The organism is Colwellia sp. SU-HH01217 (assembly GCF_057543495.1).
The window spans coordinates 1-108205 of sequence record NZ_BAAJLX010000015.1; the positions used below are offsets into that span (position 1 = coordinate 1).

Genomic DNA, 108205 nt, shown 5'->3' on the forward strand with positions numbered 1-108205 from the left:
GTCATTCATCAGAAATAAAAAACCTGCAAAAGCAGGTTTTTTATTTAGAGCGTTAAGTAGCTAATGCTACTTATGCGCAGAATAAATAATTGAATACAAGGCGCTTTATTACAACGTTTAGTGTTTCTTAAACGAGTAACAAAGCAACGCAGTAATCAATCATTTAGACAAGCATAACTACATCATGCCGCCCATTCCACCCATACCACCGCCCATGCCGCCCATATCAGGCATAGCTGGAGCAGAATCTTGAGGTATGTCAGTAATCATCGCTTCAGTTGTTAGCATTAAACCAGCAACAGAGGCAGCAAACTGTAAGGCACTACGTGTAACTTTAGTTGGGTCTAAAATACCCATTTCTAGCATGTCACCGTAAGTGCTGTTACCAGCATTGTAGCCGTAGTTACCTTTACCGTTACGTACTTCGTTTAAAACAACTGATGATTCGTCACCACAGTTAGATACGATTTGACGAAGTGGTGCTTCCATTGCTCGAATAGCAACGTTAACACCATGAGTTTGATCTTCGTTAGCGCCTTCTAAATCTTTAATCGCTTCAGCGGCACGAACTAAAGCAGTACCACCACCAGCAACCACCCCCTCTTCAACAGCAGCACGAGTTGCATGTAATGCATCTTCAACACGCGCTTTTTTCTCTTTCATTTCAACTTCAGTCGCTGCGCCAACTTTAATGACTGCAACACCGCCAGCAAGTTTAGCTAAACGCTCTTGAAGCTTTTCTTTATCGTAGTCTGAAGTAGAGTCTTCAATTTGACCACGAATTTGAGCAACACGTGCTTGAATGTCTGCTTCTTCACCAATACCATCGATAATAGTGGTGTTATCTTTAGAAATAATCACGCGCTTAGCTTGACCTAAATCTTCTAACGTTGCTTTCTCAAGTTCCATACCAATTTCTTCAGAAATAACAGTACCAGCTGTTAAAGTAGCAACATCTTGTAACATCGCTTTGCGACGATCACCAAAACCTGGTGCTTTAACCGCAGCAACTTTAACAATTCCACGCATATTGTTTACAACTAAAGTAGCTAATGCTTCACCTTCAACGTCTTCAGCAATAATTAGTAATGGCTTACCTGCTTTAGCAACGCCTTCTAATGTCGTTAATAATTCACGAATGTTAGATACTTTTTTATCAACTAATAAAATAAATGGGTTTTCCATTTCAACAGTGCCATTTTCTTGGTTGTTGATGAAATATGGTGATAAATAACCACGGTCGAATTGCATACCTTCAACCACATCTAACTCATCTGTTAACGCTTGACCTTCTTCAACGGTAATTACGCCTTCAGTACCTACTTTGTCCATTGCTGTGGCAATGATTTGACCAACAGTCTCATCTGAGTTGGCAGAAATAGTACCTACTTGCTCGATAGCTTTATTGTCTGTTACAGGTGTTGACGCTTCTTTTAATGCCGCAACCGCTGCAATTACCGCTTTATCAATACCGCGCTTAAGATCCATAGGATTCATACCAGCAGCAATTGACTTTAAACCTTCATTAACAATAGCTTGAGCTAAAACAGTTGCAGTAGTGGTACCGTCACCAGCTTCATCATTGGCTTTAGAAGCGACTTCTTTAACCATTTGAGCGCCCATGTTTTCAAACTTGTCTTCAAGTTCAATTTCTTTGGCAACAGATACACCATCTTTAGTGATTGTTGGACCACCAAATGATTTATCTAATACTACGTTGCGACCTTTAGGGCCTAAGGTTACTTTTACCGCGTCAGCTAATACATTTACGCCTTTAAGCATTTTTACGCGTGCGTCATTTCCAAATAATACGTCTTTTGCAGCCATGTTATTGATTCCTATAATTTTGTTAAGAACAATGTTTGAATTTATTTAATCTAAACACTGTTTTGGACTATTTATATTAGGGCTTGATAATAAGCTAAAAGGCTTAAGCACCAAGAAATACAAAGCTAACTTGAGTAAACTTGTATTTTTGCTATGTTCTTTTAGCGATTAGTTAAGCGCTTATTTATTCTACGATTGCTAAAATGTCTGATTCAGAAAGAATTAATACTTCTTCACCGTCAAGTTTTTCAGTTTTAACGCCATATCCTTCGCTAAAGATAACGTTATCGCCAATTTTTACGTCTAAAGCACGTACTTCTCCGTTTTCTAAAAGACGGCCGTTACCGACAGCGATAACTTCACCACGCGTTGACTTCTCAGCAGCACTTCCAGTTAATACAATACCGCCAGCAGATTTTGACTCTACTTCTTTACGTTTGATAATTACACGATCGTGCAGAGGACGAATACTCATTTATGTTCTCCAGAGAGTTAAATATTAAAAAGTTAAATTTACTTGAAATTAAATATGGGGATAAATTACCACTAAACAAGTTTTTTTATTGAACTAGTTTAGTGGTGTTAATTATTCGTTTAATCTTTGCGTTCAAACTCACCCTCAAGTGTTTCTCCTTGGTGCTGGGATGTTGTGTGACTGGTCGATTTAAATTCAGCGCTGTCATTGATAGTCTCTTCCACTGAAGAGGCTGAAAAACTAGCTCCTCCTTGTGACATTTGACTCACCACAAGGTGCTGTTGTACTGATTTAATTAATACTTGCCTGACAGCGGGTACTAGCAAAGAGAGTCCAAAAATATCAGTCACAAAGCCTGGAGTAACTAATAACACACCGGCAATTAATAACATGACTCCGGTAATTATTTCACCAGAGGGCATTTCACCTTGCGCCATTTTAGTTTGAACAGATTGCAAGGTGGCAATTCCTTGTTGACGAACATACTTTGCGCCAAGCCAAGCAGTAAAAATTACAATAGCGATAGTTGGCCACGCACCTAACCATTCGCCAACATGCATTAAAACAGTAATTTCGATAATCGGTACAATAACAAAAAACAAAAATAAAATACGAAACATAACTTCCCGAACTTTTTAGCGAGTTGATGAAACTAATATGGGGGTATTCAGGTCTATTTCAAGCAAATGGCATTCAGTAGATAAGCCTGTGCAAATAAACCAAGAACATCACATAAGATTTTGTTAAAGTTTATTTAAAAAATTTGGTTTATTATCGCCATTCATTCGTCAAGCACTTTTAGTGCTTAAAAACTGTCGCTTTGAACATCCAGCATAGCGACATGTCCCAATTAAACTGGATAGTTGAGTTACTAAAGAAGTTATGAAAAAGTTAACCTCTGTATTTATATTATTATTTACTCTTTTACTTGCCAATTTAACGCTTGTAGAACGTTCCGCCAATGCCCAACAATCAATCTTTGACACTTCTTCCTCGTCTTTATTTAGTAATGAAGAAGAGTTTCTACACATTGATGAAGCATTTGGTTTCAACTTTTTTCAAAAAAGTGATCTGCTTGAAGTAACCTTTGATATTGCTGACGGTTATTATTTGTATCGTAAGCAATTTAAAATCACTTCTGAAGGAGCAAGTGTCGATGCGGTTAATTTACCGCAAGGGCAAAGTCATGAAGATGAATTTTTTGGTGTGCAAGAAATTTACACCGGCCAATTATCGTTTACCGTAGATATTTCGCAAGTAACTGAAAATTCGACTATTGAGATTCGTTATCAAGGGTGTGCCGAAAAAGGTTTATGTTACCCCCCTCACAGTAAAGTGGTTGACTTAAGCAAAGTAGATTCGAGTGACCAACAAGCAGTGCTAGCCGCTATTACCACAGATAAAGAGACAATAAACGGCGCATCAACAACGAGTAAACCTGAAATAACAGCTAGCAGCGAACAAAACCAATTGGCCGACATGTTAAAGCAAGAAAGTTTGTTGCTCACACTACTCGCATTTTTTGCTGGTGGCTTACTACTATCTTTTACTCCTTGTGTTTTTCCTATGTACCCCATTTTAACAGGTATTATTGTTGGCCAAGCTAAAGATAAGGTATTAACCACCAAACAAGCTTTTACGCTTTCATTTTTCTATGTTCAAGGGATGGCAATTACTTATACCATTTTAGGTATAGTAGTAGCGTTAGCCGGTGCCCAATTTCAAGCGATGTTTCAATCGCCCGTAGTATTAATCGCCCTAAGTATTTTATTTATCTTTTTAGCGCTTTCTATGTTTGGTTTATTTAATTTGGCGCTACCTAGCAGCTGGCAAAATAAACTTAATAACTTAAGCAACCAGCAAAAAGGAGGATCAATTATTGGTGTTGTGATTATGGGGGTTATTTCTGGCTTAGTCGCTTCACCTTGTACCACGGCTCCACTCACTGGCGCATTGCTTTATATATCACAAACAGGTGATGTTGTTCTCGGTGCTTCTGCTCTGTATGCATTAAGCTTAGGTATGGGACTACCGCTACTTATATTAGGCAGTTCAGGAGGAAAAATACTTCCCAAAGCAGGTGCCTGGATGAATGTTATTAAGAATATATTTGGCTTATTGCTACTTGCCGTACCTATATTTTTACTTGAGCGCATTATTCCTGCACTACTTGTCGATATATTATGGACCTTATTAATTCTTGCTAGCGCCAGTTATTTTTACGTAACTAATCAAAACTCAACTAAGCATAAAGGCTTTGGTTATGGTTGTCGCTCGCTCATTATCTTTTTAATGCTCTACTTTGGCGCAACAAAGGCTTATCAACTCATTAACCCAGTGCAAAATACTTCGGTTATTGAACAAAATCAACACGCTGAATTTATTAAAATTAAAAACTTAGCCGCATTAAATGAAGCAGTATCTGCTGCAAATAAAGATAATAAAACAGTAATGCTAGACTTGTATGCTGATTGGTGTATCGCCTGTAAAGAGTTTGAGGAGTACACGTTTAATACACCACAAGTTCAACAAGCATTAAATAATTCAGTGCTCTTGCAAATTGATTTAACAGATACCGGCTCTGACGAAAGTATAGAGATTATGGAACACTTCGAGGTATTTGGGTTACCGTCTATCTTATTTTTTGACTTAACCGGCAAGGAGCTTAGCAACAATAGAGTGACAGGCTTTATGGAAGCGGATGAATTTACTAACCATGTTAATGCGCTGTTTAACTAATTTATCATTCATAGCCGCTTTTGCTTTCTTAACATATTAGCAAGAGCGGCACTATACAATTTACCCAACGCATTTTTTCACAAACTTAAGAGAAAAAGTCAATCGAGCTCAACTAGCTGAGCTCGATTGACCAATTAGATTTCTAGCAACTATTTTCGTTAAACTCTGTGTTAACTTCTTCGTTAAATATCAAATGAAACCGGTTTAATTGGGCTTTCCACTTTGGTTTTCCAATAGCCGTCGCTAATATGAGATTCAATAAACGACATAATATCTATTTCAGGAATAGGTTTAGAAAAATAATAGCCTTGAATTAAATCGCAATTATTTTCCGTTAAGCTACGCAATTGGGCACTCGATTCTACCCCCTCAGCAATAGCTGTTAATCCTAAGTTTTTCACCATAGCAATAGTCGACATTATAATTTGATAATCCGCATGGTTTTCTAACATGCCAAATACAAAGCTTTTATCGATTTTAATGACATCTATTGGCATTTTTTTCAAATACGTTAATGACGAATACCCTGTACCAAAATCATCAATAGCAAAGGTAAAGCCCATGCTCTTTAAAGTATCCATAACTTCAATAGCTTGCTCTACATCTTTAACGAGCGTCTGTTCTGTAATTTCTAATTCGAAATGCTCAGCAGATAAATCAAACTCTGCTAATAACTCTTCAAAGTAGGTGGTTAATTTAGGATCAGTAAACTGAATAGCAGACAAGTTAATCGCAACTTTAACGTTGTTTAATCCTGAGTGACGAATTTTCACTACCAATTCAAAGCAGCGGCGAATAACCCAGTAGCCTAAAATAATCATGTGCTCTGAATTTTCTAAAATAGGAATAAAATCATCTGGTGAAATCATACCTCGCTCAGGGTGATGCCAACGTAGTAAAGCTTCAAAGCCATAAAGTTTTTTAGTTTTTGCTTCTAATTGTGGCTGTAAACTAATGCTGAATTGCTTTTTAGCCAGTGCTTGTCTCACTTCTCCTTCTAACATGACTCGGTGAGCGACTTTTTCATACATATCTTCGTGATAGACATGAAATTGAGAGCCACCACTTTCTTTAGCTTCATACATAGCAATATCAGCATGACTGATTAACGCATCAGCTTTGGCGTTTTTATCGTCGCTATAAACAATGCCAATACTGGTCGACACATAAAATAAACTCGATGAAAGTTTTATCGGCTCTCTAAATTGCAAGAGTATTTTTTCAGCAATTGCCTCAGCTTCTGCACACGAATTTAATTGACTTAAAACAATAACAAATTCATCACCACCAAAGCGGCAAGCTAGATCAATGTTTTTCACACTTAAACGCACGCGATCAGCTGCAACAATGAGTAAGCGATCCCCCTCACTATGGCCATGACTATCATTTACTTTTTTAAAGTCATCTAAATCTAAAAACAATACGGCAACGCCTTTTTTGTCGATAGCGATATTAGCAATAGATTTTCGAAGTTGATAATTGAGCATATTACGATTAGGCAAACCTGTTAATAAATCGTACATCGCTATATTTTCAAGCTCTTTAGTTTTTTGATCCACTTCAAGATTAAGCTGTTCAAGCTCATAACTGAGCTCTATTGTCGCATCGGTCAGCACATCAAGTTCATCAGAAAAAAAGCGAGGTGATTTAAGTTTTGTCTGGCGAAATAAATCAAACTCTTTTCTTGCCAACAAGGGTAAAACGTTAGAAAGCGTTAGCAATCGTTTAGTAAAAGGACTCGCAATTAAATAAACTAGCGTTGCCAAAGCAATAAATATAATAATGGCCGACACTAAAACCTGCTGCCGATAATGATCACTCTCTTTTTTGAAAGGCGTAACATCATCAACGAGTGCTAAATAATATTGTCGCTGATTTTCAGCAATAGGCATTAAGTTGAGCAAATAATTCGAAGAAGTTAAGTCTATTTGTAAGCCATTATTGTTTACATCGCGGACAAAAGTATCACCAGAGTCATAGCTAAACAAAGCATTAAACAGTTGTGGATTAGACGCAGACATAAAGTTAACCTCGTTTAGTCGCGTATCCTTGTAATTTTCAAAACTGACAATCGCCAGATCACTTTTCAAAGAGCGGTTAATCGCATATAACATATCGACTAACGATGCGCTCATCACTACGATAGCTAACTCACCTTTTTGATTTAATAAAGGAATACTGATTAATTGTTGACAGCTTTCTGCACAATGCAATTCTTCTTGAGGGGTTTGCTCACTTAAGGTTTTAATGACATTCTTCTTAACATAGTCAGGGAGTGAGCTAGTAGTGTAAATCGGTTGAAGTCGGTGATTGACTAGCCATATATTTTCGACATTAAAATGCAACTCTAAAGCATCAAATTGCGCTTTTATACCATCAGCAAAGCTAGAAAAATCATCCTCTTGATTAAGGCTTATTACATCGGAAAACGTTTCTACCCACACCCTTAGTTTTGAACGTAAAATGTCATTATGCAAACTAAATTGCAGCTGCCCTTGCCTAAGAGTGTCTTGTTGAAATTGTTTAAACTCTTCTTGAAGGCGCCACAATGACATCGCCGAAAACCCAACGCCAATAAACAATAGCGTAATTATAATTAACGCGAGTAACTTAGTCGGAACACTGACAAACACTTTTTTCATAACAGCCTCTAAAACCAGTACATCAGTTGCATTGTCCATAAATTCCAATGCTCATTGTTATTGATGGCGAGGTTAGGAAACACTACAGGTGTTAACCGAGCTGTACCGTCAAAACGATGATACTCAAGTTGCAGGCGAAAATCTTGCGCGAGGTCATAAGAAAGACCAAACGTAAGATCATGTTGATAAGCAAAATAATTAGGCACCAGCCCCCCTGTACTCTCTGTTAACTGCTTACCACTTTTGTCATCTTTATCCGCATAAAATTTTTCGTATCTAGCTAGTAAGGTTAGTGCATTATTGACTTTATATCTTGATTGCACATAAAAGCCTTGCCCCATTTTATCTTCGTGAGAATCGACAGCATAAAAGCCATCAAAGATAAAACGCTCTTGAAAAATTTCGCTACTAAACTCCCACTTTTCACCTTCATATATTGCATTAACGATAAAGCGCTGCAAAGTAATTTTGGCATCTAGAAAATTATCGCCCTGTTCAGCCATATTGTATTCAAAGTCACTGTCTAATAAAGCTAAACCAAAACGCCAAGATGACAAGAAAGGTTGCCAATATAAGCTCGACTGCACATCAAAAGTCTGCTTCATGTCGCCAGTGGCAAGTTCGCTGAGGATAATTTGAGTTTGCTCTTTTGATATATGAGAGGTACCAGTACTGATATTAAAGTCAAAATCACCCAATTCATCAGAGCTATGACTTACTTTAAGATTCACGCCATCAGCGCCTACGGCAATGTCTCTAAAACCATCGAAGTACACAGACTGAGGTAAGATAATACTCGGGCGAGTAAAAGGCACATCACGTGTACTTGAGTAAAGCCAATGAGTGTTTTTATAGCGACCAGCATAAAGGTTTACTTGCCAGTTTTCATTTTGAAATGCCGACCAGTCGATTAGCGCATAATCAACACGTACCCCATCGTCGTACCTATTACCGCCATCTAAATAAACCATTTGCCCTGTTAGACGAAACTGGGAACTTAGTTGATAAGATGCATTCAAACCAATCTCTGTCAGTTCAGCAGATAAATCACCACTATCATTAACAAAGTCACTACCATCTACATCAATAATACCTTGAGCAACAAAACCATGAACTTGCAAATCATGAAAAGTTTCTTGGTTAGCTGATGCACCCATCATTACTATATTTAACGCGATCAAGGTGACTAATTTTATTGCTTTCGTCAACATCCTATTCCTTAATTTTAATAACATATGCATCCTTAACAATGGTGGAATCGTCAACATAGCCAATTGCTCCTGCCGTGTTAATTACCGCTTCAAGTAAAGCTTGTGGTGTATCAACAACAATAGGTGCTGTACCTAGTCCTGAGAAAATTAACTTATTCCATATACGATCTAATTTATATGAGAATATGCCTAATTCATTTTTGCTGAAATTTTGATGTAGAGGGTGGGAGCTCGGCAAAACAAAAACAACAATTTTTTGGCCATTAGCCCACTGCAATTGTCGCATTGAAAAAATTCGCCGTAATTGTGATTGCGTTATTGGTGCTACCGCTTTATTGGCGATAACTTTAGCGCTGTATGCTATAGGACTCGAAAAAAGTGCAATAACAACAATTAGACTGGTGAGTATGCTTTTGATAGACACATCCCTGTAAACGAAAAAATACTAGTAAGTAAATCCGGAGTACTAGTAAGTATTGTAAATGAGTTATTTTATCAAGCTAATTAGCAAAAATGCAAAATAATCAAATATTAAGCTTACTTTTATTTAATACCAGTATAGTTCAAATATAATCAGTCGCAACAAATCTTCACACCTCAACTGATAAGACCAGTATTTTGCTGCTATATTCTGCGAAAACACTATAATAATCGCTTATTATTAAAAACATGAACTTTTTTGCTATATTTCATTCCAAGCATAATGATTTTATGTAAAGATTGTAAATAACATTACAAATAAGGTGCGTTTACAGAAGATGACTGCAAAGTTTAGAGTTTTAGTACTTAATGGTCCTAACTTAAATATGTTAGGAAAGCGTGAGCCTGATATTTATGGCGCTCAAACTTTATCTGAGATTATTGAGCAACTAACCAATAAAGCGCAATCTCTCGGTATTGAATTGCTTCATTTGCAATCTAATGCTGAGCATCAGCTGATCGATGAAATTCATCAGGCACATGAAAAAGTTGATTATATTATTATAAACCCTGCGGCTTTCACTCATACCAGTGTGGCATTACGCGATGCCCTTTTATCAGTGAATATTCCGTTTATAGAAGTACATTTATCTAATGTGCATGCAAGAGAGCCTTTTAGACAACATTCATATTTATCTGATGTTGCTAAAGGGGTTATATGTGGCTTAGGTAATCAAGGATATAGCTACGCTTTAGATGCCGCACATCAGTTTCTTAGCAAAAATTTAAAATAAACATTGTGTTAAATGTAAATAACAACATTTAACACATTAAAACTAAAAGCAACAGTTAACTTTTTTAGGTTAACTACTATTTATAAAAGTTTTATCTATTATTAGTTTTTATATAGATAAAATCATCATCACAATATATGAAGGTGTTCCATGGATATTCGTAAAATAAAAAAACTTATCGAACTTGTACAAGAATCAGGTATCAATGAATTAGAAATATCTGAAGGCGAAGAGTCTGTAAGAATTAGCAGCGGCGCTGTTAGCAGTGCACCAATGGTTGCAGCTCCTGTTCAAGCAGCTCCGATCTCAGCCGCCCCAGCTCCTGCTGCCGCACCTACAGCTGATGCTGCTCCTGCTGCTGTTTCAGGCCATGAAGTTCGCTCACCAATGGTAGGCACTTTCTATGCTTCAGCTTCGCCTGATGCACCTGCATTCGTAGAAGTTGGTCAGCATGTAAACGCTGGTGATACTTTATGTATTGTTGAGGCAATGAAAATGATGAATCAAATTGAAGCAGACAAATCTGGTGTTATCAAAACCATTTTAGTACAAAACGAAGACGCTATTGAATTTGATCAACCGCTATTCATCATTGAATAAGCCCATATATATCAACACATAAGGTTTATTCCATGTTAGATAAAGTCGTTATCGCCAATCGAGGCGAAATTGCACTAAGAATACTACGCGCTTGTAAAGAGCTAGGTATTAAAACGGTTGCTATCCATTCAACTGCCGATAGAAACTTAAAACACGTTTTACTCGCAGATGAAACTATTTGTATTGGTAAGGCATCGGCACCTGAAAGCTACCTAAACATTCCAGCAATAATTACAGCTGCAGAAGTTACTAACGCTGTTGCAATTCATCCTGGTTATGGCTTTTTAGCTGAAAATGCTGATTTTGCCGAACAGGTTGAAAAATCTGGTTTTGCCTTTATTGGCCCGAAAGCAGAGAGCATTCGTATAATGGGTGATAAAGTTGCCGCAATTAAGGCCATGAAAGTTGCCGGCGTTCCTTGTGTACCTGGTTCAGATGGCCCGTTAAACGATGATGAGGCAACTAATAAAGCACACGCTAAGCGTATTGGTTACCCTGTTATTGTTAAGGCTGCTGGCGGCGGTGGTGGCCGTGGTATGCGTGTAGTTCGTACTGAAGAAGAGTTAATTGACGCAATTGCCTTAACGAAACGTGAAGCAGGTACTATTTTCAAGAACGATATGGTTTACATGGAAAAATTTCTTGAAAATCCACGTCACGTAGAAATTCAAATAATGGCTGACGGACAAGGCGGTGCTATTCACTTAGGTGAGCGTGATTGTTCGATGCAACGTCGTCACCAAAAGGTGGTTGAAGAAGCTCCTGCACCGGGCATTACTCCTGAAATGCGTGCCAAAATTGGTGAGCGTTGCTGTAACGCTTGTATCGAAATTAATTACCGCGGTGCGGGGACATTTGAGTTTTTATACGAGAATGGCGAATTTTATTTTATTGAAATGAATACCCGTATCCAAGTAGAGCACCCTGTTACTGAAATGGTGACTGGCGTTGATTTAATTAAAGAGCAATTACGTGTCGCAGCAGGTCAGCCTTTATCTTATACGCAAGAAGATATTAAAGTATCTGGACATTCTATTGAGTGCCGTATTAATGCTGAAGACCCTCGCACATTTATTCCTTCACCTGGAAAAATTACCCGTTTTCATCCTCCAGGAGGTTTAGGTGTTCGTTGGGATTCTCATATTTACGCTGATTATTCGGTTCCACCTAATTACGATTCTATGATCGGTAAACTGATCACTTGGGGTGATAATCGTGACGTAGCTATTGCTCGTATGCGCAATGCATTAAGTGAGTTAGTGATTGACGGTATCAAAACAAATATCGCTTTGCACATTGATATTTTAAACGATCAAGGCTTTGTTAACGGTGGTGCTAACATTCACTATCTTGAAAAGAAACTTGATGAAATGTCGTAACTTACTGATGTTAGTGCATAAGTAAAAATGTCTTGAAAGCCTCGTAAAATGCGAGGCTTTTTATTATCCTTTGTTAATACAGTGTCATCTTAACTTCATATAGTATGTTTTCATCTTGGACTTCATCAAACATCAAAGTAAGCTGATATTCATCAGAGTCAATTTCAACCACATTGTCTAGCTCAAAACTATCTGCTGGAAAACCTTTTCTGAGTGACTCGATTGATTTCCCTTGTTTATAGTCGCCAAAAAACCAAGGACTTGCTAAAGCTGCTTCAGAGACACCTGAAGTAAATATTTCCTCGACTAAATTTACGCTTTTAAGATCATCATTTTTAACTTCTAGAAATAAATTGTCATTATAAACTAATAAACGTTCACTCTTTGATGAGGTGATAACAGCTAATGGAGTGCCAAATTGAGGTTTAATTACATCAAAATCTATACTTTGCTTTTTATGGAGTGAGGCGGATATTAGTGCTAACAAGTTAAATTGTTCAATTCTATTAACTAATAACCTGTTATTAAGCGCTTTGTAGGTTTTATTTTCTAATGTAAAACCATTGAGTACATAGTTTTCATCTTGTGCACTTTGATTAGAGTATTGACTAAAAGATAACGTTAACCTTGCTTTATTATTCTCAATAATGAATTGATGTTCTTTATTCAAGTTATCATCTGTTTTCAAAGCCGCTTTTACATCAGACCATAACGAATTATTCGAATACCTATTGTTTATTTTCCACTGAAAATCATCAAAGTAATCAAGAAAAGGGATTTTATTCAACATGCTTTGATTAAGTAAAGTGGGAACCGTCTGTATTTTTACTAATTTATCATTTTGAAAATGCAACCAGTGTCGCCGCCCATAACCAATGATTAATTCACTTGTGTAAACATTGAGTATTACATTAGGTGTACCTAATGTCGTAATGACATTCTGATAATTTTCGCCTAGTTTTACGCCATAAACACCATTTTCTAGCGACACCTCTTGATTAGTAATGTGAGGCCGATGTATCACATTGCTAAAACTCACTGTATACGCGTATGTGTTTAATTTTATTTTATTGCTTGTCGTTTGAATAACCTTATCGCCTTGGTGGTTATAAGCCGTACGTCTTTTCGATTCTTGATTATTTTCGCTACATAAATGTATGAACTCAGCCTCATACGCTAGCGTAAAAATTGCCCTTTTTATTTTGGTAGCTGTAATAGCTTTCTTGATGTCTTTTGCTACTAGGATAACTGCATCAGCACCTACGGAAGCTGCTTGCTTACGTATCTTCATCAATAAATCACTGGTTATTTCATCTTTATCTAAAGGGTCGTCAATTTGCTCTTTAGCAGCATAATGCTTAATGACTTCATAAGAACAGTTAGGGTAAAAGTCTAAAATGGGGGGATATTTATCGGCTAAATTTGTCGCCTGTATAGTAGTGCTACTAACTAAAGTAATGATTGCAAACACAAAGAAGACGACTTTCATTTTATTTGATTCTTAAAATTAATGACTAGACGGAGGTTAACATAAGGCTAAGTAATTTATGAGACTAATCTTGTGATTTAACCTTATACAAATAAGCGGATAAAATTTTATTGGTGGCTGCGTGTTTAGCGCAGTATAATTGTTAGGGTTCTTTTTATTGAGTAAACATATGACAAACGTTTTAGAAAAGCCAAATCCTCCTGCCGATGATGATTGTTGTGGCGGTGGTTCGTGTAACCCCTGTGTGTGGGATCATTATTATGCTGAATTACAAAAGTGGCGAATTGCCCAAGCAAAACTTAAAGAGCAAGAGCAAAACCACCATCAAGAATAGTAATCTCCACAAGTAAGTAACCTGAGCTCAAGTTAAGTAGCTAAGCACGACTTAACTCATCGCAATAACAGATTTAACCAACCGACTAATCCCTTTAGCAGCATCACTGATTGATGTTGCTAACATATAAGCCGGTGTTGAAACCACTTGATTATCTTTATCGATTACCACACTTTCAACATCTGCTTTAATATGCTCTAGCCCCATAGTGGCTATAGATTCAGCGGTTGCCGCGTCATGACCAATAGTGCCTTTAACCCCTTTAGGGTAAATAAGTGGCAACATCGCTGGTGCTATACACATATATCCAGCAGGCTTGCCAGCATTAGCAAACGCTTGGCACATTTTCAGTACTTCATCATTAACCTGACATTCACAGCCTTGCAAGGCAAAGTTTGATAAATTTTTTGCGGCACCAAATCCGCCAGGTACAATAAGTGCGTCCCATTCATCAATATAAAGCTCGTTGATATCTTCAACATCACCACGCGCAATACGCGCTGACTCAACTAATACATTACGGGTTTCATTTTCACTAATCGCCCCCGTTAAATGGTTAATAACATGATGTTGTTCAATATTAGGCGCAAAACAGCGATAACTTGCACCACATTGCTCGATTGCCAATAGTGTTAGTACCGATTCTTGAATTTCACTACCGTCGTAAACACCTGAGCCACTTAACAGTACTGCAATTTTTTTCATCATTTCCTCATTACCAGTAATTAACTAGTTACTTGATTCATTTTTATTTTCAATTGGCATAATAATACCACTAAAACAGCAAACCCCATTAATAAAGCAAATGGTAATGCTGTACCATCGTAAAATATTGCTAAAATAGGCCCAGCTAACGCGCCGATACCAAAACGTAATGTGCCAATAACCGCCGTTGCTGTGCCCGATTGCTCGGCAAACTCGATCAATACCAGTGAATCCGCATTAACTGCAATCATCGAAATACTGCCCATTAAAGGGATTACTGTTATCAGAGTAAAAATTAAAGGTAGTGAAAAGTAATTAGCAATGACTAAGCCCGTCGAGGCTATCACGCTTAACACTAAGCCATAACGCAGCATAGTACGCGAGCCTTTTTCAATAACAAATTTTGTATTGGTAAAGTGTGCAATCATCAAGGCTAATACGTTAATGGCAAACAAAATGCTAAACATGAACTCTGAGGTTTTAAATACCGTTAAATAGACAAAAGGAATGCCTGTAATATAGGTAAAAAATGCGAGAGATATCATCATCGATGTAATCAAATCTAATCGCGCTTTTTGATGCGTTAATACAATTTTATAGCGGGCAATAAAACCAAAATGTTGACGTTGCTCAATGTTTTTTGCTTCAGGTAGATATTTAATCGCAAGTACTAACACGACTAAACTATAGGCTGCTAACACGTAAAAAATTAACGTCCAGCTATGCAGTAAGAGGATAAATGCACCAATACTAGGAGCGACCATGGGCGCAACCATCATAATCATACTGACATAAGAAAAGCCCTTTGCCATATTTTTCCCATAAAACTCTCTTATAGTTCCAGGAACAATCACGGTAGCGGCACTACTAATAAAAGCTTGCACAAAACGAAGTGAAAGAAATTGTTCAATATTTTGACTAAAGGGTAAGGCTAAGCTCGCCATAATAAAACCGCCAATACCAATAAATACTAATAACCTTCTACTGTGTTTATCTGCCATTGGACCAAAAAACAATAAACCAAGCGCATAGCCGAATAAGTAAATACTTAAAGAATTTTGCACAAGTGGCATTTGTGTATCTAAATCGCTTGCGATTAATGGCATTGCCGGTAAATACATATCAATAGCTAATGGAGATATCGCAAGAATCGATGCTAATAATGGCAATAATAACTTTAATGAAATAGCAGGTTGAGTTGTTTGTGTTAAAGCATTCATTTTAAGCTTGTTTTCTCTGTATTTCGTTAGCAACAGGATGTTGATGAATAAGTCGCCCTAAGGTTTTTAGCGCTTCTTCTATACCTTCGCACCACTGAACGCCAAAACTTATACGCATATAGTTTTTATAATTACCCGAGGGAGAAAAAATTTCTCCGGGAGCAAAACTCACACCTCGTCTGATTGCTTGCTCAAATAAATGACTCGTATTGATATGAGATCGGCAACGTAGCCATAACACACTGCCGCCTTGCGGTTTTGAAATACACACTTCATCAGGAAAGTGTTCAGCAACGAGTGCTCGCATTCGTTCACAGTTGTAAATTAACTTTTTACGTAACACGCTTAAATGTCGATCATATTCACCACTGGCTAAATACTCATTCAAGGTCCACTGCTGTAACATAGGTGAGGAACAAGATTGCGCTCGCTTAATACGTTTTGCCTGTTCTTCAAACTTACCAGGTATTAACCAACCCACTCGATAACCTGGCGCTGCTGTTTTAGAAAATGACGAACAGGTCATCACCAAGCCTTTAGTTGAATAAAGCTGTGCAGGTTTAGGTTTTTGATCAGAAAAATAGAGTTCGCTATATACGTCGTCTTCAATTAGCGGAATATTTTCAGACTCAAGGTATTCAACCATTGATTGGCGTTGTTCATCGGTCATTAAGGAGCCTAATGGATTACTAATAGCACTAGAGAATAAGCATGCCTTGATACTGTGTTGATTAACTGCTTGTTTTAGCTCAGACAAAGCGACACCATTTTCTGTACAGGTATAAACTTCTAATGCCTTCATGCCTAAACTTTCAATCAGTTCAATCAAGCCAAAAAAGCAAGGAGACTCTATAGCAATCACATCACCGCGTTGAGCAACACATTGCAAAGCAATAGACATCGCTTCTTGAGTACCATTAGTGATAACCATATCTTCATAGTTAACATCTACGCCCTGCCCTTGATAACGATATGCTAACTGCATTCTCAGTTTGGCATCACCATTAACGGGTCCATAACTTACCGCTTTTTCAGCCACTTTACTGATCACAGAGCGCATCAATCTTGCCAACGCTTTATCTGGTGGATGACAATGAATAGGATTTGAAATACCTAAGGCCACGGTATTGGGTAAATGTACCGCTTCATGGACTTGCTCAATTAAACTTCTGCATTTAACTTCTACAGGTATACAACCCGACCAATCGGCAGGGCGAGGCAATAAAGTTCGGGCGTTCTGGGCTTTTAAATAATAGCCAGATTGGGGTTTTGCATATACCTTACCTTGACGCTCTAACTCAATGTAAGCTTGTTTTACTGTTGGAACACTGATTTCAAATTGCCCACTGAGATTACGTAAACTAGGCAGTTTGTCACCGGGGAGCAAGGCACCCGATTTTTCTTGGCGCTCAATAAATTCAATAACTTGTTGGTATAAAAATTCAGAAGAAGTTTTGTCTAATAATCGCATTATTTTCACATGTTTAAGTAATAACAATGAAACTGTATAGGTTGCATTTTCATTATTTTGTACATGTTATTAAAACAAAATTCATCTACACTGTCTATTCATAAAGCCTAGCTAGCCAAATTATAATGTTAATTAAACCATGGTTATTAAATACTGATTACTCAGGACCCACTTATGAATAACACCTTTTTATACTGTGTAACGGTATTAATTTGGGGGACAACTTGGATTGCAATTAATTACCAATTAGGTGATGTTGCTGCTGAAGCTTCCCTCGTTTATCGATTTGGATTAGCTTCTTTAGTTTTGTTTGCTTACTGTTGCTTTAAAAAACTGCCGCTAAGTTTTACGTTTAAGCAACATGCTCAGTTTGCAGCTTTTGGTACTTGTTTGTTTGGCGTTAATTACTATTTTCTCTATTCAGGACAAGTATATATAAATTCAGCCTTAACAAGTATTGCGTTTTCAACCTTAATGTTGGCCAATATTATCAATGCACGGCTTTGGTATAAAACCCATATCACGCAGCAAGTGTACTTTGGTGGTGCTTTAGGTTTAATCGGCATAGTTACGCTATTTTGGCCTCAAATTACAGATGTCGTATTTGGTCCAGAAACCCTACTAGGGTTAACTCTTTGCTTAATCGGCGTTTTATTTGCCTCTACGGGTAATATGTTGTCGATGAAAAACCAACAACAAAAAATTCCCGTGTTACAAGCAAATGCATGGGGAATGGCATATGGCACTTTGATTATGGTAATGATGGTGTTGTTTCAAGGTAAAAGTTTTAACTTTTCATTCACTTTTGCCTACATAAGCTCATTACTTTATTTATCTCTTTTTGGTTCAGTAATTGCGTTTGGCTGTTATTTAAGTTTATTAAGTCGTATTGGCGCTCATAAAGCTTCTTATTCAAGCATTATGTTTCCTGCTGTTGCAGTAATTATTTCAACTTTTGTTGAAGGTTTTGTTTGGGATACTTATACCATTTTGGGATTAACAGCGATGTTAGTTGGTAACTTAGTGGTTTTATCTAAACCTAAAGTTGCTGAAGTAGCAGTGCCGATTACTGAAACGACAGAAGAGAAAAAATTAGCTTTATCGTAATTTCAACAAAACAGGTTTCGTGCTCGCTGCACAAACGGCATAGAGATTCCTTCCCCTATGCCGTTTTTTTATGTCTATTGTTGAAATGACTGCTGATATGGTCGGTTTTGATTAACCGCCAATAGGCGAGCCAGGTGGTAGGCTAACCTTTGCAGGCACAATCACTTGTTTCCCATTTTCTAAACTATATTCTATTTGTTGCTCTAGCATTTTAAACTGTGCACTAAGCTCATTGTACTTACGACTGTCATTATTATCATCAAGCCAATCAGTAAGTTGCTCTAAGTTGTTATAAATGAGAGCTCGCACCTCTGTTACCGTATTTTTATCTTGCCAAAGCGCAATTAACTGATCTACCACTTGTTGATTAACGCGTTGTTGCACTAATAAAGCTAATCCCTCTTGAGGTGCTTTATAAACAGAGTTTTTAAGCACTCTTTTTATAATATAGTTAGCATTATTTATTCTGCTATTAATCACTGACTGTTGCTGAACTCGAGCTAACCTTTCACCATTTAGCAATAAACTTAACGTGTGTTTTGCACTCGCTTCAGCAGCGGTCACTGGATCAAATGCCAGCCCAATATGGCTACTAAAACTTTCTCGATTTCTTGAGTAGCCGTAAGCTTTAGGTGGAATTAAAGAAAGAATACTCTGGGGTAAAACTAACACTTCGCTTTCAAGCGTATTAAGTAGGCCCGTTATTGCTTTGTTTTGTTGTTCAGAAGAGACCGTTCTCACTCCTTTAACCGCTGAAGTTCCTTTGACTTCGTAGCTATAATCTAAACCGCCAATCAGTTTTGCGGTAGCTTCTACTTGAAAACGATGAAAATTATAAATAGGGACTAATACTTGTTCTAATTCCGATAAAGGCACGCCATAGTCAATAGAATTTATACCAAAATCTGACAGTGCTTTTTTCCTAATTGATAATACTCGCGCTAATTCTTGTGTCGCATTAGCGCCATTATCCCATAAATGGCCATTGTTATTTGCAGAAGACGCCGCTCGTGCATCAGGATCTGACATATACAGCAAACCTTGCTTTTGTGCCGATTGAATAACTTTGGCTAAATAACTAGCTTCTTGCTCTGGCGCTACATCAGCATAACCATAATCAATCACAGCTTTGTCCCATGCACCTAAACCTGCGGCATAAGCATTAGTTAAGTCCATCTCTCCATTTGTTAAGGTAATAAAGGGATGAGGATAATCCATTACCGAAGCACGGTTGTTAACACTGGCAGAAAAGTTATGAGCAATGCCTAAGGTATGACCTACTTCATGTGCTGATAATTGACGAATACGTGCTAACGCCATTTCTTTCATCGCAGTTGTATCAGCATTGGGGGCGGTAAATGGAGATGTTAAACCTAGGGCAATTAAGTAATCTTGGCGCACTCGAAGTGATCCTAGCGTTACATGCCCTTTCATAATTTCACCGGTACGAGGATCAATCACAGAAGAGCCATAAGACCAGCCACGTGTTGCTCTGTGTACCCATTGTATGACGTTATAACGCACGTCCATTGGATCAGCATCTGCTGGTAGCATTTTAACTTGAAAAGCATTTTTATAACCAATAGCTGAAAAGCCTTGATCCCACCAACTTGCGCCTTCAATCAATGCACTGCGAACAGGCTCTGGCACACCAGGATCTAAGTAATAAATAATAGGTTCAATGGCTTCACTAACTGCTACTTTTGGATCTTTTTTCGATAATCGATGACGTGGAATATTACGCACAATTAACGGTTGATCAATTTCACTACCATAATCCGCATAAGATTCAGACCAGTAACCACTTTGTGGATGGAATTTACGTGCTTGATAATTGTCATCCGGCAATTTAATTAACGAGTGATGTAAATTGACGGTTACTGCGCTTGAATCTGGTGTAACGCTACGTAAATAATCGCCAGCATTTGAACCTTTATAAGTGACTGTTGCCTCTAGTTCGGTATTATTGGGAAAAGCTTTAGTGCGATTAATATAAAGAGCACTGCGACTCGCATCTATTTGATAACTACCCTGCTTTGCGCGTTTTAACTTCGCAGACAGATTGTGAATGTCCGACAATAAAAAAGGTGTGTAATCGATTAAGACCTTATCTTTATTTTTACTGACATGAGCTACTTTAAAGCCCCAAATTATAGAGCTTGCAAAGGCTTCGGTAACAGCCTGTTTCTCTAACTGATTATCAGTTTCTGCTCGATAATAAGTATTCAGTTGTCTTAAAAAAACTTTATCGCCAACACGCTCAAATTTTACTATTCGCGTATCGCCGAGTTGCCCTCTGTCTAAACCAATATCATTTGATCCTATACCATTAGGTAAAGCGCTTTGAAAAAGAAACTCTTCGTTAAAACGTGTTATCTCAAGATAAATCTTTCCTTTTTCTTGATCATGAAAAAAAGAAAAATAGCCTTTATGCTCTTCTTTATCTTTAATAAAACTCTCAAATGTTTCTGCCTTGGTTTCTGCTGCAGCACTATTTGTGTGTAATAAAATAATGCTACTTATAATCACAATTATAAATTTACTCAAAACTCTCATAGCTAATCCTTTGTTATTCTTATATCGAAACCGTATAATTGGCTCAACGCACTAACCAAATGAATATTAATTTCACTTTGGTCAAATATAAAATATACATAACTTTAAATTATTTAGGTAATAAAATGCAACGATTAGCACCTGCTTTACGTGAAGATAATGTACCACTTGATCTTATTTCATTAATAAAAACGATATTAGCCGCCACAAAAGAAATTTCTTTTCGTGTCAGCCAAGCGCATTTAGGTGGTTTAATGGGCTCAACCTTAGATGAAAATATTCAAGGTGAAGTGCAAAAAAAACTCGACGTTGTTGCCAATGAATTATTTAAAGATATTTTATTAGAGTCTGGGTTTGTTAAAGCTATTTCGTCAGAAGAGGAAGATACGTCAGTTGCTGGTGAAGAGTACGGTAAGTATATCGTATCCTTTGATCCTCTTGATGGTAGTTCAAATATTGATATTAACTCATTAATTGGCACAATTTTCTCTATTCACAGAGCACCAGAAGGCATGTCTGCAGACGATCCTGATATGTTTAAACAAGCGGGTAATAAACAGGTTTGTGCCGGTTATGTCCTTTATGGTCCGTCAACCATGTTAGTAATGACAACAGGTAGCGGTACACATTTTTATGTTTTAGACAGAACCCATGGTGGCTATTTATTAGTTGAACGTAATGTAAAAATTCCAACAGATACTCAAGAGTTTGCTGTGAATATGTCTAATCAACGTTTTTGGCAACCAGCAATGCAAAATTATGTCAATGATTTATTACTAGGTGACACAGGGCCAAGAAATAAAAATTTCAATATGCGTTGGATTGCAGCCATGGTAGGTGATGTACATCGCGTTTTATGTCGTGGCGGTATATTTACCTATCCAACCGATTCAAAAAATCCTGAACAACCTTACAAACTTCGCTTAATGTACGAAGCTAACCCAATGGCCTTTTTAGTCGAACAAGCAGGTGGTTTATGTGTGACGAGTGAAGGTCGCATTATGGATATTGAACCGACAAGTATTCATCAACGCGTTGAAGTGATTTTAGGCTCTAAAAACGAAGTTGAGTCGTGTTTAGCTTATTATAAATAAGCCATAAGGTTTATAGTTTAAAAAATCAAGTCACCGCAATTTCTAGTAAAAGCTGTTTATTGAGTACAATAATCAATAGGCGGCTTTTTTTTATCCACCTTTTCTTGCTAAAATAGCGCCAATTAAAACTTACTGCGCCAATGAGAGATTATTTCATGCCAAATTATGTTGTCGGACACAAGATCCCTGACTCAGATTCTATTTGTTCAGCTATCGCTTTATCTTATTTAAAAACGACTTTAGGTGAAGAGACTTTACCTGCTCGTTTGGGTGAGCTTACGCCTGAAACCTTGTTTATCTTAGATAGATTTGGTTTTGAGCAACCCATGTTAAAAACAAGCTATGCCGGTGAAGGTGTTTATATTGTCGATCATAGCGATATAGAGCTTGCTCCTGATGATATCGATGAAGCAACTATTTTAGGTATTATTGATCACCATAAATTAGGCGACTTAACAACTGCCACTCCACTTGAAATTTGGGTGCGCCCTGTCGGCTGTACAAACACTATCATCAAAATGATGTATGATTTTCACGGTGTTGAAATTCCTAAAAATATTGCGGGTGCGATGATGTGCGCGATTTTAAGCGACACGGTTATTTTTAAATCACCAACGTGTACAACAGCTGATATTAAATGTGTGGAAGCCTTGGCTGAAATTGCCGGTATTGAAGATTTTAAAGAACTTGGCATGGACATGTTCAAGGTGAAATCTGCTGTTGAAGGGACCCCAATTCGCGAACTTGTTAAGCGTGATTTTAAAGACTTTAATATGAATGGTAATAAAGTGGGCATTGGCCAACTTGAAGTTATCGATTTAAGTGTTTTTGATGATATTAAAGCCGAACTTGCTGCCGATATTGCCACATTAAAAGTAGAAGGCGAACGTCATAGCGTTTTATTATTACTGACTGATATTATGAAAGAAGGCTCAGAGCTATTAGTCGTTAGTGATGATGAAGAGCTAGCACTTAAAGCTTATGGTAAAAACACTACCGACGGTAAAGTTTGGTTAGATGGTGTATTAAGCCGTAAGAAGCAAATTGTGCCTCAGTTACAAGAAGTTTTCGCTTAGCGCCTGATTCATACTTGAGTCTTGCTTGATTAGCCTTTTTGGCTTAAAAATAAAAAAACCCAGCTAAACTTGCTGGGTTTTTAGTATTTAACGGTTAAGTTAAATTAAACGCGTTCAAATACAGTTGCAATACCTTGGCCTAAACCAATACACATAGTGGCTAAACCAAGATTAACATCTTGACCTTCCATTAAGTTGATTAACGTACCTGAAATACGAGAACCAGAACAACCTAATGGATGACCTAATGCAATAGCACCACCGTTTAAGTTGATACGGTCCATTTTATCCTCCACTTTTAATGCTCTTACACAAGAAAGTGCTTGAGCAGCAAATGCTTCGTTAAATTCAAACAACTCAATATCTTCAATCGACAAACCTGCACGTTGTAATGCTTTGTTTGTTGAAGGTACTGGACCAAAGCCCATTGTTGATGGATCGCAACCTGCTACGGCCATACCACGAATTTTAACACGTGGTGTTAAACCTAACTCTTTTGCTTTATCTGCTGACATAACCAACATGGCTGAAGCACCATCAGAAAGCGCAGAAGAGGTTCCAGCAGTAACTGTACCGTTAACCGGATCAAATACTGGACGTAATGCCGATAACCCTTCAGCAGTAGTTTCAGGGCGGATAACTTCATCCGTTTCAACTAAGATTAAACCACCGTCAGCATCGTGACCTTCAGTAGCGACAATTTCATTGTCCCAACGGCCAGCTAGAGTAGCTTCGTGTGCTTTTTGATGAGAGCGCGCGCCAAAGGCATCTTGCATCTCACGTGTAATACCATGTTGTTTACCTAATAACTCAGCAGTTAAGCCCATATTGCCAGACGCTCTCGCAATGTGTTTACTTAATGCGGGATCAAAATCAACATCGTACATCATAGGAACATGTCCCATATGCTCTACACCACCAATTAGAAACACATCACCTTGACCGGCCATAATGCTGGTTGAGGCATCGTGTAATGCTTGCATTGATGAGCCACATAAACGGTTCACCGTTACGCCACCAATTGATTTTGGCAAACCGGCAAGTAGCGAAGCATTACGTGCAATGTTAAAACCTTGTTCTTTGGTTTGTTTAACACAACCCCAAATAACATCTTCAATATCATTAGGATCTAATGCAGGATTACGTTTTAAAATCTGCTCCATTAAATGTGCTGAGAGTTTTTCTGCTCGTACGTTGCGAAAAACACCGGCTTTTGAACGTCCCATAGGAGTTCGAATGCAATCAATAATAACGACTTCTTTCATAATAATTCTCCTAGTAGGTTAAGCTGTTTTAACATCAGTATTAAAGTAAGATTTGCCAGATTTTGCCATTTCGCGTAATCCATCAGTTACCTGATAAATTTCACCTAAATGCGCATAAGAATCAGCCATGGCAATAAAGTTATCTAAACCTAGTGTTTCTAAGTAACGAATTGCACCACCTCTAAATGGAGGGAAACCAATACCGTAAATTAAGCCCATATCCGCTTCGGTTGCCGTATCAACGACACCTTCTTCTAAACAGCGTACCACTTCATTCACCATAGGAATCATTAAACGTGCAATGATTTCTTCACTGGTAACGTCTTTTTTCTCGCCGCAGTTTTCACTGAATAGCTGATAAGCCGCTTCGCTTGGTACTTTCGTTGGACGACCACGTTTATCTTTAATGTGATCGTAGAAGCCTTTACCATTCTTTTGACCAAAGCGATCATTGGTGTATAAAGTGCTAACTGGATCATTTTCTAATTTTTTCATGCGTGTAGGGAAACCAGCAGACATAACACCCGTACAGTGATCCGCAGTATCTACACCAACAACGTCAAGTAAATAAGCAGGACCCATTGGCCAACCAAATTGTTTTTCCATTACTTTATCAATAGCAACAAAGTCTGCACCTTCAAGCACTAATTGGCTAAAGCCTGCAAAGTATGGGAATAAAACACGGTTAACATAAAAACCCGGACAATCGTTTACTACGATTGGCGATTTACCCATTTTAGCCGCATAAGCAACAACAGCTGCAACGGTTTCATCTGAAGTGTCTTTACCGCGAATAACTTCAACTAATGGCATTCTGTTAACGGGGTTAAAAAAGTGCATGCCACAGAAGTTTTCAGGGCGTTTAACGCTTTGCGCTAATAAGTCAATTGAGATAGTTGAAGTATTAGAGGTTAAAATAGCATCTTCACTAATAACGCCTTCGACTTCCGCTAATACCATGCCTTTAACTTTTGGGTTTTCAACCACAGCTTCAACAACAATATCAACACCTTTTACGCTATCGTAACTTAACGATGGCGTTATGTTATTTAACACGCCCGCCATTTTTTTAGCGTTCATACGACCACGTTCAACTTGTTTAGTTAAAATACCAGCGGCAGTATTTAGACCTAAATCAAGCGCTTGATCGTTGATGTCTTTCATAATAATAGGTGTGCCTTTATAAGCAGACTGGTAAGCAATACCACCGCCCATAATACCCGCTCCAAGTACCGCCGCTTTATTTACAGCTTTCGTCGCTTGTTTGGTTGCTTTTTTAGCTTTACCTTTAACGACTTGGTCTGCCATAAACAAACCAATTTGTGCCGTGGCTGCATCAGTTTTTGCAAGTTTCGCAAAACCTGCATTTTCTGCTGCCATAGCGCCAGCGCGATCTAATGTTGCCGCTGCTTCTATTGTTTTTACCATAACCATTGGTGCAGGGTAATGCTTACCTGCTTTAGCAGCAATCATGCCTTTACATGTGCTAAACGTCATAACGCTTTCAACAGGGCTTAACTTAAGCGCTTCTAATTTAGGTTGACGTTTTGCACGCCAATCTAACTTGCCAGCAATCGCTAGTTTCAGCATATTAATGGCTGATGATCTTAATTTATCTGGAGCTACTACCGCATCAAGTAAGCCAGCAGCTAATGCTGAATCGCCACGATGTGCTTTACCTGTAGACATCCACTCGATAGCGTTATCTGCACCAATAATTCTAGGTAGACGAACGGTGCCACCAAAACCTGGCATTAAGCCTAATTTAACTTCTGGTAAACCAATACTAACCGACGTATCTGCAATACGGTAATCACACACTAAGGTCATTTCACAACCACCACCTAAAGCAACACCATTAATAGCTGCGATGGTAGGTAATTGAATATCTTCAAAAGAGTCGAAAACATCTGAAGACTTTTTCACCCAAGAAACTAATGCTTCCTCAGGCTCTTTAAATGAATCTAAAAATTCAGTAATGTCTGCGCCAACAATATAAGTTGACTTGCCAGAGGTTACCATAACCCCTTTGGCATCACTGCAGTTATTTATAGCAGCAACTACTGCGGTATATTCTTCAAAAGTTGCTTTATCGAATTTGTTTACTGATCCCTGAGCATCGAACTTTAATTCTACGATACCGTCTTCAAGTAATTGGGCTGAAAGGCTCTTGCCTTGATATATCATGCGTTGTCTCCTTCACCTAAAAAGTGGTGTTGATGTATTGATGATTTTCAAAATGTTTCACTATAAAAACTCATTAATAGTGTAGTAACTGTGTATTAAATAATCGAGTTATCTAATAATAGTTGACAGAGTGTGCCTTGAATAAATAGGAATAGCAAATTTATTTAAACAGGCGTTTAAATTGATTGTATTAACATAAAAACCCCTTAATTTATAACTGTATAGTGTAAATTTTAATGGTTTTAACTATTCATGATTCTTTTAATAACTGAGATTTATACATTGATTAATTCCAATTTTATGAAATAACAAAGCAGTTACAAATTGGCAATACCTTTAGCTTAACGTACACTGTGCTCAACTTTAGCGCTCTATTTATTACAGATTTGGAATAGTTTAATGAAACTGCCAGACCGGCTCAATACACCAGAAAACCTATTACTTGCTATGGCATTTATCATGCCTTTAGTGTTTTCTGTTTGGATGGTGTTACTTAACAATTTTGTTATTGAAAAAGCTGCTTTTACCGGTGTGGAAATTGGTATTTTACAAAGCTTGCGCGAAGTCCCAGGTTTTCTAGCATTTACGGTAATTTATGCGTTAATTTTTATTAAAGAGCAACGCCTTGCCATTGTATCTTTGGTACTAACCTCGGTAGGGGTCGCTTTAACTGGCCTATTCCCAAGTGTACTTGGTTTATATGTAACAACAGTCATTATGTCTATCGGGTTTCATTACTTTGAAACACTAAGTCAATCGCTAACCTTGCAGTGGATAAACAAAAAAGACACCGCGCATTTTATGGGGAAAATGCTATCGGTAAAATCAATCGCGTCTTTATTAGCCTTCTCAAGTATTTGGTTGTTGATGGAACAATTCTCTTGGTCGTATCAAAACACTTATTTATTATTTGGCGGTTTAGCATTAATTTTTACCTTGTTACTCGCGGTTGGTTTTACGCATTTTGAAGAAAAAACACCACAAACTAAAACTTTAATTTTGAGAAAGCGTTATTGGTTATTTTATGCGCTAACCTTTTTTAGTGGCGCCAGAAGGCAAATCTTTGTCGTTTTTGCCGGTTTCTTAATGGTAGAAAAATTCCATTATTCGGTTGCCGATGTTAGCGCTTTATTTTTAATTAATTATGTTTTTAATTGGTTATTTGCTGCAAAAATTGGCAAGTTAATCGGTAGATTAGGTGAGAGGAATATTTTAAAGTTTGAGTACGTTGGTTTAATTGTTGTTTTTATCTCTTATGCCTTAGTAGAAAATGCTCATATCGCTGCTGCACTGTATGTTGTCGATCACCTATTTTTTGCTTTAGCTATTGCAATAAAAACTTATTTTCAAAAAATTGCAGCACCTGAAGATATTGCCTCAAGTGCTGGCGTCAGTTTTTCAATTAATCATATTGCTGCTGTAATAATTCCTGCGTTATTAGGATTGTTGTGGATTGTAGATGAATCGTTAGTCTTTTATATTGGTGCAGGTTTTGCCCTATGCTCATTAGGTCTATCCTTGCTAATTCCTAAAATCCCAGCAATTGGTAATGAATTTAGCTACCTTGAAAAACAAGCTGAACTGCCAAGCGTAATAAAGCGTTAACAGTTAAGCCTTGAATAAATTACAAGAAAAAAAATTAAGACATTAAAAACAGACTAGTTCATTAAAAAATTTTAACGACAGTAAGTGAATTGTTTAGATAAAGTTTATTGGTTGTCATTTAAAAAGGCTAAGAACTCATTGGCGGGCATTGGTTTAGCATAATAAAAGCCTTGCACTTCATCACAGCCTAATTCAATTAGACGTGTTTGTTGTTCAATTTCTTCAATACCTTCAGCAATCACTTTTAAATTCATTTGTTTACCAAGGTTAATTATTGTTTCAACAAGTAACGACTTACCTTCTTCAGTAATATCTGTAACAAATGAGCGATCGACTTTTAACCGATCTAAAGGCAATTTTTGTAAGTAACTTAGCGACGAATAGCCAGTACCAAAGTCATCCAGAGCAATACTTATACCCTGGTTTTTCAATTTGACTAAGGATTCAATTACAATTTGAGGATCGTCCATTAAAATATTTTCAGTAATTTCTAGCTCAAGTTTTTGTGGCTCTACTTGATGCACTTGAGTCGCTTGAATAATACTTTCAACAAAATTGGCTCGTCTAAATTGTGGAATTGACACGTTCACGGAAATACTAACATGACCAAAACCTTGGGCTTCTAGCGTATTAATTTGCACACACGCTTGATTAATTACCCAGTCACCAATATCAATAATTAACCCTGAATATTCCGCTAAAGGAATAAAAATGGCGGGTGAAATAAACTTACCATCGGCAGTTCTCCAGCGCAATAAAGCTTCTGCGCCTATCACTTTACCAGTAACTAAGTTTAATTGTGGTTGATACCAAAGCTCTAAACGGTTTTCAGAAAAATCGGTTCTTAATTGGCGAATCATACCTAAACGCCATAAAGTTTCATCTTCCATTTCTTGGCGGTAATAAATAAAGTTCTCATCTAATGTTTTCTTAGCCAAATTCAGGGCTATATTAATTTGATTGAGTACTTTAACACCACCTGTTCCAGCATGTTCTTTAGTACAAAAACCAATACTGATATTGGTTGGTAATTTTTGTTCACCTGCATCCAGCGGCAAATTAAATAAAGCGATAATATGATCAGGATTAATAAATTCACTTGGCCCAATAATACCAAAAACATCAGCACCAACACGCGCTAAGCTGCATTGATCGCTTAATTGATTTAGCCTTTTTGCCACTGAAACTAACAATTGATTGCCAACTTCTTGTCCTAAACCATCATTAATATCACTAAAATGGTTAAGATCAATTAATGCAGCAACTGTATCATCACTGCCATTTTGTGAAAATTTCTCGAGGAAATTCACAAACTCTAAACGATTTGGTAAATCTGTCAGCCAATCTTTATAAGCGGCATTACTGAGTTTTTGAAATAAATGCACATTTTCATAACCCGTTGCAATGTTTGATAAAAACACTTCAACCAGTTGTTTATTAATATCGGAAAGCTCACTGTCTAATTCAAAGTACATCGCCGCACGATAACCACCACTGGTGAGGTACAATGAAATAGTATTAGCATGTTCTGTTGAAAAAAAGCTATTTTGTTTACTTTGAAAACACTGAAAAATTTGCTGGCTTGCTTGTGGATTATTCAATACGTCCAGTTTTTGATTGACTAAAGTCGATGAAAAGCCTACTTGACCTAAAATATAAAAACTTAAATCATCGGCAACATCGATAATGCCATGACCTCTAGCGCAAAAAACGCCTGAAACTCCACCATTAGAGCCAAAGAGTTGAATAAATTCTTTTAACACACCATGAGCATAATCTTGCACGTTGTGCAGTTCTAATAGCTCTGATGCTGAAGATATAATATTTTCTAAACCAATGCGGTTTTGATTAACTGTAGATATTTGCTGAAAAGAACGAATAGCGGCATAAACAGTGGTTACTAATTTACGACGCGTTAACTCTGTTTTGGTTTTGTAATCATTGATATCGTAATCTTTAATGACGCTTTCTTCTGGGGCATAACCGGGCTGGCCTGTTCTTAAAACAATACGTATATCTTGGCGCTTAAGGATTTCTCGGATATGTTTAACGACATTTAAACCGGCATCATCGGTTTCCATAACGACATCAAGTAATACTAAAACGATGTCAGTATTATCTTCAATTAATTGACAAGCATCTTGCCCCGAATATGCATGAAGATATTCGAGACGACGATCAAGCACAACTAAATCAGAAAGTGCTAATTGAGTGACTGAATGTATTTCAGGATCATCATCAACGATCAGTACTTTCCAAGTTTCACCGTTATTTTCATCATAAATTTCATCTTCATCGCTATCGTCGATAAAGAGAAAGTCATCATTGGTGTTTTCAGAAGCCTGCATACTGTCCTTAACTAACTTAGTCACATTAACTAGTTTAGTCTATTTATTAGTAGAGTTGACAAATATTCAATAAATGCAAATAACACTGCGTTAATTTTAATTAAAACATAATATAACCATATACCCTACATAATAAAAGTCAGTTTAATATTATTCAACAAAACTTTTACAATAAAAAATTCATTCTTTCATTTATTTATCAAAACATGAAAGAATGCTATAGATTACTTACTTCTATTCAAATTTGTAGGGCGTTACTTCACAATGACTAAGTCAGAAGGAAAAAGTTCAGTCATCTTATCGCAAACGGATGATGAATCTACTTTAGTTGTTCCAGTGGTTAATAACAACGAAAAAAACAAACCCCATAGTGCTAAAAGTGCTTCCACGCAAATGCAGTTGTTGCATTTAGCCAAGCAGTTCGCTTTAGATGGCGTGTTAGTGCCAGAGCTTCAGCAAGTACCTCTTGAAGACCGTGCGCGTAAACGTGAGCGCTTAAGTCATTTGCGCAAGCAACAAAACATGGAAGCCATTATTCAAAAAGCATTAGCGTACTGCTCAGATGGTGATGTAGTTAATCGAACCGATCAAGACTGGTTTAACAGTTATATTTCACTAGCTGAAGATATTAGCAATAATACGATGCAGGATTTATGGGCAAAAATTTTAGCGGGTGAAATTTATCAACCGGGCTCTTATTCATTAAAAGCTTTACAGGTTTTTAGAAAAATGAGTATTAATGACGCTAAATTATTAGCCAAGGCTTGTTCTTTAGCAATTAAAGATCATAGCCGTAAAAATATTCGACTTATCTCAGGTTGTTATCAAAAGCCCGGCATACTCAATATGTTCGATAAAAACCGACAAAAAAATGTCAACTTAAGCCCTTTTGGTTTTAATTATTCTGACTTACTCAACTTAGCCGATAACCATCTTATTTTTACTCAAGAAAGTGAAACGAATAATTTAAATAAAGGGGAGTGTTTAAACTTTAACTATAATGGTTTGAGCTTTGCAATGACCACTAAAAAAGCCAATTGTGTCTTACGGTTCTATAAATTTACCGCGATAGGAGTAGAGCTTGCGCATTTAATAGGTGATAAGCCTGACACAGCTATTAACGAGTATTTAAAACAACAGCTAAGTTCTCATTTTTCGATCACTTAGCTATCGTCTTAATTGAAAATTAAATACCGTCACCATCGGTATGTAGTCCGCATTCACGCTGCGCACCTCGGGTATCGCTTTCTTCCATACCCAAAGTTAGTGGCTTAGTACTATGAACATCACCTACTGATACATAACCTTTATCCCATAATGAATGATAAGGCAGCCCATGTTGAGTTAGGTATTGATGTACGTCTTTATTACTCCAATCAATAATCGGGTGTACTTTAAAACGACCGCGTAAAATACTCACCACAGACAAACCTTGTCGATGGCTAGATTGTTGGCGGCGTACACCTGAAAACCAAGTATTAGCATTTAATTCGTTTAGTCCACGCTCTAATGGCTCAACTTTGTTTAAACGGTTATATTGCTTTAACGCAGCTTCCCCTTGCGCCCATTGCTCACCATATCTTGCTTGTTGCCAGGCGGCACTTTCCTTTGCACTATAAACATGCAAATTGAGCTTCAATTTATCTGTTAACTGATCAATAAATTGATAAGTTTCAGGGAACAAATGGCCTGTATCCGTCAATATCACTGGAATATTGACATCAATTTGAGTCATTAAGTGCAACATGACCGCTGATTGAATGCCAAAACTTGATGACAAAACAAAGTGACTAGGCAAGTTTTCCATTGCCCATTCAACTCGCTTAACAGCGGTTTGTTGTTCTAACTGTTCGTTCCACTGCTTTAACCATGTATCAGGTAAAGAAGCAGGAAAGCGATTATTGATCGGGGCTTGATAAGACGCTGCCACGCTATTTTTAATCACTTCGCTAGACGACTGAATATTAGTCATGAAAATCCCTTACGCTAACGATAACCTCATCAACAATCCCCACACGAATAACAAAGTCACCAAAGGCTTCATTGCTATTACGCTCAGCAGACCAACGAGAAACTAAGTGATCAATTTCAGCCAGTAATGCGGTTTCAGATAAGTTCTCTTGATAAATTTTAGGGATACGAGTCCCAGCCTTATTACCGCCTAAATACATATTGTATTTACCAGGCCCTTTACCAACTAACCCTAATTCAGCAAGCAAGGCTCTTCCGCAACCATTAGGACAACCTGTAACACGTAAAATAATGGTTTCGTCTGTAATATTGTGCGTATTTAAAATCCCTTCAACACTAGTCACTAAACCAGGTAAATAACGCTCTGCTTCTGCCATTGCAAGTGGACATGTTGGAAAAGCAACACAAGCCATTGAGTCTTTACGTTGAATTGAAACAGCATCATCAATTAAGCCGTGTGCACGCGCTATTTTTTCAATATTTGCTTTGTCTTGTTCATTAACACCAGCAATAATTAAATTTTGGTTTGCCGTCATACGAAAATCGCCTGTATGTACTTTAGCAATTTCAGCCACACCTGTTTTAAGTGGTTTGTTTGGATAATCTAATAAACGACCATTTTCAATGAACAAGGTTAAATGGTGCTTGCCATCGATACCTTCAACCCAGCCAATGCTATCGCCGCGGCTGGTAAATTCATAACTGCGAGATTCTTCAAATTTTATGCCTGCGCGTTTTTCAACTTCAGCTTTAAAAACTTCAATGCCTACACGATCTAAGGTGTATTTTGTTTTGGCATTTTTACGGTTTACTCGGTTACCCCAATCACGTTGAGTAGTAACGACTGCTTCCGCAATCTCTAATGTTTTAGCTAAAGGAATAAAACCAAAGTCATCCGCGCGTCGTGGGTAAGTCGCTTTATCACCATGTGTCATTGCCAAACCACCACCAACAAGCACATTAAAACCGACTAACTTGCCATTTTCGCTAATCGCCACAAAGTTTAAGTCGTTTGCATGCACGTCTATATCATTTTTAGGAGGGATCACAACCGTCGTTTTAAACTTACGAGGTAAATATGCTTCACCTAAAATAGGTTCAACTTCTGTGGTTTCAACTTTTTCTTCGTCTAACCAGATTTCTGCATAAGCACGAGATTTAGGTAATAAGTGCTCACTAATTTTAGTTGCCCACTCATACGCTTCTTGATGCAACTCAGATTCAATCGGGTTAGAAGTACAAAGCACGTTACGGTTAACATCACCAGCTGTTGCTATAGAATCAATACCAATGCTATTTAGCGTTTGATGCATTAATTTAATATTAGGCTTTAACACACCATGAAACTGAAATGTTTGTCTAGTTGTTAAGCGAATACTGCCATAGCCAGTAAATTCATGAGCAAACTTATCAACGGCTAACCACTGTGTAGGGGTAATAATACCGCCAGGCATACGCGCACGTAACATAACGTTATGCATAGGCTCTAGTTTTTGCTTTTGACGTTCAGCTCTAATGTCGCGATCGTCTTGTTGATACATGCCATGGACACGTATAAGTTGTGAATTATCTGGTCCAAAACCACCAGTAATGCCATCATTTAAATCGTCCGCAATCGTACCGCGTAAAAAGTTACTTTCAACTTTCATACGTTCGTTATCAGATAGCTTTCCGCTTACCACAAGTTCTACATCGTTGTTTTTTTCAATTGTTGAAGTGCTCATTAATACACATCCTTCTGGTAACGCTTACTAATGCGTAAGTCTTTTAAATATTGTTCAGCTTGCTCTGCCGTTAACTGGCCTTGTTCCGCAATAACGTCGACTAATGTTTGATGAACATCTTTTGCCATGCGGTTAGCATCGCCACAAATATAAAGATGTGCGCCACGCTCTAACCATGCGAATACTTCTTTTGCTTGTTCTTTTATACGATCTTGCACATACACTTTTTTCGCTTGATCACGAGAAAAAGCAACGTCCATTTTCGTTAACAAGCCTGACTTCAAATAGTTTTGCCACTCAACTTGGTATAAAAAATCTTGAGTAAAGGTTTGATCACCAAAAAACATCCAGTTATCGCCGGTAGCTTCATTAGCTTCGCGCTCTTGCATAAAGGCTCTAAAAGGTGCCACGCCAGTGCCTGGACCTATCATTATTACTGGAGTATCGCCACTTTCAGGTAATCTGAAGTTATCGTTGTGCTCGATGAACACTTTAACTTCACCACCTTCGGTTAATTGTTGCGTTAAAAAGCTAGACGCGCCGCCTAAACGTAAACTATCACCTGCTTGATAACTGACTAAACCTACCGTTAAGTGAACTTCTTCTTCGACTTCCGCCTGGCTTGATGCAATTGAATATAAGCGAGGCGTAATTTTACGTAAACTATCTGCAAAATCTTGTGCTGACACTTCACCTTGATACTGCTTAACAATATCAATAACTTGATGATTACTCGCAAATTCGCGCGCATCATCTTTATTGTCGGCAACTTTTGTCAGTTCAGTATTGGCAGATGCTTTTGCCCAAAACTCAATAAATGCAGGGGCTGTTTGGGTAATTTCTAATTCAGTAATTAAAGCATCACGAATTGAAAGGCTTTTCTCATTACCTGCGATTTTCAACGTTACTTGTTCATCAGCAGCTAGCGATAAAGCAGTAAGTAGCTCATCAACTAATTCAGCACTGTTTTCAAACCAAACACCTAACGCATCACCGGGTTGATAAGTTAAGCCTGAATCAGCTAAATCAATTTCTACATGCGCCACATTTTTTGCTGAATCACGTCCAGTAATTTTTTGGCTGACAGATAGCTGAGCAGTAAAAGGGTTTTTCTTATCAAATTGACTTGTTAATGCTTCAGCAACCGCTAAATTAACGACATTACCAAGTGGCTCAACACTTTGTGTTAACTCTTCTTTAAGCGTTTGAACAATAGTTGTCGTCCATGCATTTGCTTCATCATCGTAATCAACATCGCAATCAACACGAGCACTGACCTGTTTAGCACCGAGTGCTTGCAAACGCTCATCAAAATCTTTACCCGTTTGACAGAAAAATTCATAGCTACTGTCGCCTAATGACAAAACGCTATATGACAAATTAGGTAATTTAGGTGCTTTTTTCGATTGTAAAAATTCATGGAATGCTAATGCATCATCAGGCGGCTCGCCTTCACCATTGGTACTGGCCACAATTAATAAATGCGTTTCAGACTTAAGTGACTTTACTTTGTAGTCGGCAATATTCTTAAAGTTAACTTTTACACCTGCAGCACTGGCGCTATCGCTTAACTGCTTAGCAACACCTTTAGCATTACCTGTTTGCGATGCATATAAAATCGTTAGCGTTGGCGCTACTTGCACCTGTGGAGCAATAGCACTATTGGCTTGAGCAACAGGCGAGTTTTCGCTTTTAGCGGCTAAATAACCACTTGCCCATGCAAGCTGCAATGGAGAATAACTACCGATTGTTTGTTGGAGTGAGGCTAATTGATTAGCGTCTAATACTGCTGAAGTATTAATGTTTGTATTTTGTTGTTCTGGCAACATGGCAGTCATTTCACCTATTTTCGATTGATGGCGTAAGGATAGCCGCTCTTTCCACCTTTTAAAAAGAATAGATATTGACTTTTTATTCCAAAAAAGAATAAGCGATGATTTTTAAACAAAATTTAGACAATCGCTTAATATCAGGTTATTTTATGGCTAGATTTAGCTGTTAAGAAAATTGAAATGTTGTTAAAAGTTGTTACTACTTTATGGTTATCTTTGGGTGTGATATTGAGTTTATCCGCGCAAGAATCAACAAAAGATCCTATCTATAAATTCCACTCTAAAAATGGCGTACCAACGTTTTCAGATATGGAGCCTTTAGACACGCCTTACGAAGTTATTAAGTTCGGTTGCTATGCTTGTGATGTAAAGTCTCAAGTCGATTGGCACAAAGCACGCTTGTATTTAACGCAATTTAGAGAAGTTATTAACAATGCTGCTAGAAAAAATAATATTGATCCAGCCTTTGTTCGCGCAGTTATACATGCAGAGTCACATTTCAACCCTCGAGCAATTTCTAAACAGGGAGCACAAGGATTAATGCAACTAATGCCCGCTACCGCCAAGTGGTTAGGTGTTCATCAACCATTTGTTGCTGAAGAAAACATTAACGGCGGAGTAAAGCATTTAGCCCGTTTATTAAAAAAATATCACGGTAATGTCAGAATGGCTTCGGCGGCATACAATGCAGGTGAAGGTGCGGTAAAACGCTTTGGAGGTATTCCACCTTATGAAGAAACCAAAGTTTACGTAGAAAGAGTGGGGATTTTACACCAAAGATATCAAGATAATGTCTCACAGATCACTAAAATATAATCTGCGGAAATAAAAAAAGGGATGCAAACTTACATCCCTTAAAATAGAACTGTTCACTCTAATTAAAAATGGACAATAACACCTGCAAATGCACCATCAAACGTTAAATCACTATAAAAGCCATCTAAATCGTCAAGCTCTAATTTTACCGTGCGATAACCCAAGGTAATATCTAAATCTACTGCAAGATTATCAAGTACTGCATAACTCACGCCTGCTTGTAAGTCATAAACCGTTTGGTCGTCATAACTAACAAAATTACCTTCAGCAAAAAAGTTAAAACCAGTAAAAGGCAAGCCTACAATCGTTGAAACATATGCCATAGGAATAAAGCCAGAGGCTGATAAATCACTGTTTCTAGTAGTTGTTGGTTCTACCACTTTTATGTAGCTATCAATATCTCGAGCGGTAATACCAAAATCGAAGGTCAGCAAATCATTATCAAACAGTTCATAATATAAAGTGTAATCAACATAGCTAGCTTCAAGCGTGGTATCTAGTTCTGAATTCGCACTGTAGGTTTTATCATTAAAAGTAAAAGTTGACGATAACGTGGTGCCGCCTACCGTATCTAATGTAGTAGAGGCAATTTTCATATTAGGAATGAGAGGAATTGGATGCTCTAATGCGACAGAAAAGCTGCCTTGGTACTTATCATCAAATTCAAAAGCCGATTGGTTAAGCGCACCATCACCAAAACTACCACTCGCTTGGTTAGACCACATTTGTCCACCAATATACAAGCCTAATAGTGTATCGGCGCTAGCACTTGCGCAAGTTAATAACGATAAACTTGCCGCTAATATTGTTTTTTTCATTTCCTATCCTTTACTTAATAATTCATTTAAATCTATTAAAGCGGCATTGGCGCGCGAAATATAATTTGCCATCACTAATGAATGATTTGCCACTAAGCCAAAACCGCTACCATTAAGAACCATAGGGCTCCAAATAGCTTGTTGGCTGGCTTCCAGTTCGCGAATGATTTGCTGTACGCTCACTTTGGCATTCTTTTTCACTAATACGTCATTAAAATCAATTTCAATCGCTTTTAAAAAGTTAAGCAGTGCCCAACATGCGCCACGCGCTTCAAAAAACTCATCATCAATTTGAAACCAACTGGTTTTTAATTCAATAATTGAACTGCTGTAATTCGATTGTTGCGCTGAACTATCGCCCGCTAAATCATTATTAATTTGCTCGCGGCCAACACTGGCGCTTAAACGCTGTGAGTAACTTCCTAAGCGTTTAGTTGCTTCATTAATCCAATCTCGTAAGTTATCTGTACGCGCATAAAACTGTGAAGGGTCTTCGCTATTACTCAATGCTGTACGGTAGCGGTATAATAACTTTATCGCATCACCGTATTCACCTTCTGCACTAGGCATAGCCCAACTTTTATGATCAATATTAAACAGTGGGTGCGCTTTTTTTAAATACTCATCTTCTAGCGATTGTGATTGAGAGCGGCTGAAATCTTTACGCATTATTAAGCTTAAATCGCGTACCATTTCTAATACGCCAAATTCCCAAGCCGGAATATTATCGAAAAAAACCGATGGTGGCAGTGCATCATTTGATAAATAACCACCAGGCTTGTTTAATAAAGTTTCTGACACTCTTATTAATGCTGTTGTGGTAGTGTAGCCGATAACTGGCGCAACATTTTCAGCGGTAGCGTCTTTTTTAACTTCCGCACGAATATCTAATTCGTTTGGTTCAAAGCTCCAAAACACACCTAATAAATATAATAAAAAAATTAAACCAGACAGTGACCAAATGATGGTTTTTGTAGAAAAATTGCCTTGCATAAAATACTCCTAATGATGATGCTTTTTGCGTTTAATACCTTGAACAGGTATCTGTACATCAACATCTGGTTGTGAAGAAAAATGTAAAGTAATGGTGACCATATCCCCAGCTTTTAACGGCTCAGGAATATCAAAAAGCATGAGATGTAACCCTGACGGCTGTAATACTACGCTATCTTTACTCTTGATAACGATAGTATCGACCTGACGCATGCTCATCATGCCGCCAGCCATGCTGTGTTCATGAATCTCTATTCTAGGAGAGATTTTACTGCTCGCCCCAATCAATGTCACTGATTTTTCACTCGAATTTTTCAGTGTCATGTAAGCAGAAGAAATATTGGTCCCTGGTATGGTTTCTCGAACAAAACCATCAGACGCCTCAACAGTTTGGCTCTGTGCTTGACCAGCAATTACGAACAACAAGAGGCAAATACTTTTAGCGAATCGCCCTATATTAGTGGTATTTATTTTAGTTATTTTCATCTCTGACTATACATCCCTTTTTAGAAACACTATGGTGACTTATCGCTATTGTAACTAAGCTTAAACAAAATGGATAACTTAATTCTAACAAATGAAAGCCAAGGCGTTTTTACTATCACGTTAAACCGCTTTGATAAAAAAAATGCACTCAACTCATCTATGTATCGACAATTGTGCGAAAACCTAAATTACGCTAGCAACACCGACACCATACATTGTGTCGTTATTCGCGGCAATGAGCACTGCTTTTGTGCTGGTAACGACTTACAAGACTTCATTGCAAGCTCTAAAGATGAAGAACTTGTTGCCGCATCGCTCATTAACGTACTGATTAATTTTTCCAAACCTTTAGTTGCCGCCGTTGCTGGTGCAGCAGTTGGTATTGGTACCACCTTATTATTGCATTGTGACATGGTTTTTGCCGCCACCAACAGTAAATTTAAACTGCCATTTACCCAACTAGGTTTATGCCCTGAAGCTGGTTCAAGCTTATTAATTCCTCAACTTGTAGGTCATAACAAAGCTTTTGAACTCATGGTATTGGGGCAAACATTTAATGCGGAACAAGCTTGCCAATTCGGTATAGTTAATCAAGTCTGTCAGCCTGAAGAGTTACTTGCATTAACGGAAAAAACAGCAATGGCTATTGCTCAATTACCACATGATGCTGTGCTTACTAGTAAAAAATTACTGCGCCAAGCGAATAAATCATTGTTAGAGCAAGTGGCTAGCAATGAAATTAACGACTTCTCTCGGTTAGTAAATACTCCTGAGTGTAAATCGATTCTTGCGCAGTTTTTTAAATAACTTATTATTCAATCTCACTAACTGTGTGATCATTTCTACTGATTAAAATCACCATCTACTGAGTTAATTGACAATTAGTATAAGAGTAAATATGAATAACTGTGATAAAGAATTAAAAGCTATTATGGCTTGTTCTTTATCACTCTTTGCTCATCATCTGTCATAAATCTGCTTATAAGCTTAAGCGTGGCTTGGCTTTTGAGAACTTCTTGTTAATAGCCAAATACATAAAGCAATTAACAGTATTGGCCAAAATACACCAATCATCACCATGGCAATCCCGCCGCAAATTAACAATGTAATAAAAATCATAGAGCCAAAAACACTTAATACGATAGCCAAAGCCGCTAACACTAGGGTTACTGCGATTAGCGAAGAAATACCAATAGCTTTTAAAGGCTCTATTAACTCATTGTCGATATATAAATCAACGTTTAACATTTCAATCATGCTTACGCCTAAGACATAAGTTAAAAAAATTGTCGCGACTATCGCTAATAATAATGACTTGAAAAATGACATGTTATGCTCCCTTTTTGCACTTAAATAACTGCTGGTATTCTCTGTTTAGTACTCTCTATTTGGTACTCTCTGTTTGGTACTAACTGCTTGATACTCGATACTCATTGCTAATAGCTTGTTCTAATTGCTCTAAATTTACTGGCATTAAGACTTAGTATTTACTATTTGCCATCAAAACAGCGGCAACGATATAAGCAACACCAACAGCCACAGGAAAAGTAATTAACGCGAGAATAGTCGCAATTCTGACTCCAAGCCTTGGCAAATCGTAATACTTAGCGATGCCTGCACAAACGCCTGATAATTTTTTATGCGCGTTGTCTTTAATTAATCTTCTTTGTATTGAATAATTTCGTTCATATTTCATGATCATTTCCTTTTTTTCGCTAGTTAGTACTTACTAAAATATTGAATCAAACTTTAAAGCTAGGTGACACTAATGTGCCACCATGGCTTGGTTATATTTAACCGTTAACCACTTTCTTTTTCATTTGCTCAAGCTCTTGCTCAATATTTTCATCTGCTGCTAGGGCTCTAAATTGACTATCTAAATCTGAATTAGCACTTGCATTGGCTGTTAAATCGTATGCTTCAATTTGCGCTTCCACTTTATCTATTTTTTGCTGGTATCGCTCAAACTTACTTATAGCTTCATCAATGTTGTGTACAGCCGCTTTTTCTCTTACTTTTAAACGTACATGCGCAGACTGTTGGCGCAATAACAACGCTTCTTGACGACGTTTTGCCTCAGCTAGTTTTTCTTGTAAACCCTTGCTGTCGTCTTGAATACTAACGAGGTACTCTTCTAATTCGGCTAACTGCTCTTGCAAATACGCTAATTGTTCGCTGCATTTATGCTTTTCAATAAGTGCTGATTTAGCAAGATCTTCGCGGCCTTTTTCAATAGCAAGCTCAGCTTTGTTATGCCAATTTGCCATGCTCGACTCCACACTTTTAATTTGGCGAACGAGAGTTTTCTTTTCTGCAATGTGCTTAGCTGCGGTAGATCTCACTTCAACTAAAGTTTCTTCCATTTCCTGAATGATCAAGCGGATCATTTTTTCTGGGTGTTCTGCCTTGTCTAACATACTATTGATATTGGCATTAACGATATCGGTAAAACGTGAAAATAAGCCCATGATGTATACTCCTACTTAGTTATTTCTTAATTGTTGATGGTTATAAATTACTGGTTAATTATTTTTGGGTTGTTATCTGCCTTGCTAGTCTGTTGAGGTGCTTGGCTGTAACTAACCGTTTCTTTAATTTCTTCATTCGCCCAAATTAATGATTCAGCGATAGAGAATTGGCTAACTTCATTGGCAATTGACTCTTTTAACTGCACTGCCATTTCTTCTACTAATTGTTGAGACTGTTGAACAACAAACTCAGTGGCGCTGATTTCTATCGTACTTTGTTGGGCATTTGCAGTAGCACTTAATAAAATACCGCCTGCGATAATTAAACTGCTGATCATTTTTTTGCTGCTTGATTGAATAGTCATAATAAATTTCCTTATTTGCCTTGTATTAGTTTTTAATATTCGTTTATAAAATTTGTTTGTTAATGAGATTGACACTTTTCTCATTTTTATAAACTAGTTATTACAAGGCTTGTGCCAAGATGTATTTATTTTTTATACCATTGATTTACAAGGACAAATATAAAAACACAAATAGCCTTCGAAACACACGACATAATATGTCATACGATAATTTAGTAAATTTAACCACTTAAATGGTAAATTTAACCAAGTGGTTCAATGATGTGTTTTAGAATAATTTACGAACAGAATTAAAATATAAGCGCACTTAACATGCCCATAATAAAAGCTGAAAATGTGGAGGGAAAATTAGGCTGCTACTTGAGTTAAGTTGAGTTAAGTTAAAAACTTAACTCAACTTGCTTAACCGATTTCAATCGGTAAATGGTTAATTGCTCCCCACTCACTCCATGAACCATCGTATACGGTAACCTTATCGAAGCCTGATAACTGTGCCGCGAGTAATAATATGCACGCGGTAACTCCAGAACCACATGAAAGTATTAAATCATCATCAATGTTTACTTTGGTTAATAAAATCCGCTTTAACTCTGCCACAGGCAATAAACAACCTTGAGACAGAAATTGTGCGTAATGACAATGAATAGCGTTAGGGATATGACCGGCTCTGACATTGGCTCGGGGATCTTCAACATCACCAGAAAACCGCCCAATACCCCGTGCATCAAGCAATTTTTTCTGTTGGGTTTTAATATTATCAGCCACTTGAAAACGATCACAAAAAGACGTTTCATCGAAAGATGCAATAAAGTTTCCACGCGTTACATGTGCTTGCAATTCATCAGACGTTACTCGTTCAATAGTCGGCAAGCCTAGTTTGATCCACAATGGCAAACCACCATTTAAAATCGCGACATTTTTATGGCCCATTGCTTTAAACATCCACCAAGCTCTAGCACTAGAAAAAATTCCTTGCTCGTCATAAACAACCACCTGGCTGTCTGTATTAATACCTAGTTGCTGTACCTGCTCGGTAAATTGTTCAATCGAAGGCATTGCATGAGGATAATGACTGCTATTGTTAGAAAAATCATCTCCTAAATCAAATCGTTGTGCGTTGTTAATGGTAACACTAGGCCAACATGGCGTGTATTGGCTATTACAACCAACAGGTGGAATACTTGCATCAAGTAAAATTATATTATGAGGGGAGTTTTCAATGGCTAAGGCAGATGATAACTGCTGTGCAGAGATTAAATCAGTAAAATACTGCGTTGTTGTCATGATGAAGTAACTCCAGTAAAAAATTGATAAATCAAAAATTAACGAATTACTTTCAACATGTACAGCACAACATTAAACGCTTGGCTTGCTCTTAAAATGCTTTTAACGTAATGAGCAATAATCTATTTTATGCCTGAGAAGACATTTTTTTCTGTTCAAAAAAACTGACGATAAATGAAATTGCTAATACACCTAACCCTGGCAACATCATTAACGTAAACAACACACTTAAATTTAACATGGTGAATATCCTTACTCATTGTTCGATTGATTAGCACTACTAACAACCGTTTGAGCAATTAAGCTATTATAGTCGATAGGACTTTTCTCTACTTTCGGCAATTTCATCGTGACAGATAACTCAATATCATCAGCTAAATTTTGAGAAAGTTGCTCGTTTACCATTTGTACATTTTGCATGACCATAAGCGACGTTAAAGCTTTTATATCAACCTCTTCATTGGCTTGCACTGATACACAAGTCATTAAACCTAACGCTATTACAATTTTGCTTACGTTTTGACGCAAAGTTTTCGACATTTCTTTAGTTAACGTGTTCATCATTATTCTCCTTGTTGATTTTCTAGCAATCACACTAGTTAAGTTGCTTTAACTGTTACAAAGGTTGTGCCAAACAATGATGTTTTTATTAACTCACTGATAATTAATACTATTTAATTTATTCAATAAAGAAGGTTTTGGATGATTTTTGGGAGAAAAACTTGTGAATTGGTTAAAATAACCACTTATTAGTTAAATATGTAACTAACCGGTTACTTGTTTTTTTTAAATTTATTAGATTGGTTTATCATTGCAAACTAGAGGAAGTGACTCCTCTAGTGCAACATTTCAAGAAACTGTTTATCGCACTGAAACTCCCTCAGCTCACAGCACTTTTTACACTAAAGCGAAAGTTCATTCAGCCTTTTAACATTGTCGAAAGCTTCGAGTAACACATTGCTGTTAGCGCCTTCTCTAGAAGCCGTTTCGCTTAAATAGCGTCTAAATTGTCGAGCTCCCGCTAAGCCATTACACAGACCAAGCATATGCCTAAGAACATGCCAAGCTCTGCCGCCATTGGCAACATGGTGATCAATATAACCTGCCATTTGTTCAATAACTTCAGAACGCAATAATACCTTTGCGTCGGATTGCCAAATGCTTTGATCAGCTTCACTTAGCATATAGGGATTTTGATACACCTCACGGCCAATCATCACGCCATCAAGGTGAGTAAGATGTTCGTTCGCTTCTAAATAAGACTTAATACCGCCATTAATCGAAATTTCTAACTCGGGAAAGTCCTGCTTAATTTGATAAACACGTTGATAATCTAACGGGGGAACTTCACGGTTTTGTTTAGGGCTTAAACCACTTAACCAAGCTTTACGTGCATGAATAATAAAATGCTGGCAACCAGCACTAGCGACATGCTCTATAAAGTGATGTAAAAATTCATAACTGTCTTGATCGTCAATACCAATGCGCGATTTTACCGTAACAGGAATGTTAACCGCTGCCTGCATCTCATTAATACAATCAGCGACTAATGTTGGCTCAGCCATTAAACATGCGCCAAAACGGCCATTTTGAACGCGATCGGAGGGACACCCCACATTAATATTAATTTCGTTATAGCCACGTTGCTCAGCAATCTTTGCGCACTCAGTCATCGCTTTGGCATCGCTTCCACCCAATTGCAAAACTACTGGTTGCTCTTCTTTATTAAAGCTAAGGTAATCACCTTTACCAAATAAAATAGCTCCAGTAGTCACCATTTCAGTATACAAAACCGTATGTTTAGACATAACACGATAAAAGTAACGGCAATGGCGATCTGTCCAATCGAGCATGGGCGCAACAGAGAGTTTATGACTACCAAAAGTGTTTTTATTTACTGACATTATTGTTGATTTTTGCATTTAAGCTTACCTGAATTACCGCTGATTCGGACAGTTAAGTGCGCAATTATACATACAGAATGCTTATTATTCAGTAAAAAGCAGGGCTGAATTTAGTTAACAACAATTATGATGATATAAAAAATTGCCGTCAGAACATGATGAATCAATAACGTTGTTGTCAAATGGTTGGCAGATAAACATCAATCGGTGATATTACCTTTATTAAATTGTAGACAAAAAAAAAGCACATTTAAATAAATGTGCTGTAAACATGAAACACTAAGGGAAATAAAAGCCTCTCACTAAGTAAGACACCGCTTTATTGGCTTAGTTCATTTTTAATTTAAATATATACAAAATAGTTTAAAGTAAATAATTTTATTGTTAATCGGCTTTCAGAAAACGGTAATTTCCTTTAATGTCTGCTTCAAATTTTTCACATAACTCACCCATTGGCGCTTCTATTTTCAGCATACCGTAACCTTTATGAGCGCCACGTTGTACATGCTCCCAGCTAATCCCTTTAATTGAGATATGACCTTCGCTAAACGCTTTAATCTTAGCCAGTTCTTTAAACTTTTCTTTGTCGATTGGTTTGCCGCAATCACGATCTAAATACAGCATTTTACTGGCAGATTCCGCAAGTAAAAGTTCTATTTCGCCTTTTTCTCGATTAGATAATGCGTCGTCCGCAATTGCCGCTGTGCTCAGTAAAACTAAAGATAAAGATAAAATTAACGCTTTCATTTGATTTCCTTGGAATTTAGATTGAATTTTCGTTAGTGGGTTAAGTATAGACATTTTCAATGTCAAATTGGTATAGAAATTTGTTAATAAATGTTCAGCCCGTGTTGATCTTTGATACTCAAAACGCCCTAGAGTTAAAATATTCATTTTAGTGATAGAAAATATCAGCTAGGATTAACGGCTATTTCTTCAACTAGATACCACAACATATGCAAAATACTTGGCAAAACCCTTTTATTTATTTACTTGCTTTTAGTAGCGGCTTTTCCATTATGGGAATTGAGTTATTAGGTGGACGTATTCTCGCACCTTATTTTGGTAGTAGTGTACATATTTGGGGCAGCATTATTACCGTGTTTATGCTGAGCCTAGCTTTAGGATATTTAGTAGGCGGAAAACTGTCGACTCGATCAGCCTCGTTAAAGCGTTACGGCATTATTTTTATCGTTGCAGGCGCACTGGTATTACCCATTGTTTTATTCGCTACTCCTATTATGGAAAGCATTTTTACTTTAATTGAAGATAGCCGCTACGGCTCCTTAGTTGCTTCTACTTTGCTCTTTTTCCTACCGACAATTGTTTTAGGTATGTTGTCTCCTTACTCTGTTCGATTATTGGTTACCGACAAAAATGAAAGTGGTCAGGTGGCTGGTAAACTTTATTTTGTCTCAACTTTAGGTAGTGCTATGGGAACTATTGTCACGTCGTTCTATTTGGTTTTATATTTTAATGTTAATCAAATTATCATTAGTTTTAGCGTGATATTAATAGTGCTAGGTATCTTGGCCATATTGGCAGATAAATTACATTCAGTTAAGGAGTATGAAAGTGAACCACTTAAAGCAGCTTAACCATTCTGTAAAAAACAGTCATTTTTTTCAACTATCAAATACGTACTTATTTTTACTATTGATTGTAAGCCTTAGCGTATTTATAAATAAATCTGAAGCTGAAGTTATCCATAGTGAGCGCTCACTTTACAGAAATATTCTTGTTGAAGATTTAGGTGATTTACGGTGTTTAAAATTTAATGAAAAGCGTAGCACATCCAGCCAAAGCTGCTTTTTAAAAAGTAATCCACAAAGTTTGGTGTTTAACTACACTAAGTTGTTATTTTCTGCTTTGCTAGTTAACGATAACCCTAAACGCATTCTTATTATTGGTTTAGGTGGCGGCACTATGTCGAATTCCCTACATCAGCTTTATCCTGACAGTATTATTGACAACGTTGAAATAGATCCTGCCGTTGTGAAAGTGGCTCGCCAATATTTTGGTTTTTTTGAAAACGACAGTGTAAAAACGTATGAGCAAGACGGGCGTATTTTTATTAAACGAGCACTAATGAAAAAACAACAATACGACTGGATAATTTTTGATGCCTTTAACGGTGACTATATTCCTGAGCATTTGTTAACTAAAGAGTTTCTTTTAGAGACTAAACAATTATTGAGTGATAATGGTGTACTTACCGCCAATACTTTTTCCTCAAGTAAATTATACGCGCACGAATCGGCTACTTATCAACACGTTTTTGGCGAATTTTTTAATGTTCGCAATCAAAAAAATAACAACCGAATCATCCTTGTTAGTAAACAAAAGCTACCGTCGGATCAAGCACTACTCAACAAAATAAGTGTGTTAAAAGATAAATTAACCCCCTTTAATATTGATATTTCTAGCATTTATTCCAGTATAACATCAAGCAATGAAGTTAAAGATTGGCCTGACGATACTCGTTTACTGACAGATCAATATTCACCAGCTAACTTATTATAGTGAATGAATAGAGAATCCTAAGTACTAAACTGCTTATTTTAATCACAGCGGCGGTTATAAGAATACCGTTAATAAAAAAGCCCTGCTAAGTTTCACTTAACAGGGCTTTTACTTATAGGAAAGTCGACCCAATCGTTATTTATTCAAACAAATTGCTGTCGATAACAAAACCATTATTGTTGGCACCTAAATCAAGCACACCTAAACAGTTACTTTGGTCATCTACCAATGCCATTCGGTCTCCTTCAACCCAATAAGTTTCAGAGTACACATCACCATTACCTAACGTGCCATAGTTACTCGCTAAACTCATTTCACCTGTACTATTGTCAACCCAATGAAGTGTTACTGCAGTATCAGTGGTATTGGTTACACTAAAGTTTGTTGCACTATTGCTTGTACGATCATAAGGAACTAATAAGTCACATGAGCCAATTTGTGGTGCAGGTAAAGCAACAACATCTGCGACTAATTCGTCACTAATGGTATAGTCGTTATCTTCAGCATTTAATACCGCGACCCCCAAACATGAGTTGTTTTGATCGGCAATCATTAAGCGATCACCTTGCTTCCAATAATCTGCCGAGTAACTTTCTCCAGCAACTAAAGTCGCATACGGATTATCAAGGTTGGCTTTACCTGTTGGATTTATCCAATATAAGGTTACAGGGACATCCGTTGGGTTTGTAACGCTAAAACCTTCAGCCGTAAGTGAAGTAGTATCATAGTAAGCCGTTTCTAAATTACAGTTACCTATCTCGCCAACAGCAGGTAATGGCACTGATACAGGTAATACTGGCTGACTTGCTTCAATCAACTCAACAGGTGCAGGCAAATCAATAGAACAATTTTCGCCACTACATGCAGTTAAGTACATATCAATAATGTCTGAGCCAATAAAATAACTGTCAACCACGACATAGTAAGTGCCTGCCGTTACGTCGGTAAATGTACAACTTTCGTCATTACCATCATTGTAGCTATAGCATTGAGGGTCGATGTCAAAGCTCCAATGCGGTACACTGTCTTTACTTACCATTAAATCTACATCGCCTGAGCCGCCCGTGGTTGAAATAGTTAAGCTTGATTCACCATCAGGTACATTCACTGAATAAATCCAACCGCCTCTTCCTTCGACTTTCTCAAAACTATTTAAAGTAAGTGCTTTAGCGCCATTCAGATATTTTTCTTTTACATCGACACTATAGTACTCAACAAATTCAGCCTCGTAGTTTGCAACGAAGCTCTCAAGTAATACATCATAAGCATCCCAGTCGCCAGCGCGCATATAAGTTAGCATAGTAGTTACATCTGACGGATGTTTTTCAAGTAAAAAAGCAACCGCCATATAACCCCAATCGTAAGGGCTTGGTTCATAATCGTTGTTATGTAAATCAAAAATTTCAGCTAACGTATACTTACTATCGTTAGCAGCAATTTCTAATAGCTGATAGGGCTCTTTATAAAAGGTGCCAATATATTCAGCTAAACCTTCAGACCACCATGCCATACTCTCGCGATAACCACCTTCTTTATTATATCGTCCGTCTAATGCATGTACGTATTCATGATCAAGCGAGCGAATAACCGAGCGACCATCTGTCCAACCAATACCATTGAAAGTTAATATTTCTGAGTTGTGATCAAACCCTGTTGGTGAGGTTTCAAAATAAATGCCTGACTCGTTATCACTACCATACAAATACCCTAACCAAGCTTTGTGATTAGTTAAGTCTGCAAAAATATTAATGCTAGTAAATTCATTTAAATCGCCTGGTACTACTTGTTGAAACTCTGGTGCTATCGCTTCATTAAGCACAGCATCAAAGCGTGTTTTAGTTTCTGAAAGTATGTCACATGCTCCAGATAATTCTTCTTGGCTTAATTGTTGAGCACGAAGGTTTACCGGAACATCACAGGTTTTAGCGTTATTAAATAGCTGAGTTGACGCCCATAAAGTACCATCGGTTACGCCTACACCATCACCTTGATCAAACGCGTCTACTAAAATGTAATAACGCCCCGCTTGAGGTTGATCAATAATACAAACCTCACTATTGTTAGTCCCTGAGTATGAAACACAGTCGAACTCACCATCTTCACCAAGCGTTGGTTCAGCTTCATAGCGTACGTAAAGATCGGGATCACCTAACGATTTACCCGCAAGACCTTTAGCAAAACTCACAGTTAATGTTGGTGACTCTTCAGCTACATCAACATAAAACATGGTCGCTGATAATAAGTCGATATGTTCACTCGCCTGCTCTAGAATAACTTGGGTAGCCGTTTCTTCTGGTGTTTCAACTTCTGGTGTTTCAACTTCTGGTGTTTCAACTTCTGGTGTTTCAACTTCTGGTGTTTCAACGATAGGGGTTTCAACAACTTCTTTAACCTTATCATTAGAACCTCCGCAAGCAGCAAGTGTAATACAACTTACTGCTACAGCAACTTTAGTTAACGATAATGACATGTGTGTTTTCCTCTTTATTTTTTGTATACAATAAATAATATACCTATTTTAAAAAATAAAAAAGCACAAATATTAGCCAAAAGTCTAATTTTACAATTTTGTCGACAGTTTTATAGTTAACTACTTCTCCATCACAAGTTATCGAGACAAATAAATGACCAGTCAATATTACGACAATAACTTTATTAATAAACAATCATGCTATTGGCAAGAGCAAGCGAAACAGGTGGCTTGGTATCATGCCCCCAAAACAATATTGTCGACAAATAAAGATAATTATTACGAATGGTTTGCCGATGCCGAGCTAAACTCTAGTTATTTAGCGCTTGATTTACACGTAGAACAAGGCAGAGGTGAGCAAATTGCTTTGATATACGATTCTCCCGTTACTTCAACACAGCGGCAATACACCTATAAAGAGTTGACTACACTCGTCGCCAAATTTGCTGACGTGCTACAAGCCCAAGGAGTTGATAAAGGCGATAGAGTATTAATTTACATGCCGATGATCCCTCAAGCAGCCATAGCCATGCTAGCTTGTGCTCGAATAGGCGCTATTCACTCTGTAGTTTTTGGTGGCTTTGCCGCTCATGAGCTTGCTGTTCGAATTGATGATGCTCAACCTAAAGTTATTGTAAGTGCTAGTTGCGGTATCGAAATTGATAAAGTTATCCCCTATAAGCCTTTAGTAGACTTGGCTATCGAAAAAGCCAGTTTTAAACCCGATGCTTGTATTATTTATCAACGAGAAATGGTGGAAGCACAATTACAAACGGATCGGGATTATAATTGGTTAGCATTAATGGAAGTTGCCGTTGAAATACCTCCTGTCGCTGTAAAAGGTAGCGACCCTCTTTATATTTTGTACACCTCAGGTACCACAGGTAAACCCAAAGGTGTGGTAAGAGATAACGGTGGCCATGCCGTTGCCATGCTTTACAGTATGAAAAATGTTTATGGTATGAATACAGGCGACGTATTTTGGGCGGCATCAGATGTTGGTTGGGTGGTAGGCCATTCTTATATTGTTTACGGCCCACTTATGTCGGGCTGTACTACCATACTATTTGAAGGAAAACCGATTAAAACACCTGATGCTGGTGCTTTTTGGCGCGTGTGTGCTCAATACAAGGTTAATGCTTTGTTTAGTGCGCCAACAGCCTTTAGAGCAATAGCTAAAGAAGATCCTGATGCCTTACAACTTAAATCTTATGATCTGTCATCGCTAAAACGTTTGTACTTAGCAGGTGAACGTTTAGACCCTGCCACTTATCATTGGTTAAAAGAACAAACACAACTGCCCGTTATTGATCATTGGTGGCAAACAGAAACAGGTTGGGCAATAGCAAGTACACCACTTAAAGGCAATCATCAAAACACTAAGCCAGGTTCAGCAGGTTTACCTGTTCCAGGTTACCAAGTGGAAATACTCGACGAACACGGTCAAGCCGTTGCTGCCGATCAACAAGGTTGTGTAGCCATAAAATTACCATTACCCCCTGGCTGTTTAACCACTGTTTGGCGAAACCCAGAACGTTTTCAATCAGGTTATTTAACGGAGCATGCCGGATATTACGTAACTGGTGATGGTGGTTACTTTGACCAAGACGGTTATTTATTTGTTATGGGGCGAACTGATGATGTTATTAACGTAGCAGGTCATCGTTTATCAACAGGGGAAATGGAAGAGGTGTTATCTAATCATCCTGCGGTAGCTGAATGCGCGGTAATTGGAGTGCATTGCGACCTAAAAGGCCAAGTGCCTGTTGGTTTAGTGGTAATTAAAAATGGAATAAACCAAACGAATGAAGCCCTAGAAGCTGACTTAAAAGCTAGCGTAAGAGCTGAAATTGGTGCTATTGCCTCTCTAAGGCATGTGTTAATTATTGATAGGCTCCCTAAAACTCGCTCTGGAAAAATTCTGAGAAAAACCTTAAGACAAATGATTGATGGGGATGATGTCGCCATTCCATCAACGATTGATGATCTAGAGGTGATAAGCGAGCTAACACCCAAGTTAACTGCCTTAGCGATTAACTAAACATCAGTAGAATTAACGAAATAAAATAGAAAAATTTAGCAGCAAATGCTTATTCACTTGCTTTTGCTGCCATTAGTACTTTATTTCTTAACCACTTATTTGCCGGATCTTTATCTACATTAATATGCCAATATAAATGTACATCTACATTGGGTAACTCAACTGGCAAATCATAGACTTTAATAGCCAATATCTGGCTGAACATCTTGGCTGCTGTTTTAGGCAGCGTTAGTAACATCTCACTATTTTCAACAACACGGCACGCCGAAAAAAAATGTTGGCAGCGTAAACTGACTCTGCGTTGTAGCCCTAATCGGCCTAATTCAAAATCTTCCAAACCTAAACCTGAAGCACGCGATGAAGCCAACACATGGCTTTGCGATAAATAGGTCGCTAAATCAAGTTTTTCGGCTATGGTGCGATGTTTTGATGAGGCAACAACGACCAGCGGATCTTCTTCAATTTGAACATGTAAGACGTTTTCACTCACAGGCAACAATATATCTATCGCACAATCGATTTCACCGCTGGCTAACTTAGTTTCTAATTCGCTGCGCCTAACTCCTGTGCTAGTTAAGTTCAATTGAGGAGCTTCGCTAGCTAGTCGGCCCATTAAATAAGGCAAATAGGCAGACTCTAAAGAGCCATGCAGAGATATTGTGCACTGCTTTTTGGCTATTGACGGATCAAATTGTCGCGACTGTACCAGTGTGACTTGTAGTTGATATAAAGCTTCTCGCACATCACTAATCACATTTTTAGCGACCGCTGTTGGCGCCATTTTATTACCCTGACGAGCGAACAGTTGATCATCAAAATGCCTTCTCAATCTAGACAACGCATGACTAACCGCAGGTTGTGACAAATTTAACACATTAGCAGCTTTGGTTAAGTTACCTTCACTGTAAATTGCATCAAAAACAATAAAGAGGTTGAGATCTATTTTCATCGCCATATGACAAACCTAACTATTAGTTAAACGAATAGGTATATATAAAAACTATTCATTGGTTTAATTCTACATGTAAGCATAACATAAAAAAATGTCCCTAAAATAGGCCAGCATCAACGGCAAGGAAAATACCATGGATTTTAGTTTATCACCGCGCTCTCAAGAGTACTTAAGCAAAGTCACTGCGTTTATCGAACAAGAAATAGCGCCCATTGAAGACGATTATTTTAAAGAGTTAAAAGCGCAAAAAAATCCATGGGTCGTCCTGCCCATTATTGAAACATTAAAAGCCAAAGCCAAAGCACAAGGGCTATGGAATTTGTTTATGCCAATTGCCCCTTATGGCGCCAATTTAAGCAACGAGGAATATGCTCCGCTTGCCGAACAAATGGGTCGTAGCTTTATTGCACCTGAAATATTCAACTGTAATGCGCCTGATACGGGGAATATGGAAGTATTAATTCATTACGGCTCTGAGGAGCAAAAACAACAATGGTTGCCTCGATTATTATCAGGAGAAATACGCTCTGCTTTTTGTATGACCGAGCCTGATGTCGCTTCTTCAGATGCTACCAATATGGCAGCAACAGCGATTGTTGAGGGTGACGAAGTGGTGATCAATGGTAGTAAATGGTGGAGTACCGGTATTGGTCATCCAAATTGCGAAATGTTAATTTTTATGGGACTAACCGATCCCACTGCGCCTCGCCATCAGCAGCATTCAATGGTGTTAGTGCCCAAAAACAGCAAAGGCGTAAAAATAGAGCGTATGTTAACGGTTTTCGGTGAATATGATGAACCTTACGGCCATGGAGAAGTAAGCTTTACTGATGTTCGCCTACCAAAGTCGGCGATAATTGCAGGACCAGGGCGAGGCTTTGAAATCGCCCAAGGACGTTTAGGCCCAGGTCGAATTCATCATGCGATGCGCACGATTGGTGCGTCTGAGCGAGCACTAGAATTATTAATAAAGCGCGGCTTATCAAGAGAAGCATTTGGCGACAAACTGATTAATTTAGGGGGCAATAAAGCAATTGTTGCTGATGCTCGCATGGCCATTGAACAAGCAAGATTGTTAACCATGAAGGCTGCTTGGACTATTGATCAGCACGGCATAAAAGCCGCAATGAGTGCGGTGTCACAAATTAAAGTGATTGCCCCTAATATTTTACAAACTATTGTTGATCAAGCCATTCAAATTCATGGCGGTGCAGGATTGTCAGATGACTTCCCGTTAACTATGCTATTTGCCACCGCCAGAAGTTTACGCCTTGCTGACGGCCCTGATGAAGTGCACCGCAGCTTAATCGCTAAAATGGAGTTAAAAAAATATGGATAATGAATCAACCATGCACCCGCCAACAAATAATAAACGCATTTTCATCACTGGAGGCGCTAGCGGCTTAGGTAGAGCGATAGCTTTTAAGTACGCTAAACAAGGTTATCAGGTTTGCATAGGCGATGTTAACGAGCAACGTGGTTTAGCAACAATTGAAGCGTTATCTGCACTTGGATGCAACGCGTTTTATCAAGCTTGTGACATCACTCAAATTGAAGACTTAGAGCAAGCAAAAAATGAACTTATTGCCCGCTGGGGTGGCGTAGATATTGTGGTTAATAACGCAGGTGTTGCAGGCACAGCAGGCGCCATAGAAGATATTTCGCTAGAAGATTGGCATTGGGTGCTCAATATTAACTTAATGGGCGTTGCACGTGGCTGTAAAACTTTTACCCCTTTGTTTAAACAGCAAGGTTCAGGGTACTTTGTTAATATCGCTTCAGCCGCAGGGCTAATTAATGCGCCGCAAATGAGTAGTTATAACGCATCTAAAGCAGGCGTTATTTCATTGTCTGAAACCTTAAAATTTGAATTAGAAAAATTCAATATTGGTATTTCCGTAGTCTGCCCAGCTTTTTTCAAAACTAATTTAACCGAGTCGATGAAATCGACCATTGATGGCGTGACTCAAAAAATTGCCAAAATTATGTCCAAATCTACAGTTACCGCCGATGATGTCGCCAATGATATTTACGCCTCGGTTAATCAAAAAAGTTTTTGGGTATTAAGCCATAAACCTGAGAAAAAACTATGGCTCCTAAAGCGTTACCTACCCAGTATCTTTGAGCACATCATGAAAAAACAACTCGCCAAGTTGTTTTCTTAACAGGATTTACTTATGTCATTAATCGATTCCGCAGGCCAAATAAGAAAAGGCGAAGCGTTAAATAGTCAAGATGTTCATCGTTATTTACAGTCAATTTTCGATGATTTAACAGGTGAAATTAGCATCCACCAATTTCCAGGCGGCGCTTCTAACTTAACGTACCTCATTAGTTATAAAGACGATAAAAACGAGCAAAAGCCGCGTGAATTTATTTTACGCCGACCACCATTTGGACAAATAGCAAAATCAGCGCACGACATGATCCGTGAAGCTAAAATAATGCAAGCATTAAAGCCTGTTTACCCAGATATTCCCAGTATTTATCACCTTTGTGAAGATCATAGCATTATGGGTTGTGATTTTTATTTAATGGAACGACTCACTGGGATTATTCCACGTCAGGAGTTACCAGAAGAGTTATCACTTTCTACAACTCAAACAACACAACTTTGTACCAATGTAATTGATAAACTCATTGAATTACATAAAGTTAACTATAAATCTGCAGGATTAACAGATTTAGGCAAAGGCGGTGGTTATGTTGAACGACAAATTACCGGCTGGAGTAAACGTTATCGCACAGCGTTAACCGAAGATGCAGCAAACTTTGAGCAAGTAATGACATGGCTTAAAGACAATATGCCAGCAGATGTAGCAACCTGTATTATTCATAATGATTTTCGCTTTGATAATGTCGTACTTAATCCTGAAAATCCATTAGAGGTTATCGGTGTATTAGATTGGGAAATGGCAACGTTGGGCGACCCATTGATGGATTTAGGCAATAGCCTTGCATATTGGGTGCAAGCTGACGATGATAAGTTTTTTCAATCGCTTCGCCGACAACCTACTCATTTAGAAGGTATGTTAACCAGAGATGAGGTCATTAGTTATTACCTGAAAAAAACTGGTTTTGATGAAATAAATTTCGACTTTTATCAAGTCTATGGTTTATTCCGGTTAGCCGCGATCATTCAACAACTTTATTATCGGTATTATCACGGACAAACCCAAGATAAACGATTTTCCCGCTTTGTTGATGCAGGTAAATACCTCGAGCAGCGCTGTTTATCTTTAATTGCTTCATCCACCACAAAGGCTGAAAAATAATATGGCCGCTATTTATTTAGTGCGCCATGGCCAAGCCTCTTTTGGCAAAGCTGATTATGATCAGCTATCAGATATTGGCTGCCAACAAGCGCAAATTTTAGGCGATTTTTGGCATAACTACCCCGCTCCTGATAAATTTTATGCGGGCGATTTATTACGCCACAACCAAACAGCCGAACACTTTTTATCTCAGTTTACTGCGTCTCCAAATAACAAACGCCCTTGTTCTGTTATAACGCATTCAGGCTTAAATGAACTTGATCATATTGAAGTGTTAACTCGCTATAACCCACAATGGCAAGACTTCAAAGCAATGAACGACAAAATAACCAAGCTTCCTGAAGCCAATAAAGTCTTCCAAAATGAATTTAACCAAGCCATGGTTCGTTGGCTTTCAGGAAAATTCGATAATGAATACCGTGAAAGCTGGCAACAATTTAAACAACGTTGCATTACCACCTTGCACGAAATCATTGCTCAGCAGTCGCTCACTGAACCTGCAAAAAATATCGTTATTTTTACTTCTGGTGGACCAATATCAATCATTATTCAGCATATTCTCTCCTTAGAAGACCAACAAGCATTGGCTATTTGTCAGCAACTTATCAATACCAGTGTCACTAAGGTGCTATTTTCAAAAAAACATTTAAGCATTGATTATATAAACAATTACAGTCACTTAACTCTTAAAGGGTGCCAGTGGGAAACTTATCGATAATGTTATTAAATATCGAAAACACTATAAGGAACGATTTATGAATACCGACAACCCGTTTGATCTGTCAGGTAAAATTGCTTTAGTTACAGGAGCAAGTAGAGGTATAGGTGAGTATATCGCAAAACTACTCGCGAAGAATGGTGCGCATGTTATTGTTTCTAGTCGCAAAATAGAAGGTTGCCAAAGCGTAGTCGACGCTATTATTAGTGAAGGCGGGAGCGCCCAAGCAATCGCGTGTCATATTGGTGATATGCAACAAATTGAAGCCATTTTTTCTGCGATAGAAACGGAGCACGGCAAGCTCGATATTTTAGTTAATAACGCAGCAGCCAATCCTTATTTTGGTCATATATTAGAGACGGATTTAAGCGCTTATCAAAAAACCGTGGATGTTAACATTCGTGGTTATTTCTTTATGTCTGTCGCGGGTGCAAAAATGATGAAACAACATGGCGGTGGTGCCATTGTTAACGTTGCATCGGTTAACGGTGTTATTCCCGGCGACCTTCAGGGTATATATTCCATCACTAAAGCCTCGGTGATCTCAATGACTAAAGCCTTTGCTAAAGAATGTGCCCAATTCGATATTCGCGTCAATGCGTTATTACCCGGCGCTACCGACACTAAATTTGCTTCAACTTTAGTCAACAACCCCGCGATTTTAAAACAAGCAATGGCACACGTACCGATGAAGCGCGTTGCACAACCCGAAGAAATGGCTGGATCTGTTTTGTATTTGGTTTCCGATGCCGCCAGTTACACCACAGGCACTTGCATTAATGTGGATGGCGGCTACTTACTTGGGTAAAGCATCGCCTATTTAGCATGAAATTATCTTGCTGACCTGAACAACAAAATTAATATTGAAAGAGAATAAACAAAATGAGCAATGTAAACACAGAGAAATTATTTGAATCGTTAACCGTTAAAAATTTAACATTAAACAACCGCACCGTAATGGCGCCAATGACTCGAACCTTTTCGCCTAACAATATTCCTAATGCCGATGTGGCTGCCTATTATCGCCGCCGAGCCGAAGGTAATGTGGGCTTAATTATCACTGAAGGCACCTTTATTTCTCACAAAGCGGCCAACGGTTATGAACGTGTTCCTGCTATTTATGGCGACGAAGCTTTAGCTGGTTGGAAACATGTAGTTGATGAAGTACATGCCGCAGGAGGTAAAATTGTACCGCAACTTTGGCATGTTGGCTCAGTCAGAAAAGAAGGTATGGAGCCTGATAAATCTGTACCCGCTTACAGCCCGTCAGGGTTATACAAACCTGGCGCTAAAAATGGCATTGCCATGAGTCAAAGCGATATTGATGATGTTGTCGCCTCTTTTGCTCAAGCGGCATTAGATGCCAAAAATGTTGGTTTTGATGGCATTGAAATTCATGGTGCACATGGTTATTTAGTCGATCAGTTTTTCTGGGAAGGCAGCAATCAACGTGACGACAAATACGGCGGTTCATTAGAAAACCGTACCCGTTTTGGCGTAGAAATAGTGGAAGCTGTTCGTGCTGCAGTAGGCGAAGACTTTCCAATAATTTTTAGATTTTCACAATGGAAACAACAAGATTACAGTGCCAAACTTGCACAAACGCCAGAAGAGTTAGCGATATTTTTAAACTTACTAAGCGATGCAGGGGTCGATATTTTTCACGCCAGCACGCGTCGTTTTTGGGAAAGTGAGTTTGAAGGTAGCGAACTAAATTTAGCAGGCTGGACCAAAAAAATCACTAACAAGCCCGTAATAACTGTTGGTAGTGTCGGTTTAGACGGTGATTTTATTGGTGACGGTAAATCAGGCTTAGAGGGAAGTTCAGCCCCTGCTAGCATCGATGGATTACTTGAGCGTTTAAATAATGACGAATTCGACTTAGTGGCTGTTGGCCGCGCTTTGCTCGTTGATGCAGATTGGGTTAATAAGATTAGAGATAACGATCTTGAATCGCTTAAACCTTTTAATAAAAAGGCACTACATTCATTGAGTTAACAAGTTGTTATTAATATATAAGTGGCTATATCACTAGCCACTTTATTGAGTTTTTAATTGAGATTTATTCAGCTTGCTGACTAAATTTCAATTTATAGCCAGTACTCGAGTTAACATCTTCTTCGAGAATCAAAAACAAATCATCAGATTCATCATCTAAAATAAGCTCGGTGCTCACTAAAATCATTTCACTGGAGTTTTCTTCGCCAACAACATACACACTATAGGTGTTATTTAATAACGTAATAGATTGCGGTGTCACATAAGGCACCTGCTTATCGTTACCCGTTGAATCTATGGTTTCATTACTCTCAACAAAGAAAACAGCTACTTTAGTAAAGTCATCAATTAAGTTAATTATATTCACTTGATGATCGTAAAAACTTTCTCGATTACTGTTATTGACCACTAAAGAATTTAAAGTAATTTCCAGCTCTTCTTCTTCGTCATCATCACTAATATCTTCTTCTTTGGTGTAGAAAAATACCGTTTTATCGCTACCTGAATTTAAGGTCATTAAATGATTTTTAACAATCACTTCACCTGTTTCTGGAATAGTTAAATCTAAGCTATAATCACCAAAATCTTTACTGATCCTTTGACTGAACTCGCCAAAGCTTAATGAAGCAACCTCTGCAGTTTCATCAATACCATTGATATAAAGATTAAAAATATTCGCATATTCAGGTAATAAATAATGTTCCGTTAAGCCATTATAAACTCTAAATTCAGCACTTGAATCAGCATCTTGAAACTCAGTAGCTCCTGTTGATTTAGCAATATAATCTAATGTAAAAGGCGAATCTCCTGGACCACTATTTGCACGAATGATCAGTAAATACTGTGAAGGGTACACAAAAGCTATTTCTTCCGATTGATAAAGCACTTCACTGCTGCCTGATGCAGTTAAATAAAATACGTAATCGTCTTGATCATATTTGGTATTTTCCGCCATTTCTTTATAAGCTAATTGCCCAAATAACACAGCCTCATTAAACGTTTCATTAGCTTTAGATAGATACACATCTACACCGCCCGAATAGTTATGCATATTAATTAATCGTAAATTAAACAGATCATTATCGTCGTCGTCATCATCATCAATAATCGGGATATCAAAAGTTAACACTTCTGAGGCGGCGATATCATCGGCTATAACAATAAGCTGGGAGACATCTGTTGATACTTTTATTTGTGTCTCGTTGAGCACTTCTAAATCACTACTACCATCATTCCAAGACAAATCAATATCATAAGTTGCAGCATCGTATTCAAAATAGCCCCCAGCCTGAGCATAAACTACACTTGAATGTGTTTTCTCCACGAAGTCATCATCATCGTCTTTATCCACCACTAAAAATATTGCCGGAGAATTGGGTGAGGCATTATATAACTGAACATAACCCACGCCACTTGCATCATCACTAGAACCACAAGCGGATAATCCTAATATCACCATACTAGCGAGAACTGAAGGTAATCTAAAAAAATTAACTAGCCTTATTTGAGTACACATTTACTTTCCTTTAAATCATTAAAAATTCAGGCTAGTAGAATGTAATTTTTCTGATTAGTTCGATTTTCTCTCCCTGCTTTGCACTCTTTTACCTTTCTTGACACATCTTTACATTGATACTTTTAAGTAATACAAGACTGGTCATTGTTACTTAAGCACTTTTAAAAACACCCTATATAGACAAGGCAAACATGACAAACATGACAAACACCATAGATAGAAAATTTAAAAAATGTTGAAGATAAATATGATCTACATCAACTCAACACAATGCCCTTTAACTATATATTGTGTATAAATAAAAATAACACACAACATATGGACAAAAATGACTTTCAACTGCATTTCACCTTCAATTGTCTTTCAAGAAGTTCCTAACGAAATTAGCCTTTGCTTTAGCATTTCGGGTTGTAATATTGGTTGCAAAGGCTGCCATAGCACTGAGTTATGGAACAAGCATCATGGCACTCAATTAACCAACCAGAGTTACCTTGATTGGTTAAATAAATATCAAGGGCTTATTACTTGTGTTTGTTTTTTTGGTGGCGAGTGGCAAGCAACATCTTTAGTCGAAAAGTTAATCATTGCCAATAATTTAGGTTTAAAGAGTTGCCTTTATAGCGGAAGAAAGCACATTGATATCAGCATAACCCAACACTTAACCTACTTAAAAACAGGACCATGGATACCTGAACTAGGAGGGTTAAACCAAATAACAACTAATCAACAATTTATTGAAGTATCAACAGGTAAAAACCTTAATCATTTATTTCGAACAACTGATCTTAAAACACATCAAGGAGAAGAACATAATGTTGCGGCTTAACAAACAACAAATCGATAACAAAAAACTCTTTATAACCGAGTATTTTTCAGCAAAAAATGCTGCTGACGGCTCTAAAATGGATGCAAATGCTAATGTAACACATAAAAATATTGCCACGTTAGAAGCTGAATTACTAAAGGATTGTTTTCTACAAATTAATCGCGCATTAGTCGCTGATAAAATTGCTTTATTATTTGATAAAACATTAGCTAACGAGTATCAGCGTCAAATTGAAGATCACGAAATTTATGTGCACGACGAAACAAGCTTAAAGCCCTACTGCGCATCAATAAGTATGTATCCATTTCTACTTGATGGCTTAACAAAATTAGGAGGAGAATCTAAAGCACCTAAACATTTGGAGTCGTTTTGTGGCTCTTTTGTTAACCTAGTTTTTGCTATTTCTTCTCAATTTGCAGGCGCAATTGCCACCGTTGAATTTATTAGCTATTTTGATTATTTTGCTCGTAAAGAGTTTGGTAATGATTACTTATCAACTCATGAAAAGGAAATTGCTAACCACCTTCAACACGTTGTTTATGCGATTAACCAACCTGCAGCAGCTAGGGGTTATCAAAGTGTCTTTTGGAATATCTCCCTATTTGATCAGTTTTACTTTAAGTCGATGTTTGAAAACTTTGTTTTTCCTGACTTTAGTCAGCCCGATTGGTCGTCAGTTGAACGTTTACAGGCTTTTTTCTTAACATGGATCAACAAAGAGCGTGAACATGCTGTTTTAACTTTTCCAGTAATAACCGCAGCCATGCTAACAGAAAACGGTCAGTGTAAAGACAAAAAATTTGCTCGTGAGCTTGCTAAAGAAAAAGCCTCAGGTAACTCCTTTTTCGTTTATTTATCTGACAGTGCCGACTCTCTTGCTTCGTGTTGTCGGTTACGTAATGAAATTTCAGATAATACTTTTTCATATACTTTAGGCGCCGGAGGTGTAGCCACAGGATCTATTAATGTGATCACTATCAACATGAATCGCCTTGAACAGGATGGCCGAGATTTAAAAACAGAAATTGAAAAAGTGCAAAAATACCAAGTTGCCTACCGCTCTTTAATGCAAGACTATCAAGCTAAAGGGGCCTTAGCAGTTTATGATGCGGGCTTTATAAATTTGGATAAACAATTTTTAACCATAGGCATTAATGGCATGGCGGAAGCTGCCGAGTTTCATGGTTTAATTGTCGGTAATAATGAACCATATAAACAATTTGTCAGTGAACGATTGCAGGTAATTTACCAAGCGAATAAACAAGCAAAAATAGATTATGGATTTTTATTCAATACAGAGTTTGTTCCTGCTGAGAATTTAGGCGTTAAAAATGCCAAATGGGATAAAAAGGATGGCTACAAAGTTAATCGTGACTGTTATAACTCCTATTTTTATCTAGTGGAGGATAACAATACCAATCACTTAGACAAATTTGTTATGCACGGAAAAGAAATGATCCAATACCTTGATGGTGGATCAGCGCTGCACTTAAATTTAGATGAGAGCTTAACCGAAGACGCTTATGTAAAACTCTTTGATGTTGCAGCAGCAACTGGGTGCAACTATTTTTGCATTAACGTCAAAATTACCATTTGTAATCATTGTGAAAAAATTGATAAGCGCACTTTGTATCAATGCAGTAGTTGTGGCAGTAATAATATAGACCATGGCACCCGAGTGATCGGCTACTTAAAGCGCGTTACGGCTTTTAGTCAAGGTAGGCAGAAAGAACATGGTTTACGACATTATCATCGACAGTCTGCCTAACTTCACAATTAAAATGCTAGGGCTAAGTTAAAACAGTTGCTAGAATCAGTGGCTTTAACAATACGGTTAAATCCTCTGTCATTTTAATTATTGTTTTTTGATCCTTAAGGCAAACACTGTGAGCACTAAAGAATATTTATTTCATCACCCTATCGCATTTTGGTTTGGCTGTTTGTTAATTACCTTAGGTGTGCTGTCTCACATTCCCATGTTTATCCACGCCAGCCATATGAATTATCACATGGCTGGTATGCCAATGGATAACACCATGTTAATTGGCATGGCGCTTATTCCCATTGGCTTAGCATTTTCATGTTATGGATTAATGCCTCGCTTAGCGACAATGCGCATTAATAATGACACGCAGCCAATACAGTTTCATGTTACCGATAATAGTCCGTTAAACAAAGAACACATCAAATTAGTGATCGCATTATTAATTGCTGTCGTTGTTGATGTGATGAAACCTGCCACATTAGGCTTTGTCATGCCCGGCATGACCCAAGAGTACAACATTAGTAGTGAAACAGCAGGCTCTCTTGCCTTAATCGCCTTAACAGGTACTGCATTAGGCTCTATTTTATGGGGGCGAATGGCAGATTTATTAGGGCGACGCGCTAGCATTTTATTATCCGCATTAATGTTTATTGGTACTGCTATTTGTGGTGCTATGCCTAGCTTTCAATGGAACTTGATCATGTGCTTCTTAATGGGGTTATCTGCTGGTGGATTATTACCCATCACGTTTACCTTAATGGCTGAAATGATACCTTCACACCATCGTGGTTGGTTGCTTGTTGCCTTAGGTGGTATTGGCACTTCAGCCGGTTATTTAGTCGCTTCAGGGGCGGCAACTATACTTGAACCCTTATTCAGTTGGCGTTCGTTATGGTTATTAGGTTTACCCACTGGCTTGTTAGTGATTTTTTTAAATAAATATATCCCAGAGTCTCCTCGATTTTTAGCCAACGCGGGGTTAATCAATCAGGCCAAAGCCGTATTGAAAAAATACAATGGCGAACTTGATCCACCATTACCCACAGCACAGATTAATAATACTAACGACGATAATAGTTACTTTTCTGATATTTTTCGCAAACCTTACGCGATGATCACTCTAGCGCTTATTGGCTCAGGAACAGCTTGGGGAGTCGTTAATTTTGGCTTTCTGTTATGGTTACCTACTAACCTTCGTGAAATGGGTATGAGTGCAAATACAACAAACAGTTTATTAGCACAATCAGGTTTGTTTGCTTTACCAGGCATTGTCACAGTAATTTGGCTTTACCATCACTGGAGCAGCATAAAAACTCTAGCACTATTTGTAGCATTAACTGTAGTAAGCCTGAGTTTATTTGTATTTTGCGACTCGCTTGGTTATTTAAATAGCACAATGATAGTCCTGTCTACCGTGCTTTTGTTAATTAGTAGCAGTGGCGTTATTGCGATGCTTATTCCGTACGCAGCCGAAATTTATCCTGTTCAACATCGCGGTACTGGGGTGGGGCTTATTGCTGCAAGTTCTAAGTTTGGGGGAATTATTGGTGCACTACTCGGAGTCGCTGGTTTCTTTGAACAAATAGCTATTTCTGCTTTTATTATTATGGTGCCTTTAGCCCTCTGTGTTTTTGTCTTGATAAGAAAAGGCATTGACACAAGAGGTCGTCGCTTAGAGGATATTCATGGCGATTTGCTTAGCCGCTCATAGTTAAAAACAATACCTAATTAAGTGTCTTTTTTCATTAAATCTGCATAAGTGAACTTTTTATTACGAGGTACTTTTTTGGTGCTGCTTTTTGTTTTAGTTTGGCTCGATTGATCTTCACAAGAGTTTGCTTGATCGCCTTTTTGAGCTGTTTTATTGGAGTATTTAACGGCTTGATTAATTTCAGTCATTTCTGCTTGGCTCAGATCGCGCCATTCACCTGGCTTTAAACGGCCTAATTCAACACTCATAATTCTTGAGCGTTTTAATTTTGTAACTTCATAACCAAGGTATTCACACATACGGCGAATTTGACGATTCAGCCCTTGGGTAAGAATTATAGTAAAAACAAATTTGCTTTTTACTTTAACAATACAAGGTTTGGTAATTGTACCTAAAATCGGCACACCACGTGACATGCGCTCAATAAAGCGTTCGCTTATTGGTTTATCAACAGTCACTAAATATTCTTTATCGTGCGCATTTTCAGCTCGCAAAATTTTATTAACAATATCACCGTCACTCGTTAAAAAAATTAAACCTTCTGATGGTTTATCTAATCGACCAATAGGAAAAATTCGTTCAGAATGATTAATAGCGTCAATAATGTTACCCCGAACATGCGACTCTGTTGTACAAGTAATGCCAATAGGTTTGTTATAGGCGATGTAAACACGGTCCTGTTTATTTTCTGGACTTGCTGAAATCACCTTACCGTCTACGCACACGATATCAGTTGTCTGAACTTTAGTGCCTAGCTCTGGGTGCTTGCCATTGATAGTGACGCGATTTTCTTCAATCAATTTATCTGCACCACGACGGGAACAAAAACCAGATTCGCTGATAAATTTATTTAATCGTTTGCCTTCACTACTCACGCTTTTTCACCCTTAATTTAAAAACTCACCTTATTATCGACTGTATCGTCTAAGGGAACAAACCTTTTTATTAATTACGTCACTTAAAGTCATTAAAATAATAATAAAAAAATCACCAAACAAAATATCAGAATAATTTAATGAAAAAATTAACTCGTTTGAAGAAATCGAATTATCGCTTTAGCTAGCAACAGAGGGGATTCTAGCGGTAGCATATGACCACAATTGTTAAACACTTCAACCCTGATATTTGTATTGGTCGTTAACAAAGGTGCAAAAAACTTTCCATCAACTAATAAATCGCTGTCGCCATAACAAAAAAGCATTGGGCATGTAAGTGAAGTTAATGCCACAAGTAAATCTTGTCTAACGGTGGTCGATTTAAGTTGCTGTAACAAAACATTAGCGCCAAAATCATGGTCCATTTGCTTGATACAATCGGTAATATCGGTATTCGTTTGTTGGTTAGCATGTAAAAAAGTGCGGGTCCTAGCTAACGTTATGCCACTATAGCCATGAGTCTCAACCCATCGAATAATTTTACTTCGAGTCGCAATTTCTTCATAAGGTAGTTGCTGTGGAGCATTTGATAAGTTGATCAATCTTTTCATACGCTCAGGAAAACGACAAGCAAATGCGCTAGCAAGGTAGCCTCCTTGAGAAAATCCTAATAAATTGATTTTTTCGTTCGGTAATTGTTTTGCTAACGTTTCAACAATTTCGTCAATAGTGTTTTCAACAGGAATAGTGAGGTGGATAAAGTCATAATCCACACTCAATTTAACTTGAAGTACATTAAGTTCTGCCCATAACGGCGACCACAAACGTGAATCACACATAGTACCGGGAAGAAAGTATAGAGGTTCTGCCATAATGACTTGCTTCAATCAGTAATTGCCAGTTGCGTTTAAACTTTAAACGCAACTTAGCTTAACCGCTAGTCTTCAAAATAAAATGGTTGACGTTTGTTGTCATAATTACCAATTTCATTCATGGTTTCTGCATTATATAAACGACCATTGATCATGGTATAAGTCACTTTATCTGACACACGGATATCTTGGCTAACATCACCATTAATCACAATGATATCAGCAAGTTTTCCTACTTTTAATGAACCTAATTGGCTGTCTAAGCCTAACGTTTTCGCTGGAGCAATAGTTGCTGTGCGTAACGCTTCCATTGCTGACATACCACCTTGAGCCATCATCCACATTTCCCAATGCATTGCTAAACCTTCACGTTGACCGTGTCCCCCTGCATTCACCTTAACACCTAAGTCTTGAAGTTGCTTAGCCACGGTTGCCACGTTAACATGATTGTAATGATGCTCTGGCGCTTTCGGTCTTCTCATTGAGCGCGCCGTTAAAAAATCGCTAGGCACATATTTACTTAGCCTTGGATGTGCCCAAACATCTGTTGTGTCGTACCAGTAGTTTTCTCCCGAAATACCGCCATAGGAAACGACTAATGTGGGTGTATAGCCCATACTCGATTTCGACCATAATTGTTTAATATCATCATAGATTTTTGCCGTTGAAATAGAGTGTTCTAAGGTTGTATGACCATCCACTAACATGGTTAAGTTATGCTGCAATAATGAACCACCTTCTGGCACAACCATCATTTCCAGCTCTCTCGCGGCTTGAACAAGCTGCTGGCGTTGGTCTCTTCGCGGTTGGTTATAACTTTTAACACTAAAAGCGCCTGCCTTTTGTAAGCGTTCAATATGAAATTTAGCATCGTCTAAATTATCAACACGTGACGTATAGTTTGGACTACTCGCTCCATACAAAATTGTACCTGTAGAAAAGAGTCTAGCGGCAACAATGGCGCCTGACTGTTGCATTTCACTGGCATCAAAAAATGTTGAGGTATCATTAGAAGGATCATGAATACTGGTAACACCTAACGCTAATCCTGCATAGTTTTTCCAGTTCTGCTGTGGAATTATTTCATTAGTACCTTGTGGACCATGTGCATGGGCATCAACTAAACCAGGCATGATGCTTTGCCCTTTAATATCAATAATTTTTGCATCGCTTGGAATGTTTACTTCGGCGCGAGTACCTACAGCTTCAATAATGTTGCCTTTCACGACCACAACGCCATTGTCGATAATTTTATCGCCTTCCATCGTTAACACTTTACCGCCAACAAAAGCGATTGTGCCCGAAGGTATATCTGTGGCTTGTTTAAACCCTAAATAGGTTTTCAATACACTAGATTTTGACACTAAATTCGTTTTATTTTCTGTTAATTCTGACGATTTCTCGTCTTGAATAATATCAAAAAGTTTAGCTGTGTTAGCTTGATAAAGGTCCGGACCTAAACTCCAATACAGTGTATTAGACTGACCATTCCAATTAATGCTTTCGCCTGCACGAATCGATAACTGTTTAACTGGGAAATTTTTTGCTTTAGGACCAATATCAATTATTTGACCTCGTTCAACCATAGGCGTTACAAACACCTTAAAACCTTCGGCAAACGCTAAGTATTGGCCATTAGGAGATACTTGATATTCCGTAGCATATTTACCTTGATATAAAGACTGTTCATTTTTACCATTTAAGTCGATGCGTGCTAAATATGGCATTTCACCTCGACGCATAAGGTAAATATGTTGATTACTCGATCCAAAGTGCGCTCGAGCGCCGTCTTCAGTAATCAATATAGGCTGCGTTCCCCTTGAACTTCCTTTTGAAGAAACAGCATAGACGCCGCTATTTAAACCCCACTTAGGATCGGTAATATAGCCACCAGATATTTTACGATAAACGACTGTTTTACCATCGGGAGAAAAAGTAGGCTCAACATATTTTCCTTTCTCTTTTAATAACGACTTACCTTTACCACCTCGAGCCGAAACAACTTTAACTTGACCAAGTTGCTGATCATGCCAGGTCACATAAATGACTTTTTTGCCGTCACGAGAAAAGCTTGGATTGTATTCGAAATGCGTTTTTTGCTTTGTTAAACGTTTCGCTTTTCCGGTCACTTTCCCCTTTGAAATAGTGCGCGTGTAAATATGCCCCATCGCTTCAAAAACAACTTTATCTCCAGAAGGTGATATTTCAACATCACGCAACATTTTCACATCAAAATTAGCTTGGGCAAGGTTTTGTTGGAAACGTAATGAGGGTTGAATTTTTTTAGTGGTTTTTACTTCAAATTCAATATTTTTAACTGGGTTGTTTGCTAAGTTTTTCGATAAGGTTAGCTGCTTAATTTTGCCATCAGCCCAAAAAATTAAACCGTCGCTTTTAGGTGTCCAAGCCATGGTTGGATACACACCATGAATTGCCCAAGTTTCTTGCATATCTCGATCTAAATTTTCGTAGATTTTGGTTTTTTCACCACTAGCTAAATTATATAGATATAAATTAGACTGAAAATCATTACGTCGAATGAAAGCTAGGTATTTACCATCTGGCGAAGGTGTTGGACGAATAGCGCCACCTGTACCAGAAATAATCACTTCTATTTCACCTGTCGCTAATTCAAGGCGTTTAATTTTATAAATACCTTTTATAGAATCTTTAGAGTAATGAAAAGTTTTACCAGGCGTGGCATCTTGTGAAAAATAAACATATTTACCATCTGGCGAGAAAGCGGGTTCGCCTAAATCTTTTTGCTCGTTTGGGCGTTTGGTTAACATAACACCTTCACCACCCGTTTTATGGTAAAGCCAAACCTCTCCCGCACCTAGTGAGCGTGTTTTCGTATAATGCTTACGACCCACTAAATAGTTACCGTCGGGTGACCACGCAGGGCTGTTTAATAAACGAAAAGACTCTGAACTTACCGCTTTGGCATTACTGCCATCAAGGTTCATTATCCATAAATTGTCACCACCGTCTTCATCAGAAGTAAAGGCGATATGTTTACCGTCTGGGCTAAATCGAGGTTGCATTTGCCATGCGATATCGGTCATTAACGGTGTTGCCTTGCCTCCTTTAACAGGCAAAGTGTAAATATCACCCAATAAATCAAAAACAATGGTTTTGCCATCAGGACTTAAATCAAGGTTCATCCAAGTCCCTTGGTTAACATCAATATTAACCGATTTAAATGTACCAGGAGGGTTGTTTACCGACCATTTCTCGCTCTCTTTAGCTGCACTGCTAAAAGCTGCGATAGACAATAGCGTTAGGGTTAACCCCCTAATACTGGATTGAAATAACGTAAAAGACATGAATGGAACCTCTTATTAAGTAAGATAAATGCGAGCGTTTTTTACGCTAGCTATTTAAAAGCCTATTAACAGCTACTTAAACATAGTGTTACTAAGAGGTTAAGTGCAAAACGTCAACTGGCGGTATAATTACGACAAATCGCGCTTAAATTTGATATCCCCAACGCGGCATAATACTTTGCTCTACACCAAGATGGTCCAGCATACGTCCCACCATAAAATCGATTAAGTCATTAATCGATGTCGGTTTATGATAGAAACCTGGAGCAGCTGGCATAATAACCGCGCCTTGCTGAGACAACGACAGCATATTTTGCAAATGTAGGGTTGAAAATGGCGTTTCACGCGGCACTAAAATAAGCTGCCCTCGTTCTTTAAGCACAACATCTGCTGCCCGTTCAATTAAGTTATCACTCATGCCATGTGCAATCGCTGCTAATGTACCTGTTGAGCATGGACAAACAATCATTTGTTTAGGGGCTGCAGATCCTGACGCAACAGGTGAAAACCACTGTTCTTTACCAAATACGGTGATTTGTCCGGTTTTAGCTTGTAGTTTTTCCGTTAAGACTTGGCTAGCGGCATCTGGAGACGAAGGTAATTTAAAATCAACTTCCGTATCAAACACCACACGAGCAGCACTTGAGCATAAAACATAAATTTGAAAATTCGCTGCTACCAAGCATTCAAGTAAGCGTAAAGCGTAAGCAGAACCAGAAGCGCCGGTTATCGCCACAGTAATTTTTTTGCTAAAAGTAGTATTTTCTGATGTACTTTTTAAAGGGTTAGTCAAAATAGTTTCTCTTTAATCATTAGCTTAGACGCTAAATTTAGTGGATAAAGCATCGAGTAATTTTTGATGAATATTACCAAAACCACCATTACTCATTACGACGATAGTATCGCCAGATTGACTGTAATCAGTAATTTTAGCAACCAAGTCGTCAATATCAAGTTCAACAACACAAGGTGCAGAGCAATCGTCGATTAGCTGTGAAACCGACCATTTCACGTCTTCACCTTGATAAACAAAAACCTGATCTGCTTGAGTAAGTGATGCCGGTAAAGTATCTTTATGAATGCCTGACTTCATGGTGTTCGATCTTGGCTCTAATACGGCAATAACTCGTTGTTCACCGACATTAGCCCTAACACCTGTTAGCGTTTTCTCAATAGCTGTAGGATGGTGAGCAAAGTCATCAAATACGCGAATGTTATTAATTGTCCCGCGCAGCTCTAATCGTCTTTTCGTATTAACAAACTGGCTTAACGCTTCAATGGCTACTTGTGTGGTAACGCCTGCATGGCGAGCTGCTGCAATTGCCATTATGGCGTTGTCTATATTAAAGTCGCCAATTAAATCCCAGTGCAATGTTCCTTGTTCTACCCCTTTAAAACTAACGATAAAAGCACTACCATCATCGACTAGCTTTTTCGCTTGCCAACCAATAACCGAGGGTTTTACTGGGTGGTTTTCATCACTTATCACATCATTAAATTCTGTAGGTGTCCAACAGCCTAACGCTAATGTTTCAGTTAAGGCGGTTTCATTTTTAGGTGATAAAATTAAGCCATTTCTTGGCACCATGCGAATAAGGTGATGAAATTGACGTTGTATGTCCGTTATGTCGTCAAAAATGTCGCCATGGTCAAATTCCATGTTGTTAATTACCAAGGTGCGGGGGCGATAATGAACAAATTTGGAACGCTTATCAAAAAAAGCGGTGTCGTATTCATCCGCTTCTATCACAAAAAATGGCGACTCGCCTAATCTTGCTGAACGGTCAAAATTTTGTGGCACGCCGCCAATTAAATATCCAGGGTTCATGCCGGCATATTCTAATATCCAAGTAATCATCGAGCTTGTGGTGGTTTTACCATGTGTTCCTGATACAGCAACAACCCAACGATCTTTTAAAATATTATCGAGTAACCATTGAGGACCTGAAGTGTAGGCAATATTTCGGTCCAAAATATGTTCAACCATCACGTTTCCACGTGACATGGCATTCCCAACAATCACCACATCGGGTTCATCTTGTAAATGTTCCACATGGTAACCTTGCATTAATTCAATACCAAGTTGTTCAAGTTGAGTACTCATTGGCGGATAAACATTCGCATCACATCCTGAGACTCGATAACCTAATTGCTTAGCAATAGCTGCTATGCCCCCCATAAATGTGCCACAAATGCCTAATATGTGAATATGCTTCATACGTTAATGTCTGTCTTGATAAATTCATAAATTTCTAGTGATAATATACCTGATTAATATCACGCTATCAGTTAAAATAATTGTCAATTCACGATCAATAGCGAATAAAAATGTCATTAAACATACAATTATCTCAAATCAGTGTGTACCCAATAAAGTCTACTCGTGGTATTCAATTATCAAATAGTTGGGTCGATAAGTTAGGGCTCAGTTTTGATCGTCGTTTGGTATTGGCAGATCAAAATGGACATTTCATGACAGCTCGCACTGAGCCTAAACTCTGCTTAGTACAAGCTAATATAACCGCAACAGGATTAATTCTGACAGCGCCCGACATGCCCAAATTGGTTATTAACTACTCTCAACTTAGTAATAATTATCAAGACATTGCTGTGTGGGGTGATTTAATCAATGCCCAAAAGGCGCATCAAGAGCATCATCAATGGTTCAGTCGATATTTAAATCAGCCTTGCCAACTACTCTACTTTGGTGAACAGTCGCAGCGTAAAGTACCTAACACCAGCAGCCGAACTAACCAGCTCGCTTTTGCCGATGGCTACCCGTTACTATTAATTTCTCAAGCTTCTTTAAATGATTTAAATCAACGCTGTTCAGATGACATTTCAATGCAACAATTTAGGCCTAACATTGTGGTTGAAAATTGCGAAGCGTTTGCTGAAGATACCTGGTCGCATATTCGAATTGGTGAAGTGGAGTTTGAGCTAAAAAAACCTTGCTCTCGGTGTATATTAACCACCGTAGATCCTTTAACAGCACAAAAAAATTCACAACAAGAACCAATCACTACATTGAAAAACTATCGACAAGCAGCAACTGGCGATTTAGCGGGTGAAATTTTATTCGGACAAAACCTTGTACCGCTTAATCAAGGACAAATTACCTTAAATGATAAAGTAACGGTTTTAAACACTCAGCCAGCTCCTACTTTCGTGTTACCAGCTAAAAAAATAACTAAAATTCCAGATGAAAATCCTGTACAAAATATAACGAAAAAAATTAAGATAAACTTCGAGTCTTGGCACAAAGAATATAAAGGTGATACTCAAACCACTATATTAGAACAAGGCGAAGAAGCAGGTTTAATTTTACCTTATTCGTGTCGTGCTGGCATGTGCGGACGATGCAAAGTTAAGCTAGTTGCAGGTGACGTTATACAAAACGCAACTGATGGCTTAACCGTTGAAGAAATTGCACAAGGGTATATTTTAAGCTGTAGTTGTATCCCTCAATCCGATGTAACAGTTAGTCGATAAATAAACAGCATCACTTTTCATCCACACATTAAGGATTAATTAATGAAAGTATTTAAAAAATTAGCGATATCATTCAGCTTTTTGTTGTTGTCCATGCATCCAGTGGTAAACGCTAGTCAATTTATCGATGTGTTTGACGGGCAATTTGATGCCTCGCAGTACTTATCTGAAAACGCTTATGGTTTTTTGCCTGTTCCTATCATTATTACCGATCCTGCTGTGGAGGGAGGTTTAGGTTTAATGGGATTATTCTTTCATGAGTCTGACAAAGAAAAAGAAGCACGATTAGCAGCAATGCAAAAAAGTGACAACGCAGCTAGCTCTCTCTTACCGCCAAGTGTTTCAGCTGCCATTGGTGCATATACGGGCAATAATTCATATTTTGCGGGTGGTGGTCATATGGGCTTTTTTAATCAAGGAAAGATTCGTTATTTAGGCGGCGCTGGCTATGGCAATCTAAATTTAGACTTTTACGGTTTTGGGGATGTTACTCTGAATAAGCCAGTGGAATTGAATACTAAAGCCACCGTGGTTATTCAAACGTTAAAATTCAAATTATTTGATAGTAACTTCTATTTAGGGCCAACACAGCGCTATATCAATGCTGACATAGCGCCTTCTAATTTAGGTGATTTAATCGATAATATTCCAAAGCCTTGGCAAGCATCATTAACTGATTTATTAACTCAAAAAATTACAACATCAGGAGTAGGTTTTACCTTAGAGTACGATTCCAGAGACAATGTATTTTCCCCTAAAGAAGGTTTTGAATACCAACTGAGTCATTTGTGGTTTGACGATGCAATAGGCTCAGATACCAATTATCAGCTTACTGAATTTAGCGGTCTGAACTACTTTAAAGTCGCCAAGAAGTGGTTCGCTGCCGTAAGAGCTGAAGTGGACTATGCGAATACAGATAGTTTCCTTCCCCCTTACGCCACCCCGTCAATCTCAATGAGAGGCGTACCTTCTGGACGTTATTTAGGTAACGCGGTAGGTGTTACGGAATTAGAAGTTACCTATGAAATTAACTTTCGCTGGAAAGTTAATGCCTTTGCTGGTGCGGCCAAAGCAAGTAATGAATTTTCGACATTGCTAGATAGCGAAAGTAGAATTAGTAAAGGCCTTGGCTTTAGGTATTTAATCGCGCGCAGATACGGCTTTAACATGGGAATAGATATCGCTAAAGGTCCTGAAGAAAATGTTTTTTATATTCAAGCAGGCTCTGCTTGGTAATTGATTCAAAGATAACGCGTTTTAAAACGAATAACCGATACTAAAAACTAAGCGGTAATCATTTTTTTCTGGCGTGCCTGCAGATTCAGTTGGAATTGGGTTGGCTATTCGATCAACATAAAAAGTAATATCAATATCAATATCATTATCTAAATCAAAGTCAAAACCTGTCTTTAAGTTATGTAAACGCTTGCCTGACGCTTGACTAACAAACTGCATTTGGTAATCGACAATAAAGTCGATTTTAGTCGATATTTCATACTCTAATAGCGTATTAAATGAAACAACGCCACTTTGTTCATGATCGTCCATCGCAGTTTCGAGAAAAATAGTTTCTTGATAACTTGGACCCAGCGTAACATCCCACTCGATTTTTTTATTATCAATTAAGTGATAACCAATAGCGAAGCCCAAGGTATTACGCGATTGAATGTTTTGTAGTTCATCACTAAAGTGTTCACCATCAAGTAAACGAAAGAATACTTCAGCGGTATAAAACCAATCAAAGTAACTGGTGATACGCAAGCTATTCGCATTGACCTTATCACTGCCTTCTTCTTGATTTATCACTTTTGAATAATTATAAACTAAGTCGCTTCTAAAGCGTGATTGTGGTGTTCTGCGTTGAATAACAGATGATACTGTGTAATCTGTTTGGCCTGTATTTCCTCTTAAAAAGTTAGCGCCGAGCTTAATTTCACCCGCCCACAAGTCACGTCTATTTTCCGATGATGACGTAATTGTTAATAGCTCAGATAAAGGAAATTCATGAGCTTTACCATCACTTAAAATAGTGACCTTGCTATCTTTAACAATTAAAAAACCTTCCATAATTTGACCATTCGTTAAACGAATACTCTGATCAAATCGACTACGAAGCTCAGCAACATCATCCCAGTCAAAACTTATAAAGTTAAATTCATCACTGTCAAATTCAAGTTCATCATCGTACATTGAAATGATGTCGCCCTTTAACCATTCGTCAGACGTTAATCGCAACCAATCATATTTTTGATCAAAAACAGGTGTAGGTTTTGTCCATTTTTCAACAGGTTCAGTGGCAATAACTTCACTATTCATTCCTATTAATAAGGCAGAAAAAATTATCACTAAACCATACTTCATGAAACCTATCTCTCCTTTATCAACGTATAATTACAATTGGTCTATTTAAAAATCGTAACCTAAACTAACAACAAAGCGATAATCATTTTTATCGGGAACAATGTTATTACTATCTGCTTTAGGGTTTTCAGTACGATCAAGGTAGAAGGTCAAATCTAAATCAAAATCCCCTGCTAAATCGACTTCTACGCCCGTTTGGAAGTGGTGGATTTTATCACCCGAGTCTTCACTAACAAATTGAACCTGATAACTAGCATCATAGTCAATATCGCTAGTAACTTCATAAGTAAATGCACTGCCCAATGAGACAACCGCTGACTTTTCTGTTTCATCTTCACCCGCAGCAACCGTGGCAAAAGTAGTAGACTGATGACTAGGACCTAAGGTAAATTCTAATGTTGTTCTTTTGGTATCAATAAGTTGATAACCTAAACCGACACCATAAGTTAATCGAGAATCAATGTTTAAGAATCTATCACTGTAATATTCAGTATCAAGCACTCGGAAGAATATTTTTTGGCTAAAGAACCAATCGTAAGTACCTGTTAGTCGCGTACTATCAGCTGTAGTAACATCTGTGCTGACTCCTTGGTCATCATCAACTTCACTTTTACTATAATTAGCGGTGTAATCCACTTTTAAACGACTTGTAGAACTTCTTCGTTGAATACCTGCGGTGACTGTATAATCAAGCTGTTCGGTGTTACCACCTTGAATATTAACCCCTACATTGGCGTAACCGTCCCATAAATCCCATTCATTTACGCCAGAAGAAGCTATAGAGATCAACTCAGACAAATGATAATTAGTAGAAACACCATTATTTTCAAGGGTTAACCGCCCTTCTTTAATAACTAAATAGCCATCGGCAATAACGTTATTAGTTAAACGAATACTTAGCCAATCTTTACTTCTCAATTCAGATACATCGTCCCAATCGATCGTTTGGGTATCTAATTTATCACTGTCAAACTCAAGTGAATCATCATACATGGAAACAATATCACCTTTAAGCCATTCACCAGACGTTAAGCGTAACCAATCGAATTTTTGCTTGAAAATAGGATTAGGACTCTTCCAATCTTCTGCAGGTTTAGGGCTTGTTTCAGCATAGAGAGTAAAAGACAAGAAAATGATTAACCAACAAATAGTTTTAAATAAAATATGCAATGGAATGCTTCCTTGTAAGTAACGTGTTTATTTTATCTACCAGATTATAACAGTATTGATTCTTCAAAATTAAGAGGGGCTTTAAAAATTATTGATGTTTTCCATCGAAAAACCTTATATTTACTGTCATAGCTAGCCTATCATTTTGGCAAGCTAAATAAACTTAAACGATGACCTTTTCTCACACTTCACCTTGATGACTTTTTTAAAAGACTATTTGCTATCTGTATTAGAACAAGGCTGCACATTAAAAGTGCGAAACAGCTATCTCAGTGCAATATTAATTAGCATAACAACCACCAAACAATCTAACCTATTGAATATATTACAAATTAAAGTAGTTAATATTGTGGCATTGGCTTTGCTCAAGAACTATTAATTAGTTTTTAAATTTTTGAGGGAGTTTTTATGACCGATCAACCAGGCATAAAATTATTATCGTTTACGGGTAAGATGAAAGCATTACATCTTAGCTGGATGGCCTTTTTTATCACTTTTATGGTGTGGTTTAACCATGCCCCTTTACTTAGCGTTATCGCTGATAGTTTAGGTTTGTCATCAAGTGAAATTAAAACCTTACTGATACTTAACGTTGCTTTAACCATTCCTGCTCGGGTTATTATCGGCATGGTTACCGACAAGTATGGACCAAAGCTTACTTTTTCAATTTTACTCGCGGTATGTAGCATACCTTGCTTTATGTTTGCATTAGCAGACAGTTTTGAACAAGCGGCTTTAGCGAGATTTTTACTCGGTTTTATTGGTGCTGGTTTTGTTATTGGTATTCGCATGGTCAGTGAATGGTTTCCTGCAAATGAGTTAGGTACAGCAGAAGGTATTTATGGCGGTTGGGGTAACTTTGGCTCTGCCGCATCGGCGATGTCGCTACCCGTTATTGCTTTATTTGTTACCGACACTTTTGGCATTGAAGAAGGTTGGAGGTATGCAATAGCTTTAACCGGTTTAATGAGTTTAGCCTTTAGTTTTATTTGGTATTTCAACGTTACCGACACGCCAGCAGGATCAACCTATTTCAAACCAAAGAAAACCGGTGCGATGGAAGTAACCAGTGTCGGTGATTTCTTTTTATTATTGATGATGAAATTACCTATGTACGCGGTACTCGCCTTTCTTGCATGGAAACTTTCACCAAGCGGTGTCAGTTTATTTTCAGAGCAAGTAGCGATATATGCTTACATTATTTTAGCGGTATTATTTGCTTATGAAGTAAAACAAACTTATAAAATAAATGGTCATCTGTTCAAACAAGAAGTTCCTGAAATTCATCAATATAAATTTAAGCAAGTCGCGGTATTAAATGTATTGTACTTTGCCACATTTGGCTCTGAATTAGCGGTTATTTCAATGTTGCCATTATTTTTCTCTGAAGTGTTTGCTTTAGATATGGTTTATGCAGGTTTGCTTGCCTCGCTATATGCATTTATGAACTTAATGTCTCGTCCAGGTGGTGGTTGGTTAAGCGATAAATTTGGTCGTAAGAAAACTTTGCTTATACTTACAGCTGGACTTGCTATTGGTTACTTTACTATGTCTACTATCAATAGTAACTGGCCATTGGTACTCGCAGTATTAGCCGTAATGTGTTGTTCTTTTTTTGTGCAAGCAGGCGAAGGTGCTGTTTTTGCAGCAGTTCCGTTAATTAAACGTCGTTTAACAGGACAAATTGCGGGAATGACAGGCGCTTACGGAAACGTTGGAGCAGTAGTTTACCTTACCGTTTTGTCGATGGTAGATTATCAAACATTCTTTTTAGTTATTGCTGGTACGTCATTACTCGGTTTCATTACCTTGTTACTAATGGAAGAGCCTAAAGGTTCAATTGCTGAGGTACGTGAAGACGGTAGTGTTGAACTAATTAGCGTCGGTTAATAAAGTCAGTATCATTATGAGTACGTATCGTTATGAGTAGAAACCCACCGCCAAGCAAGCACTTACAAGAGCAAAGCTCAGCTCATTTACAATTGTGCTTCGGTGGTGTTTCATGTGCAGGTAAAAAAGCGGTGAACCAAGATGCTTTTGCCGCTTTGATCCCTAAAGGTAATGAACTCATTGCCAAAGGAGCAATAGCGGCAATAGCCGATGGCGTTTCTAGTGCCAACAAAGCAGCAGAAGCTTCACAACTAGCCGTAACACAATTTATTAACGAGTATTACGCGACTCCCGAAACTTGGTCGACACAAAAGTCGGCGAGTAAAGTACTTAACAGCTTAAACCAATGGCTGTACTCGCAAGTTAATGATCAACAAGAACCATCGTCAAGCTATCAAGCCAATGAGTGTTATGGCAGCCATTGGCTAACCACCTTCTCTGCACTCATTTTAAAATCAACCACAGGATATGTTTTCCATGTGGGAGATTCTAGGATCAGTAAATTACGGCAACAGCAATTAGAAGCAATTACGCGAGATCATAATAGAAAACAGGGTAATCAGCATGTCATACTCACCCGAGCAATGGGTGCTGATACTCGGCTAAAAGTAGATGTTCATAAAGTTGATTTACAAGCCGGCGATTTATTTATACTCACTTGTGATGGCGTTCACGATTTTCTATCTAAAAAAGAGCTTCAAAGCCATCTCAATCGTATTTCAACTTCTGCCAATGAAAGTGAGCTAGAAAAGGCAAGTCAAGTGATTATTGATCATGCCATCGAAAAAGGCAGTGATGATAATGTTAGCTGTCTTTTGGTCAAAGTTAATAAAGTACCGAATCGTAAGCTTGAAGAAATTGAACGCGATTTATTAGCCAGGGCAATTCCTCCCGCCTTAAAAGCAGGAGACACCATTGATGGTTACAGCGTAAAAAAAGTGATTCACGCCAGCATTAGATCGCACCTATATCTTGTCGAGAAACTCAAAGATAAAAAGAGTTTACAAAAAAATCAATCGACTCCTTTAACCAGCGATAACGCTAATATTTTTGTATTAAAAACCCCTTCAGAAAACTTTGTTGATGACAGTATATATTTACAAGGCTTTATGCGAGAAGCATGGGTAGGCGAGCGAATTAATCATGCCAATGTAATGAAAGTAAATAGCGCACAAGATGACAGTAAGTTTTTATACCATTTGTGTGAATATGTTGAAGGCCAGACACTCAGTGATTGGATGCACGACAACCCCAAACCAAGCATTGCACAAGTAAGAGATATACTTAAACAGGTGATCAGTGCGTTGCGTGCGTTTCAACGTCTTGAGTTGGTTCATCGAGATTTAAAACCCGATAACATTATGATTGACGCCTTTGGACAAATAAAACTAATAGATTATGGCACCGTTTTGGTCGCCTCATTAAGCGAAAATCAAGACGCTATAGAAGAGACGGTACCGCAGGGTTCATTAAATTATATTGCGCCCGAGACTTTACTACATTTGGAAGCAACCCATAAAAGTGATTTATTTTCCTTAGGGGTTATTGCCTATCAATTATTGTCTGGCGAATTGCCTTTTAAACCGATGAAACGCGCTGAAGTTACTTTTAAAAGTTATACACAATGGCGTTATCGCAGCATTAAACAGTTTCGCCCTGACTTACCTATTTGGTTAGATTTGAGTTTACAGCAAGCGACACAAGCGGATCCTAAAGATCGTTATCGTGCTTTTTCTGAATTTAATCGAGACATAGATAAGCCTAATATAACAGCCGTTGAAGAATATAAAACACAACCGATACTCCAACGAAATCCTATCCTGTTTTGGCAAGGCGTCTCTTTTTTACTGGCGATTGCGTTAATAACATCGTTAATTAGCCAAAATTAAGATTGCTCGCTATCTTTTATCATATATAAGCAGTTCTGTAGTGAGAGTTTTTCGGGGTAATTCGCCCTTACAAAACCTGCTTTTTGATAAGCACTTATCGCCGCTTTATTTTGAGCTAAAACGAAAAGTGAACATGTATTAACGCCTAGCGAGCATTGACCTTTACTGATCAAAGCTACTATTAACTGATTAATAACTCCTTTACCGCGCCAAGAAGGTTTAACCACTAGCCGACCCAAATGACAACGATTTAATCGCAAATAAAATTGGCCGAAGGCGATAAATTCATTGGTATCACTCAATAATACAAAAGAAGGTAGCGCTTGCCTATTGAGATCTCTTATAAAAGATTGCTCTGTATAAGGGTATTCAAATTGTGGTCCCGACCACTGCTTTAGCTGTGTTTCGCTGTTAAACCATGACATTAATTCATGAAGGTATTTTTCATGAAAATCGTGTAACTTCATCGCCTTCACCTTCCACTATTAAAAATTTATCACAACTAGATTGAGAGATTACAATATCTCTATTATATTAAAACTATAAGTTCTCTTTTTAGTTGTATGAATGCATTTAAAAACTATTTCTCAATATCTTTTTGTATGTCTTTGCATTTGCTTTTCAGCAAATGCCGCCGAAAAAGTAAAATTAGAATTAAATGATATTGATTGGCCTCCTTATTATATTAATCAACCTTCCTCTCCCCTAAAAGGCATTGCAAAAGAATTACTAGCACACTGTATTAATCCAGAAGAATATCAAAAAAATTTCACTGTTTTACCGATAAAACGCACACATATTTATATGCACCAAGGTGTATTGGATATCAGTATCTACTCTTATAAAAAAGAACGTGAGTCTTTTGTTGTTTATAGTAAAGAGCCTATGTTTACCAGTGGATATGGCTTTGTTGTTAGAGCAGATAGTGACATTAAAATTAAGCAATTAAGTGATTTATCACCTTACATCATAGGTAACTTAGCTGGTTTATCTCATACCCCTGAAATACTGGCTATCCTTAAAAACAAAAGACAAAATAATCAAGTAATTGATGGCTACAATATCGATGCTATGTTCGATCAACTACTAGCCCATACTCCTCGATTCGATTTGATGATCAACTCTAAAGAAACTTTTTATTGGCGTGCAAAAGAACTGGGGCTCACCACACAAGTAAAAATGCTTGATTACCCAATACAGCGTAAACCCTACTTTTTAACTATTTCAAAGGCATCAAAAAATATTAACAATAAACAACAGTTTTTAGATGATTTCGATAACTGCTTAATCAACTTAAAGTCAGGTGATAAATATCACAAAATTTTAGCCAAATATGGAATGGAACATTCTCAATAACTCACTTCCTTGGGAAAGCGCTTTATCGGTAAAGAGTCAATCTTCTCTGCACTCACCTTTTTATAAACAATAACCTTCGCACCAAAATAGCGCATCAGCACTTAAATTAAACATAACAAACACAGCAATAAATACAAAACCTTTGATTTTATTGATTATTTTTTTAGGTATAGATCCTGCACGAAAAGGTTATTGCTAGTTAGATAAGTTGAGATTCGTCCATGTTGTTTGGCCGTAAAAACAGAAAACCCATTACCATCCCAGAAAAAAAAGTAAATGAGTGGAAATACACCACCTGTAACTATTGTTCAACAGGTTGCTCGATCGAGATTGGCCTAAATAAAGATAAGAAAATAGTCACCTCTCGTGGCCATGCTGGTGCAGACGTTAATCGCGGAAAACTGTGTATAAAAGGTATCCTAGAGCACGAGTTATTCAATAGCCCAGGTCGTGGTACTACACCACTAATTCGTGATAAACATTTTGAACCATTTAAAGAAACTTCTTGGGATAATGCTTTAGATGTTACCGCAGAAAAAATCAAAGAGATTCAAGAAAAATATGGTCGTGATTCTTTTGCCGTTGTCTCTTCGGGTCAACTGTTAACAGAAGAATTTTATACCTTAGGTAAGCTAACTCGAGGCTGTATTGGTACCAATAATTACGACGGTAATACAACTTTATGTATGGCTTCAGCAGTTAGTGGATATAAACGTTCGTTCGGTTCTGATGGTCCTCCGGGCTGTTATGATGACTTTGAACATACCCATTGTTTTATGGCATTTGGTTCTAATTTACCTGAACAACATCCCATTATTTATTGGCGTTTAAAAGAAGCATTAGAGAAACGAAAATTTCCTTTAATTGTCGTTGACCCACGAGTGACAATGCTTGCGCAATTTGCAGATATTCATCTGCCGATAACGCCAGGGACCGATTGTGTCTTAATTAACTCTATGATGCATGTAATCATTAATGAAGGTTTGCAAGATCAAGCCTATATCGATGCGCACACTCAAGGATTTGATGAGATTAAAACACTTGTCCAAGACTACGATCCTAAAGTTGCTCAGCATGAGTGTGGCATTGATGAAGACACTATTCGAAACGTCGCTCGAATTTACGCTAATGCGCCAGCCGCCATGAGCATTTGGACAATGGGGATTAACCAATCAACTCATGGTAGCGATGGTGTTGCTAATATCAATAACCTTAACTTAATTACAGGTAATATTGGTAAACCAGGTGGAACGAGTCTGTCAATTACTGGGCAATGTAATGCAATGGGTACTCGAGAATGGTCATCTTGTTCGGGCTTACCTGGTTACCGTTATTTAGAAAATGCCGACGATCGACAAGAAATTGCTGACTACTGGGGCATAGACCCAGAATTTTTCCCTAAAAAACGCGGTATGTCACAAACTGATATTTTCCCTGCCATTGAAACAGGTCAAATAAAAGGCATGTGGTTAGTAGCGACAAATCCTATGACATCAATGCCAAATACTTCTCGCATACGAAAAATGCTAGAGAGCTTAGACTTTTTAGTGGTACAAGATGTGTACAGTGACGTTGAAACGAACCAGTATTCACATGTGTACTTCCCCGGCTCTGTTTGGTCTGAAAAAGAAGGCTGTCATACTAATACTGAACGACGAGTAAATTTAATCAACAATGTCGTTCCTCCGTATGCTAACTCAAAGCCAGATTTATGGATTTTCAATCAAATGGCGAAACGCTTTACCCACGGCCGTATAATTAAGTTTCCTGATAAAGCAGAAGATGTTTTTAATGAAATGAAGTTTTTATCAAAAGGAAAAACTTATGGTCGCGATCGTAATTTAGATATTTCTGGAATGAGTTACCAGAAAATAGAAAAAGCCAGAGGTATTCAATGGCCCTATCGAGACACTGACGAAGGGCTAAAAGGCACACCTAGATTATACAGCGACGGTATTTTTCCAACACCAAGTGGTAAAGCCAATTTAATTCCTGTGAAATTTTTTAACAACAACGAACAGCCTTGTAAAGAATATCCGTTTTGGCTAAACAGTGGTCGGGTAGTTGAACATTTTCATACCCGTACTCGAACAGGAAAAATTGGTAACTGTAATAAATTTAGTCCGACACCTTATATGGAAATGAATCCCGATGCAGCACTTGCATCAGGCATTGAACACATGAGCTATGTGCGCTTAACCAGCCGACGCGGTGATGCTGTTGTGATGGTGCAATTAACACAACGCGTTGCGCCGAATATGGTGTTTATTCCTTTTCATTTTCACGATTGTGTTAATCGATTAACTTTAGGGTTACTTGATCCCTATTCTCGCCAGCCAGCATTTAAACAATGTTCGGTAAAAATTCAACCTGTTGATCAAGCAGAAGCAGGCCGCCTTAATGTTGAACGTCGAAACTTTTAACAAATAATAAAAATGAGTATCGCGTTAACCATCATCATGGCTTTAAAAATAGTATTGAATTGAGTAAAAATTATGACAGAAGTAGCAAGTAAAACCGAAACAGAGACGGGTGCAGAGGTGCAAAGCTTTGACCCTAAAACGATGATGAACTCTCCTGAGCAAGCAGGCCGTTCAAATCATTGGGAAGTACGTACCCAAGAGCAAAAGTATGCCTATTTGCCCGATCAACCGATTCAAGAAAAAAATCGTTACGGTAAACGTATTGATTTACTCGACATCACAGATATTTCGATTGAACAACCCAAAGAAAACCGTTCAATGTTTATTAATGAAAACCCTGAGGTAGGTAGTAATCCTAACCGTAATAAGCAACACGGTTTCTTCTTTACTGCCGATAACTGTATTGGTTGTCATGCCTGTGAGTCTGCGTGTGCGGAAAAAAATGAAACACCTGCGCATTTAGCCTTCAGATCAGTTGGCTATGTTGAAGGCGGCTCTTATCCTGACTACAAACGAATGAACATTTCAATGGCGTGTAATCATTGTGATGACCCAGTGTGTTTAAAAGGCTGTCCAACACGTGCTTATACTAAGCATGCTGAGTATGGTGCGGTGTTACAAGACCCAGAAACGTGTTTTGGTTGCGGCTATTGTACTTGGGTTTGTCCATACAATGCACCACAGCTAGATCCAGTAAAAGGGCAAGTATCAAAATGTAATATGTGTGTCGATCGCCTAGAAGTGGGATTAAAACCAGCCTGTGTGTCAGCCTGTGTAGGTAATGCATTAGACTTTGGCGTTATCGAAAACACACCAGAAAACCGAGAACAATGTAAAACGAGCATTCCGGGCTTTCCAGACCCAAGTATCACCCAACCTAATATTCGCTTTCAACAAACGAAATCTATGCCTATTGAAATGACTCGTCCAGATTCGATGCCAGTCAAGTATCATAGAAACGAAAAAGGCAGCTACAAACCTGTTATTGATCAAAAAGCAGGAAAAGCCAAACATTGGAATTTTTCTAAGCTGAACAGCCGTGAAAACCCGTTAGTTATTTTTACTTTATTCGCTCAAGCGGCGATTGGTTTATTTACAATTCCAATGCTCGGCCTTTTATTAGGGCAAGCCTCGTTAACTGCTTTTACCGAGTCGGCCATGTTTTTACCTCTAGTGATTATTGCATTAGTTATGACAACTTTTGCATTATTAATGAGTGTCAGTCATTTAGGAAAACCTCATCGTTTTTATCGAGGATTTAATAACTTACGTCATTCACCTATGGCACGAGAAGGTTTTGGTTTAGCAATGTTTTCAGCAGGTTGTGGACTTACCGCACTTTGTGCTCTTCCTTTAAATTCTTGGGTTACAGCACAAACACAACAACTTTTATCTTTAGACTTAGTATCGTTAACTCAAGGGCTACCATTAACGACATTTATTAAAGCTACCGGTATTTTTACTTTGATTGCGGGTTTTACTGGTTTGTTTTACATGAATAAATGTTACCAAATAAAAGCCCGCCCTTTTTGGAATCATTTACAAACAGCAACCTCTTTTTTAGGAAACACCCTATCTTTAGGTGCGTTAGTCAGTAGCGTAATTGTATTAACAACACTACTTGTACAGCAAAAAGATATTACCCAAGTATTAACCTTATTCACCGGTGTATTTATTGTCGGCATGATCATTGAAGGCATTGGGTTGATGATACATAACTACCAACTTAATCGTAATGAGAATGAAGGCGGAGCGGCGCATTATGTACAATGCACAACTTTTGGTAAAACCTATACCCTAAGAAATTATTTATTAGCCGCCAATGTCCTTGTTTCGTTAATCCTTTGTGTTTTACAACAACAAGGTATTATTGAAAGTAGTTTATTATTAGTTTGGTTAGCACTAGCTTTAATTAACTGCTTTACTGCAACAATAGGCAGAGCGTTATTTTATATTCTTGTTATTCCAACCACCATGCCTGGTGCATTTTTCTGGAAAAATAAAGGCTTTGAACAACACGCTCGTGATATTGGTTTAGCCGATAACCCTGCAACTGGTGTTGCAGCACTTCACTAAACATCACACTCTAGTTTTATTCAGCCATTGGTAATTAAGAATGTCCAATGGCTGATATTAACTTTACTTAGTTTTTCATTTATTCACTCTTTTTCATTTAGTTGACTTTACCTATGCTGCACTCTATTGAAGATACATTAAACAAAACCTGCTTGCTCGGCCTTAGCTATTTCGATGTCGCTGGCAAACAATTGAAACAAACCATCCTCGCTGGCACTGTTGTAGCGGTTGATAACGAAATTGGTATTACGGTATTGCTTAATCAAGCCGAAACAACAGAAAAATCGGCTAAAAATAAGGAAGCTCATTTTATTTTACCGACTAATTTATCTTGTTGGTTTACCGCACCTCAAGGCGAGTTTCATACCTCTACTGATGGTGTCAAAATAATCAATCCTGACTTCTTAATTACTTGGGATATATATCAAACAAAAGAAACGAAGCAAACCAATTCAACTAACAGTTCTGATCAAGATGGTGAGCAGCAATGGTGGCAATGGCAACCGAGAACGCAAGCTCCAAGTATTGGTTGAATTATAAGCACCTAAGTTAAAGTAATGACAAGTAGCCAGTTACAAAATTTAACACTTTGATTCAAATCAACATCCTTGCGGTTGACTCATGACAAAATAGAGACTTTAAATTAATACTCAAAGTTTCAGCACAACTAAACTGAGTTGTGTATTCAAATAGCATTGTAATAACAGCAATACATTGAGCAATAACTTACTTGAATAACTCCATGAAAAATCATTTTAATAAAACTTGAACGTAGGAAATAAAATGGACACTACTACTCGAAAACTCTCTCTTTCTTTGTTAACCCTTTCTACCTTAATTTCTCCATTGGCAATTGCTGATGTATCGACCATTAGTGCAGGTGTAAGCCAAGCATTAGCAGACAGTAAAGTTGGCTTAACATTTCGTGCACGTGAAGAATATGTCGATCAAGACGGCATTGATGATGCCGCTAACGCCTTAACCATAAAAAGTAGGATGACAATAACAACTGGCGCTTATAGCAATTTTTCATTAGGGCTTGAAGTCGATAACGTCAGTGCATTAGTGGATAATTACAACAGCACACAAAACGGTAATGTGAACTACCCTTTAGTGGTTGACCCAACGGGTACTGATGTTAATCAAGGTTATCTGCAATACAAAAACAATAATTTTACCAGTGTTGTTGGTCGTCAACGTATTACCCACAACAATCAACGTTTTGTTGGTGGTGTCGCTTGGCGTCAAAATGAACAAACTTATGACGGTGCAAGATTTTTATATCAAATTAATGCCCTGTCGTTTGATTACAGTTATGTAAATAATATTAACAACATTAAAGCGCAAAACGTTACCGGTGATTTTCATTTAGCTAACCTAGGTTATCAACTCAACGACAATCACAAAGTATCAGCTTTTACTTATTTATTAGATTACAACGCCCAAAGCAATGCTAAGCTGTCAACTAGTACATTCGGTGCTTTGTATAATGGCAAATTTGGTCCAGTATTTGTCAATGCCAGCTTGGCTTCACAAAGTGACGCAGGTAATAATCCCACTAGCTTCACTGCTAACTATATTAACGCAGAAGTCGGCTCTACTTTTGGTAAAGTTACCGTATTAGGTGGTTATGAATTACTAGGGAGCGACAATGGTGTAGCATTTAGTACACCTTTAGCGACTTTGCATAAATTCCAAGGTTTTGCCGACAAGTTTTTAAATACCCCAGCTGACGGTGTTCAAGACCTTTATCTTACAGTTAAAGGCGCTATAGCGGATATAAAGTTAAGTGCAACATACCATGACTTATCTGCCGACGTTGGTGGTCAACATTGGGGCAGTGAAATCGATTTAGTCGCTGCTTACACCATTAATAAAAATTATAGTGTGCTCGCTAAGTTTGCCAATTACAATGCGGACGAATATGCAACTGATACAAATAAATTATGGTTACAGTTATCGGCTAAATTTTAACGACTCTCCTTAACATCTCTAACCAGTAAGCCATTTAAAAAAACTAGGGCGTGTGATTTTTTATCATTGCCCTAATCAATACTCACACATTAACCAGTCGATAAAATCACTTTCCGATTGTTCTCAATCTCATGAGGCATTAGAATAGCCGCGATTTATATCAAGCTCTTTTAAGGGCAATATTCGAGAAATACTGTGTTATTGATGATCGACAATTACGACTCTTTTACCTTTAATCTAGTGCATTATTTTCAAGCGCTCGGGCAAGAAGTACTCGTTAAACGCAATGATAAAATTACTTTAGCGGAAATTGAACGTTTGTCGCCTCAGTTTATTGTCATTTCACCTGGACCTTGTGAACCTGATACTGCTGGCCTGTCTTTGGCTATTATTGAAAAGTTTGCTGGTGTTATTCCTATTTTAGGGGTGTGCTTAGGGCATCAGTGTATTGCTCAACATTTTGGCGCTAAGGTGATAAAAGCCCAAAAATTAATGCACGGAAAAACCAGTCAGATTAGCCATAATGGTCAAGGGCTCTTTAAAGGCTTAAATAACCCATTAGAAGTAACTCGTTATCATTCACTCATTGTTGATGTAAACTCATTGCCTCCTGTACTTGAAATAACGGCATGGAGCAAAAATAGTGCAGGCGATTTTGAAGAAATAATGGCACTAACACATAAAACCTTGCCCATTGCTAGTGTCCAGTTTCACCCAGAAGCCATTTTAACTGAGCAAGGGCATGAGTTATTAAATAACTTTATCGACGATAACACACACTAATTAAGCAAGAACAATTAATGATTTAGCGCGCATTGTCGATAAAGTTTCTGTACACTAAATCAATTTTACTGCTAAGAATATAATTTTACAGCTATGCAAATATTTGAAAACGATGATGCGATATCAAGCATTTATCAACGATCGATCAGTTTAACCATCAGTAAAGAATTTGCCGAATTAAGCAACGGTAAATTAACTGTTGCTGCTCAACAAGATAGTGAGCAAACTAATCGTCGACGCGAATTATTAGCAGTAGAAAAACAAGCCAACAAAGATAAAATTATCGAAGAGCACGGCCAAAATCACTTTAAATCCCAAGTGATGAATAAGCTTTATAAACAAGTTAATACCCAAATCAACGATGTCTTTGATAATAAAGAAAACCTGTATAATAACGTTTTAAATGTTGAAGACTCAGCCCCTGCTATTTTAGAACTACTCGCAGTAAAAGCAGCTTCGGTTAATAGAGTAACTCCCTTAGTAAAATCACTTTCTTGGCTGTCAAACGATCTTATTAATTTGGTCAATAAACCGCAATATAGAAAACGTGCTGATGTACAAGTGACTCAAGCTAATTTGGCCTTGAGTTATATTGGATTAGATAATTTAAAGCTGTTGATGCCAACGTTTATTTTAAAGCATTGGCTTCCAGGTACGACAGCTCCTTTTGGCTTAATGAAAAGAAAACTGTGGAACGACAGCTTATCTGTTGCCTTAGCAGCAAAGGTATTAGCAGACCAACAAGGTTTAGATGGCTTTACTGCTTTTACTTGTGGCATGTTGTCAAATATTGGTCACTTGGCCATTACTCGATGCGTATTTGACTGCTATAACGAAACTTACAAGCAACAAAGGCGAGAAGCTTTTGAAAGTAGAGACAAACGCCTACACAATGTTTTTGTTCAACTGGAAATGTCTCCAGAGTTATTACTAGAACAACTCGCTAGTCGTAGCAGCAATATATCAGCTGACCTTATTGAACTTATGCGCTTTGATCGTTTATTGATCACCGAACCTATGTTTGATTTGGCATATTGCAGTCAACTTAATGACATGCATCCTATTGCTCAATCAGTCACTCAAGCTAAGGCTTATATTGCCTTTAGATCGTTAGCAAAAGAAAACCTAATAAACACTGATGAAGCCAAAACTTTATTGAGCAGAGTAAAGTTAACCCCTGACGATATTGCCTTGCTAAAACGTAGCGATATTGATCACATTAAGCTTAATTTTAAATAAAACGTGTAGATAACCTCTTTTTTATTAAATTATTTTTGAGTAGTTATTAAGTTTTAATAAAAATCTTAAAAATGAACCGCAACTAACACCACTGTAGCCATCAATCGCCAAATAGTTATTCGAATAAAAATAGTTATTCACCTTAATTGAATAAAATCCTTCAAGCCTTTGTTTTACAAGTGCTACACGCTCTCAAAACGAGACAAGAGCTCTTTTTTCTGCCATAATAACTGCCTATTTTTTATCAGGTAGGTTATTTTTACCGCTGATAAATACCGAAATACCACTTGTATATAAATTAAAGCTAGAGGATTAAAAATGTCTAACCATTTCCCTGTTGATCGTGCGTTATTTGATGATGTTATGGTGCCTAATTACGCACCTTCTGCTGTTATTCCTGTTCGCGGTCAAGGCTCTCGTGTTTGGGATCAAAACGATAATGAATACATAGATTTTGCTGGTGGTATTGCCGTAAATTGTTTGGGCCATTGTCACCCTGCACTTGTAGGTGCATTAAAAGAGCAAAGCGAAAAAATTTGGCACTTATCAAATGTAATGACAAATGAACCAGCATTACGATTAGCGAAAAAATTAGTCGATAATACTTTTGCTGACAAAGTGTACTTTGCTAACTCTGGCGCTGAATCTAACGAAGCGGCACTAAAATTAGCGCGTCGTTGGGCACTTGACGTACACGGTAGCGATAAATCTCAAATCATCGCATTTAAACAAGGTTTCCACGGTCGTACTTTCTTTACTGTTACTGTTGGTGGACAAGCGGCTTATTCTGACGGCTTTGGTCCTAAGCCTGGCGATATTGTGCATGCTGAATACAACAACCTTGAAAGTGTTAAAGCATTAATCTCAGACAAAACCTGTGCCATTATGATTGAGCCATTACAAGGTGAAGGTGGTTTAGTTTCTCCAACAGATGAATTTATTAAAGGTGTACGTGAGCTTTGTGACCAACACAATGCATTATTAATTTTTGACGAAGTTCAAACGGGTGTTGGCCGTTTAGGTTCTTTATACGCTTATATGGATCTTGGCGTGACTCCTGATATTTTAACAACAGCTAAAGCATTAGGTGGCGGATTCCCAATTGGTGCCATGATCACCACAACTGAGATTGCTAAGCATTTAAAAATTGGTACTCACGGCAGTACATACGGCGGTAACCCATTAGCTTGTGCTGTTGGTGAAGCAGCATTTGATACTGTAAATACTGAAGATGTGCTTAATGGTGTAAAAGCTAAAGCGAAACTATACGTTGACGGTTTAAATGCAATTAACGCCAAATATAACGTATTCACAGAAATTCGTGGTAAAGGATTATTAATTGGCGCGGTATTAACTGACGCTTATCAAGGCCGAGCAAAAGACTTTTTAGTAGCGGCGATGGAAGAAGGTGTTATGACCTTAGTTGCTGGTGCTAACATTATCCGCTTTGCTCCTTCTTTAGTCATTCCTAATGAAGATATTGCTGAAGGTTTAGCGCGTTTTGAAAAAGCCGTTGCCAAACTAGCTAAATAAGTAATACAAGCTAACTTAATTAAATACAGCTTAAAAATGGTCTAATTTAACATTAGACCATTCACTATATTGCCTTATAACATCATGTTATCTGGCACAGTTATTACCTCATTGAGAATAATTTATGATTATCATACGCCCTATACAAAACAGTGATTACGATTCATTACATCGCATAGCTGTTGAGTCAGGACACGGTTTTACATCACTACCGGTCAATGAAGAGTTATTAAGAAAACGTATTGCTCATGCAGAAGTTTCTTTCAATTCAGACGTAGCTCAACCAAATGGTGAAGGCTATTTGTTTGTTATGGAAGACACAACAACAGGACAAGTTGTAGGTACTTCAGGAATTGAAGCTGCGGTTGGCTTAGAAGACGCCTTTTATCATTATCATTTAGGCAAAGTCGTCCACAACTCTCGTGAGTTGAATATATACAATACTGTTGAAACCTTATCCTTGTGTAACGACTATACTGGTGCTACTGAAATTTGCACATTATTTTTAAGTGAAAGTCATCGTAAAAATAATAACGGCCGGTTTTTATCTCGTTGTCGTTTTCTATTTATTGCCGAGCATGAAGAACGCTTTGCTGACACAGTGATTGCTGAAATGCGTGGTATATCAAATGAAAAAGGTGAGTCACCTTTTTGGCAATGGTTAGAAGAACACTTTTTCTCAATGGATTTTCCAACCGCTGATTACTTGTCAGGTATCGGAAAAAAAGTATTCATTGCTGAGCTAATGCCGAAACACCCAATTTATGTCAACTTGTTAAGCAAAGACGCCCAACAAGTAATTAATAAAGTTCATGAAAAAACAGTACCTGCACTACGTTTACTGGAAGCGGAAGGTTTTTCACGTAGAGGCTATGTTGATATTTTCGATGGCGGACCAACAGTAGAAGCTGAACGTTCAAACATTAAAACAGTAACAGAAAGCAAAAAGTGCCAAGTTATTATTGGTGATGTTAATTCAGCAAACTCTGATACTGAAACCAAATACATTATTTGTAATACACAGGTTGCTTCTTTTAGAGCAACACAAGCGCCGCTATTATTGCGCGAAACAGCTAATCAAGTTGTTATTAGCCAAGCGGTAGCAGAAGCATTACAAGTATCGACTGACGACTGGGTTCGTCTAGTTGCTAATTAAGCGCAAACGCTTTTATTGAGGATTTAAAATGTCATACCCTATTCAATTAATTAATGGTCAATGGCTCGCCGGTGAAGGGCATGAAGTCACGTCATTAAACCCTGCTCGTAATGAAGTTATCTGGCAAGGTAAAACTGCATCACCAGCGCAAGTTTCTGCAGCAGTTAGCAGTGCTCGAACAGCATTTGAGTCATGGGCAAACATCACTATTGAAGAGCGAGTAGCAATTGTTACCGCTTTTGCCGAGCAATTAACAACGAATAAAGAAGACTTAGCCAAAACTATCGCTTTAGAGACAGGTAAGCCTTTATGGGAAACACGTACCGAAGTTGGTGCTATGGTGGGTAAAGTCAATATCTCACTAAATGCTTACAAAGAGCGTACAGGTACTGTTGAAAACCCAATGCCAGGTGCTAAAGCATTTATTCGTCATAAACCCCATGGTGTTGTTGCTGTGTTTGGCCCTTACAATTTCCCAGGTCATTTACCTAACGGTCATATTGTTCCCGCTTTAATTGCAGGTAATACAGTCGTATTTAAGCCTAGCGAATTAACACCTATGGTTGCCGAAGAGATGCTAAAACTATGGTTAGCAGCAGGACTACCTCAAGGGGTTATCAATCTGGTCCAAGGTGAAGTGGAAACAGGTAAAGCGTTGGCAAGCGATCCTAACATCGATGGTTTATTCTTTACGGGGTCTTCTACAACTGGCCATTTGTTGCATGAACAATTTGGTGGGCAACCTGGAAAAATTCTTGCTCTAGAAATGGGTGGCAATAACCCGCTATTAATTAAAGATGTTAGCGATATTAACGCCGTTGTTCATGATATTGTTCAATCAGCATTTATTACTACAGGTCAACGCTGTACTTGTGCACGTCGTTTGTTTATTGAAGCTGGCGAGCAAGGCGATGCGATCATAGCCAAATTAGTTGCGGTCACTAAAGACATTAAGATTGGTTATTTTGACGATGAAGAACAACCTTTTATCGGCTCTATGATTTCAGAAAAAGCCGCTTTAGGTTTAGTTTCCGCACAACAACAACTACTTGATTTAGGCGCTCAATCACTTGTGATGATGAAGCACTTAGAAGCAGGAACAGGCTTTATTTCTCCAGGCATTGTTGATGTAACGAGCATTGATAAAATGCCAGATGATGAACACTTCGGCCCGTTATTAAAAATATATCGTTACACTGATTTTGATGCCGCAATTGACGAAGCAAATAATACTAGCTTTGGTTTATCAGCAGGCTTATTAAGCGATAGTGAAGCCTTATACAACCATTTCTTCCGTCGTATTCGTGCAGGTATTGTTAATTGGAACAAACCGATTACTGGCGCAAGCAGTGCGGCACCATTTGGTGGTATTGGCGCAAGTGGCAACCATAGAGCGAGTGCTTACTACGCTGCAGATTACTGTGCATACCCAATTGCTTCAGTTGAAGCAGAAAAAGTTGCCCTACCAGCTACTTTAAGTCCAGGTTTATCGATTTAAACGATTTATGTCTTTAATCTATCAAATTAACATCGCTGGGTTTCGACCCAGCTTTTTCAAAAGTATCGACCAAATTTAACAAGTGGCTGGTGCTTTCTGCCTGTTCACGTTAAAAAATTTCATTCCTGTTAAATATTTCTTTTTACAGCTAATACATTTTAACTAGAGCAAAGACTCTTTAGTCTAACGTCAGTTTGTTCACCTTCTGCTTTATTCGTTTTTTATTTATTCAATTTTTATCAAATTTAACAGGAGACAATTATGTCTAATCATTCATCAAAAGTTAGCGCACTTTTTGACAATATCTGGCAAAACTATCTTGAGGTCACACCTTCAGCCCATAAAGTACACCAACTTCTTGGCTCAGGTAATGATTTAGTTAACGATCACGTTGCATATCGTACATTTAACATTGAAAAAGTTAATTTAGATAAGCTAGCTCAACACTTAATTGATCTAGGTTACAAAGCCTGTGGTGAATATCATTTTGAAACTAAGCACCTTTATGCAAAACACTTTGAACATAGCGATCCATTACAACCAAAAGTGTTTATAAGTGAGTTATTGGTAGAGAAATTATCAGCCAACGCACAAACTATTATTCATCAATTAGTTGATGCAATGGATGAGACAGTCGTCACTCGAGAAGATTTTTTATATTCAGGTGCTCCTTGGCAAATAAGTCATACCGACTATCAAACCTTATTAAAAGAAAGCGAGTATGCCGCATGGTTATCAGCTTGGGGATATCGAGCGAATCACTTTACGGTAAGCATTAACCATCTTGAAAACTTTGATGACATTACCGACGTCAACCAAGCAGTAAAAGCGGGTGGTTTTTCACTTAATACTACTGGCGGTGAAGTCAAAGGCGATAAAAATGTAATGCTTGAGCAATCTGCAACACTTGCCGACAAAGCTAAAGTTGAATTTAGCGATACAAGGGTTTCAATTCCTAGTTGTTTTTATGAGTTTGCTAAACGCTATCCTTTAGCTAATGGCGAACTTTACACAGGGTTTGTTGCTGCTTCTGCTGATAAAATATTTGAAAGTACAAACGCAGCCGCTTAACGACTAATCAGCATTTAGTAAATTGCCTTAATAGAATAAATTTTTCCTGTTGAGGCAATTTCTTGATTAACGTCTTAAAATAAAGGTAAAGTGTCGCTATACTGAACACACGGCTAAACAACAGAAAGAATTATGGTTACTGATACTGAAGGCTATATCCATATCATTGAATATTTAACTGAGCATTTAAGTTTGTTCGAGCACTCTGCCGCAGAAAACTCTCATGCAGATTCAGTTATGGCGGTGATAGAAGAAGAATTAAGTAATCAAATTATTACCGTTTGTAGCCAAAATGACGCATTAACCTTCGCGTTAAGAAATACCATTATCCGAGAAGTTGACGCCATTGTTTACGATCTTGAAGAAATCCTTTCTGGCGTTGTTGATCATCAAGTAACCCCTGAACAAGTCACCTTTATTAAAGAGTTTGCTGGATTAATTAAGAATTTATTCGACACCGAAATACATATTATTTTAAATGCCTAGTAATTAACTGTTTACCACTCTCACCTCGCTAATTTTTACCATAAGCACCTCAACTATTACGATAATAGCACTAGTTTCAACTTCCAAGGTTGGCTACTATAGTCGCATTATCTTTTCAAAACGGATTATCAAATGAAAGCAAATGTAAAATGGGTAGCTGATGAATTATTTCTTGGCACTTCAGAATCAGGCCATACCATTGTTTTAGATGCAAACGGTGGTAATTTAGCGCCCAGTCCCCTTGAAAATGTCTTGATCTCTTTGGGTGGTTGCTCTTCTGTTGATGTGGTCAGTATTTTACAAAAAGCCCGTCAAAACATTCAAGGTTGTCAGGTTGAAATAACCGCTCAGCGTGTTGATAGCGTACCTAAGTTATTTTCAGATATTCATCTTCATTTTGTTATTGAAGGGAGTAACATTGGTGAAAAACATGTTGAAAGAGCAGTAAACCTTTCTGCAGATAAGTATTGTTCTGTGGCACTAATGCTTAATAAAGGCGTTAATATTACACACGATTTTGCCATTAAAACAGTTGAATAAATTTCATGTCTGATAAAGAAAAGTTGCGTTTATATGGTTTTAATAATTTAACGAAAAATTTAAGTTTTTCGTTTTACAAACTTCATTATTTAAAAACGAACGAAGATCACAATGAGTATAATCGCTATGTCAATGACAAATACAGCGCAGCTAATCTTTCACATTTATTAACCAAAATTTGCCATGCAATTGGCGGTAATATTTTAAATATTGCCCAACAAAATTATCAGCCTCAAGGGGCGAGTGTTACCTTAATGATTTCTGAAGAAGCACAAGCTAAATCTTTAGTGGGTCATTTAGACAAATCGCATATTTGTGTTCACACCTATCCTGACGATAATATTCAAAATAATATTGCTATCTTTCGCGCCGATATTGAGCTTTCAACTTGCGGTGTTATTTCTCCGCTAAACGTACTTAATTACTTAATTGATGAATTTGCCGCAGATGTAATAGATATTGATTATCGAGTACGAGGTATGACCCGAAATTTTAATGGCGATAAACAATTTAACGATCAGGAAATATCATCTGTTAGTGAGTATTTATCTGATTTGCATTTAGCTAACTATCACCTTGATAGTAGTAACCTCATACAAGACAAATTATTTTATAGTAAATTGTGCCTAAAAGGTGTGCAGTTAAATGAAAGTATCTTTCGGGGAACAACACCTAACATTGCGAACCAACAGCTTAGTGATATCGCGAGTCAAAAGGATAGCATCACAAGTAAAATTCTCAACGAGCGTGAGCAGTTGTTTAAAAAGTTAAGTTAATCTTTAAACAATCACTCTCTATTGAGGATTAACTTACATATCACTCATCCAATCAATTTGTTTATTAGCGTGTGACTTCTTTTTCATAATATCAGCAATTAATGGGGTTAAAATCAGCTCCATCGCTAAACCCATTTTACCACCTGGCACCACCATGGTCGTTGTACGTGACATAAATGATCCGTCAATCATACTTAAATAATACGGAAAATCGACATTATTAACTTCTCTAAAACGGATAACCACAAAACTTTCATCTAATGTTGGGATTGCTTTTGCGCTAAACGGATTCGAGGTATCAACCGTAGGAACTCGCTGAAAATTAATGTGGGTGCGTGAAAATTGAGGAGTGATAAAGGATATATAATCTTCCATACTACGTACAATACTGGCAGTAGCAGCTTCTCGAGTGTGTCCTCTTGCATGAGTATCTCGAATAATCTTTTGAATCCATTCAAGGTTGACAATAGGCACCATGCCAATTAATAAATCAACATGCTTACAGACATTATTGTTATCCGTTTTAACGCCCCCATGCAGCCCTTCATAAAAGAGTAAATCGGTTCCCTCACCCAACTCCTCCCAAGGCGTAAAAGTCCCTGGCATTTGATTGTACGGCACAGCTTCATCGAAAGTATGTAGATACTTACGCATTTTCCCTTTACCTGTCTCAGAATAATCTTTAAACAAGCGCTCTAAACTATCAAAATCGTTCGCTTTATCACCAAAATAGCTAATATTACTATGAGCTTCATCAGCTTTGCGTTTTTCTAAATCCATTTCTTGACGAGAAAAACGGTGAAAACTATCACCTTCAACATTAATAGCATTAATATTTAATGTTCTGAAAATATGCTCAAAAGATTCTGTCGTGGTTGAAGTCCCTGCACCTGATGAACCGGTAACCGCAATGATAGGATTTCGAGTTGACATAAATGAGTTGCCTTTGTTGAAAGAAATTAACGAGACATATTGTTATACGAGGAAAACCTTGAGTGGTCAAGAAAATACCGATAAACAAGCCTTTATAGTCGCTATACATAATGAAAAGTATGGTGGTACACATTTATTTTACTGACACCAATCTCACTAACTATGCGTTTTTTTCTACAGATTTAAATAGCGCAGTAACTGGTATTTTTCTTGTGTATAAAGAAGATCACTGAATAAACAAAATTTTTATTTCAAAATCGATAGCGAAAACTGACACAATTTTAAAAGCAAAAAAAAACGAGGCCTAAGCCTCGTTTTTATCAGTATAATTTAGTTACCTAAATTATGCTTCTACTGCTTCTTCAACTACTTCAGGAGCATCTTCTACTACTGGGCGGTCTACTAATTCAATATAAGCCATAGGCGCTTTATCACCAGTACGGAAACCACATTTTAAAATGCGAGTGTATCCACCTGGGCGTTCTTGGTAACGAGGACCAAGATCGTTGAATAAAATACCTACTACTTCTTTATCTTGTGTACGAGCAAATGCTAAACGGCGATTTGCAACACTGTCGGTCTTAGCCAATGTAATCATTGGTTCAATTACCATACGTAGTTCTTTAGCTTTAGCAACAGTCGTTTTAATAACGCCGTGCTTAACTAATGAGCTTGCCATATTGCGGAACATCGCTTTACGATGACTGCTATTACGGTTTAACTGGCGACCGCTTTGACGATGACGCATAAGTTAATCCTTATCTTAACTGTTTAAAAAAACGATGATCGAACTAGTCGTTATCAACGATGCTTTCAGGTGGCCAGTTTTCTAGGCGCATGCCCAGAGACAAACCACGAGACGCTAACACGTCTTTGATTTCAGTTAGAGACTTCTTACCTAAATTAGGTGTTTTAAGAAGCTCAACTTCTGCACGTTGTACTAAATCACCAATGTACTGAATTGCTTCTGCTTTAAGGCAGTTTGCGCTGCGGACAGTTAGTTCTAAATCGTCTACAGGACGAAGCAAAATTGGGTCAAATAAAGGTTTTTCTTCTTTCAACTCAACTTCTTTGATATCACGTAACTCAACAAATGCATCTAACTGTTCAGCTAGAATCGTTGAAGCACGACGAATCGCTTCTTCTGGATCTAATGTACCATTAGTTTCCATATCTAAGACTAATTTGTCTAAATCTGTACGTTGTTCAACACGAGCAGACTCAACATCATAGGCAATTCTTACTACAGGACTGAATGAGGCATCAACCAACAAACGACCAATAGCGCGATCTTCTTCCTCGGCATCGCGACGAACAGAAGCAGGAACGTAACCACGACCTGTTTCTACTTTAATTCGCATGCTAACAGAGCCATCACCTGTTAAAGTACAGATAACATGATCTGGATTAGTAATAGTTACATCACCATCATGTTGGATGTCAGCTGCCGTTACAGGGCCTTCACCAGACTTAGTTAAGGTAAGAACGGCTTCATTTTTGCCTTCTAAAATAACTGCAAGCCCTTTAAGGTTTAACAATATTTCGATGATGTCCTCATGAACACCTTCTTTACTACTGTACTCATGTAAAACACCGTCTATTTCAACTTCAGTTACCGCACAACCTGGCATTGAAGATAAAAGAATGCGGCGTAACGCATTACCTAAAGTGTGACCAAAACCACGCTCCAATGGCTCCAAAGTTACTTTAGCACGACGCGTGCTTAAAGTTTCAATGTCAACCAATCGTGGTCTAAGGAATTCGGTTACAGAACCCTGCATATATGTCCTCTCCTAATGTGAAGCTTTACTTAGAGTAAAGTTCTACAATTAACTGTTCATTAATTTCCGCAGATAAGTCAGAACGATCTGGAACACGTTTGAAAACGCCTTCTAGTTTCTTACTATCAACTTCAACCCACAGTGGCTTCTCACGTTGATCAGCTAAATCTAAAGCAGCGATAATACGCGCTTGAGTTTTAGACTTCTCACGAACAGAAACTGCATCTTCAGCTTTAACAGTGAAAGATGGAATGTTCACAACAACGCCGTTTACCACGATAGCTTTATGGCTAACAAGTTGACGAGCTTCAGCACGTGTGCTGGCATAACCCATACGGTAAACTACGTTATCAAGACGTTTTTCTAAAAGTTGTAACAAGTTTTCACCTGTGTTGCCTTTTAGACGAGCCGCTTCTTTATAGTAGTTACGGAATTGTTTTTCTAGTACGCCATAAATACGACGAACTTTTTGTTTTTCACGAAGTTGTACACCATAGTCTGATAAACGACCGCGACGTGCGCCGTGCTGACCTGGTATAGTTTCGATTTTACATTTAGTGTCAATTGCTCTTACACCACTTTTAAGGAATAAATCTGTTCCTTCGCGGCGGCTAAGCTTTAACTTTGGACCTAAATATCTAGCCATTTTATTTCTCCAACATTCCTAAAAAGTACGATTAAACGCGACGTTTCTTAGGAGGGCGACAACCATTATGAGGAATAGGTGTAACGTCAGTGATGTTGGTTATTTTAAAACCAGCAGCATTTAAGGCACGGATTGCAGATTCACGACCTGGACCTGGACCTTTAACGAACACTTCAATATTCTTCAAACCAAACTCTTTCGCAGCAAGACCTGCACGGTCAGCAGCAACCTGCGCAGCAAACGGAGTAGATTTACGTGAACCACGGAAACCTGAACCACCTGCAGTCGCCCAAGATAAAGCATTACCTTGACGGTCTGTTAGAGTCACGATTGTGTTGTTGAAAGAGGCGTGGATATGAGCCATGCCATCGACAACTGTCTTTTTTACGCGTTTACGCGTACGAACTGGTGTTTTAGCCATTGTCTAATTCCTCGTTACTTTTTAATTGGCTTACGAGGACCTTTACGGGTTCGCGCATTTGTTTTAGTGCGTTGTCCACGTAGAGGAAGACCGCGACGGTGGCGAATGCCACGATAACAGCCAAGGTCCATAAGACGCTTGATATTCATTGAAACTTCACGGCGTAAATCACCTTCAACGGTAAATTTATCCACTTCAGCACGTAGCAAATCAATTTTTGCTTCGTCTAATTCACTGATCTTCGTTGATTCTTCGATACCTGCTGCCGCACAAATTGCTTTTGCACGGGTTGCGCCGATACCGTAAATCGCAGTAATGGCGATTACTGCATGCTTACGATCAGGGATGTTAATGCCAGCGATACGGGCCACTAACACATCTCCTATAAAAATTTAAAATTACATTGGTTGAAAAGCCCGTTAGGATACTCAACCAGACTCTTTTTTCGCAAATCGAAGCGGCATTATACAGAAATATCTGCATAATGCCACTCCTAAAAGATTACACTAGTTTTTAAGCTTTGGAATTAATCCTAAGTTATTAACTAGCCTTGTCTTTGTTTGTGCTTTGGCTCTGAGCAAAGAACGCGAATTACGCCTTTACGTTTTACCACTTTACAATTACGACAAATCTTTTTTACGGATGCACGTACTTTCATTTTATACTCCGTTAACTTATCTAGCTCGGTTTCTAACTACCGTAGCCTTTCAAGTTTGCTTTCTTAAGTACATTGTCATATTGATGAGACATCAAATGCGTTTGTACTTGTGCCATAAAGTCCATAATCACAACCACGATAATCAATAATGATGTACCGCCAAAGTAGAACTGTACGTCCCATGCTATGATCATAAACTGTGGAACCAAACAGACAAAGGTAATATACATCGCGCCCGCTAGGGTTAAACGTGTCATTACTTTATCTATATATTTGGATGTTTGTTCACCCGGACGAATCCCTGGAATGAACGCACCAGACTTTTTCAAGTTATCTGCCGTTTCACGCGGATTGAAAACCAATGCCGTGTAAAAGAAACAGAAAAATATTATTGCGGCGGCTAACATAAATACATACAAAGGTTGACCAGGAGACATAGCCTGAGAAACATTTTGTAAGAAATCCGCTACTGGACCTTCGCCTTGACCAAACCAACTCGCTAGAGTGCCTGGGAACAAGATGATACTTGAAGCAAATATTGGTGGGATTACCCCAGCCATATTCACTTTTAATGGTAAATGTGTGCTTTGCGCAGCGAAAACCTTACGGCCTTGCTGACGCTTCGCGTAGTTAACAACAATACGTCGTTGACCACGTTCTACAAATACCACCAAGAAAGTCACAGCAAAAACGACAAACGCAATTAGCAATAATACTAATAAGTGCAATTCACCTTGACGCGCCATCTCAGCAGTTTGACCTACTGCAGCTGGCATGCCAGCAACAATACCTGCGAAAATTATGATTGAGATACCATTACCAATACCACGTTCAGTAATTTGTTCACCTAACCACATTAAAAACATGGTACCGGTAACCAAACTTACAACCGCAGCGAAATAGAAACCAAGACCAGGATTAATTACCAAGCCTTGCATCATATCAGGTAAGCTTCTCGCAATCGCAATTGATTGCAGTGTTGCTAGAACTAATGTGCCGTAGCGTGTGTACTGACTGATTTTACGTCGTCCAGCTTCACCTTCTTTTTTAAGTTCTGCGAACTTAGGATGCATTACCGTAAGTAATTGCATAATAATAGAAGCTGAAATGTACGGCATAATACCAAGTGCCAATACTGAGGCTCGCTCAAGTGCACCACCAGAGAACATGTTAAACATCTCTACAATGGTGCCCTTTTGCTGTTCAAAGAACTGAGCTAATACAGCGGCGTCAATACCAGGGATCGGCACAAATGTTCCCAAACGAAGCACAACAAGCGCTCCGAATACAAACCACAATCTTTGTTTTAGCTCAGACAAACCGCCTGAACCTTTGTTTTCCGTTCCTGGTGTAGCCATTCTGTACTATTCCTCGATCTTGCCACCAGCAGCTTCAATAGCTGCACGTGCACCTTTAGTAACACCTAAACCACGAACAGTCAATGGACGAGTAATTTCGCCAGACAACATAATTTTTGCTGTCACAATGTTACGTGTTACTAGGTTAGCGTCTTTAAGCGCGTGAATATCAACAACATCACCAGTGATAAGGTTTAATTCATGTAAACGAACTTCAGCGTGAACTAAAGATTTACGTGAAGTAAAACCAAACTTAGGTAAACGTTGTTTCAATGGCATTTGACCACCTTCAAAACCAGGACGTACACTACCGCCAGAACGAGACTTCTGACCTTTGTGACCACGACCACCAGTTTTGCCGATGCCAGAACCAATACCACGGCCACAGCGTTTTTTAGCTTTGTTAGATCCTGGAGCAGGAGATAAAGTATTTAAATGCATTATTAATCCTCCACCTTAATCATGTAATAAACCTTGTTGATCATACCACGTACAGACGGAGTATCTTCTAACTCTACTGTATGGTTAATACGACGTAGACCAAGGCCTTTTAATGTAGCTCTATGCTTCGGTAAACGACCGATAGAACTTTTAATTTGAGTTACTTTTACTGTTTTAGACATGCTCAATTACCCCAAAATATCTTCAACGGTTTTGCCACGTTTAGCTGCCATGCTTTCAGGCGAATGCATATTCGCTAAAGCAGAAACAGTAGCGCGAACTACGTTGATCGGGTTAGTAGAACCGTATGCTTTTGACAATACGTTCTGAACGCCTGCAACTTCAAGTACTGCACGCATCGCGCCACCGGCGATGATACCTGTACCTTCAGAAGCTGGTTGCATGTAAACTTTTGAACCAGAGTGCTTGCCGATAACGACATGCTGAAGAGTAGTACCCTTCAAATCTACGGTTACAATGTTACGACGTGCTTTTTCCATTGCTTTTTGGATTGCAGCAGGCACTTCACGTGCTTTACCGTATCCAAAACCAACGCGACCAGCACCATCACCAACTACAGTAAGAGCGGTGAAACTGAATATGCGACCACCTTTAACCACTTTTGAAACGCGGTTAACGGCGATTAGCTTTTCAGCCATATCACTTTGTTGTGAGTTTTCTTGATTATGATTAGCCATTATCAACCCCTAGAATTGCAGACCAGCTTCACGAGCTGCTTCTGCTAACGCTTTAACGCGACCGTGGTAACGGAAACCTGAGCGATCAAAAGCAATGCTTGTGATACCTTTGGCTGCAGCACGTTCAGCAATTGCTGTACCGACTGCAGTTGCTGCTGCAACGTTACCTGTTTTATCTAACTGAGCACTAATTTCTTTATCTAAAGTAGACGCAGATGCGATTACTTCAGAACCAGTAGGAGCGATCAATTGCGCGTAAATATGACGAGGAGTACGGAATACAACTAAACGATTCGCACCCAACTCGCTAATTTTTGCACGAGAGCGTTTAGCTCTGCGCAAACGAGATGTTTTCTTATCCATAGTATTACCCTACTTCTTCTTAGCTTCTTTACGACGAACGTATTCATCAGAATAACGAACACCTTTACCTTTATAAGGCTCAGGTTTACGGTATGCACGAATGTTCGCTGCGGTTTGACCAACTTCCTGCTTATCAGCACCTTTCAGTACGATTTCAGTTTGGCTAGGAGTTTCAACAGTAATTCCTTTAGGAATTGTGTGTTTGATTGGGTGTGAAAAACCTAAAGATAAGTCTAAAGACTGACCTGCAGCTTTTGCACGGTAACCAACACCCTGTAAAACTAATCTTTTTTCAAAGCCTTTACTTACGCCTTCAATCATATTATTGATTAAAGCACGTACTGTACCGGCTTGAGCCCATGCATTTCTGTGTTCACATGCGATGTTAGTAATGAGGTTGTTTTCTTCTTGAGAAACAGCAACAAAACTGTGGATCGTATGTGATAACTCACCTACTGGACCTTTAACTTTAATGTCTTGACCTGATAACGTAACAGTAACGCCAGCAGGGATAGCGACAGGTGCTTTTGCAACACGAGACATATTCTGCTCCTTACTCTACGAAACCAAGAACTTCACCGCCAATACCCGCATTGCGAGCGGCACGATCCGTCATTAAACCTTTAGATGTAGAAATAATTGCGATACCCATACCAGCAAGAACTTTTGGAAGCTCATCACTGCTTTTGTATACGCGAAGACCAGGACGTGAAACACGCTTGATCGTTTCAATTACTTCTTTACCTTCAAAATATTTCAAAACAACGTCTAACTGAGGCTTAGCATCAGTTGAAACTGAGAAATCTGAAATATAACCTTCTTCTTTAAGTAAGTTGGCAATTGCCACTTTTAACTTTGAAGATGGCATTGCTACTGCAGATTTTGCTGCAGCTTGACCGTTGCGGATGCGTGTAAACATGTCCGCGATAGGATCAGTCATCATAACCATTTACTCCCGTGAATTACCAACTAGCTTTCTTAAGACCTGGAACTTCACCACGCATAGTTGCTTCACGCAACTTGATTCGGCTTAAACCGAATTTACGTAAGTAACCATGTGGACGGCCAGTAATGTTACAACGGTTACGTTGACGACTACTGCTCGAATCACGAGGTAAACTTTGAAGTTTCAATACGGCATCCCAACGTTCTTCTTCAGAAGAATCTGGACCTGAGATGATTGCTTTTAATGCAGCACGCTTTTCAGCATATTGTGCTGCTAACTTGGTACGTTTTGCTTCACGAGCTTTCATTGACGATTTAGCCATAACTCTACACCTTCTTCTTAAACGGGAAGTTAAAGGCAGATAGCAATGCATGGCCTTCATCATTATTCTTCGCGCTAGTAGTGATAGTAATATCCATACCACGGATCTTGTCGATTTTATCGTAATCAATTTCCGGGAAGATTATTTGCTCACGTACGCCCATGCTGTAGTTACCACGGCCATCAAATGACTTAGGATTTAAACCACGGAAATCACGGATACGAGGAATAGAAATAGAGATTAAACGCTCTAAAAATTCCCACATACGTTCGCCGCGTAAAGTTACTTTCGCGCCTATAGGATAGCCTTCACGAATTTTGAAGCCCGCAACTGATTTGCGTGCTACTGTCGTGACCGGCTTTTGTCCTGAGATTGCAGTAAGATCATTCGTGGCGTGTTCTAGCACTTTCTTATCAGAAATTGCTTCACCAACACCCATGTTTAGGGTGATCTTTTCAATCCGAGGGACTTGCATGACACTTTTATAACCAAATTGCTTTTGCAATTCAGCTACAACTGTATCTTTATATAAATCATGCAGTTTCGCCATCGTTTACTCCAATTATATTAATTCGTTATTAGATTTGAAAAAACGAACTTTTTTGCCGTCTTCAATTCTAAAACCAACACGATCTGCTTTACCCGTTTTAGAGTTAAGGATCGCTACGTTGGAAACTTGTAAAGGTGCTTCTTTTTCAACAATGCCACCAGGCTGCTGTAACTGAGGTACAGGCTTAGTGTGCTTCTTGATTAGGTTAATACCTTCTACGTATACTTTGCCGCTTTCAACTAGAACTTTGGTAACTTTACCAGTTTTGCCCTTGTCTTTGCCTGCAAGTACGATTACTTCATCATCACGACGAATCTTAGATGCCATTATCGTGACTCCTTAAAGTACTTCTGGTGCTAGAGAAACGATCTTCATGAACTTTTCAGTTCTTAATTCACGTGTCACTGGCCCGAAAATACGAGTGCCAATCGGCTGTAAGTTTGCGTTAAGCATTACAGCTGAGTTAACGTCGAAACGGATGGCTGAACCATCAGAGCGACGTACGCCTTTCTTAGTGCGCACCACTACCGCAGTTAATACATCACCTTTTTTTACTTTACCACGAGGAATTGCTTCCTTTACGGCAACTTTGATGATGTCTCCAATGCGTGCGTAGCGACGGTGCGAACCACCAAGAACCTTAATACATTGAACACGCTTTGCGCCGCTGTTATCAGCAACATCAAGCTGTGATTGCATTTGGATCATTGTTTTACTCCGCTAATATCTTATGTCTTCATTCGTTATTAAAATAACTAAAAATACATCTATTAAAATTAAATAAGATAAAATTCAAGGCCAGAAATTTGACCCGTCACTGCCTTACTACCCCCTAAAAACCTGTGTTCTGTACAAAAAAAGCACGAGACACAAACCCAGTGGGCGCGAGATTATAACACCAGTCATCTAAAAGTGATACTTTATTTAGCTAAAAAATGAACAATGATAAAATTAAAGGGAATTATCCACTTCCTTAACAGCATAAAAAAGCCCCTACCAACTAAATGGTAGGGGCTTTTATTTAACTATTGCGTTAAAACTTAGTTATCTTTCGATAATTAAGCTTTTACGATTACATCAACTAAAGTCCACTTCCCTTTAAAGAGCAGACTTTGAAATTGGCGCTATGCTTTACTTATATCGTCACTCTTTGTCATCCTTGACACCGCCACATATGATTCAATCGTTGAATATAAAAAAGCCCCTACCAGATAAATGATAGGGGCTTTTATTTAACTATTGCGTTAAAACTAAGTTATCTTTCGATAATTAAGCTTTTACGATTACGTCAACTAAAGTCCT

The 108205-nt window shown here is 38.1% G+C and carries 99 protein-coding genes; 42 read left to right on the top strand and 57 right to left on the bottom strand.

What is annotated here, in order from left to right; translation table 11 throughout:
- Positions 1 to 177 precede the first annotated feature (177 nt).
- The 3 genes from groL to AC27G3_RS15445 all read right to left on the bottom strand — a co-directional run bounded on the left by groL (position 178) and on the right by AC27G3_RS15445 (position 2922).
- Positions 178 to 1827, bottom strand: a complete 1650-nt coding sequence (groL, locus tag AC27G3_RS15435; RefSeq protein WP_487123063.1) for a chaperonin GroEL — start codon at positions 1825 to 1827, stop codon at positions 178 to 180.
- 184 nt (positions 1828 to 2011) lie between these two features.
- Complete coding sequence (locus AC27G3_RS15440; protein WP_487123065.1) at positions 2012 to 2302, bottom strand: co-chaperone GroES; 291 nt, start codon at positions 2300 to 2302, stop codon at positions 2012 to 2014.
- A 119-nt stretch (positions 2303 to 2421) separates the two neighbouring features.
- A complete protein-coding gene (locus tag AC27G3_RS15445; protein ID WP_487123067.1) occupies positions 2422 to 2922 on the bottom strand; it encodes an FxsA family protein in 501 nt (166 codons plus the stop codon).
- A 262-nt stretch (positions 2923 to 3184) separates the two neighbouring features.
- Between AC27G3_RS15445 and AC27G3_RS15450 the strand changes: the two genes are divergently transcribed.
- On the top strand, positions 3185 to 5041 hold the full coding sequence (locus AC27G3_RS15450; protein WP_487123069.1) for a protein-disulfide reductase DsbD: 1857 nt from the start codon (positions 3185 to 3187) through the stop codon (positions 5039 to 5041).
- A 182-nt stretch (positions 5042 to 5223) separates the two neighbouring features.
- On the opposite strand, the gene AC27G3_RS15455 is transcribed toward AC27G3_RS15450, so the two are convergent.
- Genes AC27G3_RS15455 through AC27G3_RS15465 form a run of 3 tightly spaced genes read right to left on the bottom strand, consistent with a single transcriptional unit; the run spans position 5224 to position 9318 of the window.
- A complete protein-coding gene (locus tag AC27G3_RS15455) occupies positions 5224 to 7722 on the bottom strand; it encodes a putative bifunctional diguanylate cyclase/phosphodiesterase (protein ID WP_487123071.1) in 2499 nt (832 codons plus the stop codon).
- Positions 7692 to 8894, bottom strand: a complete 1203-nt coding sequence (locus AC27G3_RS15460) for a hypothetical protein (RefSeq protein WP_487123073.1) — start codon at positions 8892 to 8894, stop codon at positions 7692 to 7694. The genes AC27G3_RS15455 and AC27G3_RS15460 overlap by 31 nt, the downstream gene beginning before the upstream one ends.
- A gap of 1 nt (position 8895) precedes the next feature.
- Positions 8896 to 9318 (bottom strand): type 2 periplasmic-binding domain-containing protein, encoded by a 423-nt coding sequence (locus AC27G3_RS15465; RefSeq protein WP_487123075.1) that lies wholly within the window; start codon positions 9316 to 9318, stop codon positions 8896 to 8898.
- A gap of 334 nt (positions 9319 to 9652) precedes the next feature.
- Between AC27G3_RS15465 and aroQ the strand changes: the two genes are divergently transcribed.
- From aroQ to accC, 3 genes are all read left to right on the top strand, one after another.
- A complete protein-coding gene (gene aroQ / locus AC27G3_RS15470) occupies positions 9653 to 10108 on the top strand; it encodes a type II 3-dehydroquinate dehydratase (protein ID WP_487123077.1) in 456 nt (151 codons plus the stop codon).
- Positions 10109 to 10258: 150 nt separating this feature from the next.
- Entirely contained in the window at positions 10259 to 10708 is a 450-nt protein-coding gene (gene accB / locus AC27G3_RS15475; protein ID WP_487123079.1) for an acetyl-CoA carboxylase biotin carboxyl carrier protein, read from the top strand.
- Positions 10709 to 10740: 32 nt separating this feature from the next.
- Positions 10741 to 12087 (top strand): acetyl-CoA carboxylase biotin carboxylase subunit, encoded by a 1347-nt coding sequence (gene accC / locus AC27G3_RS15480; RefSeq protein ID WP_487123081.1) that lies wholly within the window; start codon positions 10741 to 10743, stop codon positions 12085 to 12087.
- A gap of 73 nt (positions 12088 to 12160) precedes the next feature.
- Here the strand turns inward: accC and AC27G3_RS15485 are convergent, their stop codons facing one another.
- Entirely contained in the window at positions 12161 to 13576 is a 1416-nt protein-coding gene (locus AC27G3_RS15485) for a hypothetical protein (RefSeq protein WP_487123083.1), read from the bottom strand.
- Positions 13577 to 13745: 169 nt separating this feature from the next.
- Between AC27G3_RS15485 and AC27G3_RS15490 the strand changes: the two genes are divergently transcribed.
- Entirely contained in the window at positions 13746 to 13910 is a 165-nt protein-coding gene (locus AC27G3_RS15490; protein ID WP_487123084.1) for an oxidoreductase-like domain-containing protein, read from the top strand.
- Between the two features lie 51 nt (positions 13911 to 13961).
- Here AC27G3_RS15490 and elbB read toward each other — a convergent pair whose 3' ends face one another.
- Genes elbB through AC27G3_RS15505 form a run of 3 tightly spaced genes read right to left on the bottom strand, consistent with a single transcriptional unit; the run spans position 13962 to position 17306 of the window.
- The gene (gene elbB, locus AC27G3_RS15495; protein ID WP_487123237.1) at positions 13962 to 14615 is read right to left on the bottom strand and encodes an isoprenoid biosynthesis glyoxalase ElbB; all 654 of its coding nucleotides are present in this window, start codon (positions 14613 to 14615) and stop codon (positions 13962 to 13964) included.
- Between the two features lie 20 nt (positions 14616 to 14635).
- Positions 14636 to 15835: a Bcr/CflA family efflux MFS transporter gene (locus AC27G3_RS15500; protein WP_487123086.1), complete on the bottom strand. Its 1200-nt coding sequence runs from the start codon at positions 15833 to 15835 to the stop codon at positions 14636 to 14638.
- A gap of 1 nt (position 15836) precedes the next feature.
- Positions 15837 to 17306 carry an aminotransferase-like domain-containing protein gene (locus AC27G3_RS15505; RefSeq protein WP_487123088.1) on the bottom strand — a complete coding sequence of 490 codons (1470 nt, stop codon included), beginning with the start codon at positions 17304 to 17306 and terminating at the stop codon, positions 15837 to 15839.
- A 174-nt stretch (positions 17307 to 17480) separates the two neighbouring features.
- Between AC27G3_RS15505 and AC27G3_RS15510 the strand changes: the two genes are divergently transcribed.
- Positions 17481 to 18413 (top strand): DMT family transporter, encoded by a 933-nt coding sequence (locus AC27G3_RS15510; RefSeq protein ID WP_487123090.1) that lies wholly within the window; start codon positions 17481 to 17483, stop codon positions 18411 to 18413.
- Between the two features lie 111 nt (positions 18414 to 18524).
- Here AC27G3_RS15510 and AC27G3_RS15515 read toward each other — a convergent pair whose 3' ends face one another.
- Positions 18525 to 20969, bottom strand: coding sequence for a zinc-dependent metalloprotease (locus tag AC27G3_RS15515; RefSeq protein WP_487123092.1), 2445 nt, complete (start codon positions 20967 to 20969; stop codon positions 18525 to 18527).
- 125 nt (positions 20970 to 21094) lie between these two features.
- Here AC27G3_RS15515 and AC27G3_RS15520 point away from each other — a divergent pair, with 125 nt between their 5' ends.
- Positions 21095 to 22063 (top strand): class 1 fructose-bisphosphatase, encoded by a 969-nt coding sequence (locus AC27G3_RS15520; RefSeq protein ID WP_487123094.1) that lies wholly within the window; start codon positions 21095 to 21097, stop codon positions 22061 to 22063.
- 155 nt (positions 22064 to 22218) lie between these two features.
- Complete coding sequence (locus AC27G3_RS15525) at positions 22219 to 23139, top strand: manganese-dependent inorganic pyrophosphatase (protein WP_487123096.1); 921 nt, start codon at positions 22219 to 22221, stop codon at positions 23137 to 23139.
- Positions 23140 to 23243: 104 nt separating this feature from the next.
- Here AC27G3_RS15525 and fadA read toward each other — a convergent pair whose 3' ends face one another.
- Positions 23244 to 24404 carry an acetyl-CoA C-acyltransferase FadA gene (gene fadA / locus AC27G3_RS15530; RefSeq protein WP_487123098.1) on the bottom strand — a complete coding sequence of 387 codons (1161 nt, stop codon included), beginning with the start codon at positions 24402 to 24404 and terminating at the stop codon, positions 23244 to 23246.
- An 18-nt stretch (positions 24405 to 24422) separates the two neighbouring features.
- Positions 24423 to 26591: a fatty acid oxidation complex subunit alpha FadB gene (gene fadB, locus AC27G3_RS15535; RefSeq protein ID WP_487123100.1), complete on the bottom strand. Its 2169-nt coding sequence runs from the start codon at positions 26589 to 26591 to the stop codon at positions 24423 to 24425.
- Between the two features lie 399 nt (positions 26592 to 26990).
- Here fadB and AC27G3_RS15540 point away from each other — a divergent pair, with 399 nt between their 5' ends.
- Positions 26991 to 28196, top strand: coding sequence for an MFS transporter (locus AC27G3_RS15540; protein ID WP_487123102.1), 1206 nt, complete (start codon positions 26991 to 26993; stop codon positions 28194 to 28196).
- A 104-nt stretch (positions 28197 to 28300) separates the two neighbouring features.
- On the opposite strand, the gene AC27G3_RS15545 is transcribed toward AC27G3_RS15540, so the two are convergent.
- Positions 28301 to 30544: a bifunctional diguanylate cyclase/phosphodiesterase gene (locus tag AC27G3_RS15545; RefSeq protein WP_487123104.1), complete on the bottom strand. Its 2244-nt coding sequence runs from the start codon at positions 30542 to 30544 to the stop codon at positions 28301 to 28303.
- 264 nt (positions 30545 to 30808) lie between these two features.
- On the opposite strand from AC27G3_RS15545, the gene AC27G3_RS15550 reads away from it, so the two are divergent.
- Positions 30809 to 31711 (top strand): TIGR03899 family protein, encoded by a 903-nt coding sequence (locus tag AC27G3_RS15550; protein WP_487123106.1) that lies wholly within the window; start codon positions 30809 to 30811, stop codon positions 31709 to 31711.
- A 19-nt stretch (positions 31712 to 31730) separates the two neighbouring features.
- Here AC27G3_RS15550 and AC27G3_RS15555 read toward each other — a convergent pair whose 3' ends face one another.
- Genes AC27G3_RS15555 through AC27G3_RS15565 form a run of 3 tightly spaced genes read right to left on the bottom strand, consistent with a single transcriptional unit; the run spans position 31731 to position 36068 of the window.
- Positions 31731 to 32516, bottom strand: coding sequence for a phosphoadenylyl-sulfate reductase (locus AC27G3_RS15555; protein WP_487123108.1), 786 nt, complete (start codon positions 32514 to 32516; stop codon positions 31731 to 31733).
- Positions 32509 to 34239: an assimilatory sulfite reductase (NADPH) hemoprotein subunit gene (gene cysI / locus AC27G3_RS15560; protein WP_487123110.1), complete on the bottom strand. Its 1731-nt coding sequence runs from the start codon at positions 34237 to 34239 to the stop codon at positions 32509 to 32511. Before cysI ends, AC27G3_RS15555 begins: the two co-directional genes overlap by 8 nt.
- Positions 34239 to 36068: an assimilatory sulfite reductase (NADPH) flavoprotein subunit gene (locus AC27G3_RS15565; RefSeq protein ID WP_487123239.1), complete on the bottom strand. Its 1830-nt coding sequence runs from the start codon at positions 36066 to 36068 to the stop codon at positions 34239 to 34241. The genes cysI and AC27G3_RS15565 overlap by 1 nt, the downstream gene beginning before the upstream one ends.
- Positions 36069 to 36251: 183 nt before the next feature.
- Between AC27G3_RS15565 and AC27G3_RS15570 the strand changes: the two genes are divergently transcribed.
- A complete protein-coding gene (locus tag AC27G3_RS15570; RefSeq protein ID WP_487123112.1) occupies positions 36252 to 36887 on the top strand; it encodes a lytic transglycosylase domain-containing protein in 636 nt (211 codons plus the stop codon).
- A gap of 62 nt (positions 36888 to 36949) precedes the next feature.
- On the opposite strand, the gene AC27G3_RS15575 is transcribed toward AC27G3_RS15570, so the two are convergent.
- Genes AC27G3_RS15575 through AC27G3_RS15585 form a run of 3 tightly spaced genes read right to left on the bottom strand, consistent with a single transcriptional unit; the run spans position 36950 to position 39184 of the window.
- A complete protein-coding gene (locus AC27G3_RS15575) occupies positions 36950 to 37705 on the bottom strand; it encodes a TIGR04219 family outer membrane beta-barrel protein (RefSeq protein WP_487123114.1) in 756 nt (251 codons plus the stop codon).
- 3 nt (positions 37706 to 37708) lie between these two features.
- The gene (locus AC27G3_RS15580) at positions 37709 to 38698 is read right to left on the bottom strand and encodes a DUF2333 family protein (protein WP_487123116.1); all 990 of its coding nucleotides are present in this window, start codon (positions 38696 to 38698) and stop codon (positions 37709 to 37711) included.
- Positions 38699 to 38707: 9 nt separating this feature from the next.
- Positions 38708 to 39184 (bottom strand): copper chaperone PCu(A)C, encoded by a 477-nt coding sequence (locus tag AC27G3_RS15585; RefSeq protein WP_487123118.1) that lies wholly within the window; start codon positions 39182 to 39184, stop codon positions 38708 to 38710.
- 69 nt (positions 39185 to 39253) lie between these two features.
- Here AC27G3_RS15585 and AC27G3_RS15590 point away from each other — a divergent pair, with 69 nt between their 5' ends.
- Entirely contained in the window at positions 39254 to 39991 is a 738-nt protein-coding gene (locus AC27G3_RS15590) for an enoyl-CoA hydratase-related protein (RefSeq protein WP_487123120.1), read from the top strand.
- Positions 39992 to 40171: 180 nt separating this feature from the next.
- Here AC27G3_RS15590 and AC27G3_RS15595 read toward each other — a convergent pair whose 3' ends face one another.
- From AC27G3_RS15595 to AC27G3_RS15630, 8 genes are all read right to left on the bottom strand, one after another.
- Positions 40172 to 40513 carry a hypothetical protein gene (locus AC27G3_RS15595; protein WP_487123122.1) on the bottom strand — a complete coding sequence of 114 codons (342 nt, stop codon included), beginning with the start codon at positions 40511 to 40513 and terminating at the stop codon, positions 40172 to 40174.
- A 151-nt stretch (positions 40514 to 40664) separates the two neighbouring features.
- Positions 40665 to 40880, bottom strand: a complete 216-nt coding sequence (locus AC27G3_RS15600) for a PspC domain-containing protein (RefSeq protein WP_487123124.1) — start codon at positions 40878 to 40880, stop codon at positions 40665 to 40667.
- A 97-nt stretch (positions 40881 to 40977) separates the two neighbouring features.
- A complete protein-coding gene (gene pspA / locus AC27G3_RS15605; RefSeq protein ID WP_487123125.1) occupies positions 40978 to 41652 on the bottom strand; it encodes a phage shock protein PspA in 675 nt (224 codons plus the stop codon).
- A 47-nt stretch (positions 41653 to 41699) separates the two neighbouring features.
- Positions 41700 to 42017: a hypothetical protein gene (locus tag AC27G3_RS15610; RefSeq protein WP_487123127.1), complete on the bottom strand. Its 318-nt coding sequence runs from the start codon at positions 42015 to 42017 to the stop codon at positions 41700 to 41702.
- Positions 42018 to 42419: 402 nt separating this feature from the next.
- Positions 42420 to 43301 (bottom strand): sulfurtransferase, encoded by an 882-nt coding sequence (locus AC27G3_RS15615; protein ID WP_487123129.1) that lies wholly within the window; start codon positions 43299 to 43301, stop codon positions 42420 to 42422.
- Positions 43302 to 43553: 252 nt separating this feature from the next.
- Positions 43554 to 43865, bottom strand: coding sequence for a hypothetical protein (locus tag AC27G3_RS15620; protein ID WP_487123131.1), 312 nt, complete (start codon positions 43863 to 43865; stop codon positions 43554 to 43556).
- Between the two features lie 338 nt (positions 43866 to 44203).
- Positions 44204 to 45223 (bottom strand): tRNA dihydrouridine(20/20a) synthase DusA, encoded by a 1020-nt coding sequence (dusA, locus tag AC27G3_RS15625; RefSeq protein WP_487123133.1) that lies wholly within the window; start codon positions 45221 to 45223, stop codon positions 44204 to 44206.
- Positions 45224 to 45589: 366 nt separating this feature from the next.
- The gene (locus AC27G3_RS15630; protein ID WP_487123135.1) at positions 45590 to 45952 is read right to left on the bottom strand and encodes a hypothetical protein; all 363 of its coding nucleotides are present in this window, start codon (positions 45950 to 45952) and stop codon (positions 45590 to 45592) included.
- 209 nt (positions 45953 to 46161) lie between these two features.
- Between AC27G3_RS15630 and AC27G3_RS15635 the strand changes: the two genes are divergently transcribed.
- On the top strand, positions 46162 to 46803 hold the full coding sequence (locus tag AC27G3_RS15635; protein WP_487123137.1) for a fused MFS/spermidine synthase: 642 nt from the start codon (positions 46162 to 46164) through the stop codon (positions 46801 to 46803).
- 58 nt (positions 46804 to 46861) lie between these two features.
- A complete protein-coding gene (locus AC27G3_RS15640; protein ID WP_487123240.1) occupies positions 46862 to 47728 on the top strand; it encodes a spermidine synthase in 867 nt (288 codons plus the stop codon).
- Between the two features lie 139 nt (positions 47729 to 47867).
- Here the strand turns inward: AC27G3_RS15640 and AC27G3_RS15645 are convergent, their stop codons facing one another.
- On the bottom strand, positions 47868 to 50198 hold the full coding sequence (locus AC27G3_RS15645) for a collagenase (RefSeq protein ID WP_487123139.1): 2331 nt from the start codon (positions 50196 to 50198) through the stop codon (positions 47868 to 47870).
- 154 nt (positions 50199 to 50352) lie between these two features.
- On the opposite strand from AC27G3_RS15645, the gene AC27G3_RS15650 reads away from it, so the two are divergent.
- On the top strand, positions 50353 to 52239 hold the full coding sequence (locus AC27G3_RS15650; protein WP_487123141.1) for an acetate--CoA ligase: 1887 nt from the start codon (positions 50353 to 50355) through the stop codon (positions 52237 to 52239).
- Between the two features lie 49 nt (positions 52240 to 52288).
- Here the strand turns inward: AC27G3_RS15650 and AC27G3_RS15655 are convergent, their stop codons facing one another.
- Positions 52289 to 53194, bottom strand: a complete 906-nt coding sequence (locus tag AC27G3_RS15655; RefSeq protein WP_487123143.1) for a LysR family transcriptional regulator — start codon at positions 53192 to 53194, stop codon at positions 52289 to 52291.
- 130 nt (positions 53195 to 53324) lie between these two features.
- Here AC27G3_RS15655 and AC27G3_RS15660 point away from each other — a divergent pair, with 130 nt between their 5' ends.
- From AC27G3_RS15660 to AC27G3_RS15685, 6 genes are all read left to right on the top strand, one after another.
- A complete protein-coding gene (locus AC27G3_RS15660; protein ID WP_487123145.1) occupies positions 53325 to 54530 on the top strand; it encodes an acyl-CoA dehydrogenase family protein in 1206 nt (401 codons plus the stop codon).
- On the top strand, positions 54523 to 55356 hold the full coding sequence (locus AC27G3_RS15665; RefSeq protein WP_487123147.1) for an SDR family oxidoreductase: 834 nt from the start codon (positions 54523 to 54525) through the stop codon (positions 55354 to 55356). Before AC27G3_RS15660 ends, AC27G3_RS15665 begins: the two co-directional genes overlap by 8 nt.
- A 12-nt stretch (positions 55357 to 55368) precedes the next feature.
- Positions 55369 to 56466, top strand: coding sequence for a phosphotransferase family protein (locus tag AC27G3_RS15670; protein WP_487123148.1), 1098 nt, complete (start codon positions 55369 to 55371; stop codon positions 56464 to 56466).
- A 1-nt stretch (position 56467) separates the two neighbouring features.
- Entirely contained in the window at positions 56468 to 57184 is a 717-nt protein-coding gene (locus tag AC27G3_RS15675) for a histidine phosphatase family protein (protein WP_487123150.1), read from the top strand.
- 37 nt (positions 57185 to 57221) lie between these two features.
- The gene (locus AC27G3_RS15680; protein ID WP_487123151.1) at positions 57222 to 57992 is read left to right on the top strand and encodes an SDR family oxidoreductase; all 771 of its coding nucleotides are present in this window, start codon (positions 57222 to 57224) and stop codon (positions 57990 to 57992) included.
- A 74-nt stretch (positions 57993 to 58066) separates the two neighbouring features.
- Complete coding sequence (locus AC27G3_RS15685; RefSeq protein ID WP_487123152.1) at positions 58067 to 59182, top strand: NADH:flavin oxidoreductase; 1116 nt, start codon at positions 58067 to 58069, stop codon at positions 59180 to 59182.
- Positions 59183 to 59246: 64 nt separating this feature from the next.
- On the opposite strand, the gene AC27G3_RS15690 is transcribed toward AC27G3_RS15685, so the two are convergent.
- Positions 59247 to 60698 carry a DUF4397 domain-containing protein gene (locus AC27G3_RS15690; protein WP_487123154.1) on the bottom strand — a complete coding sequence of 484 codons (1452 nt, stop codon included), beginning with the start codon at positions 60696 to 60698 and terminating at the stop codon, positions 59247 to 59249.
- 328 nt (positions 60699 to 61026) lie between these two features.
- Here AC27G3_RS15690 and nrdG point away from each other — a divergent pair, with 328 nt between their 5' ends.
- The 3 genes from nrdG (at position 61027) to AC27G3_RS15705 (ending at position 65000) form a co-directional block, all read left to right on the top strand.
- Entirely contained in the window at positions 61027 to 61524 is a 498-nt protein-coding gene (gene nrdG / locus AC27G3_RS15695) for an anaerobic ribonucleoside-triphosphate reductase activating protein (RefSeq protein WP_487123156.1), read from the top strand.
- Positions 61511 to 63292, top strand: a complete 1782-nt coding sequence (gene nrdD, locus AC27G3_RS15700) for an anaerobic ribonucleoside-triphosphate reductase (RefSeq protein ID WP_487123158.1) — start codon at positions 61511 to 61513, stop codon at positions 63290 to 63292. The genes nrdG and nrdD overlap by 14 nt, the downstream gene beginning before the upstream one ends.
- A 118-nt stretch (positions 63293 to 63410) precedes the next feature.
- Complete coding sequence (locus AC27G3_RS15705) at positions 63411 to 65000, top strand: MFS transporter (protein ID WP_487123160.1); 1590 nt, start codon at positions 63411 to 63413, stop codon at positions 64998 to 65000.
- Positions 65001 to 65017: 17 nt separating this feature from the next.
- Here AC27G3_RS15705 and rluF read toward each other — a convergent pair whose 3' ends face one another.
- The 5 genes from rluF to mpl form a co-directional block, all read right to left on the bottom strand.
- Positions 65018 to 65875: a 23S rRNA pseudouridine(2604) synthase RluF gene (rluF, locus tag AC27G3_RS15710; protein ID WP_487123162.1), complete on the bottom strand. Its 858-nt coding sequence runs from the start codon at positions 65873 to 65875 to the stop codon at positions 65018 to 65020.
- Positions 65876 to 66024: 149 nt separating this feature from the next.
- The gene (locus AC27G3_RS15715; protein WP_487123164.1) at positions 66025 to 66747 is read right to left on the bottom strand and encodes an alpha/beta fold hydrolase; all 723 of its coding nucleotides are present in this window, start codon (positions 66745 to 66747) and stop codon (positions 66025 to 66027) included.
- Between the two features lie 65 nt (positions 66748 to 66812).
- Complete coding sequence (locus AC27G3_RS15720; RefSeq protein ID WP_487123166.1) at positions 66813 to 70073, bottom strand: amidohydrolase family protein; 3261 nt, start codon at positions 70071 to 70073, stop codon at positions 66813 to 66815.
- 145 nt (positions 70074 to 70218) lie between these two features.
- On the bottom strand, positions 70219 to 70866 hold the full coding sequence (locus AC27G3_RS15725; RefSeq protein ID WP_487123168.1) for a flavin prenyltransferase UbiX: 648 nt from the start codon (positions 70864 to 70866) through the stop codon (positions 70219 to 70221).
- A 24-nt stretch (positions 70867 to 70890) separates the two neighbouring features.
- Positions 70891 to 72291 carry a UDP-N-acetylmuramate:L-alanyl-gamma-D-glutamyl-meso-diaminopimelate ligase gene (gene mpl / locus AC27G3_RS15730; protein WP_487123170.1) on the bottom strand — a complete coding sequence of 467 codons (1401 nt, stop codon included), beginning with the start codon at positions 72289 to 72291 and terminating at the stop codon, positions 70891 to 70893.
- 110 nt (positions 72292 to 72401) lie between these two features.
- Here mpl and AC27G3_RS15735 point away from each other — a divergent pair, with 110 nt between their 5' ends.
- The gene (locus tag AC27G3_RS15735; RefSeq protein ID WP_487123172.1) at positions 72402 to 73565 is read left to right on the top strand and encodes a YcbX family protein; all 1164 of its coding nucleotides are present in this window, start codon (positions 72402 to 72404) and stop codon (positions 73563 to 73565) included.
- A 42-nt stretch (positions 73566 to 73607) separates the two neighbouring features.
- On the top strand, positions 73608 to 74801 hold the full coding sequence (locus tag AC27G3_RS15740; RefSeq protein ID WP_487123174.1) for a BamA/TamA family outer membrane protein: 1194 nt from the start codon (positions 73608 to 73610) through the stop codon (positions 74799 to 74801).
- Positions 74802 to 74822: 21 nt separating this feature from the next.
- On the opposite strand, the gene AC27G3_RS15745 is transcribed toward AC27G3_RS15740, so the two are convergent.
- Together AC27G3_RS15745 and AC27G3_RS15750 are read right to left on the bottom strand one after the other, a co-directional pair.
- On the bottom strand, positions 74823 to 75926 hold the full coding sequence (locus AC27G3_RS15745; protein WP_487123176.1) for a DUF481 domain-containing protein: 1104 nt from the start codon (positions 75924 to 75926) through the stop codon (positions 74823 to 74825).
- 45 nt (positions 75927 to 75971) lie between these two features.
- Positions 75972 to 77096 (bottom strand): DUF481 domain-containing protein, encoded by a 1125-nt coding sequence (locus AC27G3_RS15750; protein ID WP_487123178.1) that lies wholly within the window; start codon positions 77094 to 77096, stop codon positions 75972 to 75974.
- A gap of 408 nt (positions 77097 to 77504) precedes the next feature.
- Here AC27G3_RS15750 and AC27G3_RS15755 point away from each other — a divergent pair, with 408 nt between their 5' ends.
- Both AC27G3_RS15755 and AC27G3_RS15760 read left to right on the top strand, forming a co-directional pair.
- Entirely contained in the window at positions 77505 to 78986 is a 1482-nt protein-coding gene (locus tag AC27G3_RS15755) for a NarK family nitrate/nitrite MFS transporter (RefSeq protein ID WP_487123180.1), read from the top strand.
- A 32-nt stretch (positions 78987 to 79018) separates the two neighbouring features.
- On the top strand, positions 79019 to 80875 hold the full coding sequence (locus AC27G3_RS15760; protein ID WP_487123182.1) for a bifunctional protein-serine/threonine kinase/phosphatase: 1857 nt from the start codon (positions 79019 to 79021) through the stop codon (positions 80873 to 80875).
- On the opposite strand, the gene AC27G3_RS15765 is transcribed toward AC27G3_RS15760, so the two are convergent.
- Complete coding sequence (locus AC27G3_RS15765) at positions 80872 to 81342, bottom strand: GNAT family N-acetyltransferase (RefSeq protein WP_487123183.1); 471 nt, start codon at positions 81340 to 81342, stop codon at positions 80872 to 80874. The two genes, AC27G3_RS15760 and AC27G3_RS15765, sit on opposite strands and share 4 nt — an antisense overlap.
- Before the next feature lie 100 nt (positions 81343 to 81442).
- Between AC27G3_RS15765 and AC27G3_RS15770 the strand changes: the two genes are divergently transcribed.
- The 14 genes from AC27G3_RS15770 to speD all read left to right on the top strand — a co-directional run bounded on the left by AC27G3_RS15770 (position 81443) and on the right by speD (position 97786).
- Positions 81443 to 82231 carry a substrate-binding periplasmic protein gene (locus AC27G3_RS15770; RefSeq protein ID WP_487123185.1) on the top strand — a complete coding sequence of 263 codons (789 nt, stop codon included), beginning with the start codon at positions 81443 to 81445 and terminating at the stop codon, positions 82229 to 82231.
- A gap of 221 nt (positions 82232 to 82452) precedes the next feature.
- On the top strand, positions 82453 to 84654 hold the full coding sequence (locus AC27G3_RS15775) for a molybdopterin oxidoreductase family protein (protein WP_487123186.1): 2202 nt from the start codon (positions 82453 to 82455) through the stop codon (positions 84652 to 84654).
- A 72-nt stretch (positions 84655 to 84726) separates the two neighbouring features.
- Positions 84727 to 86730 carry a DmsC/YnfH family molybdoenzyme membrane anchor subunit gene (locus tag AC27G3_RS15780; protein ID WP_487123187.1) on the top strand — a complete coding sequence of 668 codons (2004 nt, stop codon included), beginning with the start codon at positions 84727 to 84729 and terminating at the stop codon, positions 86728 to 86730.
- Between the two features lie 113 nt (positions 86731 to 86843).
- The gene (locus AC27G3_RS15785) at positions 86844 to 87263 is read left to right on the top strand and encodes a hypothetical protein (RefSeq protein ID WP_487123189.1); all 420 of its coding nucleotides are present in this window, start codon (positions 86844 to 86846) and stop codon (positions 87261 to 87263) included.
- Positions 87264 to 87513: 250 nt separating this feature from the next.
- Complete coding sequence (locus tag AC27G3_RS15790; RefSeq protein ID WP_487123191.1) at positions 87514 to 88704, top strand: alginate export family protein; 1191 nt, start codon at positions 87514 to 87516, stop codon at positions 88702 to 88704.
- Positions 88705 to 88899: 195 nt separating this feature from the next.
- A complete protein-coding gene (locus AC27G3_RS15795; protein ID WP_487123193.1) occupies positions 88900 to 89487 on the top strand; it encodes an anthranilate synthase component II in 588 nt (195 codons plus the stop codon).
- A 93-nt stretch (positions 89488 to 89580) separates the two neighbouring features.
- A complete protein-coding gene (locus AC27G3_RS15800; protein ID WP_487123194.1) occupies positions 89581 to 90726 on the top strand; it encodes an HDOD domain-containing protein in 1146 nt (381 codons plus the stop codon).
- Between the two features lie 318 nt (positions 90727 to 91044).
- Positions 91045 to 92259: an aspartate aminotransferase family protein gene (locus tag AC27G3_RS15805; RefSeq protein WP_487123195.1), complete on the top strand. Its 1215-nt coding sequence runs from the start codon at positions 91045 to 91047 to the stop codon at positions 92257 to 92259.
- Positions 92260 to 92383: 124 nt separating this feature from the next.
- Complete coding sequence (gene astA, locus AC27G3_RS15810) at positions 92384 to 93415, top strand: arginine N-succinyltransferase (RefSeq protein ID WP_487123197.1); 1032 nt, start codon at positions 92384 to 92386, stop codon at positions 93413 to 93415.
- 28 nt (positions 93416 to 93443) lie between these two features.
- Positions 93444 to 94913: a succinylglutamate-semialdehyde dehydrogenase gene (gene astD, locus AC27G3_RS15815; protein WP_487123199.1), complete on the top strand. Its 1470-nt coding sequence runs from the start codon at positions 93444 to 93446 to the stop codon at positions 94911 to 94913.
- 261 nt (positions 94914 to 95174) lie between these two features.
- Positions 95175 to 95984, top strand: a complete 810-nt coding sequence (locus AC27G3_RS15820) for a 2-oxoadipate dioxygenase/decarboxylase family protein (protein ID WP_487123201.1) — start codon at positions 95175 to 95177, stop codon at positions 95982 to 95984.
- A 132-nt stretch (positions 95985 to 96116) separates the two neighbouring features.
- Positions 96117 to 96470: a DUF3802 family protein gene (locus tag AC27G3_RS15825; protein ID WP_487123203.1), complete on the top strand. Its 354-nt coding sequence runs from the start codon at positions 96117 to 96119 to the stop codon at positions 96468 to 96470.
- A gap of 132 nt (positions 96471 to 96602) precedes the next feature.
- Complete coding sequence (locus AC27G3_RS15830; protein WP_487123205.1) at positions 96603 to 97010, top strand: OsmC family protein; 408 nt, start codon at positions 96603 to 96605, stop codon at positions 97008 to 97010.
- Positions 97011 to 97015: 5 nt separating this feature from the next.
- On the top strand, positions 97016 to 97786 hold the full coding sequence (gene speD / locus AC27G3_RS15835) for an adenosylmethionine decarboxylase (RefSeq protein WP_487123207.1): 771 nt from the start codon (positions 97016 to 97018) through the stop codon (positions 97784 to 97786).
- 33 nt (positions 97787 to 97819) lie between these two features.
- Here the strand turns inward: speD and AC27G3_RS15840 are convergent, their stop codons facing one another.
- From AC27G3_RS15840 to rplN, 18 genes are all read right to left on the bottom strand, one after another.
- Positions 97820 to 98719 (bottom strand): phosphoribulokinase, encoded by a 900-nt coding sequence (locus tag AC27G3_RS15840; protein WP_487123208.1) that lies wholly within the window; start codon positions 98717 to 98719, stop codon positions 97820 to 97822.
- A 343-nt stretch (positions 98720 to 99062) separates the two neighbouring features.
- On the bottom strand, positions 99063 to 99467 hold the full coding sequence (rplQ, locus tag AC27G3_RS15845) for a 50S ribosomal protein L17 (protein WP_487123210.1): 405 nt from the start codon (positions 99465 to 99467) through the stop codon (positions 99063 to 99065).
- A gap of 43 nt (positions 99468 to 99510) precedes the next feature.
- Positions 99511 to 100500, bottom strand: coding sequence for a DNA-directed RNA polymerase subunit alpha (locus tag AC27G3_RS15850; protein WP_487123212.1), 990 nt, complete (start codon positions 100498 to 100500; stop codon positions 99511 to 99513).
- Positions 100501 to 100525: 25 nt separating this feature from the next.
- Positions 100526 to 101146: a 30S ribosomal protein S4 gene (gene rpsD, locus AC27G3_RS15855; RefSeq protein WP_487123214.1), complete on the bottom strand. Its 621-nt coding sequence runs from the start codon at positions 101144 to 101146 to the stop codon at positions 100526 to 100528.
- Between the two features lie 31 nt (positions 101147 to 101177).
- The gene (rpsK, locus tag AC27G3_RS15860; RefSeq protein WP_487123216.1) at positions 101178 to 101567 is read right to left on the bottom strand and encodes a 30S ribosomal protein S11; all 390 of its coding nucleotides are present in this window, start codon (positions 101565 to 101567) and stop codon (positions 101178 to 101180) included.
- A 14-nt stretch (positions 101568 to 101581) separates the two neighbouring features.
- Positions 101582 to 101938 carry a 30S ribosomal protein S13 gene (gene rpsM, locus AC27G3_RS15865; RefSeq protein ID WP_487123218.1) on the bottom strand — a complete coding sequence of 119 codons (357 nt, stop codon included), beginning with the start codon at positions 101936 to 101938 and terminating at the stop codon, positions 101582 to 101584.
- A 173-nt stretch (positions 101939 to 102111) separates the two neighbouring features.
- Positions 102112 to 102225 carry a 50S ribosomal protein L36 gene (gene rpmJ / locus AC27G3_RS15870; RefSeq protein ID WP_130603190.1) on the bottom strand — a complete coding sequence of 38 codons (114 nt, stop codon included), beginning with the start codon at positions 102223 to 102225 and terminating at the stop codon, positions 102112 to 102114.
- Between the two features lie 32 nt (positions 102226 to 102257).
- Positions 102258 to 103583 carry a preprotein translocase subunit SecY gene (gene secY / locus AC27G3_RS15875; RefSeq protein WP_487123220.1) on the bottom strand — a complete coding sequence of 442 codons (1326 nt, stop codon included), beginning with the start codon at positions 103581 to 103583 and terminating at the stop codon, positions 102258 to 102260.
- Positions 103584 to 103589: 6 nt separating this feature from the next.
- Entirely contained in the window at positions 103590 to 104024 is a 435-nt protein-coding gene (gene rplO, locus AC27G3_RS15880; RefSeq protein ID WP_487123222.1) for a 50S ribosomal protein L15, read from the bottom strand.
- Positions 104025 to 104026: 2 nt separating this feature from the next.
- On the bottom strand, positions 104027 to 104206 hold the full coding sequence (gene rpmD, locus AC27G3_RS15885) for a 50S ribosomal protein L30 (protein WP_487123242.1): 180 nt from the start codon (positions 104204 to 104206) through the stop codon (positions 104027 to 104029).
- A 6-nt stretch (positions 104207 to 104212) separates the two neighbouring features.
- Entirely contained in the window at positions 104213 to 104722 is a 510-nt protein-coding gene (gene rpsE, locus AC27G3_RS15890; protein ID WP_487123224.1) for a 30S ribosomal protein S5, read from the bottom strand.
- Positions 104723 to 104731: 9 nt separating this feature from the next.
- The gene (gene rplR, locus AC27G3_RS15895) at positions 104732 to 105085 is read right to left on the bottom strand and encodes a 50S ribosomal protein L18 (RefSeq protein ID WP_487123226.1); all 354 of its coding nucleotides are present in this window, start codon (positions 105083 to 105085) and stop codon (positions 104732 to 104734) included.
- A 9-nt stretch (positions 105086 to 105094) separates the two neighbouring features.
- Positions 105095 to 105628 carry a 50S ribosomal protein L6 gene (gene rplF / locus AC27G3_RS15900; RefSeq protein WP_487123228.1) on the bottom strand — a complete coding sequence of 178 codons (534 nt, stop codon included), beginning with the start codon at positions 105626 to 105628 and terminating at the stop codon, positions 105095 to 105097.
- Between the two features lie 10 nt (positions 105629 to 105638).
- Complete coding sequence (rpsH, locus tag AC27G3_RS15905; protein ID WP_487123229.1) at positions 105639 to 106028, bottom strand: 30S ribosomal protein S8; 390 nt, start codon at positions 106026 to 106028, stop codon at positions 105639 to 105641.
- Positions 106029 to 106047: 19 nt separating this feature from the next.
- Complete coding sequence (gene rpsN, locus AC27G3_RS15910) at positions 106048 to 106353, bottom strand: 30S ribosomal protein S14 (protein WP_487123231.1); 306 nt, start codon at positions 106351 to 106353, stop codon at positions 106048 to 106050.
- Between the two features lie 4 nt (positions 106354 to 106357).
- A complete protein-coding gene (rplE, locus tag AC27G3_RS15915) occupies positions 106358 to 106903 on the bottom strand; it encodes a 50S ribosomal protein L5 (RefSeq protein ID WP_487123232.1) in 546 nt (181 codons plus the stop codon).
- Positions 106904 to 106915: 12 nt separating this feature from the next.
- Positions 106916 to 107230 (bottom strand): 50S ribosomal protein L24, encoded by a 315-nt coding sequence (gene rplX, locus AC27G3_RS15920; protein WP_487123234.1) that lies wholly within the window; start codon positions 107228 to 107230, stop codon positions 106916 to 106918.
- 12 nt (positions 107231 to 107242) lie between these two features.
- Positions 107243 to 107611 carry a 50S ribosomal protein L14 gene (gene rplN, locus AC27G3_RS15925; RefSeq protein WP_487123235.1) on the bottom strand — a complete coding sequence of 123 codons (369 nt, stop codon included), beginning with the start codon at positions 107609 to 107611 and terminating at the stop codon, positions 107243 to 107245.
- Positions 107612 to 108205 lie beyond the last annotated feature (594 nt).

Bases quoted from the DNA above. Each gene is read 5' to 3' on its own strand.
- groL (WP_487123063.1), bottom strand. From the start codon at position 1,827: ATGGCTGCAAAAGACGTATTATTTGGAAATGACGCACGCGTAAAAATG.
- AC27G3_RS15440 (WP_487123065.1), bottom strand. From the start codon at position 2,302: ATGAGTATTCGTCCTCTGCACGATCGTGTAATTATCAAACGTAAAGAA.
- AC27G3_RS15445 (WP_487123067.1), bottom strand. From the start codon at position 2,922: ATGTTTCGTATTTTATTTTTGTTTTTTGTTATTGTACCGATTATCGAA.
- AC27G3_RS15450 (WP_487123069.1), top strand. From the start codon at position 3,185: ATGAAAAAGTTAACCTCTGTATTTATATTATTATTTACTCTTTTACTT.
- AC27G3_RS15455 (WP_487123071.1), bottom strand. From the start codon at position 7,722: ATGGACAATGCAACTGATGTACTGGTTTTAGAGGCTGTTATGAAAAAA.
- AC27G3_RS15460 (WP_487123073.1), bottom strand. From the start codon at position 8,894: ATGTTGACGAAAGCAATAAAATTAGTCACCTTGATCGCGTTAAATATA.
- aroQ (WP_487123077.1), top strand. From the start codon at position 9,653: ATGACTGCAAAGTTTAGAGTTTTAGTACTTAATGGTCCTAACTTAAAT.
- accB (WP_487123079.1), top strand. From the start codon at position 10,259: ATGGATATTCGTAAAATAAAAAAACTTATCGAACTTGTACAAGAATCA.
- accC (WP_487123081.1), top strand. From the start codon at position 10,741: ATGTTAGATAAAGTCGTTATCGCCAATCGAGGCGAAATTGCACTAAGA.
- AC27G3_RS15485 (WP_487123083.1), bottom strand. From the start codon at position 13,576: ATGAAAGTCGTCTTCTTTGTGTTTGCAATCATTACTTTAGTTAGTAGC.
- AC27G3_RS15490 (WP_487123084.1), top strand. From the start codon at position 13,746: ATGACAAACGTTTTAGAAAAGCCAAATCCTCCTGCCGATGATGATTGT.
- elbB (WP_487123237.1), bottom strand. From the start codon at position 14,615: ATGAAAAAAATTGCAGTACTGTTAAGTGGCTCAGGTGTTTACGACGGT.
- AC27G3_RS15500 (WP_487123086.1), bottom strand. From the start codon at position 15,835: ATGAATGCTTTAACACAAACAACTCAACCTGCTATTTCATTAAAGTTA.
- AC27G3_RS15505 (WP_487123088.1), bottom strand. From the start codon at position 17,306: ATGCGATTATTAGACAAAACTTCTTCTGAATTTTTATACCAACAAGTT.
- AC27G3_RS15510 (WP_487123090.1), top strand. From the start codon at position 17,481: ATGAATAACACCTTTTTATACTGTGTAACGGTATTAATTTGGGGGACA.
- AC27G3_RS15515 (WP_487123092.1), bottom strand. From the start codon at position 20,969: ATGAGAGTTTTGAGTAAATTTATAATTGTGATTATAAGTAGCATTATT.
- AC27G3_RS15520 (WP_487123094.1), top strand. From the start codon at position 21,095: ATGCAACGATTAGCACCTGCTTTACGTGAAGATAATGTACCACTTGAT.
- AC27G3_RS15525 (WP_487123096.1), top strand. From the start codon at position 22,219: ATGCCAAATTATGTTGTCGGACACAAGATCCCTGACTCAGATTCTATT.
- fadA (WP_487123098.1), bottom strand. From the start codon at position 24,404: ATGAAAGAAGTCGTTATTATTGATTGCATTCGAACTCCTATGGGACGT.
- fadB (WP_487123100.1), bottom strand. From the start codon at position 26,591: ATGATATATCAAGGCAAGAGCCTTTCAGCCCAATTACTTGAAGACGGT.
- AC27G3_RS15540 (WP_487123102.1), top strand. From the start codon at position 26,991: ATGAAACTGCCAGACCGGCTCAATACACCAGAAAACCTATTACTTGCT.
- AC27G3_RS15545 (WP_487123104.1), bottom strand. From the start codon at position 30,544: ATGCAGGCTTCTGAAAACACCAATGATGACTTTCTCTTTATCGACGAT.
- AC27G3_RS15550 (WP_487123106.1), top strand. From the start codon at position 30,809: ATGACTAAGTCAGAAGGAAAAAGTTCAGTCATCTTATCGCAAACGGAT.
- AC27G3_RS15555 (WP_487123108.1), bottom strand. From the start codon at position 32,516: ATGACTAATATTCAGTCGTCTAGCGAAGTGATTAAAAATAGCGTGGCA.
- cysI (WP_487123110.1), bottom strand. From the start codon at position 34,239: ATGAGCACTTCAACAATTGAAAAAAACAACGATGTAGAACTTGTGGTA.
- AC27G3_RS15565 (WP_487123239.1), bottom strand. From the start codon at position 36,068: ATGTTGCCAGAACAACAAAATACAAACATTAATACTTCAGCAGTATTA.
- AC27G3_RS15570 (WP_487123112.1), top strand. From the start codon at position 36,252: ATGTTGTTAAAAGTTGTTACTACTTTATGGTTATCTTTGGGTGTGATA.
- AC27G3_RS15575 (WP_487123114.1), bottom strand. From the start codon at position 37,705: ATGAAAAAAACAATATTAGCGGCAAGTTTATCGTTATTAACTTGCGCA.
- AC27G3_RS15580 (WP_487123116.1), bottom strand. From the start codon at position 38,698: ATGCAAGGCAATTTTTCTACAAAAACCATCATTTGGTCACTGTCTGGT.
- AC27G3_RS15585 (WP_487123118.1), bottom strand. From the start codon at position 39,184: ATGAAAATAACTAAAATAAATACCACTAATATAGGGCGATTCGCTAAA.
- AC27G3_RS15590 (WP_487123120.1), top strand. From the start codon at position 39,254: ATGGATAACTTAATTCTAACAAATGAAAGCCAAGGCGTTTTTACTATC.
- AC27G3_RS15595 (WP_487123122.1), bottom strand. From the start codon at position 40,513: ATGTCATTTTTCAAGTCATTATTATTAGCGATAGTCGCGACAATTTTT.
- AC27G3_RS15600 (WP_487123124.1), bottom strand. From the start codon at position 40,880: ATGAAATATGAACGAAATTATTCAATACAAAGAAGATTAATTAAAGAC.
- pspA (WP_487123125.1), bottom strand. From the start codon at position 41,652: ATGGGCTTATTTTCACGTTTTACCGATATCGTTAATGCCAATATCAAT.
- AC27G3_RS15610 (WP_487123127.1), bottom strand. From the start codon at position 42,017: ATGACTATTCAATCAAGCAGCAAAAAAATGATCAGCAGTTTAATTATC.
- AC27G3_RS15615 (WP_487123129.1), bottom strand. From the start codon at position 43,301: ATGACAACAACGCAGTATTTTACTGATTTAATCTCTGCACAGCAGTTA.
- AC27G3_RS15620 (WP_487123131.1), bottom strand. From the start codon at position 43,865: ATGATGAACACGTTAACTAAAGAAATGTCGAAAACTTTGCGTCAAAAC.
- dusA (WP_487123133.1), bottom strand. From the start codon at position 45,223: ATGCAAAAATCAACAATAATGTCAGTAAATAAAAACACTTTTGGTAGT.
- AC27G3_RS15630 (WP_487123135.1), bottom strand. From the start codon at position 45,952: ATGAAAGCGTTAATTTTATCTTTATCTTTAGTTTTACTGAGCACAGCG.
- AC27G3_RS15635 (WP_487123137.1), top strand. From the start codon at position 46,162: ATGCAAAATACTTGGCAAAACCCTTTTATTTATTTACTTGCTTTTAGT.
- AC27G3_RS15645 (WP_487123139.1), bottom strand. From the start codon at position 50,198: ATGTCATTATCGTTAACTAAAGTTGCTGTAGCAGTAAGTTGTATTACA.
- AC27G3_RS15650 (WP_487123141.1), top strand. From the start codon at position 50,353: ATGACCAGTCAATATTACGACAATAACTTTATTAATAAACAATCATGC.
- AC27G3_RS15655 (WP_487123143.1), bottom strand. From the start codon at position 53,194: ATGGCGATGAAAATAGATCTCAACCTCTTTATTGTTTTTGATGCAATT.
- AC27G3_RS15660 (WP_487123145.1), top strand. From the start codon at position 53,325: ATGGATTTTAGTTTATCACCGCGCTCTCAAGAGTACTTAAGCAAAGTC.
- AC27G3_RS15665 (WP_487123147.1), top strand. From the start codon at position 54,523: ATGGATAATGAATCAACCATGCACCCGCCAACAAATAATAAACGCATT.
- AC27G3_RS15670 (WP_487123148.1), top strand. From the start codon at position 55,369: ATGTCATTAATCGATTCCGCAGGCCAAATAAGAAAAGGCGAAGCGTTA.
- AC27G3_RS15675 (WP_487123150.1), top strand. From the start codon at position 56,468: ATGGCCGCTATTTATTTAGTGCGCCATGGCCAAGCCTCTTTTGGCAAA.
- AC27G3_RS15680 (WP_487123151.1), top strand. From the start codon at position 57,222: ATGAATACCGACAACCCGTTTGATCTGTCAGGTAAAATTGCTTTAGTT.
- AC27G3_RS15685 (WP_487123152.1), top strand. From the start codon at position 58,067: ATGAGCAATGTAAACACAGAGAAATTATTTGAATCGTTAACCGTTAAA.
- AC27G3_RS15690 (WP_487123154.1), bottom strand. From the start codon at position 60,698: ATGTGTACTCAAATAAGGCTAGTTAATTTTTTTAGATTACCTTCAGTT.
- nrdG (WP_487123156.1), top strand. From the start codon at position 61,027: ATGACTTTCAACTGCATTTCACCTTCAATTGTCTTTCAAGAAGTTCCT.
- nrdD (WP_487123158.1), top strand. From the start codon at position 61,511: ATGTTGCGGCTTAACAAACAACAAATCGATAACAAAAAACTCTTTATA.
- AC27G3_RS15715 (WP_487123164.1), bottom strand. From the start codon at position 66,747: ATGGCAGAACCTCTATACTTTCTTCCCGGTACTATGTGTGATTCACGT.
- AC27G3_RS15720 (WP_487123166.1), bottom strand. From the start codon at position 70,073: ATGTCTTTTACGTTATTTCAATCCAGTATTAGGGGGTTAACCCTAACG.
- mpl (WP_487123170.1), bottom strand. From the start codon at position 72,291: ATGAAGCATATTCACATATTAGGCATTTGTGGCACATTTATGGGGGGC.
- AC27G3_RS15735 (WP_487123172.1), top strand. From the start codon at position 72,402: ATGTCATTAAACATACAATTATCTCAAATCAGTGTGTACCCAATAAAG.
- AC27G3_RS15740 (WP_487123174.1), top strand. From the start codon at position 73,608: ATGAAAGTATTTAAAAAATTAGCGATATCATTCAGCTTTTTGTTGTTG.
- AC27G3_RS15745 (WP_487123176.1), bottom strand. From the start codon at position 75,926: ATGAAGTATGGTTTAGTGATAATTTTTTCTGCCTTATTAATAGGAATG.
- AC27G3_RS15755 (WP_487123180.1), top strand. From the start codon at position 77,505: ATGACCGATCAACCAGGCATAAAATTATTATCGTTTACGGGTAAGATG.
- AC27G3_RS15760 (WP_487123182.1), top strand. From the start codon at position 79,019: ATGAGTAGAAACCCACCGCCAAGCAAGCACTTACAAGAGCAAAGCTCA.
- AC27G3_RS15765 (WP_487123183.1), bottom strand. From the start codon at position 81,342: ATGAAGTTACACGATTTTCATGAAAAATACCTTCATGAATTAATGTCA.
- AC27G3_RS15770 (WP_487123185.1), top strand. From the start codon at position 81,443: ATGCATTTAAAAACTATTTCTCAATATCTTTTTGTATGTCTTTGCATT.
- AC27G3_RS15775 (WP_487123186.1), top strand. From the start codon at position 82,453: ATGTTGTTTGGCCGTAAAAACAGAAAACCCATTACCATCCCAGAAAAA.
- AC27G3_RS15780 (WP_487123187.1), top strand. From the start codon at position 84,727: ATGACAGAAGTAGCAAGTAAAACCGAAACAGAGACGGGTGCAGAGGTG.
- AC27G3_RS15785 (WP_487123189.1), top strand. From the start codon at position 86,844: ATGCTGCACTCTATTGAAGATACATTAAACAAAACCTGCTTGCTCGGC.
- AC27G3_RS15790 (WP_487123191.1), top strand. From the start codon at position 87,514: ATGGACACTACTACTCGAAAACTCTCTCTTTCTTTGTTAACCCTTTCT.
- AC27G3_RS15800 (WP_487123194.1), top strand. From the start codon at position 89,581: ATGCAAATATTTGAAAACGATGATGCGATATCAAGCATTTATCAACGA.
- AC27G3_RS15805 (WP_487123195.1), top strand. From the start codon at position 91,045: ATGTCTAACCATTTCCCTGTTGATCGTGCGTTATTTGATGATGTTATG.
- astA (WP_487123197.1), top strand. From the start codon at position 92,384: ATGATTATCATACGCCCTATACAAAACAGTGATTACGATTCATTACAT.
- astD (WP_487123199.1), top strand. From the start codon at position 93,444: ATGTCATACCCTATTCAATTAATTAATGGTCAATGGCTCGCCGGTGAA.
- AC27G3_RS15820 (WP_487123201.1), top strand. From the start codon at position 95,175: ATGTCTAATCATTCATCAAAAGTTAGCGCACTTTTTGACAATATCTGG.
- AC27G3_RS15825 (WP_487123203.1), top strand. From the start codon at position 96,117: ATGGTTACTGATACTGAAGGCTATATCCATATCATTGAATATTTAACT.
- AC27G3_RS15830 (WP_487123205.1), top strand. From the start codon at position 96,603: ATGAAAGCAAATGTAAAATGGGTAGCTGATGAATTATTTCTTGGCACT.
- speD (WP_487123207.1), top strand. From the start codon at position 97,016: ATGTCTGATAAAGAAAAGTTGCGTTTATATGGTTTTAATAATTTAACG.
- AC27G3_RS15840 (WP_487123208.1), bottom strand. From the start codon at position 98,719: ATGTCAACTCGAAATCCTATCATTGCGGTTACCGGTTCATCAGGTGCA.
- rplQ (WP_487123210.1), bottom strand. From the start codon at position 99,467: ATGCGTCATCGTCAAAGCGGTCGCCAGTTAAACCGTAATAGCAGTCAT.
- AC27G3_RS15850 (WP_487123212.1), bottom strand. From the start codon at position 100,500: ATGCAGGGTTCTGTAACCGAATTCCTTAGACCACGATTGGTTGACATT.
- rpsD (WP_487123214.1), bottom strand. From the start codon at position 101,146: ATGGCTAGATATTTAGGTCCAAAGTTAAAGCTTAGCCGCCGCGAAGGA.
- rpsK (WP_487123216.1), bottom strand. From the start codon at position 101,567: ATGGCTAAAACACCAGTTCGTACGCGTAAACGCGTAAAAAAGACAGTT.
- rpmJ (WP_130603190.1), bottom strand. From the start codon at position 102,225: ATGAAAGTACGTGCATCCGTAAAAAAGATTTGTCGTAATTGTAAAGTG.
- secY (WP_487123220.1), bottom strand. From the start codon at position 103,583: ATGGCTACACCAGGAACGGAAAACAAAGGTTCAGGCGGTTTGTCTGAG.
- rplO (WP_487123222.1), bottom strand. From the start codon at position 104,024: ATGCATTTAAATACTTTATCTCCTGCTCCAGGATCTAACAAAGCTAAA.
- rpmD (WP_487123242.1), bottom strand. From the start codon at position 104,206: ATGTCTAAAACAGTAAAAGTAACTCAAATTAAAAGTTCTATCGGTCGT.
- rpsE (WP_487123224.1), bottom strand. From the start codon at position 104,722: ATGGCTAATCATAATCAAGAAAACTCACAACAAAGTGATATGGCTGAA.
- rplR (WP_487123226.1), bottom strand. From the start codon at position 105,085: ATGGATAAGAAAACATCTCGTTTGCGCAGAGCTAAACGCTCTCGTGCA.
- rplF (WP_487123228.1), bottom strand. From the start codon at position 105,628: ATGTCTCGTGTTGCAAAAGCACCTGTCGCTATCCCTGCTGGCGTTACT.
- rpsH (WP_487123229.1), bottom strand. From the start codon at position 106,028: ATGATGACTGATCCTATCGCGGACATGTTTACACGCATCCGCAACGGT.
- rpsN (WP_487123231.1), bottom strand. From the start codon at position 106,353: ATGGCTAAATCGTCAATGAAAGCTCGTGAAGCAAAACGTACCAAGTTA.
- rplE (WP_487123232.1), bottom strand. From the start codon at position 106,903: ATGGCGAAACTGCATGATTTATATAAAGATACAGTTGTAGCTGAATTG.
- rplX (WP_487123234.1), bottom strand. From the start codon at position 107,230: ATGGCATCTAAGATTCGTCGTGATGATGAAGTAATCGTACTTGCAGGC.
- rplN (WP_487123235.1), bottom strand. From the start codon at position 107,611: ATGATCCAAATGCAATCACAGCTTGATGTTGCTGATAACAGCGGCGCA.